Here is a 111928-nt window from a genome sequence, read left to right as displayed (position 1 = left end):
TGCAGGATCGGCGCCTCGATCATCTTGGCGACGTCCGACGGATAGGGCGACGAGCGCGAAAAGGCCGGATTCGTGGTGAAACCGATCTGGTTGTTGATGATGACGTGCATGGTACCGGCGACACGGTGGCCGCGCAGACCGGACAGGCCGAGAATTTCGGCAATGACGCCCTGGCCGGCGAAGGCAGCGTCGCCGTGGATCAGCAGCGGCAGCACCTTGGAGCGCTCAGACAGCGGAATGATGTCGCCTTCCCATACCGTCGCGCTCATGTCCTGCTTGGCACGAGCCTTGCCCATGACGACCGGATCGACGATTTCGAGATGCGACGGATTTGCCGTCAGCGAGACGTGCACCTTGTTGCCGTCGAATTCGCGGTCGGAGGACGCGCCCAGATGGTACTTCACGTCGCCGGAACCTTCGACTTCGTCGGGCGCATAGGAACCGCCCTTGAACTCGTGGAAGATGGCGCGATGCGGCTTGCCCATCACCTGGGAGAGCACGTTCAGACGGCCGCGATGGGCCATGCCGAACACCGCTTCCTTGAGGCCGAGATGGCCGCCGCGCTTCAGAATCTGTTCCAATGCGGGGATCAGCGATTCACCGCCGTCGAGACCGAAGCGCTTGGTGCCCTTGAACTTGACGTCGAGGAACTGCTCGTACCCTTCGGCTTCGATGAGCTTGGCAAGGATCGCCTTCTTGCCTTCGGCCGAGAAGGCGACGCCCTTGTCGGGCCCTTCGATGCGCTCCTGAATCCACGCCTTTTCCTCCGGATTGGAGATATGCATGAATTCGACGCCGAGCGTCGAGCAGTAGGTGCGCTCGAGGATCTCGATCATCTCGCGGATCGTCGCGTATTCCAGGCCTAGCACATTGTCGATGAAGATCTTGCGATCATAATCGGCTGATGTGAAACCGTAATTTTCCGGCGACAGCTCATGATAGTCGTCGACGGTAGCGGCGATGCCGAGTGGATCGAGCTTGGCGTGCAGATGGCCGCGCATGCGATAGGCGCGGATCATCATGATGGCACGCACCGAATCGCGGGTCGCCTGCAGCACGTCGGTGGTATCAGTGGGCTTGCCCGCGGCTTCGGCCTTCGCCTTCACCTTGGTTTCGATCGCCTTCTCGACGATGCCCCAATTGCCGTCGAGCGCCGACACCAGATCGCCGCCGGCCGGCAGCGGCCAGTTCTTCTTGCGCCAGGAGGCTCCCTTGGCCGCCTTCTTCACATCAGCAGGATCCTCTTCCAGCGCCTTGAAGAAGGCGCGCCACTGGTCGTCGACCGACGCCGGATCCTCTTCGTAGCGCGCATAGAGCTGCTCGATATAGGCCGCGTTGGCGCCATCCAGAAACGAGGTAATCTGAAACTGCTCGTTGGCTTCTTGCCGTGCCATGGTGATATGCGGACGCTTCCGTCCGCCTCCTGACTTTGATGAATTTGCCGGCTTCGTCACCGGCTGCCGCATTCCGATTGCCGCCTGTCCGCGGCGCATCTGCTGGTCTCGTGCTGTCACACCGGGCGGAAACGCAGATGCCGTTCTTCCGCCCGGTCTATATGGCTGGCTTAGCCCTTGAGGACTTCCACCAAGGTCTTGCCGAGACGGGCCGGAGACGGCGAGACGCGAATGCCTGCCGATTCCATCGCTGCGATCTTCGATTCCGCATCGCCCTTGCCGCCGGAAACCACGGCGCCGGCATGGCCCATGGTGCGGCCCTTCGGCGCCGTGCGGCCGGCGATGAAGCCGGCCATCGGCTTCTTGCGGCCCTTCTTGGCTTCGTCCTTGAGGAACTGCGCAGCGTCTTCTTCTGCCGAGCCGCCGATTTCGCCGATCATGATGATCGACTGGGTGGCTTCGTCGGCGAGAAACATCTCAAGCACGTCGATGAACTCGGTGCCCTTGACCGGGTCGCCGCCGATGCCGACGGCCGTCGTCTGGCCGAGGCCCTCGTTGGAGGTCTGGAACACGGCTTCATAGGTCAGCGTGCCCGAACGGGAGACGATGCCGACAGAACCCTTGCGGAAGATCGAGCCCGGCATGATGCCGATCTTGCATTCTTCCGGCGTCATGATGCCCGGGCAGTTGGGGCCGAGCAGGCGCGACTTGGAGCGGTCGAGGCGCGCCTTGACACGCACCATGTCCATGACCGGGATGCCCTCGGTGATGCAGGTGATGAACGGGATTTCGGCGTCGATCGCCTCGATGATGGCGTCGGCCGCACCGGCCGGCGGAACATAGATAACGGTCGCGTCAGCGCCGGTCTTTTCCTTGCCTTCGGCAACGGTCGCGAAAATCGGCAGGCTTTCGCCCTTTGCGCCGGTCCAGGTTTCGCCGCCCTTCTTCGGGTGGATGCCGCCGACCATCTGCGTGCCGTAATAGGCAAGCGCCTGTTCGGTGTGGAAGGTTCCGGTCTTGCCGGTCAGACCCTGAACCAGGATCTTGGTGTCTTTATTGACGAGAATAGACATTCTTTCCGATCCTTCAAATTAGCCGTTGATCGCCGCGACGATCTTCTTGGCCGCATCGTCCAAGTCGTCAGCCGCCGTGATCGCGAGACCCGACTCGTTCAGGATCTTCTTGCCGAGCTCGACATTGGTGCCTTCAAGGCGCACGACGAGCGGAACCTTGAGGCCGACTTCTTTGACCGCGGCAATGACGCCCTCGGCGATGACATCGCACTTCATGATGCCACCGAAGATGTTGACGAGAATGCCCTCGACCTTGGGATCGGCAGTGATGATCTTGAAGGCCGCAGCGACCTTCTCCTTGCCGGCACCGCCGCCGACGTCGCAGAAGTTGGCCGGCTCCTTGCCGTAGAGCTTGATGATGTCCATCGTCGCCATGGCAAGGCCTGCGCCGTTGACCATGCAGCCGATATTGCCGTCGAGCGCGACGTAAGCGAGGTCCCACTTGGAAGCCTCGATTTCCTTGGCGTCCTCTTCGGTCTCGTCGCGCAGTGTCCTGACGTCGTCGTGGCGGAAGAGCGCGTTGCCGTCAAACGACATCTTGGCGTCGAGAACGCGCAGATGGCCATCCTTCATGACGATCAGCGGATTGACCTCGAGCAGCGCCATGTCCTTCTCGTTGAAGGCCTTGTAGAGCGCCGGGAAAAGCGACTTGGCGTCTTCTGCAGCGGCACCCTCGAGCGCCAGCGCCTTGGAGATCGCGGCGACGTCGGCAGCCGTCACGCCGGCTTCCGGATCGATGGCGATCGTCTGGATCTTTTCGGGCGTGTCATGGGCGACAGCTTCGATGTCCATGCCGCCTTCGGTGGAAACGACGAAGGCCACGCGGCCGACCGAGCGGTCGACCAGCAGCGAGCAATAAAGCTCGCGAGCGATGTCGGCACCGTCCTCGATATAGAGGCGGTTGACCTGCTTGCCGGCTTCGCCGGTCTGCGCCGTCACCAGCGTATTGCCGAGCATTTCCTTGGCGTGGGCGACCACTTCGTCGATCGACTTGGCGAGACGCACGCCGCCTTTGGCTTCCGGCGACAGTTCCTTGAACTTGCCCTTGCCGCGGCCGCCGGCATGGATCTGGCTCTTGACCACATAGAGCGGGCCGGGAAGCGCCTTGGCGGCAGCCTCGACCTCTTCGACCTTGAGGACGGCCACACCCTCGGCAACCGGTGCGCCATAGCCCTTCAGCAGAGCCTTGGCCTGATATTCATGAATGTTCATGGGTTTATCCCTGTTTCGATGACTTCGGCGCCGATTACTTGAGGGCAGGCGCGATGTTGATGCAGGCTTCGCAAAGACCGGCGACGGCGCCGACCGACTTGTCGAAGGCTTCCTTCTCGGTCTTGTTGAGGTCGATCTCGATGACGCGCTCGACGCCGCCGGCGCCGATGACGGTGGGAACGCCGACATACATGTCCTTGACGCCGTACTGGCCGGTGAGATGGGCGGCGCAGGGCAGAACGCGCTTCTTGTCCTTGAGGTAGGATTCGGCCATCTCGATGGCCGAGGCGGCCGGCGCGTAATAGGCCGAGCCGGTCTTCAGCAGGCCGACGATTTCGGCGCCGCCGTCACGGGTGCGCTGGATGATCTCTTCCAGGCGCTCCTTGGTGACCCAGCCCATGGTGACGAGATCGGTGAGCGGGATGCCGCCGACCGTCGAATAGCGGGCGAGCGGCACCATCGTGTCGCCGTGGCCGCCGAGAACGAAGGCCGTCACGTCCTGAACGGAGACGTTGAATTCCTTGGCGAGGAAGAGGCGGAAACGCGAAGAGTCGAGAACGCCGGCCATGCCGACGACCTTGTTGGCGGGAAGGCCGGAAAACTTCTGCAGCGCCCAGACCATGGCGTCGAGCGGGTTGGTGATGCAGATGACGAAGGCGTTCGGCGCATACTTCTTGATGCCGGCGCCGACCTGCTCCATGACCTTGAGGTTGATGCCGAGAAGATCGTCACGGCTCATGCCCGGCTTGCGCGGAACGCCGGCGGTGACGATGCAGACGTCAGCGCCTTCGATGGCGGAATAGTCGCTGGCGCCGGTCAGATTGGCGTCGAAGCCTTCGACCGGGGAGGACTGTGCGATATCGAGGCCCTTGCCCTGGGGAATGCCGTCAGCGATGTCGAAGAGGACGATATCGCCCAGTTCCTTCAGGCCGGCGAGATGCGCCAGCGTGCCACCAATCATGCCAGAACCAATGAGTGCGATCTTGTTACGCGCCATTTCGCTGTTTCCTTTGCGATCAAATTCGTCGAACGACGCTGAGGCACCGCTCAATGACGCAATCGCATAGACCCAAAGCCTAAAAATGGCAATCCATTAATTTTGATGTAGCGTTTTCAATCGTTTAGATACTAAAATTCTTACGTAAACGTAAGAAAATTTGTCACTAGATCGTTACTCGGCAGCGCGTTTGTCATGGTGCAGCGCAAGATATTCGGCGCTGCGCATTTCGAACAGACGCGACGCCGTGCGGTCGAATTCGAAGCCTTCGGTGCCTCGGCGGCCGACGAGCAGGTCCTCCGGCATCGCCGCCGCCGAAATGTAGAGCCGTACGGCATGATCGTAGAACGTATCGACCAGAATGATGAAGCGCTTGATCTGGTTCCGTTTTTCTGGTCCGAGCAGGGGAACGTGATCGACGAAGACGATATCGAAGCGTTTGGCGATGGCCAGGAAGTCGGCAGCACCGAGCGGCTTCTCGCAAAGATCGGCGAAAGAGAACCGCGCCATGCGGTCGGCGGCGAGCGGCACATGGATGGCGCGCCCCTTCATCGGAATGTCGAGTGGCTGCGCCTTGCGCCCATGCAGCGCCTGCGTCCAGGACGCCTCCATCGCCATGTCGTTATGTTCGTTGATCGGCACCAGATAGACCGGCTGACTGTTCAGCTTTTCCATCCGGTAATCGGTCGGTGAATCCAGGGTGACGACATCGACATGCTGCCTGAGCAGCGCGACGAAGGGCAGGAACAGGCCGCGGTTGAGACCGTCCTTGTAGAGATTGTCCGGCTCGACATTCGACGTCGCGACCAGCACGCATCCCCGCGCGAAGAGTTCGGAAAACAGCCGCGACAGGATCATGGCGTCGGCAATGTCGGTGACGGTGAATTCATCGAAGCAGAGCAGTTCGGCTTCCGCGTAAAGGGCTGCGGCGACCGGCGGCATCGGATCGGCCTGCTTCGTCTCGCCGTTCTTGAGCTTCAGCCGGTGCGCCGCGATACGGTTGTGCACATCCGCCATGAATTCATGGAAATGCGCCCGCCGTTTCTTCCGGCACGGCGCCATCGAGAAGAACATGTCCATCAGCATGGTCTTGCCGCGTCCGACGCTGCCGTGGATATAGAGCCCCTTGATGCCGCCTACGGCTTTCTTCTTCGAGGCGAACAGCCAGCCGAGCGCGCTCGATTTCGCCGCCGGCCGCTGCTGCTTCAGCCCGGCGAGCACCCGATCCAGGCTCTTGGCCACATCCATCTGGGCGGAGTCGACCTGCAAAGCACCGGAAAGCGTCAGCGATTTAAGCTGTTCGCAGACGCTGAGCGCATAATCTGGCATTGGCTGCATAAGGGCATGTCCGCCTGTCGGTCATCGGCGGGGCGCCGCCGGATCGTTTACCGCGCCGGGTTAGATTACCGGCTGAGGCTGATCGGCTGACCGGTATTCGTCTGGCCCTGGAAGCGGTTGTCGGCCGTCTTGTAGACGCTGCCGATCTGGTTGCCCGAACGGTCCTTGAGCAGCACCTGCTTGCCTGCGACTTCCCAGGAGCCCATCGCCGTCAACTCGCCGACGCAGCCGCGCGTGCCGCCGCGCGACCCGCTGCCTAGATTGGTCAACGTCAGGAACATGTCGCAGCTGCCGTTGACACGCCAGTTTCCGACCATCGATTCCTTCGTGACATCGAGCGCATTCGCGGCGACCGCGCCCGGCTGGGCACCCGGCATCGACGATGTCGACGCCGGCGCGGCCGGGAACTGCGAGCTGCCGGTCGGCGGCGGAAGCTGTCCGCCCTGCACGGAGGGAACCGGCTGCGCCGTCAGCGGCGCCGGCGCGGCGCTGGGAGAATTCGAGCTGTAATCATATGCCGTACGCTGACAACCGGCTAGCGCGAGAGCCACCACCAGACCTGTCATCGCATATCGCAACTGCATCATCATACTCCTGAAATTCGGCTGTCGCCGCAGAGAAACGGGCTTGAGACAAGATCCGATTATCGTAATTCGCTTTGGTTAATCAAGTCGGGCGGCATAAATTGCCCGTGACAACAACTAACCGAAAAACGATACGGTTCAACTGTCCCGCTGCAAAACTTCCTGCACATAGAATTTGTCAGCAAGGTGTTGTGCGTGCCGATCTCTGTCCGGATCCAATTCGAACTCCCGCAATATCTGCGAATAACGCTCGAACGAACTCTCCAGAAAGGATCGCACCAGCACTGGCGGCAGACCTTCCCCCATTTCGCGCGTCTGTTTCTTGACATGCACGAGATCAAGTATCGCCGTTCGAACATCGGGAGCGATCGAGACCGCCTCCAGGCACTCCAGCATATTCATCGGCGGCAGCGCGCGAAACGAGCGCTGCCGCATCCATTCGAGCGCGACGGCCGGGCGCACGGTGTAAAGCAGCTTCTTCAGCTTGATCGCCCCCTCGCCCTGGCTCTGAAAATGCTGCCGCATGAGCCCGATATAATGGGCAGCGACCTTTTCCGGCACCATGATGAGATCAAGCAGCGCGCCGAGACGCGAGCAAAAACCCGCTTCCTCTTCATAAGCGATCGGCGATTTCAGCCATTCGACCACCACTGCGTTTCCCTTGAGGGCAAGCAGCAGCGCCTTTCGCAGATCCCAGCCACCGGTATCGATATCGCCAACGATCGGAAACTCGATGACATCGCGCACCGAAGCAAGCGCAAGATGATGTTCGACGGGACGAATATAGACGAAACGGCAGTCATAATCGCTGTCGGGAGACGGAAACCCCCAGGCGCGGCTGCCGCTTTCGATTGCAAAACCGATACGGATGCCCTGCTCGCGGACCGAGGCGAGCCGTGACCTGATCTCTCTGACGGCTTCTGGATCGAAGCCGTCTATTCCGCCATCGGCATTCACGGCGATCAGACCCGGCGCTCGACCATCATCTTCTTGATTTCGGCGATAGCTTTGGCCGGATTGAGGCCCTTGGGGCAGGTCTGCGCGCAATTCATGATCGTGTGGCAGCGATAAAGGCGGAACGGATCCTCGAGATTGTCGAGGCGTTCGCCGGTCGCCTCGTCTCTGGAATCGATCAGCCAGCGATAGGCCTGGAGTAGCACGGCCGGACCGAGATAGCGGTCGCCGTTCCACCAGTAGCTCGGACAGGAGGTCGAGCAGCAGGCGCAGAGGATGCATTCATAGAGGCCGTCGAGCTTCTGCCGGTCCTCATGGCTCTGCTTCCACTCCTTGGCCGGCGCCGGCGACACCGTCTTCAGCCAGGGTTCGATCGAACGATGCTGCGCATAGAAGTTGGTGAGGTCCGGAACCAGATCCTTGACGACCGGCAAGTGCGGCAGCGGGTAAATTTTCACCGCGCCCTTGATATCGTCGAGACCCTTGGTGCAGGCCAGCGTGTTCGTGCCATCGATATTCATCGCGCAGGAGCCGCAGATGCCCTCGCGACAGGACCGGCGCAGCGTCAGCGTCGGATCGATCTTATTCTTGATGTAGAGCAGGCCGTCGAGCACCATCGGGCCGCAATCGTCGACATCGATGTAAAAGGTGTCGATCGACGGGTTCTGGCCGTCATCCGGGCTCCAGCGGTAGACGCGGAACTCGCGGGTGTTCGTCGCACCCGCCGGCTTCGGCCAGACCTTGCCTTCGCGCATCTGAGAATTCTTGGGGAGAGCGAGTTCAACCATACCAGGTTCCTCTTGAAATCAGTAGACGCGGGCTTTCGGCTCGATCTTGTGCGGATCGATGCCTTCCGCGATCAGGTCGGTGTGGACCGGCCGGTAATCGAGTTTGACGTCGCCTGCCTCGTTGACCCAGGCCAGCGTATGCTTGCGCCAGTTGACGTCGTCGCGGCCGGCGAATGCACCCTCGGTATAATCCTCGCGGGCATGCGAGCCGCGGCTCTCCTTGCGGGCCTCGGCGCCGTAGATCGTCGTGATGGCGTTGGCCATCAGGTTCTGCAGCTCCAGCGTCTCCACCAGATCGGAGTTCCAGACCATCGAGCGGTCGGTGACCTTGATGTCGCGCATTTCCTGCCAGATCGCCGAGATGCGCCGGCAACCGGATTCCAGCGATTCCTGGGTGCGGAAGACGGCGGCGTCTTCCTGCATGGCGCGCTGCATCTTCTCGCGCAGGTCAGCCGTCGGCGTGCCACCGCCGGCGTAGCGCAGACCGTCGAAGCGGTCCATGATCTTGTCGCAGGCTGCGACGTTGAGATGCGGGATCGGCGCGGCGCGGTCGATCACCTCGCCGGCACGGATCGCAGCGGCGCGGCCGAAGACCACGAGGTCGATCAGCGAGTTGGAGCCGAGACGGTTGGCGCCGTGCACTGAAGCGCAGCCGGCTTCACCCACAGCCATCAGGCCGGGAATGATCCGTTCCGGATTGGCACCGTCGGCGTTCAGCACTTCGCCCCAATAATTCGTGGGAATGCCGCCCATATTGTAGTGAACGGTCGGCAGAACCGGGATCGGCTCGCGCGTGACGTCGACGCCGGCGAAGATCTTGGCGCTCTCGGAAATCCCCGGCAGGCGTTCATGAAGAACGGCCGGATCGAGATGATCGAGATGCAGGAAGATGTGGTCCTTCGCCTTGCCGACACCGCGGCCTTCGCGGATCTCGAGCGTCATGCAGCGCGAAACCACGTCGCGAGAGGCAAGGTCCTTGGCCGACGGCGCATAACGCTCCATGAAGCGTTCGCCCTCGGAGTTGACGAGGTAGCCGCCTTCGCCGCGTGCGCCCTCGGTGATCAGACAGCCCGAACCGTAAATGCCGGTCGGGTGGAACTGCACGAATTCCATGTCCTGCAGCGGCAGGCCGGCACGTGCCACCATACCGCCGCCGTCGCCGGTGCAGGTATGGGCAGAGGTCGCCGAGAATAGGCGCGGCCGTAGCCGCCGGTCGCCAGCACCACCATCTTGGCGGCGAAGCGATGGATCGTGCCGTCATCCAGGCACCAGGCGACGACGCCGGTGCAACGGCTGCCGTCTTCCGACATGATCAGGTCGAGCGCGAAATACTCGATGAAGAATTCGGCATTGTGGCGCAGCGACTGGCCGTAGAGCGTGTGCAGGATGGCGTGGCCGGTCCGGTCGGCGACGGCGCACGTGCGCTGCACCGGCGGGCCTTCGCCGTAATTCTGCATATGGCCGCCGAAGGGACGCTGATAGATCTTGCCTTCCTCGTTGCGCGAGAACGGCACGCCGTAATGTTCGAGCTCATAGACCGCCTTCGGCGCTTCCATGGTCAGATACTGCATGGCGTCGACATCGCCGAGCCAGTCGGAGCCCTTGACGGTGTCGTAGAGGTGCCACTGCCAGCTGTCGGGCGTCATGTTGCGCAGCGAGGCGGCGATGCCGCCCTGCGCCGCAACCGTGTGCGAGCGGGTCGGGAACACCTTGGTGATGCAGGCGGTGCGGAAACCCTGCTCGGCCATGCCGAGCGTGGCGCGCAAGCCGGCGCCGCCGGCGCCGACGACGATCACGTCATAGGAGTGGTCGACATAATTGTAGGCCTTGCCGTTCTGGGCGGGTGAAGTCGGTGCCATATCGAGCTTATCCTACGAATGCGATTTTCAGAATGGCGAAGAGACAGAGGCCGGCAATCACGATCGCAAAGAACGTGTTCAGCATCAGCAGAGCGATCTTGCCGAATTCGCCATGCACATAATCTTCGATGATGACCTGCATGCCGAGCTTCATATGGATGACGCCTGAGATCACCATCAAGCCCATGACGACGGCGACGAAGGGGTTCGACAGGGCGCGAACCACATCCGCATAGGGCGCGCCGGCATAGGCGATCATGAAGATGACGAAGAACAGGATCAGCGGAATATTGGAGACGGCGGTCAGCCGCTGACGCCAGAAATGGCTGGTGCCTTCCTTGGCGGAGCCGAGCCCGCGAACCTTGCCGAGGGGGGTGCGCATATCCATGAGAGGACCTTCAGAAGCGAATGAGGAAGCCGATCACCCAGACCAGCACGGTCAGACAGAGCGACCCGATGATGTTGGCGATGGCAAGTTTGGTCGAGACTTCCTTCTCGAAGCCGTAGCCGAGATCCCACATGAGGTGGCGCAAACCGCCGAGCATGTGGTGCAGCAATGCCCAGGTATAGCCGAGCAGCACGAGCTTGCCGAGAAGGCTGCCGAGCACCCAGTTGGCCCAGTCGTAGGAACTCTGGCCGCTTGCCGCCGCGATCAGCCACCAGGCGACGAGCAGCGTGCCGACATAGAGCGCCCCACCGGTAATGCGGTGGACGATGGACATGACCATGGTGGGAATAAGTTTGTAGACTTGCAAATGCGGCGACAAGGGCCGGTTATTTGTCACGTTCGCCATCAGAACCTCGCGGCGGCTTCTCTGCGCTCCCGGATTTCGGAGCATGCTCAGTCAACCACACGAATGACAAAATTCTCTGTGTGCGTTGCATCAATTGCGACGTTTACTCACCGGAAAGCCCGACGACAAGCACAATCGCTGTCTGCTTTTAATTTAATCGATTCGGGTTACCGGGAAGTTTGCGGGCTAGCGAAACTGTGCTTTCACGCTCAATATTTACGCCGCGCCTCCCCTTTGATTGGACAAGCCGCGGCTTTTGGCGCAATCTGGCGTTAACGATTTGTTAACGATTGGATTTCCGGAGTTCGGCGCCATGTTCCGCAGTCTGTCCCCAGTCATCCTGCTTGCGCTCGCCGCGCTTGCCGCATTCCCGGCCACGGCAGGCGAGCGCCGCCATGACTATCGCTTTGCCGGCCATCGCCACGGGTTCCATGGCGGAATGTTTCTCGGCGAACGTGCGAACTGGCGCGATGAACGTGCCAACTGGCGCGATCGCGGCATCCGTTTCGACCATGCTTACGGCCGCCGGCCCGGCAGGATCAGGATGCCGATACTGACGCGGTTCTCGTCAGCGGCGACACATCGCACGGTGCACGACAGCCTCGTCATCCTGGCGCCGCAGGCGCCGGGCTGGGATAGCGGCGGCACCTATTCCGGCTCCGCCTACGTCTATCAAGCCGATGGCGGAACCTATGTCGGCGGCGACGGCTACGGGTTCTATCCGAATGTGCGGCCGGAGCCGCTGACCCCGAAGGCGAAAGTCATCGACGTCGCCGTGCAGGACGATCCCTGCTCATACGAAGCCAATGTCTGCGTCATCCGGCCTTGAGAGCTGACACGAAGCGCCACACCGTCGTCTTCTTGATGTCGCTGTCCTCCAGCGCCCGCGTCACCGGCACTTGGTAGGCTGCGCAGAATTCCAGCCGGTCCCGAGGCAGATAGCTGCGCCCGGGATCGCCGACCATCACCGGTTTTCCCTCGCCAGCCAGCCTCGCGAACCAGGGAATAAGTGCGTCGGCGAAGCCGCGGTCGTAAAATACATCGCCGGCAAGCACGATATCCGCCTCGACGCTCGCACCGACGAGGTCGGCGCCGGTGAATCCGAGCGCGACATGATTGGCCTCGGCATTCAGCCGGATTGCCGTCTGCGCCCAGGGATCGATATCGGCAGCCGTCACCTCCCGGGCGCCGGCCATGACAGCCGCAATGCCGACGAGGCCGGAGCCGCTGGCAAAATCCAGCACGCGCTTGCCGCGCACCATATCAGGATGATCGAGGATGTAGCGCGCCAATCCCTGCCCGCCCGCCCAGGCAAAAGCCCAGAAGGGCGGCGGCAGGCCGATGGCTTCCAGCTCCTCCTCGGTCTTCAGCCAGAGCTCATGCGCCTCGCTTGCCAGATGGAGCGAAATCTCCGGCACATGCGGCGGCGCCATCAGACTGGTATTGGCGCGGATGAAGGCTTCCGGATCGGTTTTCAAAGGTCGTCAGCGCGGCGGATTGTCGAGCCCGCCCATGCGGCAGACCTCGGCCCATTCGTCGTCGGTCACCGGCTGCACGGAAAGACGCATGGAGGTGACGAGCGACATCTTGGCAAGCTTCTCGCTCGCCTTGACGTCCTTCAGCGTCACCGGCTTCGGCATGTCCATGACGGCGCGGATGTCGACGCAATCCCACTTCGGATCGCCCTTGGCGGTAGAATCGGGATGCGACAGGGCACAGACTTCGACGATGCCGACGATCTCCAGCCCGTCATTGGAATGGTAGAAGAAGCCCTTGTCGCCGATCTGCATCGCCCGCATATTGTTGCGCGCCAGATAATTGCGCACGCCCGTCCATTCCGTGCCCTTATCGCCGGCGGCCTTCTGCTGCTCCCAGGACCAGGAGGCAGGTTCGGACTTATAGAGCCAATGCGCCATGCTTTAAGCCTCCGGCTTGTTGAAGACCCAGTTGAAGGGCTTGATCTCAACGCTTTCGAACAGCCCGGCCTGGGCGTAGGGGTCGGCATCGGCGAGCGCCTTTGCCTCCTGCGCCGTCTCCGCCTTGACGAGCACCAGACTGCCGCAGGCCTTGCCCTCGTCGTCGAGGAAGGGACCGGCCATCGAGAGCTTGCCTTCGGCATTGAGCTTGTCGAGATAAGCAAGATGCGTCGGCCGCGTCTCCATGCGGACGTTCAGATGTCCCGGCTTGTCCTTGCAGAGCAGGGCGAAAAGCATGTCTGTTCTCCTATTCGGTGGTGATGGGACGCGTCATCAACTGCTCGATGGCGTCCGAAATATCGAGCCTGCCGTCGATGATGGCGGAAACGGCGTCGGTGATCGGCATGCTGATCGAAAGCTCCGCGGCAAGCCGCGAGGCGACCGAGGCGGCGAGCGCCCCTTCCACCAGCGCGCCCTGCAGCGGGTCGGCCTTTTCGCCGCGCCCGAGCGCGATGCCGAAGCGCAGATTGCGCGATTGATGGCTCGTCGCCGTCAGCACCAGATCGCCGAGGCCGGAGAGCCCGCGCACCGTATCCGCCTGGCCGCCTTTGGCGACGACGAAGCGCGACATTTCCGCGAGGCCACGGGCAATCAACGCCGCACGGGCGGATTCGCCGATGCCGCGGCCCTCGACGATGCCGCAGGCGATCGCCAGCACATTCTTCAGCGCACCGCCGAGCTGCACGCCGATGCGGTCGCTGGAGGCGTAGAGCCGGAAGGTCCGGCCCGATATCGCCTGGGCGAGCCGCTCGGCAGTCTCCATATCCGCCGCCGCGATCGCCATCGCCGTCGGCAGGCCTTTGGCGATATCGGCGGCAAAACCGGGACCGGAGAGCACCGCCACCGGATGGTCCGGCAGCTCCCGCTCCAGCATGTCGGTCAACAGATTGCCCGTCGCCCGCTCGATGCCCTTGGCGCAGGTGACGACGACGGCATCCTTCGACAGATAGGGGCCATATTGGCGCGCCGCATCGGCCTGCGCCTGCGACGGCATCGCAAAAAGCACGATGGAGGCGCCGCCGATCGCCTCCGCCTCGGCGGAAAATTCGAGCGATTCCGGCAGGGCAATGCCGGGCAGCACGGCATCATGCAGACGCTCGGCCTTCAGATCGGCCATCAGTGACGGATTGCGTCCGACGAGTATCACCGCGCTGCGGCCGGCAAGGGTGATGACGGCGGCAAGCGCCGTTCCGAAAGCGCCAGATCCGATGACGGCGATTTTTTCGCTCATGCCTTGGCTCCTCTCTTTCCGAAGCCGATCAGCCTTTCGGCATTGGCATCGAGCGGCCAGCGCGAACGCGGCTGCACGTCGAGCGGATCGGGCGCGATACCTATGGCCATCCGCTCCAGGCCTGCCCAGGCGATCATCACCGCATTGTCGGTGCAGAGGCTCAGCGGCGGCGCGATGAAGCGGAAGCGGTTCTTGTCGCAAAGCCCCTGCAGCGTCGCCCGCAGCTCGAGATTGGCGGCGACACCGCCGGCAACGACCAGCGCCGGCGTCTCTCCGGTCGCCGGGAACTCCGTCTTGAACCGCTGCAGACCGCGGCCGATGCGGTCCTTCAGGGTGCGCGAAATCGCCCGCTGGAACGACGCGCAGATATCCGCCACGTCCTGATCGCTGAGCGGCGCGATCTCCTGCGCCGCCTGCCGCACGGCCGTCTTCAGGCCGGAGAAGGAGAAGTCGAGCCTTGCCTCGCCGACCAGCGGCCGCGGAAAATCGAAGCGGCCGGCATTGCCGTCCCGCGCCATGCGTTCCACCGCCGGGCCGCCGGGATAGGGCAGGCCGAGCAGTTTCGCCGTCTTGTCGAAGGCTTCGCCGAGCGCATCGTCGATCGTCGTGCCCCAGCGCTCGTAATCTCCGACGCCGCGCACCAGGATGAGCTGGGTATGACCGCCGGAGACGAGCAGCATCAGATAGGGAAAGGAAAGCCCGTCGGTCAGCCGCGCCGTCAGCGCATGGCCTTCGAGATGGTTGACCGCATAGAGCGGCTTGCCGGCGGCCTTGGCGATCGCCTTGCCGGTCATCAATCCCACCAGCAGCCCGCCGATCAGCCCCGGCCCCGACGTGGCGGCGATGGCGTCGACATCGGCCAGCGACACATTGGCGCGCTTCAGCGCCGCCTCGATCAGCTCGTCCAGCGCCTCGACATGGGCGCGCGCGGCGATCTCCGGCACGACGCCGCCATAGGCGCTGTGCTCATCGAGCTGGGAAAGCACCACGTCGGAGAGTATTCTGGAATGCCCCTCCGCATCGCGCTCGACAACCGCCGCGGCGGTCTCGTCGCAGCTCGTCTCGATGCCAAGGATGCGCAGAAAGGGAACCATAAGGCCTGTTCGTTCATTGCGATGGGGCCGAAACCCGGTTACGAGAACTCCGGTAACAACGGAACAGAGCGGATGCAAATAAAACCTTTCCGGATCGGCACGCGGGGCAGCCCGCTGGCGCTCGCCCAGGCCCATGAGGCCCGCGACAGGCTGATGGCGGCGCATGGCCTGCCCGAAGAGATGTTCGAGATCGTCGTGCTGTCGACCAAGGGCGATCGCATCACCGACCGGTCGCTGGCCGAAATCGGCGGCAAAGGCCTCTTCACCGAGGAGCTCGAACAGAAGCTTGTCTCGGGCGAGCTGGATTTCGCCGTGCACTCCACCAAGGACATGCCGACGCGCCTGCCGGACGGTCTTCATCTCTCCGCCTATCTGCCGCGCGAGGATATCCGCGACGCCGTCGTCGGCCGCACCGCGCCCAAGCTGATCGACCTGCCGCATGGCGCCACCGTCGGCTCCTCGTCACTGCGCCGCCAGGCACTGATCCGCCGCATGCGGCCCGACATCAACGTCATAACCTTCCGCGGTTCGGTCGAAACCCGGCTGCGCAAGCTCGAAGAAGGTCAGGTGGATGCGACGCTGCTGGCGCTTGCCGGCCTCAAACGTCTCGGCAAGGTCGAGGTGCTGACCGATATCCTCGATCCCGACAGCTTCCCGCCGGCGCCGGCCCAGGGAGCGATCTGCATCGAAAGCCGCGTCGGCGATACGGGGATCGACGACCTGTTGGCGGCGGTCAACGACGCCGCGACCTTCGACACCGTCTCCTGCGAACGCGCTTTCCTCGCCGCCCTCGACGGTTCCTGCCGCACGCCGATCGGCGGCTATGCCGTCTGCGAGGGCGACCTCATCCGCTTCTCCGGCCTGATCATCACACCCGACGGCCGCAGCCAGCATGCCGTGACGACCGACGGACATCGCCGCGATGCCGCCGCCCTCGGCACCCGCGCCGGCCAGGACGTGCGCGCAAGGGCCGGCAGCGCCTTCTTCGACGACTGGCACTGAAGCGGCCATGCGCGTGCTCGTCACCCGCCCCGCGCATTCGGCCGAGACAACCGCACAACGTCTGCGCGACATGGGCCACGAGCCACTGCTGCTTCCGCTGCGTCGGCCACAACATGACAGTGCCGCAGCCGCCGGCGCGCTTGCCGCCACCGGCGGCGCGATCGCGGTGACCAGCGCCGAAGCCATGAGGGTCCTGTCGGCTCTCGGCGAGATACTTGGTCCGCACCTTGACCGCCCGATTTTTGCGGTCGGCGAGATGACGGCGCAAGCGGCGCGGCGCCTTGGCTTCCGGTCCGTCACCGCCTCTTCGGGCAACGGCCGCGATCTCGCCGATCTCGTCGCCGCGCAGAAAACGGAGGCATTGCTCTATCTCGCCGGCCTGCCGCGCGCCGAAACCTTCGAAGGCAGACTGCGTGAACTCGGCATCCGCTTTTCCGTCGCCGAATGTTATCGCATGCAGCCGGTCGCTCCCGGCCCGGCCGACATCGAGGCGATTTTTTCGGGCCATCGCCCGGATGCCGTTCTGTTCTATTCCCGGCAGACGGCCGAGGATTTCTTTCAGGTGGCAGAGCTGCGATCAGCTCTGTTGGAACAGGGTGGAATCCGCCTCCTCTGCCTCAGCGAGGCGGTGGCGCAGGCCATTCCGACCTCCCTGAAGGGAAGCGTGACGATTTCGCCGATGCCGGATGAGATAAGCCTTTTGTCGCTGCTTTGAATGCCCTAGCCGCCCAAATTTGATCTAACCTCTTCCCTTAATTGGCATCACTGTCTAGTTTCGTTGCAATGCAGGATAAAGAGGACCTCATGGTATCGGGAAACCCGCCACGCCATTCGAAGAGCGCCGACGAGCCGGTCACGATCGACCTTGAAGCACAGGATTTTGCCTCTGCAGCCGATACCGAAAAGCCGGTGGAAAATGATGTCGGCGATACCGACAACAGCCCCGCCGAGGCCGGCGTGACGCCCGAAACCGAAGCCGCGTCGCTGACCGAGCATGAACGCGCCGAACAGGAACAGCCGGAATTCGAAGGCCGGCCAGGGACGGATGCGCGAGAAGAGGAGCCGGCAGCGCCGGAACCTTCCTTCACGCCCGCTCCAGAACAGCAGGCGCCGCGGAGCGCCGGCACCTCCGCTCTCATCGCTGCCGGCATCTTCGGCGGCCTCGTGGCGCTGCTTGGCGCAGGCGCCATTCAATATGCCGGATACCTTCCGGGCTCCTCGGCGCCGCAGACGGCATCGCCTGACATCGCCGATCTTTCCGGTGAGATCGACGGCCTGAAACAGACCGTCGCCAACCTAGCCGCCAATCCCGCAGGCACGGGCGACGGCGCGCTTGAGACACGCCTCGCGGCGCTGGAAGCGGCTGCGAAAAACCCCGCAGCGGCGACGCCGGCCGATTCGGCAAATGTCGAGGCGCTCAACCAGAAGATTGCCGAGCTCAGCGGCCAGGTCGATCAGCTGCGCGCCACACTTGCCCAGTCCTCCGAGCAGCAGACGAGCAATGGCGCCGATATCGCCAAGCGCCTCGAGGAGGCCGAAAAGAAGCTGAACGAACCGCGCCAGGATGTCGCCGTCGCCCGGGCGATCGCGGCAGCCGCCCTCAAGGCGGCGATCGACCGCGGCGGCCCGTTCCTCGCTGAACTCGAGACCTTCGCCGGCGTCGCGCCCGACGATCCTGCCGTCGCCGACCTGCGTAGTTTTGCCGAGACCGGCATTCCCTCGCGCACCGAACTCGTGCGTCAGGTTCCCGACGTCGCGACCGCGATCGTCGAAGCCGTCAACCAGCCGGATCCGAACCAGAGCTGGTCGGATCGGCTGATGGCGAGCGCAAAATCGCTGGTGACCGTCCGCCCCGTCGGCAATATCGAGGGCGAAAGCGTCGAAGCGATCGCCGCCCGCATGGAGGATAAGGTGAAGAACGGCGACCTGCCCGGTGCTTCCGCCGAATGGAATGCTCTGCCGGCTCCCGGAAAGCAGGCGTCCGCTGCCTTCAAGCAGTCGCTGGAGGCGCGCATCCGCGTCGAGGAACTGGTCGGCGGGGCGCTGTCGAAAGCGGTCAGCGGCGCCGGCAAGGAGGGCTGAGACCATGATCCGACTCGTCGTCTTCGCCCTGCTCGTATTGCTTCTCGCCTATGGCTTCTCCTGGTTCGCCGATCGTCCCGGCGATCTCTCGCTGATCTGGGAAGGCCAGATCTACCAGACGAAGCTGATCGTCGCGGTGAGCGCGATCATCGCTCTGATCGCCGCCGTGATGATCGTCTGGTGGTTCGTTCGCCTGATCTGGACCTCGCCGCATTCGGTGACGCGTTATTTCCGTGCCCGCAAGCGCGACCGCGGCTACCAGGCGCTGTCGACCGGCCTGATCGCCGCCGGCGCCGGCAATGCACTCCTTGCCCGCAAGATGGCGGCCCGCTCGCGCGGTCTCATCCGCGCCGATCAGGAACCGCTGATCAACCTGCTCGAAGCCCAGGCCGCCCTGATCGAAGGCCGCCACGACGAGGCGCGCGCCAAGTTCGAGGCCATGGCCAACGACCCGGAAACGCGCGAGCTCGGCCTGCGTGGCCTCTATCTCGAAGCCCGCCGTCTCGGCGCCAACGAGGCCGCCCGCCAATATGCCGAAAAGGCCGCCGACAACGCGCCTTATCTGCCCTGGGCCGCCCAGGCGACACTCGAATATCGCAGCCAGGCCGGCCGTTGGGACGATGCGATCCGGCTGCTCGAACAGCAGAAGGCCGCCCGCGTCGTCGAAAAGACCGAAGCCAACCGCCTGCACGCGGTGCTGCTGACGGCGCGCGCCACCGAGAAGCTGGAAGGTAACCCGGCCGGCGCACGCGACGACGCGCTGCAGGCGCTGAAGCTCGCCGCCGACTTCGTCCCGGCCGCCCTCATCGCCGCCAAGGCCTTGTTCCGCGAAGGCGGCCTGCGCAAGGCCGCTTCGATCCTCGAACAGGCATGGAAATCGGCGCCACATCCCGAAATCGGCCAGACCTATGTCAGAGCCCGCAGTGGCGACTCCACGCTCGACCGGCTGAAGCGCGCCGAGCGGCTGGAGGCGTTGCGCCCGAACAATGTCGAATCTCTTTTCGTCGTCGCCCAGGCCGCGCTCGACGCGCAGGAATTCGCCAAGGCCCGCGCCAAGGCGGAAGCGGCCGCGCGCATCGAGCCGCGCGAAGCTGCCTTCCTGCTGCTCGCCGACATCGAGGAGGCCGAGACCGGCGATCAGGGCCGCGTGCGCCACTGGCTCGCCCAGGCGCTGAAGGCCCCGCGCGATCCGGCCTGGGTGGCGGACGGCTTCGTCTCCGACAAATGGCTGCCGGTGTCGCCCGTCACCGGCCGTCTCGATGCCTTCGAATGGAAGGCGCCATTCGGCCAGATCGAGGGTCCGCTCGAAGACGGTTCGGCGCCCGCCGCGATCGAAACTGCCCTGAAGACCCTGCCGCCGCTGCGGGACGTCAGGCCGGAAAGCCCGGCCAACGATCACCGCATCATCGAGCTCGAACGCGCCGCGACGATCGCCGAGGCCGTGCGCCCCGCGCCGGCGCCGGCAAAGCCGAAGCCCGTCGAACCGGTCGCCGGTGATAAACCGCCGCTGCCGAACGAAGCAAAGCCCTTCTTTGGCGGGCTGCCGGATGATCCCGGCGTTCGCGATTCCAGGGCGGAACCGGAACCCAAGACACGGCTTCGCCTTTTCTGAAATGGAACGAAAACCGCATGTTCGAACGCTTTCAGGCATTCTTTCAGAAGCTCACCGCCGACCACCCCAGGAAGGGGTTCGCCCCGGATGATCCGCGCATCGCGGTGGCGGCGCTGTGCATGCAGGTCATGGAGGCCGACGGGCAGATCAAGGCCAGCGAGAAGAAGCGACTGCGCAAGCTCCTGAAGGAACAGTATGCGCTCGACGGCAAACAGCTCGACGCCCTGATGGCCGCCGGTCTCGAGGCCGAAAGCTCCGCGGTCGACCATTATCGCTTCACATCCGACCTGAAGCGGCACTTGAACACCGAGCAACGGCTGGAGCTGATCGGCATCCTCTGGGACATCGTCTATGCCGATGGCGAACGCAGCGAGATGGAAGATCATGTGATCTGGCGTATCGCCGATCTGCTGGGCGTTTCCGCGCGCGAGCGCATCCAGAAACGGCAGGAGGCCGCCGCCAGGGTGACGGATGTCCGGGTTTTGCAAGATGATTCCGACTGAGCGAATTCAGCACCGCGACGAGCGTCCGATCCTCATCGTCCTGCATCAGGAACGATCGAGCCCTGGCCGTGTCGGTCAGCTGCTCGTTGAAAAGGGCTACCGCCTCGACATCCGCCGACCGGTGCTCGGTGAGCCGCTTCCGGCAACGCTCGAAGATCATGCCGGCGCCGTCGTCTTCGGTGGGCCGATGAGCGCCAATGATCCTGATGACTTCATCAAGAAGGAGATCGACTGGATCAAAATTCCGCTGCGGGAGAACCGTCCCTTTCTCGGCATCTGCCTCGGTGCGCAGATGCTGGTGCATCATCTCGGTGGCAAGGTGCAGGCGAATGCCGACGGCTCGACGGAAATCGGCTGGTATCCGCTCAGACCGACGGAGAGAGGCCGGCTGCTGATGCATTGGCCGAAGATGGTCTATCATTTCCACCGCGAGGGTTTCGAGCTGCCGCATGGCGCCGATCTCCTGGCCGAAGGCGATGCCTATCCGAACCAGGCCTTCCGCTACGACGGCAACGCCTGGGGCCTGCAATTCCATGCCGAACTCACCCGGGTGATGATGCATCGCTGGGTCGTGCACGGCGCCCATCGCTTCATCCTGCCGAACGCCCAGCAGGGCCGCGAACATCTGGAAGGCCGCATGCTGTTCGACGCGCCGCTGAGAGCCTGGCTGACCGAATTTCTCGATATCGTCTTCGAAGGCAAGACGGCGAAAGCCGCCTCCCCGATCACCCTTTCCGCATAGACCGCCGCGGCCCGGCAGCCGCGCTCTATGCCGATGCGCCGGGCGCGTCGAGGGAATCGATGCGGCGCAGTTTGGGGAAACTCGAAGCCCAGATCGCCGCAACCGCTAGCGTTCCGATACCGCCGATGACGACTGCCGGCACCGCGCCGAAGATCGATGCCATCGTGCCTGCCCTGAATTCGCCGAGCTCGTTCGACGCGCCGACGAAGACCATGTTGACCGCATTGACCCGGCCACGCAGGTGATCCGGCGTCCAGAGCGCGATCAGGCTCTCACGCACATAGACCGATATCATGTCGGCCGCCCCCATCAGGGCGAGTGCGGCAATCGAGACCTCGGTGCTGGTCGAGACGCCGAAGATGATGGTTCCGACACCGAACAGGGCAACGCCGATGAACATATAAAGGCCGGCGCGGTGCTTCAGCGGATAGGCGGCTAGGAAGATCGCCATCACGATGGCGCCGAGCCCGGGAGCGGCGCGCAGCAATCCGAGGCCCCAGGGCCCGAGCGTCAGGATATCGCGTGCGAAGATCGGCATCAGCGCCGTAGCGCCCCCGAGCAGCACGGCGAAAAGATCGAGCGAGATCGCCCCGAGCACGACTTTCTCGGCGCGGATGAAACTGAAACCGCCGAGGATCATCGCCCAGCTCTTCGCTTCGCCCGTCGTTTTCTGTTCCGGCTTCGGGATCATATAGAGAAGGGCCGCGCCGAGGATGGAAAAGACCACCGCAACCGTATAGGCCGTCGAGGCGCTGATGCCATAGAGCAGACCGCCGAGCACCGGTCCGGTGATCGCCGCAAGCTGCCAGGACGAGGAGTTCCAGGCGATCGCGTTGGAAAGCGCATGCTCCGGCACCAGATTGGGCGCGAGGGACTGCACCGCCGGCGACATGAAGGCCCGTTCGATGCCGAAGATCAGGAGCACCGCGAACACCGGCCACGGCGCGAACGTGTCTGTCGCCGTCATGACGAGCAGCGCCAGCGTGCAGAGCGCGCTCACCAGCGAGCACAGCGCGGCAATGGCCCGACGGTTGTGCCGGTCGGCCACCGAACCGGTGACGAGGATGAGCAGCAGCGACGGCAGGAACTGCACGAGGCCGATCAGGCCGAGATAGATCGCCTTGCCCGTCTGGTCGTACATCTGCCAGCCGACGGCGACACTGACGATCTGCTGCGAGAAGGAGAGCAGAAAGCGGGCGAAGAAGAAGCGGGTGTAAGACGAATGCCGGAACGCGGCAAAACGGTCTCCGGTGGGCGAAAACGACATGAGTCTTGTCCGAGGAAGCGGGCGCCGGAATGGTTGCGAGGCCGCCCGTTAAACATGATTTGCCCTGCGTTCCCACACGGCACTTGCTCGTTTAGTTGCCAATGTCTACATGTCTGTCAACAACCAATTGGAGACGACGATGTTTGCCTTGTTTCAAACCATTGATTTGGTTTTGAATATTTATACGTGGATCCTGATTGCCAGCGCCGTTTTCTCCTGGCTCTATGCGTTCAACGTCATCAATTCCAGCAACCAGTTCGTCAACTCGGTCGGCATGTTCCTCTATAATGTCACCGAGCCGGTGCTGAAGCCGATCCGTCGTCGGCTGCCGAACCTCGGCGGCATCGACATTTCGCCGATCATCCTGTTGGTGATCATCTTCTTCCTGCGCACCTTCCTTTGGACGACAGTCTATCCGCTGGTCGCTTGAGCCCTCCCTGGAGGCTCTTCGCTGATCATCGGCGCTTGACTGTTCGGCTGACGCCGAATGGCGGGCGCAACGCGTTCGACGGCATTGAGACGGACAGCGAAGGGGAGGGTTATCTGAAGGCGCGCGTCACCGCCGTTCCGGAAAAGGGAAAGGCCAATAAGGCCCTGATCGCGCTCGTTTCCAAATCGGTCGGTGTTGCCAAATCCAGCGTCAGCCTCGTTTCCGGCGAAACCGCGCGCAAAAAAATCCTCCGGATCGAGGGTGACCCGGAGGATTTGGCAAAAAAGCTCGAAACACTTTCAGGCTGAATGATCAGCCTTTCGTCTTCTTGGCACGCTCGATGGCCTCGAGGATAAGGGCACCGGCTTCGCCGGAATCGCCCCAGCCGAAGATCTTCACCCACTTACCGGGTTCCAGATCCTTGTAATGCTCGAAGAAGTGCTCGATCTGCTTCAGCGTGATCTCGGGAAGATCGGTATAATCCTTCACCTTCTCATAGCGCAGCGTCAGCTTCGGCGACGGCACGGCAATGATCTTCTCGTCCTTGCCCGAGTTGTCTTCCATCTTCAGGACGCCGATCGGGCGCACGTTGATGACGCAGCCGGGAACGAGCGGGCGGGTGCTGGCGATCAGCACGTCGATCGGGTCACCGTCCTCAGACAGCGTGTGCGGCACGAAACCGTAATTGCCCGGATAGGTCATCGGCGTATAGAGGAAACGATCGACGACCAGCGTGCCGGCGTCCTTGTCCATTTCATACTTGATCGGATGACCGCCGACCGGAACCTCGACAATAACGTTGACGTCTTCAGGGGGATTATTACCGATGGAAACGGCGTCGATGCGCATACGAAACTCCTGCGAGGTTGAATTGCTCGCAGCCAGATAATCAGTTTCATGCGGCAACGCAACATTGGAGATCACCAATGCGTGATAGCGTCGGCACCCAACCACATCAAAATTCTAGCAGGAGATGAGCGATCTGCAGGCTGGATGGCTCAGTTCCAGATGAAGCCGATTTTCTTCAACTGCTTGTGGTCGAAATTTTCCATGCCTTCGCAGAAATCGATCCCGCCGTGATGACGGTAGAAGCGGCTGGCGGTCTCGTTTTCCTCGAGGCACCAGACGACCAGCCCGCTGCAGCCGAGTGACTTCAACAGCCGGCGCGCCTCGCCGAACAGCATACGGCCGAGACCGATGCCCTGATATTCGGGACGAAGGTAGAGCTCGTAGATCTCGCCTTCCTGCGGCAAAGCGCGGGCGCGGTTGAGCCCGAGCGTCGCATAACCGGCAACCGTTCCGGCGACATCGAGAACCAGCAATGTCGCAGGTCCACGCGTTGCCTTGCGCCACCAGTTTTCGCCGCGTCGCTCGATCATCTGCGTCAGGGCGCGATGCGGAATGATGCCTGCGTAAGTGTGCTGCCAGGCGAGTCTATGGGTTTCCGATATGGCTCGGGCATCGTGCGGTTCTGCCCGCCGGACATCGATCGACAACGTCTTCATAACGTTTACTCTGGTCCTGCCGGGGGCAATTAACCATACGCGATGACGCATTCGGCTCGATTGCCCACAGACTTGATATGTGGACGACGAATAAATTTTAACGCTTTTTTAACGATTGTCACAAGTCGGAATCAGCGCAGCGCACAATAAAAAACCCCGGCTCGAAGGCCGGGGTTTTCAGAGAATGTCTCTCTTTGTTTATGCATTTCGTTATCCCGGAACCGCTGCACACTCCCGGGCGACATGCATTGCGCTCTCAGAGAGCCGCTTTCGACTTTTCGAAACGCTTGCGATCGTTTGCGTCGAGATACATCTTGCGCAGACGAATATTCTTCGGCGTCACTTCCATCAGCTCGTCGTCCTGGATCCAGGAGAGCGCGCGATCAAGCGTCATGCGGATCGGCGGCGTCAGCTTCACCGCTTCATCCTTGCCGGCGGCGCGGATGTTGGTGAGCTGCTTGCCCTTCAGGACGTTGACTTCAAGGTCGTTGTCGCGCGAATGGATGCCGATGATCATGCCGGCATAGACCTTTTCGCCCGGCTCGATGATCATCGGGCCGCGATCTTCCAGGTTGAACATCGCATAGGCGACGGCTTCGCCGGCTGCGTTGGCGAGCAGCACGCCATTGACGCGGCCGCCGATCGCACCCTTATAGGGCTGGTAGTCGTGGAACAGCCGGTTCATGATCGCCGTGCCGCGCGTATCCGTCAGCAGCTCCGACTGATAGCCGATCAGGCCACGGGTCGGTGCGTAGAAACGCAGGCGAAGACGGTTGCCGCCCGACGGACGCAGCTCGACCATTTCGGCCTTGCGCTCGGACATCTTCTGCACGACGACACCGGAATGTTCTTCGTCGACGTCGACGACGACTTCCTCGATCGGCTCCAGCAGCTGGCCGCTTTCATCCTTGTGCATGACGACACGCGGACGCGACACGGCAAGCTCGAAGCCTTCGCGACGCATGGTTTCGATGAGAACGGCGAGCTGAAGTTCGCCGCGGCCGGAGACGTAGAACGAATCCTTGCCTTCAGCTTCTTCGATCTTCAGGGCGACGTTGCCTTCCGCTTCCTTGAAGAGACGGTCGCGGATGACGCGTGAGGTCACCTTGTCGCCCTCGGTGCCGGCCAGCGGGCTGTCGTTGACGATGAAGGACATGGTCACGGTCGGCGGGTCGATCGGCTGCGCCTTCATGGCTTCCGAGACGGCCGGATCGCAGAAGGTGTCGGCGACGGTACCCTTGGAGAGGCCGGCGATCGCGACGATGTCGCCCGCATGAGCTTCATCGATTGCCGTGCGCTCGATGCCGCGGAAGGCGAGAATTTTGGAGATTCGGCCGGTTTCGATCAGCTTGCCGTCCTGGCCGAGAACCTTGACGGCCTGGTTCGGCTTGATCGAGCCCGATGCGATGCGGCCGGTGATGATACGGCCGAGGAAGGGGTTGGCTTCGAGGATCGTGCCGATCATCCGGAACGGGCCTTCCTCGACGGTCGGCTCCGGAACATGCTTGAGCACCAGGTCGAGAAGCGGCGCGAGACCCTGATCCTTCGGTCCTTCGGGATTGACGTTCATCCAGCCGTCACGGCCCGAACCGTAGAGGATCGGGAAGTCGAGCTGTTCGTCGGTCGCGTCGAGATTGGCGAAGAGGTCGAAGACTTCGTTGATGACTTCTTCATGGCGGCCGTCCGGACGGTCGATCTTGTTGATCGCGACGATCGGACGAAGGCCGACCTTCAGCGCCTTGCCGACGACGAACTTGGTCTGCGGCATCGGGCCTTCGGACGCATCGACGAGAACGATCGCACCGTCCACCATCGACAGAATGCGCTCGACTTCACCGCCGAAGTCGGCGTGGCCGGGGGTATCGACGATGTTGATGCGGACACCCTTCCACTCGACCGAGGTCGCCTTGGCGAGAATGGTGATGCCGCGTTCTTTTTCGAGATCGTTCGAGTCCATCACGCGTTCGGCTACGCGCTGATTTTCGCGGAACGAGCCGGACTGCTTGAGAAGCTCATCCACCAGGGTCGTCTTGCCATGGTCAACGTGCGCGATGATCGCGATATTGCGAAGTGCCATATGTGAAATCTCTGAGGCTGGGGCGCACGCTCATGAGGACGCGCCTATTAGTTTGGGGCGTCCATACAGTTTTTTTTGCGCTTGCGAAAGGGGGAAACGCGCAAAAGCTGCGGCAAGGCCGTCGCCCCGCCGCATCACAGATTGTCATCAAATTGTCTTAGGCGTCGCTGCCTGTCAATTCCTCGAAGGTCGAAAGTCCCTTTTTGAGCAGCATCGCATCCGGGCTCGGCAGCTTGCCGCGGAAGGCCTTGTAGGCATCTTCCGGATCGACCGAGCCGCCGACGGAATAGATGTTTTCCTTGAGCTTTTTCGCCATGTCGCCGTTGAAGGCGTCGCCCGTCTCCTCGAAGGCGGCGAAGGCATCGGCGTCGAGCACCTCGGACCACATGTAGGAGTAATAGCCGGCTGAATAACCGCCGGAAAAGATATGCTGGAAGTGCGGTGTGGCGTGGCGCATGACGATCGATTTCGGCATGCCGATCTCGGCCAGTACCTCCGCCTGCACCGCCATCGGGTCCTCGACCGCCTCGCGCGTATGGAAGGCCATGTCGACCAGCGCCGACGAGGTGAACTCGACGGTGTTGAAGCCGGCATTGAAGGTACGGGCGGCCAGCACCTTGTCGAGCAGCGCCTGCGGCATCGGTTCGCCGGTTTCGAAATGCACGGCATAACGCTTCAGGATGGCGGGCACCGTCAGCCAGTGCTCGTAGAGCTGCGACGGCAGTTCGACGAAATCGCGCGAGACGCCGGTGCCGGAAACCGAGGGATAGGTGACATTCGAAAGCATGCCATGCAGCGCATGGCCGAATTCGTGGAACAGCGTGCGCGCATCGTCGAGCGACAGCAGCGCCGGCTTGCCTTCGGCCGGCTTGGCGAAATTGCAGACATTGTAGATGATGGGCGATTCGCCGTGGCGGCCGTTCTTCAGTTCGAGCTTGTGCTGCGACTGCAGCGAACTCATCCAGGCGCCGGATCGTTTCGAACCGCGGGCGAAATAGTCGCCGAGGAACAGGGCGACCAGCCTGTCCCCGCGGTCCCTGATTTCGAACACTCTGACCTCAGGGTGATAGGCGGCGACGCCCTTCTTCTCGACCGCACGGATGCCGAACAGCCGGCCGGCGACGTCGAAGCAGGCCTCGATGATCTTCTCGAGCTGCAGATAGGGCTTGAGCTCGGCCTCGGAGAAATCGAACTTCCGGGCCCGGATCTTTTCGGAATAGTGGCGCCAGTCCCAGGGCATCACCTCGTGGTTCCGGCCCTCTTCGGCGATCAGCGTCGCGATGTCGATCTCCTCCTCGCCGGCGCGTTTCACCGCCCGCGCCCAGACCGCTTTCAGCAGGCCGTTCACCGCTTCCGCCGTCTTCGCCATGGTGTTGTCGAGCTTCAGCTCGGCGAAATTGCCGTAGCCGAGCAAGCTCGCCACCTGATGGCGCAGCGCCAGCGTTTCCCGGATGACGGCGCGATTGTCCGTCTCTCCGCCGTTTTCACCGCGCGCCACCCAGGCCTTGAAGGCCTGCTCGCGCAAATCCCGGCGCTCCGAGAAGGTGAGGAACGGCTCGATGATCGAACGTGAGAGTGTCACCGCAAATCTGCCCTCCTCGCCGCGCTCGCGCGCCGCCGCAGCCATCGCGTCGCGCAGGAATTCCGGCAACCCGTCGAGCTCGGACCCGTCGGAAAGCACCAAGGCCCAGGCCTTTTCGTCGGCCAGCACGTTCTGGCCGAATTGCGTCCCGAGGCCGGCAAGCCTTTCGTTGATTTCGGCAAGCCTCTCCTGCTCGGCCTTCTCGAGCTTGGCGCCCGACTTGACGAAGTCCTTCCAATGGCATTCCAGCACCCGCGTCTGTTCCAGCGTCAGGCCGAGGCTCTCGCGCTTCTCCCAGAGCGTGTCGATGCGGGCAAAAAGCGCGGCATTCATGCCGATCTTCGAATAGTGGCGCGACATCTTCGGCGAGATTTCCCGCTCCAGCGTTTGGATCACATCATTGGTATGCGCACCCGCCTTGTTCCAGAATAGCGCCGAAACGCGCGACAGCGCATCGCCGGCAATCTCCAGCGCCGTCACCGTGTTGTCGAAGGTCGGCGCATCGCTGTTCCCGGCGATCTCGTCGATTTCCTGTTCATGCGCGGCCAGCGCCGCATCGAAGGCGGCAGCAAAATCGCCGTCATCGATGGCGTCGAAACGCGGCAGGCCGTGCAGGCCGTCCCAGTTGGTGAGCGCCGGATTGAAATCATGGGGAGAAGGCATGGGAGAATTCCTTTTGGTATGCGAATGGATGGGTCAATATAGGAGGGCCGCCGTGGAATTGGTATGTTGCGGCGGCCAGGCTTTCGCCTCGCCTAGCGATCTGATGCACGTCAGCCAGATTTGGTGGACAAGATTTGTCACCTACAAATTAACTATTTGTTAACGATTGACGCGAATCACGCACAAGCGCTAGTTTCCGGGTGATCTTCCTGCCAGGGGACATGCGCCATGGAAATTTTTTCCCTGCGGTCTTCTCAGAGTTTGCTATTTAAGAACAACCCTAATAACGCAAAAAATTCGAAGACTGCCGATATTCACATCGAGATCAAGGCTCCGGCCCCCGTCTCGTTCCAGATCGAAGACAATCCCGACGAGGGGCCTGATTTTACTGCCGTCAGCCCCGGAGAGCTGCGCACTTACGCCCGCCAAAGCTTCGACAGCGGCGTGATCGATCAGAACACCTACGCCGCGATCTCCGAGCCTCTGCCGATGCACGCAATCGATCCGCTCGGCAACATCATCGACCTCTCCGGCGTCACCGACGGCACGAGCTTCAATTTCCTCGATTATTACAAGAATCAGCTCCAAGTCGCCATGTCGATCGGCGATCCCAACGACGTTCAGACGCTGAAATTGGTGGTCAATTTCCTGGACGGCTGAATCAGGCCTTGCGCCAGCCGATGAGGCCGGGCGTCGCGTGCCATAGCGCCTGGGCGGCAAAGCCCATGAAGAGGACGCCGGAGCAGCGTACGATCAGCCGTTCATGGGCGCGATAGAAGCGCCGCACCGCGCCTGCGCCGATAATGCCGATCAGGATGACGTCGGCAGTCACGAATCCCAGGAAGGACACGCCGAGAAGCACCGGCAGCGCCTCGAAATCGAGCGCGCCGGCAGAGCCGGCGACCAGCGCGGTGAAGGTGGCGAGCGCCACCGGATAACCCTTCGGATTGGTGACGCCGAAGATCAGGCCGCGGCGAAACGGCCGCTCGACCATGACCAGCGGCTGCCCTTCCGCTTTCGGCTTGGCATTGACCGCGCTCCAGCCGATCCAGGCAAGATAGAAACCGCAGGCGAGGCCGAGCAGATCGAAGACGAAGGTCCCGATCGTCTTCGCACCGACGATCGCGATCAGCGCCAGCGACGACCAGATCAGATCCCCGACTAGGTGCCCCATCATGAAGAAGGCACCCGCCTTGCGCCCCTGCCCGGCGCCGATGCCGAGCAGTTGCAGGAAAGCGGGTCCGGGGATGAGCACGTAGAAAAGCGCCGCCAGGAAGGCGCCGAACAGCAGGGACTGCGTCATGGGACTGCTCCGAGGGTGATTGGGGCAGACTATGCGATCGTGGCCACCCGTCAAGGGAAGCGTCTCGCCCGCGCTCGACATTTTCACCATGCTCGTTCCCACGATCCGATGGGTGGCGACTGATGCACTCAAATTCTTCGGTCGAACACGGCGACCGGCGTCTTCAGCCGATAGAGCGTCGTCGGTCGTCGGGCCCGCTCGGTCTGGCGTTTTTCGCCCTCGACCACCTCGAGCAGATCCAGATCGTTGATCTTGCGGCGAAAGGCACTTTGATCCAGCCGTTCGCCCATCACCGTTTCATAGATTGCTTGCAGTTCCGACATCGTAAAGACGGCAGGAAGCAGCCTCGCCGGAATGGTCGAATAGGCGCCTTTGCCGCGCAGCCGCTCCAACGCGGCATCCACGATTTCATTATGGTCGAAGGGCAGCTTGCCTGCGGCCTCGACTGGCCGCAACTCCAGCAGACTGGCGCCACCTGCTAAAGCTCCCCGTGGGACCAGCGCAAAATACGCGATCGACACCGACCAGTCGCGAGGATCTCGTCGTGCCGATGCGAAGGTCCGGAGCTGCTCGAAGAATATGCCCTCGACCCCTGCCTTGGAACGAAGGATGCGCCGGACCGCCGCCTCCGCGTCGGCGTCCTCATCCGTGTGCACATAGCCGCCGATCAGCGCCGGATCGCCGACAAACGGCTCGGCGGGACGCTCAAGCAACGCCACGCATAGCCGTCCTTCGTGTAGCGTCAGTAAGACGATGTCGACCGTCACGATCGGTCGTGCGAATTCAGCCTCTGCCATCAGAATGTTCCTGCCGCCCTTCGTAGCCTCATAGCGGCCAGTCCGGGAAAAGACAATTTGCAAATAGCAACTTGCAAAGTGCAATTTGCAAGTCTATATCTTGTCTATGACGACGGCAGGCGAGGTGCCCGAGCCGGATCGCCAAGACAGCCAGCAAAGGAGTTATGCCATGGGTATGGGACGTTTCAGCACCGCAGACTGGGCGGCCTACAATGCACGCCATGTGGACGGCCGCAGCCGGTCGGAAATATTCGGCGCCACCGGCATCGATCCGCGGTTCGATCCGGCGCGCTTTTCCACTCGCGAGAGCCGCGACAGCGCCTACAATCCGCAATCGACTCCGATCATTCTGGCTTCGGATGTGACCGGCTCGATGGGCATGATCGCCCACGAGCTTATGCGCGGCGGGCTCATCACCTTGACATCGGAGATCTACGACCGCCGGCCGGTATCCGATCCGCACATCATGGTGGCGGCGGTCGGCGATGCGTTCACCGATGCCGCACCCCTGCAGGCCACCCAGTTCGAGGCCGATATCTCGCTTGCCAGCCAGATCCGCGCCTTGTGGCTGGAAGGCAATGGCGGCGGCAATAACGGCGAGAGCTACAGCGCCGCCCACCTTCTGGCAGCCCTCAAAACCTCGACCGACGCCTTCGAAAGACGCGGCCGCAAGGGGTATCTCTTCACCATCGGTGACGAGCCGGTTCACAACGGACTGTCCGCCGACCAGATCGCCCGCATCTTCGGCATCGAACCACCGCGCGGTCTGAGCGCCCGGGAATGCCTAGCGATGGCGCAGAGATCCTACGAGGTCTTCCACATCGTCATCCGCGAGGGCTATGCAGCCACGCGACTTGACCGGGTGCTGCGGAGTTGGCAGCCGCTGCTGCCCGGCCGCACCTTCGTGCTCGATGACTACAGGCGCATTGCCGAATTGGTGGTTTCGATCATCGAAATCACCGAGGGCCGGGATGTAGGCGAGGTGGCTGCCAGCTGGCCGGATGCGGCGGCGGCAGTCGTGGCCAAGGCAATTGGCGAACGCCAGAACCGGCGCCTGCTGCCGCTCTTCTAAGTGAGATATTTGAAAGGCCCCGGCGCGATCGCTCCGGGCGCCGTCGAGGAGCAAAATGATGAGTATCCAAGCAAAGGCCGTGATCGGTGCGCTTTACGGCGACGAAGGCAAGGGACTAATGGTCGATCGCCTTGCCGCGGTGACGCCGGGAGCGGTGGTGGTTCGCAGCAATGGCGGCGCTCAAGCCGGCCATACCGTGGTCGATCCCGCCGGCATCCGCCACGTCTTCCACCATGTCGGCTCGGGTAGCTTTGCCGGAGCTGCCACCCACTTCAGTCGCTTCTTCGTCGCTCACCCGATGCTGTTTCTCGACGAGTTGGCCGCCCTCAATGAACGGGGTGCGAAGCCTCAGACCAGCAGCGACCCGCGCGCCCTGATCACCACACCTTTCGACGTCCTGATCAACCAGGCCGTGGAATTGGCGCGGGGCACTGCCCGCCACGGAAGCTGCGGCCTCGGCTTCGGCGAGACTATCGAGCGCAACCTGCAACCCGAATTCGCCCTTTCGACAAAGGACCTGTTTCGCCCTGATCTGCACGCCCGCCTTGTTTCGATCCGCGACGGCTGGGTGCCTCGACGGCTCGCCGCGCTCGGCATCACCGCCTTACCCGAAGAACTGGCTGCCGTACTGGCTGACGACATCACCATCGCCGGCTTCGAAGCTGATTGCGCCGCCTATCTCGACCACGTCACGCTGTGGCCCGACCGACGGCTGTGCGAACGCGGCACCGTCATCTTCGAGGCGGCGCAAGGCCTATGCCTCGATCAGAACCGTGGCGCATTTCCTCACGTCACCCGTTCGAATACCGGGCTAGCAAATATACGCGCGATCGCCGCCGAGGCCGGCGTCACAGAGTTGGACGCGATATATGCGACGCGCTGCTACACCACTCGCCACGGCGCCGGACCCCTCAAGGGAGAGGTTCCCACACTTCCTGGCGTCAATGTCGTCGACCCCACCAACGCACCGAACGAATGGCAAGGTAGCCTAAGGCTCGCCCCGCTCGATCTCTTCATGCTCCGCAAGGCCATCGCAGATGATCTGACCTCGGATCGCGGCGGTATTGCGGTCAAAGCCGGGCTGGCGGTAACCTGTCTCGATCAGACGGAAGACGGCTTTGCCGTCACCGATCAAGAGGAAGTAATCCGGCTTGATCCTGTCAAGGCCGCGCCTGATATAGCCGATTTCGTCGGCCTGCCGCTCTGGGCCGAGAGCTGGGGACCGCGGCGTCGTGACGTCAGGCTCTATGTCGAAGCAGCCGTCGCCTAATTCACGCAGCAATAACAGCCCGCTCGGCATTTGCCGGCGGGCTCAATATCGTCGCTTAGTCCTGGCGCGACTGCTTGATTTCGACAGGCGTCCTCATGATGATTTCCCGGTGCGGGAACGGGATCGACACCCCGGCTTCCTTGAACGCGTCCCAAAGCGCCATCAGCACCTGGCCCCTGACATTCGTCAGACCATTTGCGGGATCGGAGATCCAGAAGCGGAGCCGGAAATCAAGCGACGAAGCGCCAAAGCAGGTAAGCCAGCATACCGGCGCCCTGTAATCGTTGGCAACGCGATCCACCGTAGAGGCAGTCGCGATTGCGATTCTGGCGACTTCATGGGGATCGCTGTCATAAGCCGTGCCGAAGTCGACATCGATCCTGACGTAGTCACTGGAGAACGACCAGTTGACGACCTGTTGGGAAATGAAATCCTCGTTGGGGATCAGGTATTCTTTGCCGTCACGCGTGATGACCGAGACGAACCGCGAGCGCAAATCGCGGATCGAACCGAAGGTATCTCCGAGCGTGATCGTGTCGCCTGGCTTGATGGATTTATCGAGCAGGATGATGATGCCCGAGATGAAGTTCGATACGACTTTCTGAAGGCCGAAGCCTATTCCCACGCCGACTGCGCCGGAAAAAACGGTCAATGCCGTAAGGTCGATGCCGGTCGCTGACAAGGCAATTGCGCCGGCGATCATGATCAAGCCGATTTTTATGAACTTGCTGATCAGGACCTTAATCGATGGCGAAAGATCGCCCGACCTCTGCACCCAACGGGACAGGACATTGCCGACGAGAACCGCCACCCAGATGAGCGCGACAGCCAAGACGACCGCTTTCAGCACGAGAAGGAGTGAGAGCCGCACGGCCCCCAGATTGACAGCCAGGCCATCGAGCGCGGAAAGCACCGGACCGTCAAGCCGGAGCGCGTACAACGCGACGTAGCTCCAACTGACGATTGCGACCGTACGCGACAAGGTGGGATTATGGATAATCTTGGTCAGTACGGAGATGATGAACCACGCCGCCGTCAGCGTCAGGGCGGTCGAGACGAGCCACCGTTGCGACGGCCAGGTGTTTTGGGTGAGAGCGACGTTTGCAAGCCACAGCCATACCGCAAGAAAGAGCCACTTCAAGCGCCGCATGAAGGCGATTATGACACGCAAGAGGTCCGGATTACCTTTGATGCGCCTGGCTTTCGCTTCCAACGCAGGTTCAGTGCGTGATGCCAGGAACGACGCTGCGACGTAACCGACAGCGATAATCCCGAATTGGTAGAGCGTCCATTCGCTGAAGACAAACGTTCGGAACCACTGTTCGAACGCGTCGATTGTCTGCCTGACATCCATGGTTCCGGCCTTTGTAGCCCTTCAAGGCAGATAAGGGCGTCGACACCATTTTTGTTCAATTCCCCCACGATCACCGGTGATCCCATTCACTCTTCTTGACATCGTTGCCGCCAATTTCGTGGAGCGCGACCACGACAGGCGTCGACGCGCCGAACCGACCCTTTCCTTTTTGCGCGGCCTTCATATCTAAGTCGGCGGAAACGGCGCGCAGGAAAGAAATTCTTGAACATCATCGGGGCGACAAGTGGAGTGATCGATCGAAAGACTGTCGCTCCTCTGAGAGCCTGCGTCCGCCGACGTGCCGCGCTGTCCCCGGCTCAATGAGGATAAATATCATGTCGCGTCCGTCATTTGCCGGTGTCGCAGCGCTATCGCTTGTGATGGCTTCCTCCCTGCCCTCTTCCGTGTGGGCGCAATCTCACTCCGCCCCGGCCGGCATCGAAAACCCGTCACCGGTATCGTTGCCGAAGATCGCCGCCAGCCGTGCCGGTTTTGATGTGAAGATGCTCGAACCGGTCAACGGCATCGACTACCGCACCTACGGCCACATCACTTATGCGATGTTCCTCGATCCGGACGGCGATCACGAGGCGATCTTTAAGAAGCTCGGGACGGACAGGGCCGGTTATGAGGCGGCTGGCGCCACCTTTAGCGAGCGTATGAAACAGGATCAGACCTTCGCGATGGTCGAAATGTTCGGCGCTTATTTTGCCGAGGAGGCGCAAGGCACCTATGCGGCGCTCGGCCGCGATGTCGCCCAGTCGGTGCTGAACCAGGCGCCGCTTCGGGAGACCGAGCCGATGCCTGAGGAAAAATTCCGGGAGATACAGGTCTATTACGGGCGCAAGGTTTCGGTCGCCGGCACGGCACTCGCGCAGCAGGATGAGATCCTCAAGCCGTATCACATCACCTTCAACGACTTTAACATCGTCGGCGCCTGGTTCTCGCGCCGGCTGGCGTTGCAGACGGCCGATCTCTCGACGCCCCAGGAAAGCCCGCCGGCGCGCGCCGAAGGCACGCCGACGGAGCGACCGGAATGGGGAGGCCTCTGGCGCTTCACCTGGAAGACCCTTCAGCATACCGATACGGAAATGAAGGTGGTGGAACGCAAGCCGCGACATCTGTGTCAAGAACGACATGACCGCGGATACCCTGCCGCTGATGCCCAAACCCTCGGGCGTCAAATGCGTGCTGATCGACAAGATCCACTTCTACGACAGCGGTGTTCAGATGAGCGCACAATGCGACCACGGCGGCATCGGCACGTCATGGGGGCTCCATCTCCAACCGGAAAATGGCGGCGAAAGCTTTAGTGGCCAGATCTCCTATACCGAGGTCTACGAGGGCGATTCCGACATGCCACAGCCGGCCACGGATGTTCAGGTCAAGCGGATTGGCGAGTGCCAATGAGGAGAGCGAAAACCATGATGCGCTGTGTTCTTGCCGCCGCATTCGTGCTGAGCCCGGCCGCCGCTTTCGCTGGGGAGAGCGGCCTTCCCACGGGACTCTGGCAGGTGAGGGTCTTTACGCCGGTGCCCACGCCAGAGCTGAAGAACGATGAGCAGGTCTTCCAGATTTGTTACGACAAGACGGCCGTAATAAGCCACACGAACCCGGTTCTGCCGAAAGCGCAGGCCGCCAAATGCAAGCTGGATTTCACCGACATGGGTGACTTGGCCTATGACGCGAGTTGCAAGGACGGCGATCACCGGCTGCGCATTTCGGAAGCTGCGGACGGCTTGTGGCGCGGGACCTACCGTTTCGTCGGAAAGAAGGACGACGTCACTCTGGAGCCAGCAGTCGAACTGAAGAGGATCGCCGATACCTGCGACTAGATTTTGCGGCTACCCCGCACGCGGAATGTCTACATCCCGGGCATCCGGTCATTTTAAACGTTCTGAGACTAGGGACGCTTGCTACCGCTTCCACGAAAACGCCCGCGCGGCAAAGCCGGGCGGGCGCATATCCGGTTCGAAAGCGAAGCGTGATTACTTCGCGAGGTTGCGCTTGCCGAGCGTGCGCAGGCGCAGCGCGTTGAGCTTGATGAAGCCGGCTGCGTCCTTCTGGTCGTAGGCGCCCTGGTCGTCCTCGAAAGTGACGAGCTTGTCGGAATAGAGCGACTTTTCGCTTTCACGGCCGATGACCATGACATTGCCCTTGTAGAGCTTCAGCGTCACTTCGCCTTCGACATGCTCCTGGCTCTTGTCGATCAGCGCCTGCAGCATCTCACGCTCCGGCGAGAACCAGAAGCCGTAATAGATCAGCTCGGCGTAACGCGGCATGATCTCGTCCTTGAGATGAGCGGCCCCGCGGTCGAGGGTGATCGATTCGATGGCGCGGTGCGCCGTAAGCAGGATCGTGCCGCCGGGCGTTTCGTAGACACCGCGTGACTTCATGCCGACGAAGCGGTTCTCGACGAGGTCGAGCCGACCGATGCCGTTGTCGCGGCCATAGGTGTTGAGCGTTGCGAGCAACGTCGCCGGCGACATCTCGACGCCGTTGATCGACACGGCGTCGCCCTTGCGGAAGCCGACCTTGATCACCGTCGCCTTGTCGGGCGCGGCTTCCGGCGAAATCGTCCGCATATGCACATATTCCGGCGCCTCCTGGGCGGGGTCCTCGAGAACCTTGCCCTCGGAGGAGGAGTGCAGGAGGTTGGCGTCGACGGAGAACGGCGCTTCGCCCTTCTTGTCCTTGGCGACCGGGATCTGATGCTGTTCGGCGAAGGCCAGCAGGTCGGTGCGGCTCTTGAACGCCCAGTCGCGCCACGGCGCGATGATCTTGATGTCGGGATTCAAAGCATAGGCGGAGAGCTCGAAACGAACCTGGTCGTTGCCCTTGCCGGTCGCTCCGTGGGCGATCGCATCGGCGCCCGTCTTGCGGGCGATATCGATCAGATGCTTGGAAATCAGCGGCCGGGCGATCGAGGTACCAAGCAGATAGACACCTTCATAGACGGCATTGGCACGGAACATCGGGAAGACGAAGTCGCGGACGAATTCCTCGCGCACATCCTCGATGTAGATCTCCTTGATGCCGAGCATTTCGGCCTTCTTGCGCGCCGGCTCCAGCTCTTCGCCCTGGCCGAGATCGGCGGTGAAGGTGACGACTTCGGCGCCGAGTTCCGTCTGCAGCCATTTCAGGATGATCGAGGTGTCGAGGCCGCCGGAATAGGCGAGAACGACTTTCTTCACGTCTTTGTATGATGCCATGATGATGAGGTCCGTTGCATAAAAGGCCGGCGAAAACCCGGTATCGCGGCACTTTTAGCGAGATTGGCGCGTGACGCAAGGGCAAGTGCGGCGCCACCGGCGCGATAGCGTTTGACAGCGCGAAAGCGGAGCCCATATTCGCCATCGTCCGAACAATGCTCGAGGAGTGGCTGCCCGTGACGAATATTCAAGACATTTTCAAGAAATCCAATGTTGCGGTCGTCACCGGCGGCGCGTCCGGCATCGGCCTGGCGGCGGCGAAATATTTCGCCGGCCGCGGCATGAGCGTCGCCATCGCCGATCTCGGCGGCGACCGCCTGGCAACAGCCGCCGACGAACTCAAGGCCATTGCCGGCGAAGAAGATGTCATGGCGGTCGAGACCGACGTCGCCAGCCGAGACTCCTTGGAAGCGCTCGAACGCGCCGTGCTCCAGCGTTTCGGCCGCGTGCACGTGCTGATGAACAATGCCGGAATCGGCCCGGAGACCTCGATCTTCAGCGCGCAGCCGAACTGGGATCATATCTTCGCCGTCAATCTGATGGGCGTCGTCAACGGCACGCGCGTCTTCGGCCCGAAGATGCTGTCGCACGGCGAGCCCGGCCTGATTATCAACACCGGCTCCAAGCAGGGCATCACCACGCCGCCCGGCAACCCGGCCTACAACATCTCCAAGGCTGGCGTGAAAGTCTTTACCGAAGCGCTCGAGCACGAGCTTCGCAACACCGCGGCAGCGAAGATCTCCGCGCACCTGCTGATCCCCGGCTTCGTCTTTACCGGCCTCACCAAGGGCGACCGCGCGGAAAAACCCGCCGGCGCCTGGACGCCGGAGCAGACGGTCGATTTCATGGTCGAAAGCCTCGCACGCGGCGATTTCTATATCCTCTGCCCCGACAACGACGTGAGCCGCGCGGTCGACGAGCGACGCATGGCCTGGGCGATGGGCGACATTATCGAGAACCGGCCGCCGCTGTCGCGCTGGCACAAGGACCATGCCGACAAGTTCAAGGCCTTCTTGGAACAGAAGTAATGGAGGCCATCAGAAGGTTTGATTGGTAATTTTCCGAAAGCCGGTTAAGAGATCGTCAGGTCTTTCCGGCTTTCGGAGTGTGCCATGGATCTCCTGCCCAGCCTGCCGACGCTGCTCGGCTTTGCCGCCGCCACGTTGCTGCTCGCGGCAACCCCCGGTCCCGACATGACGCTGTCGATCAGCCGCGCGCTGGCCCAGGGCAAGAACTCCGCTCTCTTCGTCGTCGTCGGCACCAGCCTCGGCATCGTCGTTCACACCATGCTGGTCGCCTTCGGCATTTCGGCGCTGATCACCGCCTCGCCGACCGCCTTCCTGATCCTGAAGACCGGCGGCGCCGCTTATCTGCTCTGGCTGGCGGTGCAGGCGATCCGCTTCGGCTCGAAGCTCACCGTCGCCAGGGTCGAGGCGCAGAAGGGCACCACCCTTTCGAACATCTCGTCGGGCTTCTGGGTCAATCTTCTGAACCCGAAGGTCATCATCTTCTTCATGACCTTCCTGCCGCAATTCGTCAGCGCCGGCGATCCCGCCGTGACGCAGAAGCTACTGTTCCTTGGGTTTTGCTTTATCCTGATCGGCATGCCCGTCAATGCCGGCGTCATCCTTGCCGCCGACTGGCTGGCTTCCTGGCTGCAGAACAACAGGAAGGTGCTGCGCGGCATCGACTATACTTTCGCCGGCGTCTTCTCGATCTTCGCCGCAAAGATCCTGCTCACCCAGGCGAAATAGCGGCCGGTTCAGCCAATCAGCAAAGCATCGTCGTCGAGCGTCTGGCCGCGCATCTTGCGGAACATTGCGATCAGGTCCTCGACCTGCAGGTTCTTCCGGTTGTCGCCCGCAACGTCGAGAACGATCTCGCCGCCATGCAGCATGATCGTGCGGTGGCCGTAGTCCAGCGCCTGGCGCATGGAATGGGTCACCATCATCGTCGTCAGCTTGCGCTCGGCCACGATCTTCTGCGTGAGGTTCATCACGAACTCGGCCATCCCAGGATCGAGCGCTGCCGTATGTTCGTCCAGCAGCAGTACCTCCGACCCGGCAAGTGTCGCCATGACGAGCGAAACGGCCTGCCGCTGCCCGCCGGAAAGCAGATCCATGCGGTCCTTCAGCCGGTTTTCCAGCCCGAGATTGAGCTCGGCGATCCGCTCCTTGAAGTAATCGCGCCTCTTGCCCCCAAGCGCCGGGACAAGCCCGCGCTTCTCACCGCGGCGGGCGGCGAGAGCGAGATTCTCCTCGATCGACAATGAGCCGCAGCTTCCTGTCAGCGGATCCTGGAAGACGCGTGCCACCAGACCGGCGCGCGCCGCCGTCGACTTGCGCGTCACCTCATTCTTGCCGATCAGCACCTGCCCCTCGCTCGGCAGGACGTCACCGGCGAGCACGCCGAGCAGTGTCGATTTGCCGGCGCCGTTGGAGCCGATGACGGTGACGAAGGAGCCCTGCTCGATGGTCAGGTTGACGCCGTTCAGCGCCTGCTTCTGCAGCGGCGTGCCGCGCCCGAAAACGACCTTGATATCCTTAACGCTGATCACGATGCGGCACCTCTGCGAAGGCGGGGAAGGATGAGTGCCACGGTCACCAACACGGCCGTCACGAAATTGAGGTCGGAGGCCTGCAGACCGATGACGTCGCTCGACAGCGCCAGCTGGATGGCGATGCGATAGAGGATCGAGCCGAGCACGCAGCCGACGAGCGCGATCAACAGCCCGCGCCGTCCGAGCAGGGTCTCGCCAATGATGACGGCGGCAAGACCGACGACGATGGTGCCGACGCCCGAGGTGACGTCGGCAAAACCGTTCGTCTGGGCAAACAAGGCACCGCCGAACGCCACCAGCGCATTGGAGATCGCCATGCCGAGATAGATCTGCCGGCTGGTGTCGACGCCCTGGGCCCGCGCCATCCTGGCATTGGCGCCGGTCGCGCGCATGGCCAGCCCGGCGTCGCTTTCGAGGAAGCGCCAGACCAGGACGAGCGCGACGATGACGAGAACGCCGACGAAGAGCGGCCGCACATAGAAATCGCGCAGGCCATGGCCGAAGAACGGGCTGATCATCGTATCGGCATTGATGAGGGCGACGTTGGGTTTGCCCATCACTCTCAAATTGACGGAAAACAGCGCGATCATCGTCAGGATCGAGGCGAGCAGGTTGAGGATCTTGAAACGCACGTTGAGCAGCGCCGTCACCATGCCGGCGACGGCACCGGCCGCCATGGCAATCAGAGCGGCAAGCCAGGCGTTAGCGCCGGCGATGATCAGCACGGCGGTTACCGCTGCTCCGAGCGGAAAGGAACCGTCGACCGTCAGGTCGGGAAAATCGAGGACGCGGAAGGCGAGATAGACGCCGAGAGCGACGAAGGAATAGACCAGGCCGAGCTCGACGGCCCCCCAGAATGCGATTTGGCTCAAGGCATTCAGCCCCTTTTGTTTCTGTTCCGCCCGTCGCGAAACCGCAGCCTTGTAATACTTCAGCCGCCCCCGTGCAAACGGGAGCGGCTGAATGTGAACAGTCGATGGACCTACGGCCGATTAGTCGATGACTTTGTTGGCCCGCGAAAGCACGCTCTCGGGCAGGGTGACACCCATCTTGGCCGCAGCCGCCTTGTTGACGACGAGATCGCTGCCGGCGGCGGTCTTGACCGCGATGTCACCGGGGTTTTCGCCTTTCAGCACGCGCACGACGATTTCGCCCGTCTGCTTGCCGACGTCGTAATAGTTGAAGCCGAGAGCGGCGATCGATCCGCGCGACACCGAATCCGTATCGGCAGTGAAGAGCGGCAGCTTGCTTTCTTCGGCAACCGCGACGGCGCCTTCGAGCGCCGAGATGATCGTGTTGTCGGTCGGGATGTAGATCGCATCGGCGCGGCCGACGAGGGCGCGGGCGGCACCCTGAACCTCGGCCGATTTGGTGGCGGCCGATTCGACCACCTTCAGCCCGGCCTTTTCGGCTTCTGCCTTCAGCACGGCGAGCAGCGAAACCGAATTCGCCTCACCTGAGTTGTAGAGATAGCCGATGGTTTTCGCATCAGGCAGGATTTCCTTGATCAACGCCAGGTGCTCGCCGACCGGGGACATGTCGGAAAGGCCGGTGACATTGCCGCCCGGCTTGTCCATGTTCTTGACGAGCTGGGCGCCGAGCGGATCCGACACGGCCGTGAAGACGACGGGAATGTCGCGCGTCGCCGAGACGACGGCCTGGGCGGACGGCGTGGAGATCGGCACGATGACATTGGGCTCGTCGCCGGCGAACTGGCGGGCGATCTGGGCTGCCGTCGCCGGATTGCCCTGCGCCAATTCGAACACGAATTTCAGGTTCTCGCCTTCCTTGTAGCCGGCCGCCGTCAGCACGTCGAGAACACCCTTGCGGGCCGCATCCAGCGCCGGATGCTCGACGATCGCCGTCACCGCGACGGTCACGTCATCGGCTTTGGCGGGAATGGAAAGGACCAAACTGGCAGCAAGAGCGAGCAAGATCGGGCGCATGGGTATCCTCCTATATGATTTTGGCGGCACTTTTAGGAAAAGCGCCCCCTGAAATCAATCGCGGAGAATTGTTGCGAGGATCAAACTTGCTGATCAGTCGTCGGCGCCGTGATTGGCGATCATCATCGCCTCGAAGGCAAGACGCTCGGTCTTGCGCATACGTTCGGATTCCGATTTCAGCTGGCCGCAGGCGGCAAGAATATCGCGGCCGCGCGGCGTGCGGATCGGCGAGGCATAACCCGCTGAATTGATGAAATCGGCGAATTTCTCGATCTGCTCCCAGTCCGAACACTGATAGTTGGTGCCGGGCCAGGGGTTGAACGGAATGAGGTTGATCTTTGCCGGCACGCCTTTCAGAAGCTTGATCAGCCCCTTGGCATCCTCCAGACTGTCATTGACGTCCTTCAGCATCACATATTCGAAGGTGATGCGCCGCGCATTGGAAAGGCCGGGATAGGCCTTGCAGGCGTCGATCAGTTCCTTCAGCGGATACTTCTTGTTGATCGGCACCAGAATATCGCGAAGGTCGTCGCGCACCGCATGCAGCGAGATCGCCAGCATGACGCCGATCTCCTCGCCGGTGCGGAAGATTTCCGGCACGACGCCGGAGGTGGAAAGCGTCACACGACGTTTGGACAGCGACAGGCCGTCGCCATCCGTAGCGATCAGCAGGGCCTGCTTGACCGCATCGAAATTATAAAGCGGCTCGCCCATGCCCATCATCACGATATTGCTGACCTTGCGGCCTTCGGCAGGCATGATCGTGCCTTGCGGCGCTTCGCGATCGGGGAAGTCGCCGAGCCGGTCGCGGGCGAGCAGCAGCTGCGACAGGATTTCCTCCGCCGTCAGGTTGCGCACCAGCCGCTGCGTGCCGGTGTGACAGAAGGAACAGGTCAGCGTGCAGCCGACCTGGCTGGAAATGCACAGCGTGCCGCGGCCCTCTTCCGGAATGTAGACGGCTTCGATCTCAACAGGGCGGCCTGCGCCCCGCGCTGGAAAGCGTAGCAGCCATTTGCGGGTGCCATCATTGGAGACCTGCTCCTCGACGATCTCGGGACGCGCGATGGTGAAATGCTGCTTCAGCATTTCACGCATGTCCTTGGCGACATTCGTCATATGGTCGAAATCGGAGACACCGCGCACATAGATCCAGTTCCAGAGCTGCGCGACGCGCATCTTGATCTGCTTCTCGGCCACGCCTTTTTCCCTGAGCGCCGCCGCCATTTCCCCGCGCGACAGCCCGATCAGGGAAGGCTTTTCGGCGCCGGAAGAAGCGTTCTGCGCCCGTGGCTTGGTGACATCAATCGCATCCATGACGGACATAGTCTTTAGATCCCGAATTCGAACACGTAACCGCCCCCGCAAGCCCCGCAGACTTCAGGAGCAAGCCGGAAGAGGTGAGGCGCATGACGGCACATTGGCAGAAATTGAATGGCGGAACGGCGACTGATATCGCGATCTGTCCGCTGTTGGCCCGGCCTTTAGCATCATTTTGCCGGCGCGTCACTACAGATGGAAAACAGCAAGGGCCGGCGCAAGGCCGGCCCTTGAAATTCCGTTGGCCAAAAAGGCGCCTACTTGCAGCTTTCGATCTGTTTCAGCGCCGCCGAGATGCCCGAGAGCGAATAGCTGTAGGACGTGCCCGTGCCCTTGCGCGAGACCGCATTGACCGTCATCGAATGACCGGTCTTCATCGCCGCGACGAGGGCCGGCTCCTGAGCCGCGTTCTCGACCCAGCCGGCCTTGTCCTTGGTGAACATCACGAAGGTCTTGTTGTCGATGACGACGTTGATCTTCGAATTTTCCTTCACCGTGTAGCCCATCATCGCCTGCGGCTCGTAGGAGATGTTCTGGCCGGGGCGCTGCGAGACGATGAAGAAATTGTCGCCGTGGTCGACGCTTGCCGGCTGCTTTGCCGTCGGCACGGACAGCACGTAGCAGACGGTGCTGGCGCCCGACTTGTAGGAATAGGCGCCCCATGCCTGGAACTGCTGAATGCGGGTCGGCGCGGCTTGCTGCGCTGTCGCAACTCCGGCCATACCAAGGGTGAGTGCGAGGGCGGATACGATACTTTTTACAAACATGGATTCCTGCCGGTTCTTGCGATTCAAGGCCCGAAGCGATCATAGCGGGCGCGCATAATCACGATCTGCTTTATTTTGACTTAATTCAGGTTACCAAATGGTCAACAATAGCTGTGATTTGTATGTGCCTGTGTCATTTCAGCTCGACCACGACTTTTGCCCCTTGCTGAAATCGGCTGCGATGCCGGTGCGCCGATGTCACCGGCCGGCCGTTCGGGTGAATCTAAGACACAAAGATTCAGGCAAGAGTTTGACCTTTCAAAAATCCGTTGTACCTCATTAAGACTTTGGAAATCCGGGACGAAATTTTCGCCGCAGGGGGCTCGTGAGACGACATGGATGCCGAGGAAAGACGGCGTTTCGCTGCCCTCGCAAAGGCTGTCGCAGACGATCGCGACCAGCAGGCCTTCTCCATCCTGTTCGACTATTTCGCCCCGCGTCTGAAGACCTGGCTGATGCGCCGGAAAATGACCTCAGGCGAGGCCGAGGAGCTGGTTCAGGAGATCATGATCGTGCTCTGGCACAAGGCCTATCTCTACGATGCCACGCGGTCTTCACTCTCGACCTGGCTCTTTCGCATTGCCCGCAACCGCCGCATCGACCTGCAGCGCCGCGCCGACGCCCGCATCTTCGACGAGACGGACCCGGCCCTGCAGCCGCCGGCCGACATCGGCGCCGAGGAAATCATCGTCAATGACGATCGCGACGCCAAAATCCGTGCCGCGCTCGGCCAACTGCCGCAGGAACAGCGCGACATGCTGCGTGCCGCCTTTTTTCTCGGCCAGTCGCACGCCGAGATCGCTGAAGCGACCGGGCTGCCGCTCGGCACGGTGAAATCACGGATCCGGCTTGCCTTCGGCAAACTCCGCAAGGTGCTGGAGCAGGAGTTCGGCTGAACCGGCGCCGGCCTTCAAATCGTTTTCATCGTATCCGCTGGCGGGTCGGCAAGGACGCGGTCCGCCGCGTCGTAATGGCCTGGCCGGACATGGCTGCGTACCATGGCGAAGGCGGCCGAAAGCACGGCGACATCGTCAGAAAAGCCGACGACGGCGAAAATATCCGGGATCATGTCGACCGGCATCACGAAATAGGCGAGTGCTGCGAGCAGCACACCGCGCACCTTGGTCGGTGTTTGCGGATCGAGCGCGCAGTAAAAGCCGGCGACGACGTCGCGTGAGAACGGGATCTGCCGCACGGCGCGGCGGAAAGTCGGCCAGAACTTCTGCCGCACCGTCTTCTCCCGCCGGCTCTGGGTCTCCTCGTCGCCCGGCAGCAGGATTTCCCCGAATTTGACCTCGTCCATCCCTGACATCCTTTCGTCCCTGCGCACATATGGTGATGGCGCCCAGGCTTTCAATCGCCCCCTTTCAATCGACCCCGTTCGATCGGCAAGGCCTTCAGCCGAGACGTCGTGCCGCCGCCTTCTCCATCGCCTTGGCGAGCTTGAAATCCAGCTCCGTCAGTCCGCCGGCATCATGCGTGTTCAGCGTCACATCCACGCGGGAATAGACGTTGAACCATTCGGGATGATGGTTGAGCTTTTCGGCGGTGATCGCTGCCTCCGTCATGAAGCCGAAAGCCTCGATGAAATTCGAAAACTTGAATGTCTTCGAGATCGAGGAAGCCGCGTCATTGAGCGCCCAGCCGGCAAGCCCCGCCAGTTGCGCCTCGACTGCCGCCCGTTCCAGTTTTTCCCATTTCATGCCATGTTCCTCTTGTTCTTCCGACAGGTCTACCGATGACGCCTATCAGTATCCTCTTCGTTTGCATGGGCAATATATGCCGTTCTCCGCTTGCCGAGGGAATTTTTCGTCATCTCGTCAGCGAGGCTGCTCTCACCGGCCGTTTCACCGTCGATTCAGCCGGCACCGGCGGCTGGCATGAGGGCGAGCCACCCGACCGGCGTTCGATCGCCACCGCGCAACGCCATGGCATCGACATAGCGGCGCAGCGCGCCCGCCGCATCCGGCCAACTGATTTCAGCAATTTCGAGCTGATCCTTGCCATGGACCGCGACAATCTGGCGACGCTTGGCAAGATCGCGCCGCCCAAGGTGAATATCCGCCTGTTTGGCGATGCGGCTCTAGGAACGGGAGAGGACATTCCCGATCCCTATTATGGCGGCCCCGATGGCTTTGAGCTGGTCTATACCAGGCTCTTGACCGGCTGCAGCACGCTGCTCGAAACGCTGGGCGTCGAGCGGGCCTCGTGCAGCGGAAACACTTCCTCGGTGAGGTAAGGCCCGCCGCCCACCGATTCGCGCGATGAAAGCAGCACGAAGCGCGGCGCCGTGAACGTTGCGGTGTGGAAGTTGCCGCGCCCGGCCAGATATTGCACGACATCGTCGAGCCGCGACGATTTGAGCCGTGCCAGCGTCACATGCGGCATGAATTTGCGGGGATCCGGCGGCAGGCCGATGCGCTGGCAGATGCGCTCGATCTCACCCTGCAGGGCGTACATCTCAGGCGATTGCGAGACGCCGGCCCAGACCGAATGCGGTTTCTTCGAGCCGAAGGAACCGATGCCTTCGAGGCGGAACTGGAATTCCGGCCGGTCGATCCGGTCGAGGCGTTCGACGATTTCATCGGCGGTGCGGCCGTCGACATCACCGATGAAGCGCAGGGTGATGTGATAATTCTCCACATCGATCCATCGTGCTCCGGGGAGGCCGCCGCGCAGTAATGAAAGGCTCATCGCCGCATTGCGCGGAATTTCGAGGGCGGTAAACAGTCTCGGCATAACGAGCACTCCCCAAATCTTTTGCAGGTGCTTACACGGAATCACGCAATCAATGAGCGCGCAAGCCCCTATTTCTTCACAGTAGAAATCGTCCCGACGAAATTTGTGACATCGGCTTCCATCTTCTGAACCATGACATCCACGCCCTTCGCATTCGGATGCATGCCGTCGCTGAGTTTGAGCCCTGCATCGAGCACCACGCCGTCAAGGAAGAAGGCATAAAGCCGAACTCCGTGTTTCTCCGAAAGTTTCCGATAAATCGGATTGAAGCGTTCGGCATAATCCGCGCCCATATTGGGTGGCGCCATCATGCCGACGAGGAGCACGGCAATGCCGCGTTCCTTCAGCCGCGTTATCATCTGGTCGAGATTCTTTTCGCTCTCTTCGGGCGGAATGCCGCGCAGCGCATCGTTGGCGCCGAGCTCCAGGATGACGCCATCGGTGCCGTCAGGCACTGACCAGTCGATGCGGGCCAGCCCCCCTGTCGTCGTATCGCCCGAAACGCCGGCATTGGCGATGGCGACGTCGAGTCCCTTCGCCTTCAAGGCCGCCTGCAGCTTTTCGGGAAAGCCGTCGCCGGGCGGCAGCTGATAGCCTGCCATCAGGCTGTCCCCGAATCCGACGAGATTGATTGTCCGCGCATTTGCGCCGGCGGCAAAGATCAGTGAGAGGGCAATGACGGTGAATTGAAGGACGGCAACTTTAAATCTCATCCTGCTTTCCCTAGATTGGCGGGGTGCCGTTATGCGGCAATTTGATTACGGGCTTATATAGGGCGATTTCCGTTGGCAAAAACCATCATCGAGTTGAAGAGCGCCGATCTGACCCTTGGCAGCGCCGCGGCCTCCGTCCATGTGCTGAAGGGTATCGATCTCGATATATCAGCGGGCGAATCCGTCGGCATCGTCGGCCCTTCCGGTTCCGGCAAGTCCACCCTGCTGATGGTGCTTGCCGGATTGGAGAAGCTCGACAGCGGCGAAATCAACATCAACGACACGCCGCTCCACGCGCTGAGCGAGGATGAGGTCGCCGATTTCCGCGGCCGTAACATCGGCATCGTCTTCCAATCCTTCCACCTGATCGCCAACATGACGGCGCTGGAAAACGTCGCCGTGCCGCTGGAGCTCGCCAATGTCCGCAACGCCTTCGAGATCGCCCACCGCGAGCTGAATTCGGTCGGTCTCGGCGAACGGTTGAACCACTATCCCGGCCAGCTTTCCGGCGGCGAACAGCAGCGCGTGGCGATCGCCAGAGCGCTCGCCCCCTCGCCCGCTTTGCTGATCGCCGACGAGCCCACGGGCAATCTCGATACCGAGACTGGCCGCCAGATCGCCGACCTATTGTTTTCCAAACAGGCCGAACGCGGCATGACCCTGCTTCTCGTCACCCACGACGTCTCGCTTGCGAACCGCTGCTCGCGCCAGATCCGCGTCCGCTCCGGCCGGATCGAAGACGACAGCGCTGCCCGCCGCAGCGAGGCGGCATTCGCATGAGAATGATCACGCCGCGCACCGCGCTTGCTTTTCGCCTGGCACTGCGTGAGCTGCGCGGCGGCATTCGCGGCTTCTACATCTTTCTCGCCTGCATCGCGCTCGGCACAGGCGCGATTGCCGCCGTCAACTCGGTTTCGCAGTCGATCACCGACACGATCGCCTCGCAGGGACAGGAGCTCCTGGCCGGCGACGTCCGCTTCGAGCTCAACAACCGCGAGGCCACACCGCAGGAGCTGGCTTTCCTCGAAAGTCTCGGCACCGTCTCGGTGTCGACCGGTCTGCGCTCGATGGCCCGCAAGCCTGATGGTTCCGACCAGGCGCTGGTCGAGGTCAAGGCGGTCGACGACGCCTACCCGCTCTACGGCAGCTTCGCGGCCGAGCCGGATTATCCGCTTGCAGCCCTGCTTTCGGCCCAAAGCGGCACCTATGGCGCGGTCGCAGCGCCGCTGCTGCTCGACCGGCTTGGCCTTGCGGTCGGCGACGAATTGCTGCTCGGCAATGTCAAACTCAGCATTACCGGCACCGTCAAGACCGAGCCGGACGCCCTCTCCGAAGGTTTCGGCTTTGCGCCGCGCCTGCTCGTCAGCCGCCGGGCGCTCGAAGCCTCGGGCCTGATCCAGACCGGAAGCCTGGTCGAGCATGCCTACAAGATCCGGCTGGAGGACAAGCGCGCGATATCGGGCATCCAGGCGCGCGCCTCCAGGGAATTCCCTTCCGCCGGCTGGGCGATCCGCACCAGCGATCGGGCCGCACCCTCGCTTACCGAAAACATCACCCGCTTCTCGCAGTTCCTGACGCTGGTCGGCCTCACCGCGCTGATCGTCGGCGGCGTCGGCGTCGCCAATGCGGTGCGCGCCTTCCTCGATTCCAAGCGCACCACCATCGCCAGCTTCAAATGCCTGGGTGCGCCGGCCGCCATCGTCGTGCTGATCTATCTCTTCCAGATCACCATCATTGCGCTTGGCGGAATCATGATCGGCCTCGTCATCGGCGCCCTGTCGCCGATCTTCGCCGCGCAGTTCCTGGCGCAGTTCCTGCCAGTGTCCACGACGCCGACCCTCTATCCCGGCGCCCTGCTGCTTGCGGCGTTCTTCGGCATCCTGACGACACTCGCCTTCGCCATTCTGCCGCTTGGCCATGCCCGCGAAGTGCCGGCGACGGCGCTCTTCCGCGAGCAGGGCTTCGAGGCCCGCCACCTGCCCTCCTGGCCCTATATCCTGCTTGCGACGCTGTTCATGGCAGCCTTGGCCGGCCTTGCCATCCTCACCGCCTATGACCGCTACATCGCCGTCGTCTTCGTCGCCGCCATCATCTTCGCCTTCGCCGTCCTGCGGCTCGTCGCCGCGCTGATCGCCTGGCTCGCCCGCCGCAGCCCGCGCGTTCACTCGCCGGCGCTCAGGCTCGCCATCGGGAATATCCACCGACCCGGCGCCCTGACACCCTCGGTGGTGCTGTCGCTCGGCCTCGGCCTGGCGTTGCTGGTGACGCTGACCTTGATCGACGGAAACCTGCGCCAGCAGCTGACCGGCCGCATGAACGAGGGCGCGCCGAACTTCTTCTTCGTCGATATCCAGAGCGCCGAGGTCGACGCATTCCGCAACCTCGTCCAGGCGCAGGCGCCGAAGGGCAAGCTCATGGAGGTGCCGATGCTGCGTGGCCGCATCGTCGCCTTCAACGGCGAGGACGTCACCAAGCTGAACGTGCCGGCCGCCGGCCGCTGGGTGCTGAACGGCGATCGCGGCATCACCTACTCCGACGCCGTGCCGGAAAACGCTGCGCTGACCGAAGGCAGCTGGTGGGACAAGGATTACAGCGGCGAGCCGCTGGTCTCCTTCTCCTCGGAAGAGGCCCATGAACTCGGCCTGAAGATCGGCGACACCGTTACCGTCAACGTGCTCGGCCGCAATATCACCGCCAAGATCGCCAATTTGCGCCGCGTCCAGTGGGAATCGCTGTCGATCAATTTCGTCATGGTCTTCTCGCCGAACACCTTCCGCGGCGCTCCGCACGCCTGGCTCGCGACACTGACCGATCCCGCCTCGACGCCGGCCGAAGATGCGGCGATCCTGAAATCCGTCACCAACACCTATCCGACGGTCACCAGCGTTCGGGTCAAGGACGCGATCGATATCGTCAACCAGCTCGTTGCCCAGCTGGCGACCGCGATCCGCGCCGCAGCCTCGGTGGCCCTCATCGCCTCGATCCTCGTCCTCGCCGGAGCGCTTGCCGCCGGCAACCGGGCGCGCACCCACGATGCAGTGGTGCTGAAGACGCTCGGCGCCACCCGGGCCATGCTGATCCGCGCCTTCAGTTACGAATACCTGATCCTGGGGCTTGCGACCGCGATCTTCGCGCTAATCGCCGGCGCCGCCGCCGCCTGGTTCATCGTCGCCCGCATCATGCGGCTGCCCTCGGCCTTTCTGCCCGACGTGGCGGGGCTGACGCTGGTGACGGCGCTCGTCCTGACCGTCGGCATCGGCCTCATCGGCACCTGGCGCATCCTCGGACAGAAGGCGGCGCCCGTCCTGCGCGAGCTTTGACCGGCGAACGACGCCCAAACCCTTCACCTTACGGCGATTTAACCGGCCAGGCCCTTGCAAGCCTCTTGTTTGCGAGGGGCGAAGGCCTCATATTGTCTGCAGGCATGCTGGAGCTCCGCAGCGGCGCCCGGGTCGAAAACCCCGACACCGTAACTCCATCGGAGCTTGTAAGAGGAAACTATGGCTGATCTTCGTAACTATCAAAGCCGCGCTCAAACCGGCGAGATGATTGATCAGGGCCTGCGCACTTATATGCTCAAGGTCTACAACCTGATGGCGCTGGGTCTGGCGATCACCGGTGTGGCCGCATATCTGTCGTTCCAATTCGCTTTCGCCAATGGCGAGATTACCGCTTTCGGTCAGGCGATCTATCTGAGCCCGCTGAAGTGGGTGGTCATTCTGGCGCCGCTGGCTCTGGTGTTCTTCCTGAGCTTCCGGATCCATAGCATGACGGTGAGCGCCGCCCAGACGACCTTCGCGATCTATGCCGCGCTGGTCGGCCTGTCACTCTCGTCGATCTTCCTGATCTATACCGGCCAGAGTGTCGTTCAGACGTTCTTCGTTACCGCCGCCTCCTTCGGCGCGCTGTCGCTTTATGGCTACACGACGAAGCGTGACCTGTCGGCAATCGGCTCGTTCCTGATCATGGGTCTCTTCGGCCTGATCATCGCCTCGCTCGTCAACGTCTTCCTGGCCTCCTCCGCGATGCAGTTCGCCATCTCGGTGATCGGCGTGCTGATCTTCGCAGGCCTGACCGCCTACGACACGCAGCGGATCAAGGAGCTCTACTACGAAGCTGATGACGTTGCTGTTGCCGGCCGCAAGGCGATCATGGGCGCGCTGACGCTCTATCTCGACTTCATCAACCTCTTCATGTTCCTGCTGCAGTTCATGGGCAACCGTAAATAAGCAGGTCCATCAAGATCGAAAAGGCGGCTTCGGCCGCCTTTTTTGTTGCGCCGTTTTCGGAGGAATGGTTTTAGAGAAGCTCTGCCCCGCCGCTGGACCACTGCCCGATGTCCTTCCTTCTGCGCGACGCCTCTGAGGCCGATATTCCCGCCATCACCGATATCTACCGTGAATCCGTTCTGAACGGCACGTCGAGCTATGAGATCACACCGCCCTCCGGGGCCGAGATGGCGCAGCGTTTTGCGGCGATCGTCGGCCAGCAATATCCCTATATCGCCGCAGCCGATGATGACGGAAACTTCCTCGGCTACGCCTATGCCTCGGCCTTCCGCACTCGCCCGGCCTATCGCTGGATGGTGGAGGATTCGATCTATCTGGCGCCCGAAGCGCGCGGCCGCGGCATCGGCAAGGCACTGATGACCGAATTGATCGACCGCTGCACCGTCCTCGGTTTTCGTCAGATGGTGGCCGTCATCGGCGGCGCAAGCCCCGCCTCGATCGCGCTTCATCTCAAGGCGGGCTTCGTGGAGGTCGGCCTGATGCAGGGCACGGGCTACAAGCACGGCCGCTGGCTCGACACGATGCTCATGCAGCGCAGCCTCGGCGAGGGCATGACGACTGATCCGGATCCATCCGCCTATCCCGGCACGCTGTTCGCCGGCTGATCAGGCTTACTTATCAACCAGCTTCAAAGCCTTGTCGAACACCTTGAGGACGTGGTTCAGCTCGTGTCCGCGCTTCAGGATCATGCCGTTGACGTTGATGACGGAGTAAGCGCCTTGCTTGGCGGCGAGCTTCGGGTTCTTTTCGATTCGGAAGAACGGCATTTCGCCGGAGCGCTTGAAGACGGAAAACACCGCCCTGTCTTTCAGGTGATCGATGGCGTAATCGCGCCATTCACCCTCGCCGACCATGCGGCCGTAGATCCACAGGATCGCGTCGAGTTCGCGCCTGTGGAAAGTCACCGGAAGCGGGTCTTTGCTTTGTTTGTATTCCCTGAGATCGACGACGACTGAAGAACTATTGTCGACGGAGCGGCTTTCGCCGTGTCGCAAATCCGGCTGATCTGTCATCAGTCTCCCGAGGCCTCCGCTTGTGACAGGAGAATGACAGTTTGCCCGAGCCGCTACAAATTGCAAGAGTGCGGCCCGTCACATTCGGCCGCAGTGGAAGAGTCGACGCTTTCTCGGCAGCGCCGCATTTCAGTCAAAACAGCGCCTCATTTGCAGGAGAATTATGCATCCCGGTTTGGCGCCAGCGCGCCAAAGGGCCCGGCGGAGCGTATCGACCTTAACCCCAGCCCCGAATACGCTCGGCCGGGCCGCCCGGACCTTCATCCGTATCAGGATGAAATCTCAGATATTTTTGCCCGCCATCACCACCGTCGCGCCAAGGATCGCGGCCGGATCGCCGTCCGCGGTCGCCGACTGCAGCAGGATAGCGCAACCCTCGAGTTGCGGCCGCTGCAGGACGCTTGCCGGCAGCGTCAGATTGGTCGCCTTGCCATCCCACATGCCGACGGTTTCGACATTGGTGACGCTGTGCAGATAGGAGAGCTTCTTGCCGCTGTTTTCACCCTTTTCGACTTCGATCGTCTTTTCCTTGTCGAAATAGACCATGACGACATTGGCTTTACCCTGCCCTGCGCCGATCTTGATCTCCAGCTCGTCGCCGCGCATCGATGCGCTGATGGGAACGGTCAATCCGTTGCCTTCGCTGCTGTAGCTGTCGATCCGGCTGTTGATGCCCGTGAGATCGGAACCGGCGAGATGGCCGCGCCCGTTGACGATGACTTGCGGCGTGTAGACGTTGCTGCGGCCCATCGTCCTGGCATAGCCGTATTGCCGCTCGGTGTTTTCCTTCGAGCTCAGCGTATCGGCCCAGCCGAGATAATTCCAGTAATCGACGTGATAGGCGAGCGCGATGACATCGCCCTGGTTCACCAGCTTGCGGAAAGCCGCATCAGCGGGGGGACAGGAGGAGCAGCCCTGCGCCGTGAAGAGCTCGACGACGCCTTTCGGCGTGCCGTCTTCGGCATGCAGCGGGCCTGCGAGAACAACACCGGCCAATAGCGGGATCAAGAAACGGGGGGACATTCATGCACCTCTTTTTCAGCGCCGACGGCGTATTGGAACCGGAGGCGCTGAGATATGAACGTACGAATAATCCTTCCGGGTCCAAACGAAAAGTCACGAACGGGTGAGACGCGGCATGACCGGAAGCCGCGGAAAACAAATCATCGTGAGTTCGCTCGATGACTGTCGCTGCATAAGAAAGCCGCCGGAAATTGCTTTCCGGCGGCCGTGATCATGTCAGGCTCTTAGCGATCAGGCAGCGAGATCGCGCAGGACCGTCTGCAGGATGCCGCCATTGTTGAGGTAGATCACCTCGTCGAGCGTATCGACACGCGACAGCAGCGGAACGTCCTTCACGGTGCCGTCGCTATAGGTGATCTTGGCGATCTTCCGCTCGCGCGGCTTGATCTTGTCCAGGCCCTCGATGGTGACGAGTTCGTCGCCCTTGAGGCCAAGGCTCTGCCAGGTCGTGCCCTCTTCGAAGACGAAGGGGATGATGCCCATGCCGACCAGGTTCGAGCGATGGATGCGCTCGAAGGACTGAGCGATCACCGCCTTGACGCCGAGCAGGTTGGTGCCCTTGGCCGCCCAGTCGCGCGAGGAGCCGTTGCCATATTCGACACCGGCGAAGATGACGAGCGGCACGCCCTCGGCCTTGTACTGCATGGCCGCGTCGTAGATCGAGGTCTCTTCCTTCGACGGATAGTGAATGGTGTAGCCACCTTCCTTGCCGTTCGGGCCGAGCATGTGGTTGCGGATGCGGATATTGGCAAACGTGCCGCGCATCATCACTTCATGGTTGCCGCGGCGCGTGCCGTATTGGTTGAAGTCGGCAACGGCAACGTCATGACCGATCAGGTAGGCACCGGCCGGCGATGCCGCCTTGATCGAACCGGCGGGCGAGATGTGGTCGGTGGTGATCTTGTCACCGAACAGGCCGAGGACGCGCGCGCCCTTGATGTCTGCCACGCCGGTGCCCTTCTTGCCCATGCCGACGAAGTAAGGCGGGTTCTGGACATAGGTCGAATTGTCGTCCCAGGCATAGGTCTGGCCCGGCGGAACCTGGACGGCCTGCCAGTTGACGTCGCCCTTGAAGACGTCGGCATACTTGCTTTCGTAGAGCTCGCGGGTCACGTATTTCAGGATGAATTCCTGGACTTCCTTCGAGGTCGGCCAGATGTCCTTGAGATAGACCGGGTTGCCGCTCTGGTCCTCGCCGATCGGCTCCTTGGTCAGGTCCTTCTGCACCGTGCCGGCAAGCGCGTAGGCGACGACGAGCGGCGGCGAAGCGAGGTAATTCGCCTGGACGTCAGGCGAAATGCGGCCTTCGAAGTTACGGTTTCCGGAAAGGACGCCGGATACGATCAGGCCCTTGTCGTTGATCGTCTTCGAGATCGGCGCCGGCAACGGGCCGGAATTGCCGATGCAGGTCGTGCAGCCGAAGCCGACGAGGTTGAAGCCGAGCTTGTCGAGATCAGCCTGCAGGCCCGACTTGGCGAGATATTCGCCGACGACCTGCGATCCCGGGGCGAGCGAGGTCTTGACCCAGGGCTTGGTCTTCAGGCCCTTGGCAACGGCGTTGCGGGCAAGAAGGCCGGCGGCGATCAGCACCGACGGGTTGGAGGTGTTGGTGCAGGAGGTGATGGCAGCAATCGCCACGTCGCCATGGCCGAGATCGAAATCCGTGCCTTCGACCGCATAGCGATTGTTCAGCTGGCCGGGCTTCTTGTAGTCAGCATCCATCGAGCCGGCGAAACCGGAAGCGATGTTTTCGAGTGCGATGCGGCCTTCCGGACGCTTCGGGCCGGCCATCGACGGAACGACGTCGCCGAGGTCGAGTTCCAGCGTGTCGGTGAAGACGAGATCGGAACCATCGCCTTCGCGCCACATGCCCTGGGCCTTCGAATAGGCTTCGACGAGCGCGATCCGGTCATGCGTGCGGCCGGACATGGTGAGATAATTGATGGTTTCGCCGTCGACCGGGAAGAAGCCGCAGGTGGCGCCATATTCCGGGCCCATGTTGCCGATCGTCGCACGGTCGGCGAGCGGCATGTTGTCCATGCCGGGGCCGAAGAATTCGACGAACTTGGAAACAACGCCCTTCTTGCGCAGCATCTGCACGACGGTGAGAACGAGGTCGGTCGCCGTGACGCCTTCCTTGAGCTTGCCGGTCAGCTTGAAGCCGATGACTTCGGGCAGCAGCATCGACACCGGCTGGCCGAGCATGGCTGCTTCCGCTTCAATACCGCCCACGCCCCAGCCGAGAACGCCGAGACCGTTGATCATCGTCGTGTGGCTGTCGGTGCCGACGCAAGTATCCGGATAGGCGATCGTCTCGCCGTCCTCTTCCTTGGTCCAGACGGTCTGGCCGAGATATTCGAGGTTGACCTGGTGACAGATGCCGGTGCCGGGAGGCACGACGCGGAAGTTCTTGAAGGCCTGCTGGCCCCACTTCAGGAAGCGGTAGCGCTCGCCGTTGCGCTGATATTCCAGCTCGACGTTCTTGGCGAAAGCCTGCGGCGTGCCAAATTCATCGACGATGACGGAGTGGTCGATGACGAGGTCGACGGGAACGAGCGGGTTGATCTTCTCGGGATCGCCACCGAGCGACACCATCGCGTCGCGCATGGCGGCAAGGTCGACGACGGCGGGAACGCCGGTGAAGTCCTGCATCAGCACGCGCGCCGGGCGATAGGCGATTTCGTTTTCGACCGCACCCTTGTTGTTCAGCCACTCGGCAACGGCCAGGATGTGCTCCTTGGTAACCGACTGGCCGTCTTCGAAGCGCAGCAGGTTTTCGAGCAGCACCTTCATCGAATAGGGAAGCTTCGAGACGCCGGGCAGACCGTTTGCCTCAGCCTTGGGCAGGCTGTAATAGACATAGTCCTTCCCGTTCACCGAAAGCGTGGAACGACAATTGAAACTGTCAAGAGATTTAGACACGAGAGACCCCGTTTCTGATAGCCAACACAGTCGTGCGAACGCCTATGCACTTAATGCACATCAGGATGCGGGTACGGCCATTTCCGCTGTCCGCACGTGGAACAGATGCTCCAAGTTCGGCGCAAGGATGAAATTCACGCCGACCGCTGGCGTGGTTGCAGGTCTTATAGATAATTTCCTAAAAACTTGCCATACCCGGAAACGGTCAAAATCGGACATTTTTTGACCCCTCCGTAAGCCGAAACGAAGAAAGAGCCGATGCATGCATCTCACCGCCGAAAATCTGGCCGCAAGGCGCGGTGACGATCTCATTTTCGTTAACATTTCCTTTCACTTGGCAGCCGGCGAGGCGCTTATCCTGACCGGCAGAAATGGATCGGGAAAGTCCACTTTGCTGCGCGTTGTCGCCGGCCTCCTCAGGCCTGAAAAGGGCACTGTCATCTTTCATGGCGACGGCAGCCGGGAAGGCCGGCATCCCGGTGAGGTCTGCCACTACCTCGGCCATCGAAATGCGATGAAGAATGAACTTACGGTTGCAGAGAACCTCGATTTCTGGCGCGCCTTCCTCGGCGAAACGGAAACGCCCGCCGACCTATCACTCGAAGCGGCAGCCGAAGCCGTCGGCCTTTCGGGAATAACCCACCTTCCCTTCGGCTATCTCTCCGCCGGCCAGCAGCGCCGATTCGCCTTCGCCAAGCTGCTCGTCGCCCACCGGCCCGTCTGGATCCTTGACGAACCCACAGCGGCACTCGATGCCAGCGCCGATCGGCTGTTTGCCGGATTGATCGAAGCGCATCTGGCAAAAGGCGGCATCGTGCTGGCGGCGACACATCAGCCGCTGGGGTTGAAGAATGTGCAGGAATTGAAGATGACGGGCTTTGCCGGCGTGGATCAGGGGGTGTGGGGATGACCGCACTCTTCCTCCGCGATCTCAAGCTCTCGATCCGCGCCGGCGGCGGCACGCTGATCGGGGTGCTGTTCTTCCTGACCGTCGTCGCCGTCATCCCCTTCGGCGTCGGCCCGGATCTCAAGCTTCTTTCCCGCATCGGCCCCGCCATCGTCTGGATCGGCGCCCTGCTTGCAGCCCTTCTTGGCCTCGACCGCCTGTTCCAGGCCGAGCGCGACGATGGATCGCTCGACCTGATGCTGACGCAGGAAACACCGCTCGTCCTCACCGTACTGGTCAAATGCTGTGCCCACTGGACGGCCACCAGCCTGCCTTTGGTCATCGCCTCGCCGCTGCTCGGCCTCTTCATGAATATGGACGAGACGGCGATCGGCGCAACCGCGCTGACGCTGCTCGTCGGTTCGCCGGCCATCACCTTCATCGGCGCCGTCGGCGCCGCCGTTGCCGTCGCCCTGCCCCGCGGTGGCCTGCTGGTCTCGATCCTGGTCCTGCCGCTGACCATCCCGGTTCTGATCTTCGGCGTCAGCGCCACCTATGCCGCCGTCGAGGATCCGGTCCCGTTCCTGCCACCCTTCCTCATCCTGACCGCACTGACGCTGTTCTTCGCGGTGATCGGCCCGGCCGCCGCTGCGCTTGCGCTGCGAAACGCGTCGGATTGAATGTCATTCGATTGCGGGAAAAGCCGGATCAAGGTAAGGAAGCAGCCATGAACGACACAAGCCTTGCCATCCGCAAATTCAGCGATCTCGCCAACCCGACGCTGTTTCTGGCGCTGGCGGCCCGTGTCATCCCCTGGTTGGCCGGCATCACCGCGCTCTGTTTCGCGGCCGGCCTCTATCTCAGCTTCTCCACCGAAGGCGATTACCAGCAGGGCGAGACCGTCCGTATCATGTATATCCACGTCCCGGCCGCGTGGCTCTCGATGATGTGCTACACGATCATGAGTGTCTCGGCGATCGGCACACTGGTCTGGCGCCATCCGCTGGCCGACGTCTCCGCCAAGGCCGCCGCCCCGCTCGGCGCCGCCTTCACTCTGCTGGCGCTCGTCACCGGCTCGCTCTGGGGCAAACCGATGTGGGGCACCTGGTGGGTCTGGGACGCCCGCCTGACCTCCGTTTTCGTCCTCTTTCTGATGTATCTCGGCCTGATTGCGCTGAGCCGCGCCATCGACGATCCGTCGAGGGCCGCGCGGGTCTGCGCCGTGCTCATCCTCGTCGGCTTCGTCAACATTCCGATCATCAAGTTCTCCGTCGAATGGTGGAACACGCTGCACCAGTCGGCGAGCGTCCTGCGGATCGGCGGTCCGGCGATCGACCCGGAATTCCTGCGCCCGCTCCTCGTCATGGCGATCGCCTTCACCCTCCTCTTCTTCACCTTGCACATCATGGCGATGAGGAACGAAATCTGGCGCCGCCGCATCGCCGCACAGCGCCGTCTCGCCGCCCGGATGGCGAGCCGGGAGGAATAGACCCATGACGCATGCTTTCTACGTCTACGCCTCTTACGGCTTTGCAGCCCTCGTGACGATCGCGGTCACCCTCTGGACCTGGGCCGACGGGCGGGCGCGCCGGCGTGAACTCGAAGCGCTCGAAGCCGCAGGCATTCGCCGCCGCTCGGCGCGCGCGGGGGACAGCGAATGAACGAGGCGCCCGAAACCAAAACCGTCAGGCCTCGCGGCCTTGGTCGCTACGCTCTGGCGCTTCTGCCGCTGATCGTCTTCGGCGCCATTGCCGCGACGGCCGCAAAGATGCTCTACGACCAGGATTTCCATGGCAAGAACATCGCCGAAATCCCATCGGCCCTGATCGGCACCAAGGCGCCGGCGCTGAATCTTCCGCCGCTCGACGGGGCAAACCTGCCGGCGCTCACCGATGCGGCGATCAAGGGCAAGCTGACCCTCGTCAACGTTTTCGCCTCCTGGTGCCTCCCCTGCAGGGACGAACATCCGATCTTGAAGGAACTGGCGAAAGACGGTCGGCTCAACATCATCGCCATCAATTACAAGGACAAGAACGACAACGCCCTGCGTTTCCTCGGCGAACTCGGAAATCCCTATCGGGCGATCGGCATCGATCCGAACGGCAAGGCGGCGATCGACTGGGGTGTCTACGGTATCCCGGAAAGCTATCTGGTCGGCGCCGACGGCACCATCCTCTACAAGCGCGTCGGCCCCTTCGACGATATCAGCCTGAAGGAAGGGCTGTTCCCGGCGATGGAAAGGGCGCTGGCGAAGCCGGCTTCGTAAGTCAAGAAAGACCCCTCCACACAAGGGGGTTACCGAGGCAGGTTAAGCTCCACCCTGCCAGACCTTGATCGCCTCCACCGGCCAGACCAGCATCAGCACGTTCAGCGTCAGATTATCGCGGATGACAAAACCGGTGAAAATCTCGAAGAAGATGCCGATTACGACCGTGACCGCCACCGGCGCCCGTGAGGCGAAAAAGAAGCCGACGCACATGAAGGCGGTGTCCATTGCCGAATTCAGGATGCTGTCGCCGTAATAATCGAGCGCGATCGTCGCCGTGCGGTAGCGGTCGATGATCAGCGGCGAGTTTTCGAGCAGTTCCCAGCCGGATTCGATCACCAGCGCCAGGAGCAGCCGCGCCGCCAGCGGCTTGCGGCGCAGGATCAGGTGGCCGAGCCCATAGAACAGGAAGCCGTGGATGATATGCGACGGCGTGTACCAGTCGGACAGATGCTGCGAATTGCCGCTGGTATTGACCCCGCCTTCCCACAGCTTGACATAACCGCAGGCGCAGATCGGCACCCGGCCCATCAGATATTCGGCGACGACCTGGGCGACCAGCACCGCGAGGCAGGCGACGAACCAGAAGCTCTGCTGTCTGACGCGGTATTCGGCGTCCGCTGTGCTCACGTCTCACCGTCCGTTTCCAGGTTGACGCTATGTTTCAGCACCAGCGGCATTTGCGCTAGCGTGAAGATGATGGTGATCGGCATCGTGCCCCAGACTTTAAAGGCGACCCAGGTATCGTCCGAAAAATTGCGCCAGACGACTTCGTTCAGCACGGCTAGGAATAGGAAGAAGACGCCCCAGCGGATGGTAAGCTTGCGCCAGCCCTCTGCATCGAGCTGGAAGGCAGCGTTGAAGACATAACCGAGCAGCGAGCGGCCGAAGGCGAGCCCGCCCAGCAGCGCGACTCCGAAGAGCGCATTGACGATGGTAGGCTTCATTTTGATGAAGGTCTCGTTCTGCAGCCAGATCGACAGAGAGCCGAAGATAACGACGACGATGCCGGAGACAAAGGGCATGATCGGCAAATGGCCGAGCACGATCTTCGACACGATCAGCGAAGTGACCGTCGCTGCCATAAAAAGCGCGGTCGCGACGAACAGAGGACCGCCCAGTTCCGAAAGGGCAGGAAATCTCTCCACCAGCCACTGGCCGCGCAGATTGGCGAAGAAGAAGATCATCAGCGGCCCGAGTTCCAGCGCCAGTTTCAGCGTCGGATGATGGCGGTCGGCGGCGCTCGGCGTGATATCGCTTTCGGTGGTCATGCGTTCTTCGAACCTGCTATTTCCAAAAATTCGTTTCCCGACCGTCCCTTGCAGGCCTTCGGCGGCTTATCTGTGGCATCATTGGGGAAGCCCGGCAATGGCGTGGGCGAAATCCTCGGCCTCGAACGGCTCGAGATCGTCGACCCCCTCGCCGACACCGATGAAATAGACCGGCAGCTTGTGCTTGGCGGAGATCGCGACGAGAATACCGCCGCGCGCCGTGCCGTCGAGCTTGGTCATGATCAGCCCGTTGACGCCGGCGACATTGCGGAAGATCTCGACCTGGCTCAGCGCATTCTGTCCCGTCGTGGCGTCGAGCGTCTGCAGCACCGTATGGGGCGCATCGGGATCGAGCTTGCCGAGCACCCGCACGATCTTCTCGAGCTCGGCCATCAGCTCGGCCTTGTTCTGCAGGCGGCCGGCGGTATCGACGATCAGCACGTCGCATTTCTTCGCTTTCGCCTGCTCGAAAGCATCATAGGCAAGGCCGGCGGCATCGGCGCCGAGCTTGGTGCCGACGAACTCGGAATTGGTCCGCTCAGCCCAGATCTTCAGCTGCTCGATCGCCGCCGCACGGAACGTATCGCCGGCAGCCAGCATCACCTTCAACCCGGCACCGGAAAGCTTCGCCGCGAGCTTGCCGATCGTCGTGGTCTTGCCGGTGCCGTTGACGCCGACGACGAGGATGACATGCGGCTTGTGCGAGAGATCGAGCTGCAGCGGTTTGGCGACCGGCTTCAACACCTTAGCGATCTCGGACGCCATGATCCGGCTGACATCCTCGCCGGTAACGTCCTTGCCGTAGCGCTCCGAAGCGAGCGTATCGGTGACGCGTAGCGCCGTCTCGACGCCGAGATCGGCCTGGATCAGCAGGTCTTCGAGATCCTGCAGCGTCTCGTCGTCAAGCTTGCGCTTGGTGAAGAGCGCGGTGATCTGGTTGGTGAGCTGCGAGGAGGTGCGCGCAAGCCCGTTGCGCAGTCGCTGGAACCAGCTGAGTTTCGCCTGCGGAGCGATGGGCTGCGGTTCGACGATCGCAGGGCCGGTGGCGAAGCCTTTGGGGAGGATGGGCTCAATGGCTGGAGCTGGCTCTATCGGCTCCGATGGCGGCAGGGGCGTTTCGACGGAAAGCTCGCGATCTGTGGCTTCCCCCCTACCCTGCCGGGCATCCCCCCACAGGTGGGGGGAAACTCGCGGCGATGTCTTCCGCCACATTGGCTGATTCATCCGAAGCAGCGGGCTCACTCTCCACATCTGCAGGCGCACTCTCCACATCCATTGACTGGCGAGCGGCATCCAATTGCTCAGTCCCCCCACCTGTGGGGGGACGCCCGGCAGGGTAGGGGGGTATCTTCCTCCGCTTCCGCCTCGGCCTCCAACAGCGACAACGGCACGACGCCCATGTCGCCCGGATGATCGGCCGGCGGCAGCACTTCCGTTTCAGCCGCGACAGATTCCGGCTCTACTGACGCTTCATCAATATCCGCCGCTGGTCCACCCGCCGTATCCATCTCCTCGGGAAGAACCGGATCGTCAGCGATCGGCAGATCTTCGTCGCGCGGGCGCGGCTCGAGTTCCCTTTCCACGGCTTCGGGCACGGGCTCTTCAGCTGGCTTGCCGAAGGTGAAGACCTTTTTGATGAAACTGAGAGCCATGAGAATTCCGTGAAAGTCAGGCCGCGGCGGCCGTCAATTGCATGTCGAGATGCTTGCCATTGTGGCCGGTGATGGTGGCCGGCACAAGTTCGCCAGGGCGAAGGCCGGCGGCTGCGACCAGGGTGAAGTTCTCCGTATGCGCCAGGCCGTTGTTTTCGACAAGCAGCCACTGCCGGGTTCCGACCATGCCATCGAGGTGGGATTGATGGAGCTTATGTCCAGTGGCGCGCAGCCGTGCGGCGCGTTCCTTGACCAGCGTCCGGTCGAGTTGCGGCATGCGGGCGGCCGGCGTGCCGGGACGCGGGCTGTAGGGGAAAACATGCAGATGCGCGATGCCGGCCTCTTCGGAGAGCCGCACGGCATTGCCGAACATTTCCTCGGTTTCCGTCGGGAAGCCGGCGATCATATCGGCGCCGAAGCTCATCCCGGGGCGCAGTCGGCGCGCATCCTCGATGAAGCGCAGCGCATCGGCGCGCGAGTGCCGGCGCTTCATCCGCTTCAGGATCATGTCGTCGCCATGCTGCAGCGAAAGATGCAGATGCGGCATGAAACGCGGTTCTTCGGCGATGAGATCCATCAGATGGGCATCGGCCTCGATGCTGTCGATCGAGGAAAGCCTGAGGCGGCGGATATCGGGGAGCTGCTTCAAGAGCGTCTTGGCCAGAAGACCGAGGGTCGGCGCACCCGGCAGGTCGCCGCCATAGCTGGTGGCATCGACGCCGGTCAGGACGATCTCGCGATAACCGCTGTCGGCGAGCTTGCGGGCCTGATCGACGACGGCTCCCATCGGCACCGAGCGGGAATTGCCGCGGCCATAGGGGATGATGCAGAAGGTGCAGCGATGGTCGCAGCCGTTCTGCACCTGGATGAAGGCGCGCACATGGCCATCGATGTGCCTGACCATCTGCGGCGCCGTCGCCTTGACGCTCATGATATCGTTGACGCGCAGCTTCTCTTCGGCCGAAACGCCGAAATCCGGCAGGCTGCGATAGGAAGCGCTCGAAAGCTTTTCCTCGTTGCCGAGCACAGCATCGACCTCCGGCATGGCGGCGAAGGTCTGTTTTTCCGTCTGCGCGGCGCAGCCGGTGACGATGATGCGGGCATGCGGATTGTCGCGGCGCGCCCGGCGGATCGCCTGGCGGGCCTGGCGCACGGCCTCGCCGGTCACCGCGCAGGTATTGACCAGGACGGCATTGTTGAGCCCGGCCTTCTCGGCCTGCGCCTTCATCACTTCGGATTCATATGTGTTGAGGCGGCAGCCGAAGGTAATGACCTCGATGCCGCTCACTGCGCCTCCGCCCCTCGGTTATCATCGCGCGACCAGAGGCCGGTCGAAGGATCGAGCTTGCCCGACCACTCCCATTCGGCCGGTCCGGTCATGATCACATGGTCGTCGCGCTCGCGCCATTCGATCGAAAGTGTCGCCGGCGGCTTGGCGCTTGCGACATTGATCGTCACCGTGCGGCCGGTGCGGCCGGTGCGCGCGGCGCTGACAGCTGCAGAACAGGCGGCCGAACCGCAGGCGAGCGTCAGTCCCGCGCCGCGCTCCCAGGTGCGCGTCGTCACGGATGTCGGCGAGGTCACCTGCGCCAAAGTGATGTTGGCGCGCTCGGGAAACATCGGGTGGTTTTCCAGCAGCGGCCCGAAGCGGGCGAGATCATAGGACATCACGTCCCTGTCCACCCAGAAAATCGCATGCGGGTTGCCCATCGACATGGCAGACGGAGAATGCAGCACCGGATTATCGATCGGGCCGATTTGCAGTTCGATGCGGCTTGTGTCGTGGAATTCTTCCGCCAGCGGGATCCTGTCCCAATCGAAGACCGGCTTACCCATATCGACGGAGATCATCCCGTCCTCGTGCTCGACGGCGTTGAGAATGCCGGCGACCGTCTGGAAGGTGAAGGCCTTCCGGCCGGTCTCGGCGGCAAGCGCCTGCACGACGCAGCGTGTGCCGTTACCGCAGGCCTGCGCCTTCGAACCGTCAGAATTCAGGATATCGATGAAGGCATCGGTGCCGTCGGCCTTCGGATCATGGATCGCCATGATCTGATCGAACTCGGTCTCAGGATCGGCATTGAGCGCGACAGCCGCAGCTGCCGTTACCTTATCCGGCCGGCCACGCATGTCGACGACCAGGATCTTGTTGCCAAGCCCGTTCATCCTCGCGAATTCGACCGTTGCGCTCATAGTATCATTCCGTCCGTGTTTCCGCTGTATATGGCGGAAATACGAAGGAATTACCAGTGGGTGAGTGCCGGGCAGCCATGGCCGCCGGCCGTTCCTGCGAGGCAGTCCGGTTTTAACGATCAGCACCGTTGGAATTGAAAGACGCCGCATGCGCTTCGACGATGGCGGCGGTGATGACCTTTCTCAGCTCGTAGACCAGGGAGCGGGAGCGCTTGCGATCCAGATCCTGTGCCGCTTTTGCAAGACTAAGGCCTTCGTTCAGAACAATATGATGAGCCCGCGCCAGTGCCCAGCTCTCAATATCAGGGTTGATCATTCGATATCTCCGCCGGATCATCCGGCATCAAGGATATTCACGAATCATTTTACAGGATGCACTTAAGGAGAAAGTAGAATCATAAGTGGAATATTTTGCAACTAGGCTCTATCGCGAATTAGGGCCGCCAGCCGGAATTTTTACTGTGAAATATACCCGAAAGCGCGTCCGAAACCTCCGCCGGGCGGTCATCCACGCATTCGCCTTGACTTTCGCGCCGCTTTCCTGTTTATCGCGCCCAATCCGCGACGAGCCGCATGACTCCGAGCCGCCGACCGGGACCTGAGATCCCGGAGGTCAACACCCGACAGCGCGATGCGCCCTCGGGTGCTTTTTGGCTGTGCGTCTTGTTTTCGTCACGGAAAAGCACGACGTTTCCGGGCAGATCGAACCCGCCCGAAACGTATCAAGGAAGAGCCGATGTTTGAAAACCTCCAGGACCGTCTTGGATCCATTCTGAATGGACTGACAGGCCGTGGCGCGCTTTCGGAAGCCGATGTTTCCGCAGCGCTGCGCGAGGTTCGCCGTGCGCTGCTGGAGGCCGACGTCGCGCTCGACGTCGTGCGTTCCTTCACCGACCGCGTGCGTGAAAAGGCCGTCGGCGCGGAGATCCTGAAGTCGATCAAGCCCGGTCAGATGGTGGTCAAGATCGTCCATGACGAACTGATCGAGATGCTGGGCGGTGAAGGCGTCGGCATCGACCTGCATGCGCCCGCCCCCGTCGTCGTCATGATGGTCGGCCTGCAGGGCTCGGGCAAGACGACGACGTCAGCCAAGATTGCCAATCGCCTGTCGACGCGCGAGAAGAAGAAAGTGCTGATGGCGTCGCTCGACACGCGCCGTCCGGCAGCCCAGGAGCAGCTTCGCCAGCTCGGCGCCCAGGCCAGCATCGACACGCTGCCAGTTATCGCCGGCCAGTCGCCGACCGATATCGCTGCCCGCGCGGTGCAGGCGGCCAAGCTCGGCGGCCACGACGTCGTCATTCTCGATACCGCCGGCCGCACCCATATCGACGAACCCTTGATGGTCGAGATGGCCGACATCAAGAAGCGTTCGAACCCGCATGAAATCCTGCTGGTCGCCGACAGCTTGACCGGTCAGGACGCCGTCAACCTCGCCCGCAATTTCGACGAACGCGTCGGCATCACCGGCCTCGTGCTGACCCGCATGGACGGCGACGGCCGCGGCGGCGCCGCGCTTTCGATGCGCGCCGTCACCGGCAAGCCGATCAAGCTGATCGGCGTCGGCGAGAAGATGAGCGAGCTCGAGGAGTTCCATCCTCGCCGCATCGCCGACCGCATTCTCGGCATGGGCGACATCGTCTCGCTCGTCGAGCGCGCGGCGGAAAATATCGACGCCGAGAAGGCGGCTGCCATGGCCGCCAAGATGGCCAAGGGCAAGTTCGATCTTGACGATCTCGCCGACCAGCTGCGCCAGATGCAGAAGATGGGCGGCATGGGCGGCATCATGGGCATGATGCCCGGCATGGCGGGTATGAAGGACAAGATGGCCGCCGCCGGCCTCGACGACAAGCTTTTCGGCCGACAGATCGCCATCATCCAGTCGATGACCAAGGCCGAGCGCGCCAATCCCGACCTGCTCAAACATTCGCGCAAGAAGCGCATCGCCGCCGGCTCCGGCACCGATGCCGCAGCCATCAACAAGCTTCTGAAGATGCACCGCCAGATGGCCGACATGATGAAGATGATGGGCGGCAAGGGCAAAGGCGGCATGATGAAGCAGATGCTGAGCGGCCTTGCCGGCAAGATGGGGCTTGGCGGCGGCATGGGTGGCGGCATGCCCGATCTCTCGAATATCGATCCCCGGCAGCTCGAAGCCCTGCAGAAGCAGGCCGAAGCAGCGGGGCTAGGAAAGCCGGGTGGGGGTATGCCCGGTCTCGGCGGCCTGCCGGGTGGTTTGCCAGGCCTCGGCGGCGCCAAGCTGCCAGGCCTCGGCGGTGGTTTCCCGGGATTGCCCGGTTTGCCGAAAAAGAAGTGAAAGGATCGTTTGCCCCATGATTGATCCAGACGTCAAAGCCCAGCTCACGAGCTATCGTCAGTCGATCGACAACATCGATGCCGCTCTCGTGCACATGCTGGCCGAACGCTTCCGCTGCACCAAAGAGGTCGGCGTGCTGAAGGCCAAATACAATCTGCCGCCGGCCGATCCGGCGCGCGAGGAATACCAGATCGAACGCCTTCGCCAGCTGGCGAAAGCCGCCAATCTGGACCCGGATTTCGCCGAGAAGTTCCTGAACTTCGTTATCAAGGAAGTCATCCGGCATCATGAGCAGATCGCTGCGGATCACGCTGAACAGAGCGCCGCAGCCCGATAACCATACCGCCTCACGAAGCGGTCAAGAAAAGCCTAAGGAGTAAAGAACATGGCACTGAAAATTCGTCTCGCCCGCGGTGGGTCCAAGAAGCGTCCGTACTACCACGTCGTTCTCGCCGATGCGCGCAGCCCGCGTGACGGCCGCTTCCTCGAAAACCTCGGTTCCTGGAACCCGATGCTCGCCAAGGACGACGAGAAACGCGTTCAGCTGAACGCCGAGCGCATCAAGCACTGGCTCGACAACGGCGCCCAGCCGACCGACCGCGTTCTGCGCTTCCTCGATGAAGCCGGCGTTGCCAAGCGCGAAGCCAAGAACAACCCGGTCAAGGCAAAGCCCGGCAAGCGCGCCCAGGAACGCGCCGCTGAAAAGGCTCAGAAGGCCGCTGACGCCGCTGCTGCTGCCGACGCCGCGGAATAATCGGGACCTTCCCCAATCGAACGGGCGGCATGGCGACATGCCGCCCGTTTTCGTTTCCAATTACCCGCACTTCGTTTATGAGAAGCCTGTCTTTCCGGCTTCACATGAAGGAACCCATGACAAAGCTTGAAAACCCCGTTCTGATGGCGACGATCGGCGGCGCACAAGGCCTGCGCGGTGAAGTGCGCGCCAAGGCCTACACGGCCGATCCGACGGCGCTCGGCGATTACGGCCATCTGCACAGCATGGACGGACGCAGCTTCGAAATCCTCGAAATCCGCGAGACGAAGAATGTCGTCGTGGTCCGCTTCCGCGGCATCAACGACCGCAACGCCGCCGAGGCGCTGAACGGCCTGGAACTCTACATCGAGCGCGACAATCTGCCCGACGAGGAACTGGAGGACGACGAGTTCTACTATGCCGATCTCGAAGGACTCGAGGCGCGGGACGATCAGGGCGTCAGCTACGGCATGGTCACCGGCGTCTTCGATTTCGGCGCCGGCGATCTTCTGGAACTTAAAGGTCCGGGCAAGCGCCCGGTGCTGATCCCCTTCTCGGAAGCCTCGGTGTTGGAGATCGACCTCGAAGCCGGCACATTGCTGATCGATCCGCTGGCGGCCGGTTTGATCGACGATCCCGAAGAACTTTCGAAATTCACCCCGGACAAGCCGAAAAAGAAGAAGTGATGGCTTTCCGGGCGAGCGTGCTGACACTCTATCCGGAGATGTTTCCGGGACATCTGGGCTTTTCGCTCGCCGGCAAGGCGATGCAGCGCGGGCAATGGTCGCTGGACGCCGTGCAGATCCGCGATTTCGCTACCGACAAACATCGCACCGTCGACGACACCCCGGCCGGCGGCGGCGCCGGCATGGTGCTGAAACCCGACGTGCTCGCCCGCGCCATCGACAGTACCTGTCAAAACGATACCCGCCCGCGCCTGCTGATGAGCCCGCGTGGGCGGCCGCTGACGCAGCAGCGCGTGCGCGACCTGGCGGCGGGCGACGGCGTCGTCATCGTCTGCGGCCGTTTCGAGGGCGTCGACCAGCGGGTGATCGAAGCGCGGGGGCTGGAAGAGGTCTCGGTCGGCGACTACGTGCTGTCGGGCGGCGAACCGGCGGCGCTGATCGTGCTCGATGCGATCATCCGCATCCTGCCCGGCGTCATGGGCAACGATCTTTCCGGCCTGCACGAAAGCTTCGAGGGCGGACTGCTGGAACATCCGCATTATACGAGGCCGCAGGAGTGGGAAGGCCGGGAAATCCCCTCCATCCTGACGTCCGGCAACCACGGCGCCATCGAAAAATGGCGTCAGGAGGAGGCGGTGCGGCTGACGCGGGAGCGGCGGCCGGATCTCTTCGAAAAGGCTGAGCCTAAGAAAAACGGCTGATTCCACCCTCCCCTTCACAAAAATGTCGTGCGAGGGATGACAAGCCCCGGCCTTTCGTGTATTGGCGCACGCGGAAATGGGGTTAGCCCCGTCTGCCAGCAAACAAAGAATGGTGAATCCGCTCCCGCCCCGAAGGGGCAAAATCCTGAGGCTCGCCCAAGGGATCAGTGCCGAGCGCTCTGGCTGTTTCAGAAGAACCAAAGGTTAAGACGATGAACATCATTCAGCAGCTTGAGGCCGAACAGGCCGCCAAGATCGAAGCCAAGCGCACCCTCCCCGAATTCTCCCCGGGCGATACCGTCCGCGTCAACGTGAAGGTCACGGAAGGCAACCGTACCCGCGTTCAGGCCTATGAAGGCGTCTGCATCGCCCGCTCCGGCGGCGGCCTGCAGGAAAACTTCACGGTTCGCAAGATCTCCTACGGCGAAGGCGTCGAGCGCGTATTCCCGGTCTACTCGCCGATGATCGAAAGCGTCGACGTGGTTCGCCGCGGTAAGGTCCGTCGCGCCAAGCTCTATTACCTCCGCGACCGTCGCGGCAAGTCCGCTCGTATCGTTGAAGACACCGGCGTCCGCGCCCGCAAGCTCAACGATGCCGAGCGCGCCGCCGTTGCCGAGGAAAAGGCACGCATCGAAGCTGAAAAAGTTGCAGCCGCTCAGGCGCTCGCCGCCGAGAAGGCAGCAGCAGAAGCGGCCGAAGCCAAGGCCGCTGCTGAAGCAGCAGCCGCCGCCGCTGCGGAACCGGCAGCAGAATAAGATCTGCGCCACGCAATTCTTCGCTTGGAGCAAAATTCTTTCGCTTGGAAAGGCGGCCTTCGGGTCGCCTTTTCTCTTTTTTGCGTCGGTGCGCCGCCGGCGGCCTTGCCTTCGGCAGGTCTTCCGTGACAATTTTCGCGTTCAATCCGGGAGTCATTCCATGCTGTTTCGTCGTACCGTTGTTGCCGGCTTTGCCGCCCTTGCGCTCGCTCCTTTGACCGTGTCGGCTGCCGAACTGCCCGATCTCGGCGGCAAGAGCGTCGTCGTCGTCACCGAAAATGCCTATCCGCCGCTGCAGTTCGTCGATCCGAAATCCGGCAAGGCGATCGGCTGGGAATATGATGCGATGAACGAGATCGCCAAGCGGCTGAACTTCAAGGTCGAATATCAGAACACCAGCTGGGACGCGATGATCCAGGCGGTCTCCGACGGCCAGTACAACATCGGCATGACCGGCATCACCATCAAGGACGACCGCAAGCAGAAGGTCGATTTCTCCGATCCCTATATGCGCTCGCAACAGTTCATGCTCGTGCGCGGCGACGAGAAGCGCTTCACCGACGCCAAGAGCTTTGCCGCCTTCAACGACGGCCTGATTGGCGCCCAACCCGGCACCTCGCCTTTTTATACTGCCGTCTATGAAATCCTCGATGGCAACGAACAGAACCCGCGCATCAAGCTTTTCGAAACCTTCGGCGCCACCGTGCAGGCGCTGAAGACCGGCGACGTCGACCTCGTGCTGACCGACAGCGTCGCGGCCAAGGGCTATGTCGATTCCTCGAACGGCGGGTTGAAGGTGGTCGGAGAAGCGCTCGGCACCGAGGATTTCGGCTTCATCTTCCCGAAGGGGTCCGAGCTCGTCGCTCCCGTCAATGCCGCTATCGCAGCGCTGAAGGCGGACGGCACCTTTGACGCGCTGAACAAGAAGTGGTTCCTCGACTACAAGATGGGCGAATAACCCCGAGCGATCGCAGATGGCGCCACAACCATCCCTGCGACATGAGAAGGACGACCGTCCGTGGTGGCTGGCCGTGCTTGTTCTGATCGGTCTCGTTCTCGCCGTCGTTATCATCACCAACGACATTTACACCCAGGTCTTCCGGACCGTGGTGAATGGCGCCGGCATCACCGTGTTCGTGACGCTCGTCGCCTTCATGCTGGCGACAGTGCTTGGTCTCGGCATCGCGCTGCTCGGCCTGGCCAACAGCATCGTGCTGCGCCAGATCGCCCGCTTCTATATCGAGATCATCCGCGGAATCCCGATCCTGGTGCTGCTCTTCTACATCGCTTTCGTCGGCGCCCCGGGTCTTGTCGCGGTCTATAACGTCATCATCACGCCACTGGTGAAAAGCGGCGTCGCCGAACCGATCCTCGTGCGCGACCTGTCGCTGATGTGGCGCGCCATCATCGCGCTGATGATCGGCTATTCCTCCTTCATTGCCGAGATCTTCCGCGCCGGCTTCCAGTCGGTCGATATCGGCCAGATCGAGGCGGCCAAATCCCTCGGCCTGTCGCGCTACCGCCGCTTCCGGCTCGTCGTCTTCCCGCAGGCGATCAGGGTCATCTTCCCTCCGCTCTCCAACGACTTCGTCTCGATGGTGAAGGATTCGTCTCTTGTCTCGGTTCTCGGCGTGGCCGACATTACCCAGATGGGCAAGGTCTATGCCTCCGGCTCCTTCCGCTTCTTCGAGACCTATTCGATCGTCACCTATATCTACCTGATCCTGACGATCGGCCTGTCGCTGGCGCTGCGGCGCATTGAAAAGAAGATGAAGCAGAAGCCGCGCTGAGCCACAGCACGATTCGAATTGCCGTTTCGTTCAAAAATCGCTATATGCGGGCGATGGAATCCAAGTTCAGATGCACTGGCGCGCATATTTTCGTGCTGCAGGACCATTATCGCCTGCCGGCGCGGTTCTTTGCATGCGTATCCGGTGCGCTCAACAGCCGACTTCGTTGATCGAATGACGGCCGGCGGAGCCTGATCCGCTTTTTCCCGATTTTCCAAAAGCATCAAAAACGGACTTACCGCCATGAGCGCACCGCGTACCCTCTACGACAAGATCTGGGACGACCATCTGGTCGACGAACAGGCCGACGGAACCTGTCTTCTCTACATCGACCGCCACCTGGTCCACGAGGTCACCTCGCCGCAGGCCTTCGAAGGCCTGCGCTTGAGCGGCCGCAAGGTCCGCGCGCCGGAAAAGACGCTCGCCGTCGTCGACCACAATGTACCGACATCGGCCGACCGCCATCTCGGCATCAAGAACGAAGAAAGCCGCATTCAGGTCGAGCAGCTCGCCAAGAATGCCGCCGAGTTCAACGTCGAATATTATTCCGAGAACGACAAGCGCCAGGGCATCGTGCACATCATCGGGCCGGAACAGGGCTTCACCCTGCCCGGCATGACGATCGTCTGCGGCGACAGCCACACCTCGACCCACGGCGCCTTCGGCTCGCTCGCTCATGGCATCGGCACGTCTGAGGTCGAGCACGTCCTCGCCACCCAGACGCTGATTCAGAAGAAAGCCAAGAACATGCTGGTGCAGGTCGACGGCCAGCTGCCGGCAGGCGTCACCGCCAAGGACATCGTTCTTGCCATCATCGGCGAGATCGGCACGGCGGGCGGCACCGGCTATGTCATCGAATATGCCGGCGAAGCGATCCGTGCGCTGTCGATGGAAGGCCGCATGACGATCTGCAACATGTCGATCGAAGGCGGCGCCCGCGCCGGCCTGATCGCCCCCGACGAAATCACCTTCGAATATATCAAGGGCAAGCCGCGCGCGCCGAAGGGCGAAGCGCTGGAACAGGCGATCGCCTACTGGAAGACGCTGCAGTCAGATGAAGGCGCCCATTTCGACCGCGTCGTCAAGCTGAACGCCGCCGAACTGCCGCCGATGGTCTCCTGGGGTTCTTCGCCTGAGGATGTCGTCTCGGTCCAGGGCATCGTACCGAATCCTGATGAAATCCAGGACGAGACGAAGCGTGCCTCCAAGTGGCGCGCACTCGAGTACATGGGCCTCAAGCCGGGAACGCCGATGACCGACATCAGCATTGACCGGGTCTTCATCGGCTCCTGCACCAACGGCCGCATCGAAGACCTGCGCGCCGTCGCCAAGGTCGTCGAGGGCAAGACCGTTGCTTCGACCGTCAACGCCATGATCGTTCCGGGCTCCGGTCTTGTGAAGGAACAGGCGGAAGCCGAAGGCCTCGACAAGATCTTCAAGGCTGCCGGCTTCGACTGGCGCGAGCCGGGCTGCTCCATGTGCCTCGCCATGAACGACGACCGCCTGAAGCCGGGCGAACGCTGCGCCTCGACCTCGAACCGCAACTTCGAAGGCCGCCAGGGCTTCAAGGGCCGTACGCACCTCGTCTCGCCGGCAATGGCCGCCGCTGCCGCAATCGCCGGTCACTTCGTCGATATCCGCGAGTGGAATTGATCCGTCCGGCCGAATGAAAGATAAAGCCGCCCGCTGCGTCTTAGCGCATCGGGCGGCTTCTTATATTGCGGCGTTGAGATCGGCGGTATTGATCGCAACCGGCAATCAAAAAGCCGCCGTCATCGGGTCCGGTCCCATGCGGGCGCCGACGCTGTCGAGCTTGGCGATCGCCGCCATGTCGTCGGCATCGAGCTTGAAGTCGAACACCTGGAAATTCTCCTCGATGCGCGACGGCGTCACCGACTTCGGGATGACGACGAGGCCGGTGTCGATGTGCCAGCGGATAATGACCTGTGCCGGCGTCTTCCGGTGTTTCCTGGCGATCTCGCCGATGACAGGGTTCGAGATGAACTGCCCCTGGCCGAGCGGGCTCCAGGATTCGGTGGCGATGTTGAGTTTCTTGTGAACCTCTTGCGCCGCCTTCTGCTGGAAGTCGGGATGCAGCTCGATCTGGTTGATGACAGGAACGACGCCGGTTTCGCCGATGATCCGCTCCAGATGCTCGGGATAAAAATTCGACACACCGATCGAGCGGGCGCGCCCCTCTTCCCTGATGCGCACGAACGCCTTCCAGGTTTCGGTGTAGAGGCCGCGATGCGGCGACGGCCAGTGAACGAGATAGAGGTCGACATAGTCGGAGCCGAGCTTTTTCAGGCTGCCGTCGAAGGCACGCAGCGTATTGTCGTAGCCCTGATCTGTGTTCCTGAGCTTGGTGGTGACGAAGATGTCCTTACGTTCGAGGCCGGAAGAACGGATGCCTTCGCCGACACCCTCTTCATTGTCGTAACCGGACGCCGTATCGATATGGCGATAACCCGCGGCAATGGCAGTGCGCACCGTCGGAGCGGCAATCTCCTGCGGCGTCTGCCAGACGCCGAGCCCGACCTGCGGAATGGAATGTCCGTCATGGAAAGTGATGATGGGTTGAGCGGTCACAATATATCTCCGGGAGTTTGAAGAATTGGACGAGGCATGATTTGCGCCCGCACGTGGGGCGTCCCGGAACGCATCTCAGCCTGAGCGTTCGGTCACCGGAAAGATATAGGCAGCCGCATCCGGAAGACAATCAGACCACCCGGACAATCGTCCCGTTGCGAAGATGCGGCAGGAGGCGGCGCATGTCGCCAAGGCTCACCGCCACGCAGCCGGCCGTCGGCTCGTAGCCCGGCCGGATGAGATGGAAGAAAATCGCCGAACCGCGGTTGCGCGCCCGGCAGGAGATGTTCCAGTCCATCACCAGACAGATATCGTAGAGCCCGTCGCTGCGCCGCATTTCCTCGTGGCCGGCGCCGAACGGCGCCCTGACGAGGCGGTTGTAGTTGGCATTGCCGGACTGATCGCACCAGAGCATATCGGCGCGGATCCGGCGGATGGGAAGCGAAGTGACAAGCCGGCCGTTCCGCTCGCCGCGCCGGAAGCCTGATATCAGCTTCATCGATGTGATCGGCGTGGCGCCGTCGCCCTCGCGTTTCGTCACGGTGCGGCCGGAGCGGCCGATTGCAGCCGGAACAATGATTGTGCCAATGCGCACGATCGCTCGGCTCTTCCTTCCCGGCGCCGGGCGCACCACGACCGTGGACGGCTTCATCCCCCGGCTCCGCCTTGCTTTTTCCATTTTTCTCGCATGTCTTGCATTGCTTGAGGCTTTAATTGAAATCATATGAAAACCTGCCCGGCAACAGCACCGCCGGCCGATCCTTGCCAAACCCGCAATTTGGCGTAGGACTAGGGGACCTAACATGAGGACGCAACGGCATGACCGCACGCACGATTCTTCTGGTGGATGACGACGAGGACCTTCGGCAGACGCTGACGGAGCAATTGTCGCTTTACGAGGAATTCACGGTTCTGCAGGAAGCCAACGCCGGCAAGGGTGTGGCGACCGCCCGTTCGACGCCGGTCGACCTCTTGATCATGGATGTCGGCCTGCCCGATATGGACGGCCGCGAAGCGGTGAAGCTCCTGCGCAAGGGCGGTTTCAAGGCGCCGATCATCATGTTGACCGGCCACGATACCGATTCCGACACGATCCTCGGCCTCGAAGCCGGCGCCAACGACTATGTCACCAAGCCCTTCCGCTTCGCCGTGCTGCTTGCGCGCATCCGCGTGCAGCTGCGCCAGCACGAGCAGAGCGAGGACGCGACCTTCACCGTCGGCCCCTATCTCTTCAAGCCGAGCCAGAAGCTGCTCACCACTGACAACGGCCAGAAGATTCGCCTGACGGAAAAGGAAGCGGCGATCATCCGCTATCTCTACCGCGCCGAACAGAAGGTCGTCACCCGCGACGTGCTTCTCGAAGAGGTCTGGGGCTATAATTCCGGCGTGACCACGCATACGCTGGAAACCCATGTCTACCGGTTGCGCCAGAAGATCGAGCGCGATCCCTCCAATGCCGAAATCCTGGTGACGGAAAACGGCGGCTACAAGATCATACCCTAGAGCATCTCGGTTTCTCCGAATCACGGAAATGCTCTATCTCTTTGTTTTCACGCAGTTCCGCACGCAAACGGCTACGCAGTTTGTTGGAATTGCTCTAAGGCGAAAAGCCCGCATGGCGCTGACGGACGACATTCATCTGCTCTCGCAGCTTCCGCTGTTCAAGGACATGAGCGAGGACCAGCTGCGACTGATCGCCTTCGGCGCCGACCGGCGCATGATCGCCGCCGGCCAGATGCTGTTTCGCCAGGGCGCGCCGGCCGAGAGCGCCTATGTCGTGTTGAGCGGCAGCCTGGAACTCCGCACGACGAGCAGCGACGGCATGCAGCGGGCTGATGCCGTTGCCGGCCCCGGCACGCTGATTTCTGAGCTGGCGCTGGTGACGCTGGTCGAGCGCAAGTTCACCGCGATCGCGCGCGAAGACACCAGCATCATCCGCATCACCCGCGCCCTCTTCCATCGACTGATCGAGGAATATCCTGATGCGGCCCGTCTGATCGAAAATCGCATCCGCGACAATCTCGCCGAACTTGCGGCCAAGGCCGCAAGCCAGTTCCATCGATTCAGCTGATCGCCGTCACAAGTCGAAATGCGCCGTCACCGGCACATGGTCGGAGGGCCGGTCCCAGCCGCGCGCTTCCTTCAGGATTTCGATCCGCTTCAGGTGCGGCCCGAGATCCGATGAGGACCAGATGTGGTCGAGCCGGCGGCCGCGGTCGGCCGCTTCCCAGTCCTTGGCGCGGTAGCTCCACCAGGTATAGAGCTTCTCGCTGGCCGGTACGTGCTGGCGCATGAGATCGAGCCAGGCGCCGCGCTTCATCACCTCGAGTAACCCGTCGGTTTCGACGGGCGTGTGGCTGACGATCTTCAGCAGCTGCTTGTGCGACCAGACGTCGTGTTCGAGCGGCGCGATGTTGAGGTCACCCACCAGGATGGCCGAGGTATTGGCCTCGCCATTGGCCTTCAGCAGCTTCATCTCCTCGATGAAATCGAGTTTATGGCCGAATTTCGGATTGATCGTCCGGTCCGGCTCGTCGCCACCGGCCGGGACGTAGAAATTATGCAGCCGGATGCGGCGGTTGCCGCGTTCGAAGATCGCCGATATGTGGCGGGCGTCGCCCACACCGCAATAATCCTGCCGGTGATCTTCGGTCAGCGGAATGCGCGAGGCGATCGCCACGCCGTGATAACCCTTCTGGCCGTGGATGATGATGTGATCATAGCCCATGGCCCGCAAGGGCGCGGCAGGAAAGAGCTCGTTCGGCACCTTGGTTTCCTGCAGGCAGAGAATATCCGGCCTGTGCTTGAGAACGAGCTGCTCGACGATCGGCATGCGCAGCCGTACCGAATTGATATTCCAGGTGGTAATCGAAAAGCCCATGCGGCAAGCCCTTTCACGCTTTCATGAAAGGGCTTTAGAACAAAGGCGGACCGGAGGGAACCGGGCCGCGTGCAAAAGCGTCAGGAGATCAACCGAAAAGGCTCAGTCGCGCGATTGCGGCGTGCCGGGAATGCTCTCATAGGGAACCCGGAAGACACGATCATCGAACTGCACGCCTGTTTTGACGTTGAAGATCATCACCGAGGTGTCCTTGCCCTGATTGTCGGTGATCGTCCACTGACGCAGGTCATAGGTTTTCGGGTCGAACATCATGGTGATGGTCGAGTTTCCGAACACCGTATTGTTGCCGAGCGCGATCGTCGTCAGGTCCGATTCTTCCTTGACGCCCTTCACCATGCCGGCCGACAGGTCGATACGCTGCGCCAGCAGCAGGCTGAGCGGGGTCTTGGAGAGCGGATAGAGATCCCAGGTCTTGAGCTTGGTATTGCCGATGGCGACATTCTTGCCGTCGGCGATCACCCGCATCGGCGATGGGTCGTCATAGTTGAAACGCAGCTTGCCGGGGCGCTGGATGAAAAATTTGCCGCCGGTCTGCTCGCCGCGCGGGCCGAACTGCACGAATTCTCCCTGCATCGTCGTGACGCCGGAGAAATGGTCGGCAATCGCCTGCGCCGTGCCGGAGGCGGGCGCCGCCGCCTGCGCGCGAGCACCGAAGGGAATGGCGCTTGCCATCGCAGCCACGACGAAAGCGCCGAGAAGATCGCGCCGCGTCATCGTCAGGCCGGAGAGGAAGGAATCGGAGTTACGCATCTAAATCTCCTTTATGCGATCTGCATGCTGCCGAAAGGCGGCGTCTTCAAGGCATTGCGATCGGCCCGCGAGAGGTAACGGCTTTGCTGCGATCGGGTTTCCGCAAAAGCGGCCATATCTGAAATATATGGCTGTTATCTCAGCGGTCGAGGATGTCGTCTTCTGTGGGAACGAGGATTTCGCGTTTGCCGGCATGGTTGGCCGGCCCGATGATGCCCTCCTTCTCCATGCGCTCGATCAGCGAGGCGGCGCGGTTGTAGCCGATGCCGAGCCGGCGCTGCACGTAGGAGGTCGAGGCCTTGCCGTCACGCAGCACGACGGCGACGGCCTGATCATAGGGATCTTCCGAATCCGAAAGGTTCGACGTGCCGGCAGGGCCGCCGCCACCGCCGCCATAATCGCCATCCTCGTCGTCATCGGCGGTGATCGCATCGAGATATTGCGGCGAGCCCTGCGTCTTCAGGTAGGAGACGATCTCTTCGACCTCGACATCCGAGACGAACGGGCCGTGCACGCGCTGGATACGTCCGCCGCCCGCCATGTAGAGCATGTCGCCCATGCCGAGCAGCTGCTCGGCGCCCTGTTCGCCGAGAATGGTGCGGCTGTCGATCTTCGAGGTGACCTGGAAGGAGATGCGGGTCGGGAAGTTCGCCTTGATCGTGCCGGTGATGACATCGACGGAGGGGCGCTGCGTCGCCATGATCACATGAATACCGGCCGCACGCGCCATCTGCGCCAGGCGCTGGACGGCGCCTTCGATATCCTTGCCGGCGACCATCATCAGGTCGGCCATCTCGTCGATAATGACGACGATATAGGGCATCGGCCTGAGGTCGAACTCCTCGGTCTCGTACATTGCTTCGCCGGTATGGCGGTCGAAGCCGGTCTGCACCGTGCGCGAGATCGCCTCGCCCTTGGACAAGGCCTGCTCGACGCGGGTGTTGAAGCCGTCGATATTGCGCACGCCGATCTTCGACATCTTCTTGTAGCGCTCTTCCATCTCGCGCACGGTCCATTTCAGCGCGACGACGGCCTTCTTCGGATCGGTGACGACAGGCGAAAGCAGATGCGGAATGCCGTCATAGATGGAGAGTTCCAGCATCTTCGGGTCGATCATGATCAGCCGGCACTGTTCCGGCGTCATGCGATAGAGCAGCGACAGGATCATCGTGTTGATGGCGACCGATTTGCCCGAGCCGGTAGTGCCGGCGACGAGCAGGTGCGGCATCTTGGCGAGGTCGGCGATGACGGCTTCGCCGCCGATCGTCTTGCCGAGCGCCATGGCAAGCTTGGCCTTGCTGCCGTCGAAATCGCGGGAGGCGATCAATTCGCGCAGAAAGACGGTCTCGCGCGTCTGGTTCGGCAGCTCGATGCCGATCGCGTTGCGGCCGGGCACGACGGCGACGCGGGCGGCAATGGCGCTCATCGAGCGGGCGATATCGTCGGCAAGGCCGATGACGCGCGACGACTTGATGCCGGGCGCCGGCTCCAGTTCGTAAAGCGTGACGACGGGGCCGGGACGGACGTGAATGATCTCACCCTTGACGCCGAAATCTTCGAGCACGCCCTCCAACATGCGGGCATTCTGCTCCAGCGCGTCGGCCGACAGCGTCGAATCGCGCACCACGTTCCTCGGCTCGGCGAGCAGGTGCATCGAGGGCAGCTGAAAACCCTCGGGCCGAATGAACGAACCCTGCGCCTCACGCTCGACACGGGCGCCGGGTTTCGGCCGTGCGGCCGCGGGCACAACGCGAGGCTCCGGCTTGCCGGCGGCTTTCGCCGGTGCGCGGATCATCCAGTCGTCGTCATCGTCGTCGGGCAGGATATCGGCCGGGCGCGGCGGCATGTCGGTATCGAAAGGCGGATCGTCGTCCTCATCCTCCTCGTCGATGGAAAGCGACGGTGCGGCGACGACGCGCCGCGGCGAAGCCGCCCTTGCGCCCATTGATGGCTCCATCGACGGTTCCATGCGCTCGCCGCGCCCGGCGGGCGCCTTGGCGCGGACCGGTTCGTTCAGCGTGCCGAACTCATCATCGTTGAAATCATAGGGCGATTCGAAATCGCCCTGGCGCCGCTTGCGCGGTCCCATGCCGAAGAGCCGGCGCAGCCGCCCCTGACTCATGTACCAGGCATGTGTCATCGCGCCGCTGAAAGCGACCCAGCGCGACTCGTCCTCCTCGTCCTCGTCGCCGACGACCCGCGCCTTGCTTGTCGTCTCGACGTAATCGTCCTCGATTTCGTCATCCGCTTCGCTGCGGCCGACGAGGCCCGATGCAAACAGCATCATCCAGGCGGTCGGCACGGCAAAGATGCAGCCGACGACCATGGCGAAGGTGCCGGTGGGATAGGCGCCGACGAAGAGCGCCGGAAACCGCAGGATCATATCGCCGACGACGCCGCCGATGCCGTTCGGGATCGGCCAGGTGAGCGGCGGCGGAAAACAGCCGATGACGGCGGAGGAAAGCACCGAACCGGCAAACCAGGCGCCGATGCGGGCTGGAATGCGGCTGAAGCTGCGGCCCGAGATCATCGTCAGCGCCCAGGCGACGATCGGCAGCATCGAAACGACGCTGGCAAGCCCGAGGAACTGCATGACGATATCGGCAAAGGCCGCGCCGCTATAGCCGAGGATATTCGTCGGCAGGTTGGCGGTGGCGTAGGAATAGCTGGGATCCGCGACGTTCCATGTCGCCAGCGCCGCGACGCAGAACGCCAGCAGCAGAAAGATCGCAAAGCCGATGAGCGCCTGGATCTGCCGCAGCATGAATGCCGAGAAGGAGAACCGATCCGGACGGCCATCCATCGCCGGCGACGTGCTTCTTGCCATGTGTCTAACCCGTCCAATGCCTGAGGGCATGCGAATCACCGAAGCTTCGCCATGCCAAAATGCGTCCGCTCTACCTAACCAGAGCCGGGTTAAAGCGATGTTAACCATGCGTGCAGGGAGAGGTATTCCCCGGTTTAAAATAAAAAAGGCCCGAACCGTGAAAGGTTCGGGCCAAGGGCGGCTCATGGTCAGAGCCGCGACGGGCCGTGAAGCGGCGCCCTTCTGCCAGGCGCCGCAAACCCCTTGATCAAGACGAATGATATGCGGCTTCGCCGTGGGTCGAAAGGTCGAGACCTTCCCGCTCGGCCTCGACGCTCACGCGCAGGCCGACGACGACGTCGACGATCTTGTAGAGGATCGCCGAACCGATGCCCGACCACAGCAGCGTCGTCAGGACGCCCTTTGCCTGGTTCAGGACCTGGGTTGCGGTGCCGGCATAGGTGGCGGCGAAATCGGCCGTCGAATAGTCGACGATGCCTGCACCGCCCAGCGCCGGGTTGACGAGGATACCGGTGCCGAGAGCGCCGAGGATGCCGCCGATGCAATGCACGCCGAAGACGTCGAGGCTGTCGTCGTAGTTGAACTTGTTCTTCACGACGTCGACGAAGAAGTAGCAGACCGGCGAGACGATCAGGCCGAGAACGATCGAGCCCATCGGGCCGGCAAAGCCTGCCGCAGGCGTGATGGCGACGAGACCGGCGACGGCACCGGAAGCACCGCCGAGCATCGAAGCCTTGCCGCGGGCGAGGCTTTCGACGATGCACCAGGAGACGGCGGCGGCAGCCGTCGCAACGAAGGTGTTGATCATGGCAAGCGATGCGTAGCCGTTGGCCTCGAGGTTGGAGCCGGCGTTGAAGCCGAACCAGCCGACCCACAGCAGCGATGCGCCGACCATGGTGAGCGTCATCGAATGCGGAGCCATGATCTCCTTCTTATAGCCAGTGCGTTTGCCGAGCATGATGGCGCCGACGAGGCCTGCAATACCGGCATTGATGTGAACGACCGTACCGCCGGCGAAGTCGATTGCACCGTAGGAGAAGATCAGGCCGGCCGGCGAGGTGTAGGAGCTCGGGCCACCCCAGAACCAGACCATATGCGCCATCGGGAAGTAGATGAAGGTGACCCACAGCACGACGAACAGCATGACGGCCGAGAACTTGATGCGCTCGGCGAAGGCGCCGACGATGAGGCCGGGCGTGATGCAGGCGAAGGTCATCTGAAAGACGATGAAGGTGTATTCGGGAATGGCGACGCCCTTCGAGAAGGTTTCGACGAGCGACGAGGTGTTGACGCCGGCAAGGAACGCCTTGGAGAAGCCGCCGATGAAGCTGTTCAGCGAGCCGCCGTCGGTGAAGGCGAGCGAATAGCCGTAGGTCACCCAGATCAGCGCCACGACGGCGGTAATCATGAAGACCTGCATCAGCACGGAGAGCATGTTCTTGGCGCGGACGAGACCGCCGTAGAAGAGCGCAAGGCCCGGGATGGTCATCAGCAGCACGAGCGCCGAGGAGACGAGCATCCAGGTGTTGTCACCCTTGTCCATCGTCAGAGCAGGAGCGGCGGCAGCAGCGGCAGGCGCAGCCTCCTGGGCAAAAGCGACCGCCGGCGCGAGAAGCGCAGCCGTTGCTGCGCAAACCCGCGCAAAGGTGGAGGAAAACTTCGAGATTGACATTGAAAAAAGCTCCTTGGTCTGCCGTTCTTTACAGCGCTTCTGAATCGGTTTCGCCCGTACGGATGCGCACGGCATGGTCGATCGAATAGACAAAAATCTTGCCGTCACCGATCTGGCCGGTCTTGGCCGACGCCGCGATGGCTTCGACGGCCCGGTCGACGAGTTCGGATGCAACGGCGATTTCGATCTTGAGCTTCGGCAGGAAGCTGACCGCGTATTCGGTGCCGCGGTAGATTTCGGTATGCCCCTTCTGGCGCCCGTAGCCCTTCACTTCGGTCACGGTCAGGCCCTGAATGCCGATCGCCGTAAGCGCTTCGCGGACCTCATCGAGCTTGAACGGCTTGATAATAGCCATCACAATTTTCATCTGGTTTCCCATCCTTCGTTATCCTCGGCGCGGAGCCGACTCTCCTTGCCGCTGACGTTCCTGAACAGCGACCGGCGATATACATTCAAAGGACGTGCCAGATTCGTGGCTCGAGATAAGTTATTGAAAAATAAAGATTAAATTAGATGATGCCAATAAACAGGCAGATGATTGACCAATAAGCGCACAAATAATGCCCAAATTTCGAAATATGCCTATTATTTATTCATTTGCCTTTTTACGAATCAAACCCTCCTGGGCGACCGAGGCGACGAGCAGTCCCGACCGGGTAAACAGGCTCCCGCGTGTCAGCCCCCTGGCGCCGGAAGCCGACGGGCTATCCTGCGTATAGAGCAGCCAGTCGTCGAGCCTGCAGGGCCGATGGAACCACATGGAGTGATCGAGGCTCGCCACCTGCAGGCTCTGATCGAAGATCGACGTACCATGCGCATAAAGCGACGTGTCGAGCAGCGTCATGTCGGAGAGATAGGCAAGGATTGCCGCCTGGTAGCGCCGATCGTCGGGAACCGGCCCGGTCGCCCGCACCCAGACGTCCTGTTTGGGGTCGAGCTTCTTGTCGGAAAAATAATGCGTCAGCGAGACCGGACGGATTTCGATCGGCCGCTCACGCTGCCAGTAATTTCGGATCGCCTCCGGCGCATGCGCGAGATATTGTTCCTTGATCTGCTGCTCGCCGAGCAGCGCCTCCGGCATCTGCACCTCGGGCATGACGATCTGGTGGTCGAAGCCGGGCTCTTCCAGCTGGAAAGAGGCCGACAACGCGAAGATCGCCCTGCCGTGCTGGATCGCGACGACACGCCTGGTATTGAAGCTCGATCCGTCGCGGATGCGCTCCACCTGATAGATAATCGGCACTGCGGGATCGCCGGGCCGCATGAAATAGGCATGCAGCGAATGGACGAAACGCTCAGCCTCGATGGTGCGCTGCGCCGCCATCAGCGCCTGGCCGATCACCTGCCCGCCGAAGACCCGCTGCCAGCCGGCCTGAGGACTGCGGCCGCGGAAGATATCGACCTCGATCGGTTCCAGGTCGAGTGTCGCAAGCAGCCTCTCCATTGCCGAAGGCTCGGTCGTCTCGCGCGTCATTTTGTATGTCTCCCGACGGTAGGAAGTGAAGTGGCGATGATCTATATAGATCACATCTGAGGCACAAGGTACGGGAGCGGCGTGATGCTTGATATGCTGGTTGTGGGCGGGGGCTATGTCGGCCTTTCCGCTGCCGTTGCGGTCAAGCAGGCAGCACCGCATCTGAAAGTCTCGGTGGTCGAGGCCGCACCCGAGCATGCGTGGAAGAACGACGCGCGCGCTTCCGCCGTCATCGCCGCCGCGGTGAAGATGCTCGAAATCTTCGGCATCTGGAACGAGATCGAGCCGGAAGCTCAGCCGATCACCAAGATGATCGTCACCGATTCGAGAACCTCCGACCCGGTGCGCCCGATTTTCCTCACCTTCGACGGCGAAGTGGCCGAAGGCCGGCCCTTCGCACACATGATCCCCAACGTCGCCATGGTCGCGGCCCTGCGCGGCACCTGCGAACGGCTCGGCATCGACATCCGCCACGGACTCGGCGCGACGGAGCTCAAAACCGAGGACAGCCATGCCACCGTTACGCTTTCGGACGGCGGGACGCTGGAAGCCCGGCTGGTGGTTGCCTGCGACGGCGTACGCTCGAAGCTGCGCGATCTCGCCGGCATCAGGACCGTCACCTGGGACTACGGCCAGTCCGGCATCGTCGCGACCGTCGAACATGAGCGGCCGCATGAGGGCTGCGCCGAGGAGCATTTCCTGCCGGCCGGCCCCTTCGCCATCCTGCCGCTCAGGAACAACCGCTCGTCGCTGGTCTGGACCGAGCGCACACATGATGCCGACCGGCTGGTCGCCGCCGACGAGTTGGTCTTCGAAGAAGAGCTGGAACGCCGTTTCGGCCACAAGCTCGGGGCGCTGAAGGTGATCGGCGACAAGCGCGCCTTTCCGCTCGGCCTGACGCTGGCCCGCGCCTTCGTCGCTCCGCGTTTCGCGCTTGCCGGCGACGCCGCCCACGGCATCCATCCGATTTCAGGACAAGGTTTGAACCTCGGCTTCAAGGATGTGGCGGCGCTGGCCGAAACCGTCGTGGAAGCCGATCGCCTCGGCCTCGATATCGGTTCGATCAACATTCTCGAGCGATACCAGACCTGGCGGCGCTTCGACACCTTCCGCATGGGTGTGACGACCGACGTGCTGAACCGGCTCTTCTCCAACGACGCAATGCCGATCCGCGTCGCCCGCGATGTCGGCCTCGGCATTGTCGACCGGCTGCCGCGTCTCAAATCCTTCTTCATCGGCCAGGCGGCCGGAACGACGGCGAAGGACAACCCCCGCCTGCTGACCGGCCAGACGATCTAAAGACAAGGATGAAAAGCGCTACTCGTCGAGGCGCCGCGCCTCGGACACCAGCATGATCGGGATGCCGTCGCGGATCGGATAGGCAAGATGCGCCTTTTCCGAAACGAGCTCATTGTGTTCGCGGTCATAGGAAAGCGGGCCCTTGGAGAGCGGGCAGACCAGGAGCTCCAGCAGTTTCGGATCGACGCGGCTCAGTTTTTCGTCCATGGCCGCAGTTTACTGCAGAACCGTGTCGGAGTCACCGAAGACCCGCGCCAGCACGATTTCGGTAATGGCGATCAGCGTCTCGGCTCGCGTCTTGAGATCGGGCGCCTCCAGCAGAGCCTGTTTTTCGGCCGGTCCGAACGGCGACATCATAGCGAGCGAATTGACCAGCGTCAGATTGCTAGCCCGCTCGACGCTCTCCCAGTCGGCTTCCAGCTTGTTGGCATCGAGATAGGCTTTGAAGGCGGTTAGCAGGGCGGTGCGATCGACCGCCTCCTCCTCGTTCTCCGCCGAGAGGTCGGCGATGAAGGGCGCGATCCGGAAGGTGCGGAACGGATTGCCGGTTACCTTCTCTTCGAGCAGCCGGAAACGGCAGACGCCGGTCAGCGACACGATATAGCGCCCGTCGCCGGTCTCGGCAAAGGAGGTGATTCGCCCGAGGCAGCCGACGGTAGCAAGACTGGGCTCGTGCCCCTTGTCCTCATGGTCGCCGAGCGCCGGCTGCACCATGCCGATCAGCCGGTTTCCGGCAAGGGCTGCATCCAGCATCGCCAGATAGCGCGGCTCGAAGATGTTGAGAGGAAGCTGTCCGGCCGGCAGGAGGAGGGCCCCGGGCAACGGGAAGACGGCGATGGCATCGGGCAGATCGCCCGGCTTCAGGTATCTGGCATTACCGACTTGCATGAAACCGTCCCGCATTCTTGTAAACGGGCATGCCCGTTCTGACGAGAATGTGGTGCCCCCGCTTAAAAACGCAAGGGCCGTTATTCTAATCTTAGGAGAACAGCATCGCCGAAAGCTTGCGGCGGGCGGCAACCGTCGCCGGATCCTTGAAACCCCAGACCTCGAAGAACTGCAACAGCTGGCGGCGCGCGCCATCATCGTCGAAGCCGCGGTCCTTGCGCATGATCTGAAGCAGATGTTCAGCCGCCTCGTCGCGCCGGCCTTCGACATTGAGGATCTTGGCGAGCTTCAGCCGCGCTTCGTGATTGTCGGGATTGGCAGCCAGGTCACGCTCGAGCGCAACGGGATCGCCGAGCTTGCGCGCCTCCTCGATCTGGTCGAGCTTCTTCAAGACCGCCTGGATGCCGGCATCCTTCGCGAGCTCCTCCGGCAGATCGGTCAGTGTTTCGCGCGCCCGCTCATGCTGGTTTGCGGCGATCATGCACTCGGCCATTCCGGCAAGCGCCTTGGCGTTCTCGGGATCGGCCTGCATGACGGCGCCGTAAAGCTGCGCGGCCTCGTTGAGGTTGCCGGCGGCAAGCAACTCCGCCGCTTTCGTCAGGACGGCCTCGATTTCGGCCGCCTCATCGGCGCCGGCCGGTCCGGCGATCCGGTCGATGAACTGAGTGATCTGGCTTTCCGGCACCGCACCCATGAAACCGTCGGCCGGGCGGCCGTTGACGAAGGCGATGACGGCGGGGATAGACTGGATGCCGAGCTGGCCGGCAATCGAGGGATGGTCGTCGATGTTCATCTTGACCAGCCTGACGCGGCCCTTGGCCTCGTTGACAACCTTCTCCAGGACCGGTGTCAGCTGCTTGCATGGACCGCACCAAGGCGCCCAGAAATCGACCAGCACAGGTTGTTTGCGCGATTCCTCGATGACGTCCTTGCCGAAATTCGCCGTCGTCGTGTCGGTGATATAGCTGCCAGCCGCCGCCGGTGCGGACTGAGCGCCGAAGCTTGCCGTTGCCGACATCTGATTTCCGAAGGAACCGTTATAGGGGTTGTTGCTGCCGCTCATAGGTATCTCCCGCCGCGCCGATCCTGCCGGCATCATTGTAGCGCTAAAATCGTATGTCAGGACGTCACTTTCAAGACAAGCGGCTTATGTCCGGTCGCTTCCATGAAACGGACGAGGTCGCCGCTTGCAATCGATGTGGTCGCGTCGTTGGACAGCGGATGGCAGTTGACGGTTTCCTCAGCCATCAGATCGGCATCGAGCACGAAGGTGACATTTCCTGCCGTATCGTTGATTGCGCCGAAGGCGGTGACTGCACCGGGAACGACACCGAGATATTCCATCAGCTTCTCCGCCCTACCGAAGGAAACCCGGCCGGAGCCGCCGATAAGGGTGTGAACCTGCTTAAGATCGACCTCGGCATTCTCCTCCACGGTCAGCAGAAAATACCTGTCCTTCTTGTCCTTGATAAAGAGATTCTTGGTGTGGCCGCCGGGGATCTCGTCGCGCAGCCGAACCGATTCGGCCACGGTGAAAACAGGCGCGTGATCGACCGTCTTATGGGCAATGCCGAGCCCGTCAAGGAAGGTGAACAGATCGTCTTTCGTCTTGGGCGTGTTTTCGGGCATCGGGCAATCCGTTGGTGGCGAGGAAAAGCGAGGCGTCCTGATTAAGTCCGTCCACATCATTTGGCAATCTTCGCCACCGACGCTCTACCCCCACATTTGCGGCCTTCCCGTCAGCCTCATGCGACCGCACGAATTTTTCTTCGTCTCTTCGTCATTTCCCTGTTGCATTTGAAAATCCGTTAGGCCATATAGCGCCCGTCGCCACGAGGCGGCGCCCACGGTCCAACGACTACCCCGGACCGATGCGGATTGAGCGGGTGTAGCTCAGGGGTAGAGCACAACCTTGCCAAGGTTGGGGTCGAGGGTTCGAATCCCTTCGCCCGCTCCAGTTTTCCCAACTTCATACCGAAGACATAGTAACAACTGTCCTTGTGACATGGATGACAACCTCGTTGCGAACGGGTCTTATGCCGAACGCTTGGCGCTGCCTGCTCTCGGCATAGGTGGCGTCAATCACCTGATGGCGATGTCCTTTCCGTTCGTGAAATCGGCTATCCGGCCTAACGCATCAAGCTCCAGAAGCCATGCTTGTTTCCATGTTGGCGCTTCAGCTCGGCGACATAGGCGTCATGAGGCCGGGCGCTGCCGAAATCGTCGATATGAGGCGCGAGCGACGCGCATTCCGCCAGATGGCGTGCGGCATGCCTGTAACGGCTGGACCCGCCGTAATCGAGGGCGAAGCCGATCATCGAGCGCAGCACGATGGTTGCTGCGAGCGGGTGTTTCTCCTGCAGCATTTCGGCGGCCGGCGTCATCAGTTCATAGAGGTTGCCGTCCAGTTCTGCCTGGCGCCTGGAGATAAGTTTCGCGGCCTCAGCAGCTGCGGGCCAGGCGAGGAAAAAGGCAAGGCCTCGATGAACATCGGGAAAGCCGTGCGCGAAGGCGAATGCTTTCTCCTCGGCCTCGATGTCGTCGAAGTCGGCGAGCTTTCGCAGGAAAGCGCGAAGGTGCTCACCGTTCAGCGACTGCTCGAAGCATTGCCATCGATAGGCCTGCGCTTCCTCCCCCGTCCGAGCGCGTCGAGCGCTTCGGCGCGGGCGTCCTGCCATTCAAAAGGCATTTCGAACCGTCCGCGGTGATCGGCGCCGTCCAAAATCCTTAATGCTTCCTCGGCGCGTCCAGCCAAGAGCAAGCGGTCGGAAATCGCGATCGCGACCATCGGCGCCCTTAAGGTCTCTTCCGGCTGCTGGGCGATGAAGGCATCGGCATCATCCTGGGCATCGGCAATGTCCTGCAGAGCGATGCGCGCCGCCTGTTGCCGATGCTTGGCATAGATCTCGTTCAGTCCGCTGCCGCCCCAGTCGAGAATTTTCCTGTCGGCGTCGGCAGGCTCTTCCTCCGCTTCGTTCAACCATTGCACCAGCAGGCCCTTCAAATGTTCGAGGCCGTCCTTGCCCAGCGCCGGAACCATCTCGGCGATCAGCGGGTCATATTGGCCGTAGTCGTTATCCTGCAACGCCGTAAAGACCTTGTCGGCAAGGACATCGGCACCGATACCCGCGGAGCTGGCGATGACGCCGGCATCGGCACATGCCTGATGGAACGTCTCGAGGAAGGCGATGTCGTTGCTGTTGGATCGGTGGAAAATCGAATCGGCAACGGCAAGGAATTGCCAGATGAGATCGAACGCTTCCTTCGGATCGTCGGCGGCCACGACGGTGACGATCGCGGATCGCTGCGTTTCGAGGTCCGCATTGACGGTTTTTACCTTATGCCATTCGATGACGCTCTGCGCCCGTGCGATGCTGCCGAGGCGCTTGCGGATCTCACGCGCGACCTCGGTGCTGCCCTGATTGCCGGCCAGTTCCATGCGAAGCCGCCGTTTATGGGCAGCACTGCCGGTGCTGATTTCGATCAGCAGTTCGGCGAGACGTTGTGCACCGAGAGCTTCCAGGTTCTTCGCGTTGAGAGTCGTCTTTGCCGCCATGGGTCACCGCTGTCGTTTCGCGCCGACCCTAACCCGGTATTCAAATCAGTCCAAGGTCAGAGGAGGCGCAAGCGTGGTATCGCGAATTCGTATGACTTTATCGGCGGTTAGTCTCGCCGAATCATGGCCGTTAGCCAAAAAATAACGCTGCCTCGTAACGACTCCTAAAGCCCGCTTTGGCACCTTGTCGCCCATCGATATTTTCTTCCAAAAATTGTTCGGCTGGGGTTGGTTATGAGTCACACTAAGGACGCTTGGGTCAGCCAGCGCGCTTATTCGCTGTGGGAACTGGAAGGCCGGCCGGATGGGCGCGGGGAAAGCCATTGGGCGCAGGCGCTCAAGGAGTTCGAGCAGCTGGAGCTGACGAAGGCTTCGCCCGACGGAAACGATCTCATCGAGAAGCTGAAGGCAGCCGGGCGGCTGATGCGGGTTGCGCCCCCTACCAAGGACGACCTGCAGCTGAAAGCGGCGCGTTAGGCGATTGCCAATACCCCGTGTGTCAAAATGGTCAGCGGCAATCCAGGCGCCTGATCGGCCTTGCCGGCAGTCGTCTTGCGACTTCGACGAAACCCTTCCCAAATCTACCGGCGGGCGGCCCAGCTGAGGCCGCGCCGCAGGATCAGCGGCATGTAGGGATGGTCGAATTCGGCCGCGACATGGCCGAGAGCGGAATAGAAGATGCGGCCGGCGCCGAAATGGCGCTTGAAGACGACCGGCATCACGACATTGCGGGAGGCCGGATCATATGCGCCGGTGAAGGTGGTGGTTGCCAGGATTTCGACCGTGGGATCGTAATGCAGGTAATACTGCTCCGAACGGTAGTCGAAGTCGGGAATGCTCTCCATAACAGGATCGTCCTGGCGGGTGACGGCGACGCGGAAGTCGATGATGTTGCCGGGATGGGCGACCCAGGTGACGCCGGAGACATAGCGGAAAGGCGCGCTTTCCTTGAAGGAGGTGGCAAGCGCGCCGTGATGGCCGGCAAGCCCCAGCCCGCCGCGCACTGCTTCGACCAGGGCGGCGGCATGCGGCTTCTCTAGCGTTTCGCCGGTGATGATCGGCACCAGCAGATCTGCTTTCGCCAGTGTCGGAGATCCGAATATGCCGAGATCGCCGGTCACCTCGACCGCAAAGCCGTCCTCGCGTAAGAGATCGGCGACGATATGGGCGCATTGCTCCGGCTCATGCCCCTGCCAGCCGCCCCAGACGACCAATGCCTTCCTCATTCACGCGCTCCTTGGCTGGTTGCTGCGGACCGTTGCACATGAGCCCTTAAAACGGGCGGTTATGCAAATCACGCGAATAATTCACGAATCGCGGATCCGGCACAAATCGTACGGGGCGCCGGGCGGTTCGGCATTTGACCGATTGCTATTCACGCCTGTCGCAGTTCCTTCTTTTTATTGCCGTGTATCTCGTCTAGGTTTCTCCCGTCTTTCAGGAACAACAAGGGTGGTGCATGGCAGGTGAAACGGTTCTTGTGGTCGGCGGCGCCGGTTATATCGGCTCGCATACATGCCTCGACCTGGCGAACAAGGGCTACAAGCCTGTCGTCTTCGATAATTTTTCCAACGGCCATCGCGAGTTCGTCAAATGGGGGCCGGCCGAGGAAGGCGATATTCGCGATCGCACCCGACTGGACGAGGTGCTGGCCAGGCACAAGCCGGCGGCGATCCTGCATTTCGCGGCGCTGATCGAAGTCGGCGAATCGGTCAAGGATCCGGTTTCCTTCTATGAGAACAATGTGATCGGCACCTTGACGCTGCTTTCAGCGGCGCAGGCCGCCGGCATCAACGCCTTCGTCTTCTCCTCCACCTGCGCCACCTACGGCCTGCCGCAGAGCGTGCCGCTCGACGAGACGCACCGGCAGGTGCCGATCAACCCTTACGGGCGGACGAAATATATCGTCGAACAGGCGCTTGCCGATTACGACCAGTATAAGAGCCTGCGCTCGGTGGTGTTGCGTTATTTCAATGCCGCCGGCGCCGATTTCGAAGGCCGGATCGGCGAATGGCACCAGCCGGAGACGCATGCGATCCCGCTGGCGATCGATGCCGCGCTCGGCCGCCGCCAGGGCTTCAAGGTGTTCGGCAGCGATTACGAGACGCGCGACGGCACCTGCGTGCGCGATTATATCCATGTGCTCGATCTTGCCGATGCGCATGTGCGCGCCGTCGAATATCTCTTGAAGGGCGGAGAGTCCGTTGCGCTCAACCTCGGCACCGGTACCGGCACGACCGTCAAGGAATTGCTCGGCGCGATCGAGGACGTGTCGAACCGGCCGTTCCCGGTCGAATATATCGGCCGTCGCGAGGGCGATTCGCATACGCTGGTCGCCAATAACGACAAGGCGCGCGACGTGCTCGGCTGGGTGCCGCAATATGATCTGTCCGAGATCATCCGCTCCGCCTGGAACTGGCATGCAAGATCCAACCAGCATTGAGCCAACCGGAATTGAGCCCGCCGGAATTGAGAGCAGCCGCCGGCCGAACATTCTGCTGATCACGGCGGACCAGTGGCGCGGCGACTGCCTGTCTTCAGTCGGTCATGCTTGCGTGAAAACGCCAAATATCGAATTCCTTGGCCCGGGAGGGCATGCTTTTCCGACGGCACTATGCCGGGGCGGCACCCTGCTCGCCGGCGCGGGCGACACTCTATACCGGCCTTTACCAGATGAACCACCGGGTCTGCCGCAACGGTTCGCCGCTCGATAGCCGCTTCGACAATCTGGCGCTGGCGGCGCGGCGGGCGGGATATGATCCGACGCTGTTCGGCTATACCGACACGGCGCCCGATCCGCGCGGCATGGATGCCGGCGATCCGCATATGGCGACCTATGAAGGCGTATTGCCGGGCTTTACGGTCCGCCAGCTTCTGCCCGAGCATGAAAGACAATGGCTCTCCTGGCTGAGGTCGCGTGGCCACGCGCATGCCGTCAGCCGCGACATCCATATTCCCGTCGGTGCGCAGGCCGGCGAAATTTCCGATGCGACGCCGGCCTATTCCCGCGACGAGACCCAGACCGCTTTCCTGGCCGGCGAATTCATCCGCTGGATGAGCGAGCAGGACGGGCCGTGGTTTGCGCATGTCTCTTTTTTGCGTCCGCATCCGCCTTTTTCCGTGCCGGAGCCGTTCAACCGGATGTTCGGGCCGAGTGACGGACCGGCTTTTGCGCGCGCGACAAATGCCCAAGCGGAAGAGGCCGGTCATCCCTATCTCGCCTATGCCATGCCACGCACCGGCAGGGGCAATTTCATTCACGGCGCCACCGGGCCGCTCAGCGGCTGGAATGGCGGGGATTTCGCTGCGATCCGGGCGATCTATTACGGCATGATAGCTGAGGTCGACGCGCAACTCGGCCGCATCTGGCAGGCGCTGAAGGATGCGGGGGCCTGGGAGAATACGCTTATCGTCTTCACTTCCGATCACGCCGAGATGGCGGGCGATCACTGGACGCTCGGCAAGGGCGGCTTCTTCGACGGCAGCTATCATGTTCCGCTTGTCATCCGCGATCCCGCAAGCGGTGCCGCAGGCGGGATCGTCGACGATTTCACCAGCGCCGCGGATATTTTTCCGACATTGTGCGAAAAGCTCGGTATCGAGGCGAAAAACGGACTCGACGGCCGGTCGCTCATGCCTTTCGTCAACGGCCGGAGCGAGCCGGGATGGCGGGATGCGGCATTCTGGGAATTCGATTTCCGTGATATCGCCGCCGGCGAGGCGGAACGGCATTTCGGACTGAGGTCCAACCAATGCAATCTCGCAGTGATCCGCGATGCGCGGTTCAAATATGTGCATTTTACCGCACTGGCGCCGCTGCTCTTCGATCTTCGCGACGATCCGATGGAGCTCGACAATGTCGCGGCTGATCCGGCCTATGCGGCCACCCGGCTTGAATATGCCGAAAAGCTGCTGTCGCTGAGGGCGCGGCATCTGGATCAGACGCTTGCCTATACCGAGTTGACAGAAAAAGGGCCGGTGACGCGCCGGCCCTGATCTCTTTTACCCGAGATAATCACGCTTGCCGATCGGCGCACCCTGATTGCGCAGGATGGCGTGGGCGGTCGCTACGTGGAAATAGAAGTTCGGCAGCGCGAAGGTGGTGACATATTCGTCACCCGGAAGCACGATGCCGCTGCTGCCCGGCAGGGTGATCTGGCGGCCTTCGACGCCTTCCAGCGCTTGCGCCGAAAATGTGGCGAGATAGGCTTCGGTCTTTGCCAGGCGCTCGCGCAACTCGTCGAACGTCTTCTCATTGTCTTCGAACTTCGGGGCGTCGGTGCCGGTCAGCCGAGCCAGGGTGAATTTGGCGCTGTCGCTGGCACGCTGATACTGGCCGGAAAGCGGCAGCATGTCCGGCGCAAGGCGTGCAGCGATCAATATGGCGGGATCGACATTCTTTTCCCTCGCAAAGGCTTCGGCCTTGTCGAGATAGGTTTTCAGGCTGGCGAGGCCCCGCTGAAACATCGGAACGGTCAGGCGATAGATCGAAATGGACATCTGTCCTGTCTCCAAAAACTTCAAATAATCAGGCCGCAGCGAGAGATCGAAGGCGCCTGCGGCGGTCCACCTGTCTTCGACCCCGTCATAGATGGAGGCTCCCTTCGTCTTCCGCAATGCAGCGAATGCAGGTGCCGGAGCATAAGGCCCGTGGCATTGCGCGCCCGGTCCATATCTCGTCGCCGCTAAAGAGGCTTGACGCCGTTCCCAGAAAATGGAATGAATATTCCGAAGAACAAATTTTACGGTTTGTTTGTTCCGTTTTGCGGAACGCTGCGGGAGAGGCGGCGCGAGCGAATAGCGGCTCCAGGGCAAAATGCCTGGAGCTCCGGCGTGAGGAGGGTGCAGCCGGGCACCGTTTGTGGAGGAAGTAAAATGAAAAAGTTTATCCTGGGCACTGCGATGGCGCTCGTCATGTCGGCGGCCGCTCACGCGGAAACCGTCGGCGTCTCGATGGCGAAATTCGACGACAACTTTCTGACCGTTCTGCGCAACGGCATGACCGATTACGCCAAGACGCTGAGCGGCGTCACCCTGCAGGTCGAAGACGCGCAAAACGACGTTTCCAAGCAGCAGAGCCAGATCCAGAATTTCATCGCCTCCAAGGTCGATGCAATCATCGTCAACCCTGTTGATACCGACGCGACGACGGCGATGTCGAAGCTCGCGGCCGATGCCGGCATTCCGCTGGTTTACGTCAACCGCCAGCCGGTCAATGTCGACACGCTTCCCGAGAAGCAGGCTTTCGTGGCCTCCAACGAGCAGGAATCCGGCACGCTGGAAACCCAGGAAATCTGCCGCATTCTCGGTGGCAAGGGCAAAGCCGTCGTTATCATGGGCGAGCTTTCCAACCAGGCCGCGCGGATGCGCACCCAGGATATCCATGACGTCATCAAGACCGATGAGTGCAAAGGCATCGAGATCGTCGAAGAGCAGACGGCCAACTGGGATCGCACTCAGGGCGCCGACCTTATGACCAACTGGCTCTCCAGCGGCGTCGAGTTCGACGCTGTCATCTCCAACAACGACGAAATGGCGATCGGCGCTATCCAGGCGCTGAAGGCAGCCGGCAAGGATATGAGCAAGGTCGTCATCGGCGGTGTTGACGCCACGCAGGACGCACTTGCCGCCATGCAGGCGGGCGACCTCGACGTTACCGTATTCCAGGATGCCGCCGGCCAGGGCAAGGGCGCGCTCGATACGGCGCTCAAACTTGCCAAGGGCGAAAAGGTCGAGAAGAAGGTCTACATTCCCTTCCAGCTCGTCACCCCTGAAAACGTCAAGGACTTCGTCGCCAAGAACTGAGACGAGTGCCAAGCAGGATGCGGGCTATGCCCGCATCCTTTCAGCCTGTCCGTATCCGGAGGAGATGATATGGCCGTCAGCCCGACAACCATGGCAGCCGTGCGCGCAAGCGGCGCAGTTCCGAATGCGGAATATCTGTTGAGCGCCGAAGGGGTTCGCAAGGAATTTCCCGGTGTCGTCGCACTCGACGACGTACAGTTCCGGCTGAAGCGCGCCTCCGTGCATGCGCTGATGGGCGAAAACGGCGCCGGCAAATCGACATTGATGAAGATCCTGGCCGGCATCTACACGCCCGATAAAGGCGATATCCGCCTGAAGGGGATCGAAATCCAGCTGAAATCTCCGCTCGACGCGCTGGAGAACGGCATTGCCATGATCCATCAGGAACTGAACCTGATGCCGTTCATGACGGTCGCGGAAAATATCTGGATCCGCCGCGAACCGAAGAATCGCTTCGGCTTCGTCGATCACGGCGTGATGCATCGCATGACCGAAGAGCTGTTTGACCGGCTCAATATATCAATCGATCCCGATATCGAGGTCCGGTATCTGTCCGTCGCCAACCGCCAGATGGTCGAGATCGCCAAGGCGGTTTCCTATAATTCCGACGTGCTGATTATGGACGAGCCGACTTCGGCGTTGACGGAGCGCGAGGTCGAGCACCTTTTCCGCATTATCCGCGACCTCAGGGCGCAGGGCATCGGTATCGTCTACATCACCCACAAGATGAACGAGCTTTTCGAGATCGCCGACGAGTTTTCGGTGTTCCGCGACGGCCGCTATATCGGCACCCATGCATCGACCGACGTCACCCGCGACGACATCATCCGCATGATGGTCGGGCGCGAGATCACCCAGATGTTCCCCAAAGAAGAGGTGCCGATCGGCGAGGTCGTACTCTCTGTCAAGGATCTCTGCCTCAACGGCGTCTTCAAGAACGTCTCCTTCGAGGTAAGGGCCGGTGAGATCCTCGGGGTGGCCGGTCTGGTCGGTTCCGGGCGGTCGAATGTCGCCGAAACGCTCTTCGGCGTGACGCCGGCAAGCTCCGGCTCGATCGAGCTCTACGGCAAGCCGGTGACGATTTCTTCGCCGACCGAGGCCATCCGCAACCGGATGGCGTTCCTGACCGAGGACCGCAAGGATACCGGCTGTCTGCTGATCCTCGATATTCTCGAGAACATGCAGATCGCCGTTCTGCAGGACAGATATGTCAAGGGCGGCTTCGTGCAGCAGGGCGCGATCGAGGCGACCTGCGAAGACATGGCAAAGAAGCTGCGGGTGAAGACGCCCAATCTCTACGAGCGGGTGGAAAATCTTTCGGGCGGCAATCAGCAGAAGGTGCTGATCGGGCGCTGGCTGCTCACCAATCCGCGAATCCTGATTCTCGACGAGCCGACGCGCGGCATCGATGTCGGCGCCAAGGCGGAAATTCACCGGCTGGTCACCGAAATGGCGCGAAACGGCGTGGCAGTCATCATGATCTCATCCGAGATGCCCGAGGTTCTCGGGATGAGCGACCGCATCATGGTCATGCACGAGGGACGCGTGACCGGTTTTCTCAATCGCGATGAAGCAACGCAGATCAAGGTGATGGAGCTGGCTGCGCAGTGATGCGTGGTCTGCAATCGCCCAAGGGAGGTTTGACATGAGTACCAAGGCAGCAGAGGGCGCGGCTCCGCTCGCAACCCGGCAACGGCGGCGGCGCTTACCGACCGAGCTCAGCATTTTCCTCGTGCTCGTCGGCATCGCACTCATCTATGAAGCGCTCGGCTGGATGTTCATCGGCCAGAGCTTTCTGATGAATTCGCAGCGTCTGACGATCATGATCCTCCAGGTTTCGGTCATCGGCATCATCGCCGTCGGCGTCACGCAGGTCATCATCACAGGCGGCATCGATCTTTCATCCGGCTCGGTCGTCGGCATGACCGCGATGATCGCGACAAGCTTCGCCCAGTCCTCCACCTGGGGACGGGCAGTCTTCCCCTCGCTGACCGACCTGCCGGCTGTCGTGCCGATCATGGTCGGCCTGCTGATCGGGGCGGCTGCGGGTCTGGCGAATGGCGCACTCATCGCCTACACGAGAATCCCGCCCTTCATCGCAACGCTCGGCATGTTCGTGTCGGCCAGAGGCGTCGCGAAGTGGTACACCAAGGGACAGCCGGTTTCCGGGATCACCGAGCAGTTTCACTTCATCGGCACCAAGGCCTGGCCGGTCGTCGTCTTCCTGGTCGTCGCGCTGATCTTCCATATTGCGCTGCGCTACACACGCTACGGAAAGTTCACCTATGCGATAGGCGCCAACCCGCAGGCGGCGCGCGTCTCCGGCATCAACATCGAGGCGCATCTCGTCAAGGTCTATGTGATCGCCGGATTGCTCGCCGGCCTCGCCGGCATCGTCACGGCGGCACGCGCGGAAACCGCGCAGGCCAGCATGGGCGTCGGATATGAGCTCGATGCGATTGCCGCGACCGTCATCGGCGGCACCTCGCTCACCGGCGGCGTAGGCCGCATCACCGGCACCGTCATCGGCACTATCATCCTCGGCGTCATGACATCGGGCTTCACCTTCCTGAGGATCGATGCCTATTACCAGGAGATCGTCAAGGGCCTCATCATCGTCGCGGCTGTCGTGATCGACGTCTACAGACAGAAGAAGCGTCGCAAACACTGATCTCTGCCTGCATCATTCGCGATTTTACGGGGGCTTCGGCCCCCGTTTGCGTTTTCGCGGCGACGGCCGATTTTCAAAAAAGAGATGGCGAATTCCGTCAGCTTTTCTATTCTGGCCACTTCATTCGCCCGCCTCGGGGCAGCGCAGGAAGACAGATGCAATTCGTATTTGACGGTCACAACGACGTTCTCCTTCGACTCTGGACACATTCAAAAGACGGCAGCGACCCTATCGCGGAATTTTTGGACGGCACGACGATCGGCCATATCGATGCGCGCCGGGCGAAAGCGGGCGGTTTGTCCGGGGGTCTCTGCGCCATCTACATTCCCTCGGGCGATCTCGTCTTCGCCGATCCGGATGCCGACGGCCGTTACGTCACGCCGATGGCTGCCCCGCTTGATCCGCTTCCGTCCCTTGCGATCGCCACCGAAATGGCGGCGATCGCGCTGCGGCTCGACCAGGCCGGTGCCTGGCGTCTCTGCCGCACGGTCAAGGACATCCGCGGCGCCATGGCGGAGGAGGTTTTCGCCGCCGTCATGCATATGGAAGGCTGTGAGGCGATCGGCGCCGACCTGTCGGCGCTCGAGTTATTCTATGCGGCAGGCCTGCGCTCACTCGGGCCGGTCTGGAGCCGGCACAACGTCTTCGGCCACGGTGTTCCCTTCGCCTTCCCGATGTCACCGGACACCGGGCCGGGTCTCACCGATGCCGGTTTTGCGCTGGTACGGGAATGCAATCGCCTCGGCATCCTGATCGACCTTGCCCATATCACCGAGAATGGTTTCTGGGACGTGGCGAAGACCACCGACCAGCCGCTGGTCGCCAGCCACTCCAATGCCCATGCGCTGACGCCGGTCGCGCGCAACCTGACGGACAGGCAGCTCGATGCGATCCGCGAAAGCCGCGGTCTCGTCGGCATCAATTATGCCACTGCCATGCTGCGCGCCGACGGCCGCTCGGACAGCGATACGCCGATTGCCGACATGATCCGCCACATCGACCATCTCGTGAACCGCATCGGCATCGGTTGCGTGGCGCTCGGATCGGACTTCGACGGCGCCACGATCCCTGAGGAAATCGGCGATGCATCAGGCAATCAGAAGCTGATTGCCGCTCTCAGGGAGGTTGGCTATGGTGAGGCGGATCTCACGAAACTTGCCCGTGAAAATTGGCTTCGCATTCTCGCACAAGCCTGGCGGGAGGACTACGCCTAAAGCGCGGCGCGCCTCTGGACGCGCTGCGAACGGACAATAGTTTTAATGGGGTACGACCGACAAAACGCTTCGTAATCAATCAAGAACAGGGGAACAGACCATGATGATCACCAAGCTCAGCCGCAATTTCCGCCTGCTTTCCGCCGGAGCCGCTCTTTCGCTCCTGATGATGACGGCATCCGCCTTTGCCGAAACGCCCAAAGACACGCTGGTCGAGGGTTTTGCCTTCGACGACATCATTACGATGGATCCTGGCGAGGCTTTCGAGCTTTCGACCGCCGAAATCACCAGCAACAGCTACAACCTGCTCGTCCGTCTCGATCTCGCCGACACATCCAAGGTGAAGGGCGATCTCGCCGAGAGCTGGAGCGTTTCGGATGACGGTCTTACCTATACGTTCAAGCTCAAATCCGGCCTCAAATTCGCATCCGGAAATCCTGTTACCGCCGAAGACGTTGCTTGGTCGTTCGAGCGTGCCGTCAAGCTCGACAAGAGCCCGGCCTTCATCCTGACCCAATTCGGTCTGACCGGCGACAACGTCACCGAAAAAGCCAAGGCGGCCGATGCCAATACGTTCGTCTTCACGGTCGACAAGGCCTACGCGCCGAGCTTCGTGCTCAACTGCCTGACGGCGACGGTCGCTTCCGTCGTCGACAAGAAGCTCGTGCTGGAGCATGTGAAGGCGATAACGCCGGATGCCGAGCACAAATACGACAATGATTTCGGCAATGAGTGGCTGAAGACCGGCTATGCCGGCTCCGGCGCCTTCAAGCTGCGCGAATGGCGGGCCAACGAAGTCGTCGTGCTGGAGCGCAACGACAATTATTACGGCGACAAGCCGAAGCTCAACCGCGTCATCTATCGCTATATGAAGGAAAGCTCGGCCCAGCGGCTGGCGCTCGAAGCCGGCGATATCGACATCGCCCGCAACCTCGAGCCCGGCGACATCGACGCCGTATCCAAGAACGCCGATCTGGCGACGACAAACGCGCCGAAGGGCACGATCTATTACGTCAGCCTGAACAACAAGAACGAGAACCTGAAGAAGCCGGAAGTCCAGGAAGCCTTCAAATATCTGGTCGACTACGATGCGATCGGCGCGACCCTGATCAAGGGCATCGGCGAAATCCACCAGACTTTCCTGCCGAAGGGCCAGCTCGGGGCGCTTGATGAAAACCCCTACAAGCTCGACGTTGCCAAGGCGAAGGAACTGCTGGCCAAGGCCGGCGTCCCGGACGGATTCTCGGTGACGATGGACGTGCGCAACACGCAGCCGGTGACCGGCATTGCTGAATCGATGCAGCAGACGCTGGCGCAGGCCGGTGTCAAACTAGAGATCATTCCCGGCGACGGCAAACAGACGCTGACCAAATATCGTGCCCGCACCCACGATATCTATATCGGTCAGTGGGGTTCGGACTATTTCGACCCGAACTCGAATGCCGATACGTTCACCAGCAATCCCGACAATTCCGATGCCGGCACGGTGAAGACGCTTGCATGGCGCAACACCTGGGAGGCGCCGGAGCTCGACAAGCAAGCCAAGGCGGCGCTGCTGGAACGTGACGGTGAAAAACGTGCGGCCATGTACGAGGACATTCAGAAGAAGTTCCTCGCCAACAGCCCCTTCGTCATCATCTTCCAGCAGACCGAAGTGGCCGGCTATCGCAAGAATTTGAAGGACTTCAAGCTGGGTCCGAGCTTCGATACCAATTTCGTCGGTCCGATCGCCAAGGAATGATCCGGCAGGATTGGTCGCTTGAGCACCATTGAAACAACACAGGTGGCGGCACGGCCCCGAAAGGGCGGTGCCAGCACCCTCGCCAAGGCGGTCGGGCGGTTCCTGTTCGCCGCCGTCACCACCTATCTCGGCCTTCTGGCCGTCACCTTCTTCATCGGCCGCGTCGTGCCGATCGATCCCGTGCTCGCCATCCTCGGCGACCGCGCGCCCACCCATGTCGTCGAGCGTGTGCGCCGGGAACTGGGCTTCAATCTGCCGCTCTATGAGCAGTTCTACATCTATGTCAAAGGCGTGCTGTCCGGCGATTTCGGCAATTCGGTGCTGACGACCAACCCTGTGATGGTCGACATCCGCCGCGTCATGCCGGCGACGATCGAACTTGCCACACTTGGAACGCTGATCGGCGCCTGCGTCGGTGTGCCGCTCGGCGTTCTCGCCGCCGTGCGCCGGGGCAGCATCGCCGACCAGGTGGTGCGCGTCATCGGACTGATCGGCTATTCCGTGCCGATCTTCTGGCTGGCGCTGATCTCGCTCGTCATCTTCTATGCGCAGCTGCGATGGGTGGCCTTTCCCGGCCGCATCGATATCGTCTTCGAATATACGTTCACTCCGATCACCGGCTTCTATCTGCTCGACAGCGCCTGGCAGGGGCAGTGGGATGTCTTCTATGATGTGTTCCGCCACATCGTCCTGCCCGCCTCGCTGCTCGGTTATTTCTCGCTCGCCTATATTAGCCGCATGACCCGCAGCTTCATGCTGAACGAGCTGTCGCAGGAATATATCGTTGCCGCCCGCGCCAAGGGGCTTTCGGAAACGCGGGTGATATGGGGGCATGCGCTGCGCAACGCCGCCGTGCCGCTCGTCACCGTCATCGCGCTTTCCTATGCCGGCCTGCTCGAAGGATCGGTGCTGACCGAGACCGTCTTCTCCTGGCCGGGCATCGGGCTCTACATCACCAACTCGCTGCAGAATGCCGATATGAACGCCGTGCTCGGCGGCACGATCGTCATCGGCACGGTTTTCATCGGCATCAATCTTCTGTCCGATCTTCTCTACCGGACGCTCGACCCGAGGACGCGCAACCGATGACGGCTCCCGTCAGCCCATCGCCAATCATGAGCCGCCGCGACTGGCTGCTGTCCGACCGGCCGCAATCGCGCATGCAGGCGCGTCTCGGCCGCGCCTATGTCACCTGGCGGCAGTTCACCGCAAACCGGCTTGCCGTCGTCGGCCTGCTGATCATCGTGGCGCTGCTTTTCATCGCCGCCTTCGCCGATATCATCGCCACACACAATCCCGTCGTCGGCGATCTGCGCAATGCCCGGCTGCTGCCGCCGGGAACGGGTGAATTCCTCCTCGGCACCGACGACCAGGGCCGCGATATCTTTTCGCGGCTGATCTACGGATCGCGTTTGACGCTGCTGGTCGTCGCGCTCGTTGCCGTCATCTCGGCGCCGATCGGCCTGATCGTCGGCACCGTCTCCGGTTATGCTGGCGGCTGGGTGGATGCGACGCTAATGCGCATCACCGATATTTTCCTCGCCTTTCCGAAGCTGGTGCTGGCCCTCGCTTTCGTCGCCGCGCTCGGCCCCGGCATCCAGAACGCGATCATCGCCATCGCCATCACCTCCTGGCCGCCCTATGCCCGCATCGCGCGTGCCGAAACGCTGACAGTCCGACGGTCCGACTATATCTCGGCGGTGAGACTGATGGGCGCCTCGCCGCTGCGCATCATCGTGCGCCATGTCATGCCGCTCTGCATTTCCTCGCTGATCGTGCGCGTGACGCTCGATATGGCCGGCATCATCCTGACGGCCGCCGGCCTCGGCTTCCTCGGCTTGGGCGCGCAGCCGCCGCTGCCGGAATGGGGCGCGATGATCGCTTCGGGCCGGCGATTCATCCTCGATCAATGGTGGGTGGCGGCGATGCCCGGCATCGCCATCCTCATCGTCAGCCTCGGCTTCAATCTGCTCGGCGACGGCTTGCGCGATGCACTCGATCCGAAGGAGAGCGGCCAGTGACGACACTTCTGACGGTCGACAAGCTCAAGGTCAGCTACCCCACGCGCACCGGCATGATCGAGGCCGTGCGCGGCGTCTCCTTCACACTCGGCAAGGAAAGGCTCGGCATCGTCGGCGAATCCGGCTCCGGCAAGTCGCAGACCGGCCGGGCCATCATGGGCCTGACGCCGAAACACGGCATCCTCACGGCCGACAGGCTGGATTTCAGCGGTATCGACCTCCTCAATGCCTCGGCGGGACAACGGCGCAGGCTGCGCGGCAAGCGCATCGCCATGATCCTGCAGGATCCGAAATATTCGCTCGATCCTGTTATGACGATCGGCCGGCAGATCTGCGAAACGCTGCGCACCCATGAAAAGGTGGGCAAGGCGGAGGCGCGCGAGCGGGCGCTCGTCATGCTGGAGGCCGTGCAGATCCGCGATCCGAAACGCGTCTTCGACCTGCATCCGCACGAAGTTTCGGGCGGCATGGGGCAGCGTGCGATGATCGCCATGATGCTGATCGCCGGACCGGAGCTGCTGATTGCCGACGAGCCGACCTCGGCGCTCGACGTAACGGTGCAGCTCGATGTGCTCAGAATCATGGACAGGCTGGTGTCGGAGCGCGGCATGGGATTGATCTTCATCTCCCATGATTTGAGACTGGTCTCCTCTTTCTGCGATCGCGTCATCGTCATGTATGCCGGAAAGATCGTCGAGGAGCTTGCGGCCGCCGATCTCAAACACGCGCAGCATCCCTATACGCAAGGACTGCTGAACTGCATGCCCGAGATCGGCGCGAACCGCCATCCGCTGCCGGTGCTCGACCGCAGGCCGGAGTGGGCGGCATGAGCGCAGCACTCCACGTCGACAATCTCAGCGTCGTCTACGATGAATTTCACGCGCTGAAGGATGTCAGCATCGATGTCGAACGCGGTGAATCCTTCGGTCTCGTCGGGGAGTCCGGCTCGGGCAAATCCACCTTGCTGCGCGCCGTGGCCGGACTTGCGCCGATCAGCGGCGGCGCGATCCACGTCGACGGCGAAGCCTTGAAAGGCGCAAAGCGCAGCAAGGCGTTCTATCGGCGCGTGCAGATGGTCTTCCAGGACCCTTATGGCTCGCTGCATCCGCGCCAGACGATCGACCGGCTGCTGCTCGAACCGCTTGCGATCCACGGTATCGGGGACAACGACAGGCGCATCGCGCGGGCGCTCGACGAGGTCGGCCTCGGCAATGGCTTCCGTTTCCGCTACCCGCATCAGCTTTCCGGCGGCCAGCGGCAGCGTGTGGCAATCGCCAGGGCGCTGATCGTCGAACCGTCGATCCTGCTGCTCGACGAGCCGACGTCGGCGCTCGACGCCTCGGTGCAGGCGGAAGTGCTGAACCTGCTCGAGCAGATCCGCCGCGACCGCAAACTCACCTTCACTATGGTGAGCCACGATCTCGGTGTGATTACCCATATGTGCGACAGGCTCGCCGTGATGCGCAATGGCGCCGTTGTCGAACGGTTGAGCTCGCAAGCGCTGGCGGAGGGCGCGGTCCAACAGGACTATACGAAAAATTTGATGATCGCGAGCAAAGGGTTCGTAAAAACCTGAAAGGCAATCATTTCAAGCCATTGAAAAGAAACAAGCGGCGCGGGCGTTAAGGATAATGTTTCGCTAAAAGACGACCATTCAGCTAGACTATTGACAGCTGCCCCGCTTCTGTCATGATCCTGTTAACGATTGTTAGCTTTCGTGATCGATGGAGGTCAAGGCATGTTCTTTCTCGGTGGGATGACCATGGGCTACCTCGATCCTCCCGTCAAAGCCGAACGCAAGGAACAGATGACGGTCGCCATGCCTGGGGAAAAGGACCGGCGCCTGATCGAGACCTCCAACCCGCCGCAGAACGAGAACGCCGTCGAGCGCTCGTTGATCTGGGCATGGCGCAAGCTCTGCTAAGAGCAGGTTGAATTTTCTCTTCCGCTCCCTCTGGACGGAAATTTATCTCTACCTACCTGATAGAGAATAAGAAATATAACAGCGAGCCGCACAACCGGCCGCACGAAAACAACGGAGGCGACATATGGCAGAACTGGGTATTTCGCATACTCACGTGAACCACTATGGTTCCGTACCGACCAAGAAGCCGCACGCCACGCGTCACAGGCTTCAGGCGGTGCTCCATGGGACAATCTTCACCGCGGCATTCCTGTTTGTGGTAGCCCTGGTCTTCGGCCTCGTCGGATAGTCGGCAGATAACAAGCCTCGGCAGGCGCCGAGGCTGCGGCGAGTTTGCCGCCTATATTGAATGCCGGACACTGTCTCGGTGTTTCAAGCCCCTTGATCATCCCTCTCCCCTTATCACGCGCTCGAAAAGGGCGCCGCGGCGCATTTTTGCTCCCGTTATGCATGTCGCCCGGAAATGTGCAGCGGTTCCGGGACACGACATGCATAAAAACAAAGAGCTAAAGCGCGTTGCGTGAATCAAATTTGATGCGACGCGCTTAAGGTCTGGCGGAGTTCAAGTCGGCGCACGCCCCGGCCGGACACCGTGAGCAGGCGAACAAGCCGCTCAAAGGACAGCCGAAGATCCGGAAAATCCTCCCTCGGCGCCTGCCTCGCCGCAACCAGGCGCCGGCATGCTCGCCATCCCCCGCCGCGCAAGCGCATCGGTCAGGCGGCGCAAGCCTCTTGACTTGAATTATTCCGATGGTGTCCAACTTTTCGACATGGTTTTGCGGAGAGTGCATTGATCGCCCTCGGGTCGTCCTGGGCCAGGGCCGCGCCCGGTTGCATCGCTTGCCAGACGTCATTCACCCCGGCTTCATCGATCTTCGACGAATTGGGGCCCGTTCATGTAGCAGTCATGATAAGCAGTGCAAAAGGCTGAGCAAAACCAGCCATAACTTTGTTTGGATCCAGAACCGAACCCATGTCTATTGCCATTCTTTCTCCGAGCCTTCCCCGCGAACCCGAGATGAAGCAGATCGATCACAATGATTCGATCCGCTCGACCTATCTTTCCATCGAGGACATCAAGGCGATGGGCGATGCAGTCGCCCGTAACGGCGTCGACAAGCTGCCGGCTTTCGCCCCTTTCGATTTCTTCGCACGCCACAAGGAAAATCAGAAGGAAATCCTGCGCGTCTATCGCACGACGGCGACGGATGTCGAGGCCGGCGAGACGATCACGCCGGCGGCGGAATGGCTGCTGGACAACCATTATATCGTCGAAGAGGCAATTCAGGAGGTGCGGCGTGACTTCCCCCGCCGCTTCTACCGCGAATTGCCGACCATGTCTGTCGGCGGAGTCGAGATTCCGCGCACTTTGGTGCTTGCCTGGCTCTACGTCGCCCATACCCACAGCACGATCTCGCAGGAAAGTCTGACGGCTCTGGTCGACGGCTTCCAGGCCAACGAGACACTGAGGATCGGTGAACTCTGGGCGCTGCCCTCGCTGGTGCGCTACGTGCTCGTCGAAAACCTTCGCCGTATTTCGAGCCGTGTCGAAGCCAGCCGCCGGCTGCGCCGCCGCGCCAACGAGGCCGCTGACGAGCTGGTGCGCCTGACCGATCCGGCCAGGGCGGCCGCCTATCTGAAGACGCTGGAACCGCTTGCCGAGGACAATACCTTCTCGACGCAGTTCCTCTATCGCCTGCGTGACGGCTCGCAGACCTCGAGCCTGGCGATCACCTGGCTCGACGAGCGGCTGGAAGAGCTTGGCCGCAACACCGAAGAGGCGACGACGGCCGAACACAGCCGTCTCTCCTCCGGCAACGTGACGATGGGCAACATCATCCGCAGCCTGCGCGAGATCGACGACACCGAATGGTCGGTCTGGGTCGAGCAGGTCAGCCATGTCGACAAGCTGCTCTGGGAACATTCGGATTACGGCATCCTCGATTCCGGCTCGCGCAACAAATACCGCAAGCAGATTGAGAAGCTCGCCAAGCGTTCGCCGCTGACCGAGATGGAAATCGCCCAGCTGGCGCTCGATATGACGGATGCCGCCAAGGCCTCCGGGGAGCCGCAGCCACATGAACCGAACGTCGGCGGCTTCCTGTCCGGCGCGCAGCGGCCGAAGCTCGAGTCCCGGGCGAATTACCGCCCGACGATCACCCAGCATTTCGTGCGCGCCGTGCGCCAGTTCAACTGGCTGGCAATTGCTGTTCCCGTCATGCTGCTGACTGTCATCGCCATGGCTGTTGTCGGCAACTTCATGGCGAATGCCGGCATGGGTCCGATCGAAATCGCCGTGCTGCTGATCATGTTCTCGCTGCCGGCATCGGAGGGAGCGACAGGTCTCTTCAACACGCTGCTTTCCTTCTTCGTGACGCCGGCGCGTCTCGTCGGCTACGAGTTCAAGGAAGGCATTCCGGAGGATGCGCGCACGCTGCTCGTCGTGCCCTGCCTGATCTCGAACCGCGACAGCGTTGACGATCACGTGCGCAATCTCGAGGTCCACTATCTCGCCAATCCGCGCGGCGAAATCTATTTCGCGCTGCTCAGCGACTGGCCGGACAGCGATGTCGAGGAGACACCCGCCGATCTCGAGGTTCTCGACTATGCAAGGCGCGAGATCGCCAATCTCTCCGCCCGTTATGCCTATGACGGCAAGACGCGGTTCTACCTGTTGCATCGCCGCCGTCTCTACAACGCCTCGGAAGGCGTCTGGATGGGCTGGGAGCGCAAACGCGGCAAGCTGCACGAGCTGAACATGCTGCTGCGCGGCGACCGCGATACGACCTATCTGCCGGGCGCCAATGCCGTGCCGGCCAATGTGCAATATGTCATGACGCTCGACGCCGACACGCGCCTGATGCGTGACGCCGTCACCAAGCTCGTCGGCAAGCTCTATCATCCGATCAACCGCCCGGTCATCAATCCGAAAACCGGCCGTGTCGAAAGCGGCTACGGCGTGCTGCAGCCGCGTGTCACGCCGTCGTTGACGACGGGCAAGGACGCCTCGGTCTTCCAGCGCGTCTTTTCGATCAACCGCGGCCTCGATCCTTATGTCTTCACCGTTTCCGACGTCTATCAGGATCTCGCCGGCGAGGGCACCTTCACCGGCAAGGGCCTCTACCATGTCGATGCCTTCGAAGCCTCGCTGAAGGGCCGGATCGACGAGAATTCCGTACTCAGCCACGATCTTCTCGAAGGTTCGATGGCGCGCTGCGCCCTCGTCACCGATCTCGAGCTGGTCGAGGATTTCCCGATCCGCTACGAGGTGGAGACCTCGCGCCAGCATCGCTGGGCGCGCGGCGACTGGCAGCTCCTGCCTTACATGTTCAATCCGAAATACGGCGTCACGGCCCTCGGCCGCTGGAAGATGTTCGACAATCTGCGCCGTTCGCTGACGCCGATCGCCTGGTTCTTCGCCTCGGTGCTCGGCTGGTATTTCATGGGTCCGCTCGGCGCGCTGGTCTGGCAGATTCTGCTGATCTTCTGCCTCTTCGTGGCGCCGACCCTGTCGCTCATCAACGGCATCATCCCGCGCACCAGCGATATCGTCGCCCGCGCCCATCTCTATACCGTCTGGTCGGATATCACGGCCGCCAATGCGCAGGTCGCATTGCGGATCGTCTTCATTGCCGATTCGGCAGCCATGATGGCGGATGCGATCGGCCGTTCGCTCTACCGCCTGTTCGTCAGCCGCAAGCTGATGCTGCAGTGGCGGACCGCTGCCAGCGTTCAGGCCGGCGGGCAAGGCACCCTCGCCTCTTATTACAAGCAGATGTGGCATGCGCCTGTGCTGGCGCTGCTGGCGCTTGGTTTCGCAGCCCTTCCCGGCGACAACGCCTTCCTGGTCGGCATTCCCTTCGCGCTGCTGTGGATCCTCTCGCCTGTCGTCGCCTGGTATGTCAGCCAGTCGGCGGAGACCGAGGACCGGCTCGAAGTCGCCGACTCCGTGTCGAGCGAGTTGCGCAAGATCGCCCGGCGCACCTGGCGCTATTTCGAGACCTTCACCACGGCCGAGCAGAATTATCTGCCGCCGGACAATATCCAGGAAACGCCGCATGTCATCGTCGCGGCCCGCACCTCGCCGACCAATATCGGCGTCTATCTGCTTTCCGTCGTGTCCGGCCGGCATTTCGGCTGGTTCTCCTTCGAGGAAACGCTCGAGCGGTTGGAGCAGACGATTGCCACGATCGACAAAATGGAAAAGTTCCGCGGCCATCTGTACAACTGGTATCACAGCGATACGCTGCAGACGCTCGGACCGCGTTATGTCTCGGCGGTCGACAGCGGCAATCTCGCCGGCCACCTGATCGCCATTTCTTCGGCCTGCCGCAACTGGGCCGAGGCGCCGTCGGCCCATATGCAGGGCAATCTTGACGGTGTCGGCGATACGGCCGGCATTTTGGGCGAAGTGCTGGCGGATCTGCCGGATGACCGCAAGACCGTGCGCCCGCTGCGCCGGCGCCTGGAAGAGCGCATTGTCGGCTTCCAGAACGCGCTTGCCGCCGTTAAACGCGAGCACGAATTCGCCTCGATCCGCATCATCAACCTCGCCGTTCTCGCCCGCGACATCGAAAAGCTCGCCGCCAATCTCGACCACGAGGTCAAGTCGAAGCAGAGCGAAGAGGTCACCCAATGGGCGGCATCCCTCGTCAAGGTCTGCGAGGCGCATATCTCCGACAGCACCTTCGATCTTTCCAAGGTCGATGCGCTCCGGCCGCGGCTGGTGGCGCTGCGCGACAAGGCCCGCGATCTTGCCTTCTCGATGGATTTCGGTTTCCTGTTCCGGCCGGAACGGCGCCTGCTGTCGATCGGCTACCGTGTCGAAAGCGGCGAGCTCGACCAGGCCTGCTACGATCTGCTGGCTTCCGAATGCCGTCTGACCAGCCTGTTCGGCATCGCCAAGGGCGACCTGCCGACCGAGCACTGGTATCGCCTCGGCCGCCAGGTCGTGCCGGTCGGATCGCGCGGCGCGCTGGTCTCCTGGTCCGGCTCGATGTTCGAATATCTGATGCCACCGCTCGTCATGCAGGAGCGCGGCGGCGGCATTCTCAACCAGACCAACAATCTTGTCGTGGTGGAGCAGATAAACTACGCCCGCAAGCTCGGTATTCCGTGGGGCATCTCGGAAGCGGCCTTCAATGCCCGCGACCATAACCTCAACTATCAGTACACGAATTTCGGCGTGCCGACGCTCGGTCTCAAGCGTGGCCTCGGCCACAATGCCGTCATCGCGCCCTATGCATCGCTGCTCGCCAGCCAGTACGACCCGCCGGGCGCGCTCGAAAACCTGCAGCGGCTGCGCAAGGTCGGCGCGCTCGGCAAGTTCGGCTTCCACGACGCGGTCGACTTCACGCCGACGCGGGTGCCGGAAGGCAAGAAATGCGCGGTGGTCTACAATTATTATGCCCACCATCACGGCATGTCGATCGCCGCCGTCGCCAACGTCGCCTTCAACGGCCATCTGCGCGAGCTCTTCCATTCCGACCCGGTCATCGAGGCGGCGGAGCTTCTGTTGCAGGAAAAGGCGCCGCGCGACATTCCCGTCATGAGCGGCAAACATGAATCCGATACGCCGGCCAGCATCCAGGACGATCTGCTGCGGCCGGAGATCAGGAAGATCAGCGATCCGGCTTCGCGCGACCGCGAACTCGTGTTCCTGTCGAACGGCCACTACTCGCTGATGCTGACGGCGACGGGCGCCGGTTATTCCCGCTGGAACGGTCTCTCCGTTTCCCGCTGGAAGGCCGATCCGACCGAAGACCGCTGGGGCACCTTCATCTTCCTGCGCGATACCGCCACCAACGAATGGTGGTCGGCGACAGCAGAGCCGAAGGGGGTCGAGGGCGAAAAGATCAAAGTCGAGTTCGCCGACGAAAAGGCGCAGTTCACCAAGACGATTGGTGATCTGACGAGCGAGGTGGAGTGCATCATCGCGACGGAGCATGATGCCGAGGCCCGCCGTGTCACCCTGCTCAACATGGGCACGGAAGACCGTTTCATCGAAGTCACCTCCTATCTCGAACCTGTCATCACCTCGGATGATACCGACAATGCGCATCCGGCATTCGCCCGCATGTTCGTCAAGACCGAAATCGGCAAGCGCGGCGACGTCATTCGCGCGGAACGCAACAAACGCGATCCGAACGAGCCGAACATCAGCATCGCGCATCTGATCGTCGACAATGCCGGCGACACCCGTCACACCGAATTCGAGACCGACCGGCGCAAGTTCATCGGCCGTGGCCGCAGCCTCGCCGATGCGGCGGCCTTC

At 62.0% G+C, this 111928-nt stretch carries 108 protein-coding genes, 1 tRNA gene and 4 pseudogenes (2 of these 113 only partly in view); 55 read left to right on the top strand and 58 right to left on the bottom strand.

All coding sequences use genetic code 11. The annotated features are described in order from the left end of the window. From MHI61_RS25105 to sdhC, 11 genes and pseudogenes are all read right to left on the bottom strand, one after another. Window positions 1-1394 carry the 5' end (the start) of a 2-oxoglutarate dehydrogenase E1 component gene (locus MHI61_RS25105; RefSeq protein WP_239791003.1) on the bottom strand. It extends 1591 nt beyond the left edge of the window, so the window shows 1394 of its 2985 coding nt (coding positions 1-1394); it begins with the start codon at window positions 1392-1394; its stop codon lies beyond the left edge, outside the window. 170 nt (window positions 1395-1564) lie between these two features. Next, on the bottom strand, window positions 1565-2467 hold the full coding sequence (gene sucD, locus MHI61_RS25100) for a succinate--CoA ligase subunit alpha (RefSeq protein WP_010028330.1): 903 nt from the start codon (window positions 2465-2467) through the stop codon (window positions 1565-1567). An 18-nt stretch (window positions 2468-2485) separates the two neighbouring features. Continuing rightward, window positions 2486-3679 carry an ADP-forming succinate--CoA ligase subunit beta gene (gene sucC / locus MHI61_RS25095; protein WP_239791002.1) on the bottom strand — a complete coding sequence of 398 codons (1194 nt, stop codon included), beginning with the start codon at window positions 3677-3679 and terminating at the stop codon, window positions 2486-2488. A gap of 34 nt (window positions 3680-3713) precedes the next feature. Continuing rightward, a complete protein-coding gene (mdh, locus tag MHI61_RS25090) occupies window positions 3714-4676 on the bottom strand; it encodes a malate dehydrogenase (protein ID WP_010034465.1) in 963 nt (320 codons plus the stop codon). 174 nt (window positions 4677-4850) lie between these two features. Then, window positions 4851-6014, bottom strand: coding sequence for a cell division protein ZapE (gene zapE, locus MHI61_RS25085; RefSeq protein WP_239791001.1), 1164 nt, complete (start codon window positions 6012-6014; stop codon window positions 4851-4853). A gap of 65 nt (window positions 6015-6079) precedes the next feature. After that, entirely contained in the window at window positions 6080-6598 is a 519-nt protein-coding gene (locus tag MHI61_RS25080) for a protease inhibitor Inh/omp19 family protein (RefSeq protein ID WP_239791000.1), read from the bottom strand. A gap of 138 nt (window positions 6599-6736) precedes the next feature. Then, the gene (locus MHI61_RS25075; protein ID WP_239790999.1) at window positions 6737-7555 is read right to left on the bottom strand and encodes a nucleotidyltransferase domain-containing protein; all 819 of its coding nucleotides are present in this window, start codon (window positions 7553-7555) and stop codon (window positions 6737-6739) included. 5 nt (window positions 7556-7560) lie between these two features. Beyond that, complete coding sequence (locus MHI61_RS25070; RefSeq protein WP_088677571.1) at window positions 7561-8340, bottom strand: succinate dehydrogenase iron-sulfur subunit; 780 nt, start codon at window positions 8338-8340, stop codon at window positions 7561-7563. An 18-nt stretch (window positions 8341-8358) separates the two neighbouring features. Further along, a pseudogene (sdhA, locus tag MHI61_RS32830) lies at window positions 8359-10199 on the bottom strand (succinate dehydrogenase flavoprotein subunit). A 7-nt stretch (window positions 10200-10206) separates the two neighbouring features. Then, complete coding sequence (gene sdhD / locus MHI61_RS25055) at window positions 10207-10587, bottom strand: succinate dehydrogenase, hydrophobic membrane anchor protein (RefSeq protein WP_010020712.1); 381 nt, start codon at window positions 10585-10587, stop codon at window positions 10207-10209. A 10-nt stretch (window positions 10588-10597) separates the two neighbouring features. After that, window positions 10598-10993, bottom strand: coding sequence for a succinate dehydrogenase, cytochrome b556 subunit (gene sdhC / locus MHI61_RS25050; RefSeq protein WP_097580596.1), 396 nt, complete (start codon window positions 10991-10993; stop codon window positions 10598-10600). A gap of 313 nt (window positions 10994-11306) precedes the next feature. On the opposite strand from sdhC, the gene MHI61_RS25045 reads away from it, so the two are divergent. Beyond that, window positions 11307-11822 carry a hypothetical protein gene (locus tag MHI61_RS25045; protein WP_239790998.1) on the top strand — a complete coding sequence of 172 codons (516 nt, stop codon included), beginning with the start codon at window positions 11307-11309 and terminating at the stop codon, window positions 11820-11822. Here the strand turns inward: MHI61_RS25045 and MHI61_RS25040 are convergent. From MHI61_RS25040 to tsaD, 5 genes are read right to left on the bottom strand one after another with little or no spacing between them, the layout of a single operon-like run. Further along, window positions 11809-12471, bottom strand: coding sequence for a methyltransferase (locus tag MHI61_RS25040; protein WP_097663485.1), 663 nt, complete (start codon window positions 12469-12471; stop codon window positions 11809-11811). The genes MHI61_RS25045 and MHI61_RS25040 overlap by 14 nt on opposite strands. 6 nt (window positions 12472-12477) lie before the next feature. Next, entirely contained in the window at window positions 12478-12909 is a 432-nt protein-coding gene (locus MHI61_RS25035) for an EVE domain-containing protein (protein ID WP_097605946.1), read from the bottom strand. 3 nt (window positions 12910-12912) lie between these two features. Continuing rightward, window positions 12913-13206 carry a YciI-like protein gene (locus tag MHI61_RS25030; RefSeq protein ID WP_064683805.1) on the bottom strand — a complete coding sequence of 98 codons (294 nt, stop codon included), beginning with the start codon at window positions 13204-13206 and terminating at the stop codon, window positions 12913-12915. A gap of 10 nt (window positions 13207-13216) precedes the next feature. Beyond that, a complete protein-coding gene (locus MHI61_RS25025; protein ID WP_239790997.1) occupies window positions 13217-14200 on the bottom strand; it encodes an NAD(P)H-dependent glycerol-3-phosphate dehydrogenase in 984 nt (327 codons plus the stop codon). Beyond that, the gene (gene tsaD / locus MHI61_RS25020; protein ID WP_239790996.1) at window positions 14197-15294 is read right to left on the bottom strand and encodes a tRNA (adenosine(37)-N6)-threonylcarbamoyltransferase complex transferase subunit TsaD; all 1098 of its coding nucleotides are present in this window, start codon (window positions 15292-15294) and stop codon (window positions 14197-14199) included. The genes MHI61_RS25025 and tsaD overlap by 4 nt, the downstream gene beginning before the upstream one ends. Before the next feature lie 72 nt (window positions 15295-15366). Between tsaD and hemC the strand changes: the two genes are divergently transcribed. The 6 genes from hemC to MHI61_RS24990 all read left to right on the top strand — a co-directional run bounded on the left by hemC (window position 15367) and on the right by MHI61_RS24990 (window position 21235). After that, entirely contained in the window at window positions 15367-16296 is a 930-nt protein-coding gene (gene hemC, locus MHI61_RS25015) for a hydroxymethylbilane synthase (RefSeq protein WP_239790995.1), read from the top strand. Window positions 16297-16303: 7 nt separating this feature from the next. After that, a complete protein-coding gene (locus MHI61_RS25010; protein ID WP_239790994.1) occupies window positions 16304-17011 on the top strand; it encodes a uroporphyrinogen-III synthase in 708 nt (235 codons plus the stop codon). 68 nt (window positions 17012-17079) lie between these two features. Continuing rightward, the gene (locus MHI61_RS25005) at window positions 17080-18378 is read left to right on the top strand and encodes a hypothetical protein (RefSeq protein WP_239790993.1); all 1299 of its coding nucleotides are present in this window, start codon (window positions 17080-17082) and stop codon (window positions 18376-18378) included. A gap of 4 nt (window positions 18379-18382) precedes the next feature. Further along, on the top strand, window positions 18383-19990 hold the full coding sequence (locus MHI61_RS25000; protein ID WP_239790992.1) for a heme biosynthesis protein HemY: 1608 nt from the start codon (window positions 18383-18385) through the stop codon (window positions 19988-19990). Between the two features lie 17 nt (window positions 19991-20007). Next, on the top strand, window positions 20008-20493 hold the full coding sequence (locus MHI61_RS24995) for a TerB family tellurite resistance protein (protein ID WP_239790991.1): 486 nt from the start codon (window positions 20008-20010) through the stop codon (window positions 20491-20493). Further along, window positions 20480-21235, top strand: coding sequence for a glutamine amidotransferase (locus MHI61_RS24990; protein WP_239790990.1), 756 nt, complete (start codon window positions 20480-20482; stop codon window positions 21233-21235). The genes MHI61_RS24995 and MHI61_RS24990 overlap by 14 nt, the downstream gene beginning before the upstream one ends. A 25-nt stretch (window positions 21236-21260) precedes the next feature. Here MHI61_RS24990 and MHI61_RS24985 read toward each other — a convergent pair whose 3' ends face one another. Next, on the bottom strand, window positions 21261-22502 hold the full coding sequence (locus MHI61_RS24985; protein ID WP_239790989.1) for an MFS transporter: 1242 nt from the start codon (window positions 22500-22502) through the stop codon (window positions 21261-21263). A 139-nt stretch (window positions 22503-22641) separates the two neighbouring features. Here MHI61_RS24985 and MHI61_RS24980 point away from each other — a divergent pair, with 139 nt between their 5' ends. Further along, window positions 22642-22932: a YggT family protein gene (locus tag MHI61_RS24980; protein ID WP_097580584.1), complete on the top strand. Its 291-nt coding sequence runs from the start codon at window positions 22642-22644 to the stop codon at window positions 22930-22932. Further along, window positions 22929-23240, top strand: coding sequence for a DUF167 domain-containing protein (locus MHI61_RS24975; RefSeq protein WP_239790988.1), 312 nt, complete (start codon window positions 22929-22931; stop codon window positions 23238-23240). The genes MHI61_RS24980 and MHI61_RS24975 overlap by 4 nt, the downstream gene beginning before the upstream one ends. Window positions 23241-23244: 4 nt before the next feature. Here MHI61_RS24975 and ppa read toward each other — a convergent pair whose 3' ends face one another. From ppa to MHI61_RS24955, 4 genes are all read right to left on the bottom strand, one after another. Beyond that, window positions 23245-23781 (bottom strand): inorganic diphosphatase, encoded by a 537-nt coding sequence (gene ppa, locus MHI61_RS24970; RefSeq protein ID WP_064683816.1) that lies wholly within the window; start codon window positions 23779-23781, stop codon window positions 23245-23247. Between the two features lie 149 nt (window positions 23782-23930). Continuing rightward, window positions 23931-24437: a GNAT family N-acetyltransferase gene (locus tag MHI61_RS24965; RefSeq protein ID WP_239790987.1), complete on the bottom strand. Its 507-nt coding sequence runs from the start codon at window positions 24435-24437 to the stop codon at window positions 23931-23933. Between the two features lie 256 nt (window positions 24438-24693). After that, entirely contained in the window at window positions 24694-26514 is a 1821-nt protein-coding gene (typA, locus tag MHI61_RS24960) for a translational GTPase TypA (RefSeq protein WP_012485506.1), read from the bottom strand. A gap of 157 nt (window positions 26515-26671) precedes the next feature. Then, window positions 26672-28759: a M3 family metallopeptidase gene (locus MHI61_RS24955; protein ID WP_239790986.1), complete on the bottom strand. Its 2088-nt coding sequence runs from the start codon at window positions 28757-28759 to the stop codon at window positions 26672-26674. Between the two features lie 228 nt (window positions 28760-28987). Between MHI61_RS24955 and MHI61_RS24950 the strand changes: the two genes are divergently transcribed. Then, window positions 28988-29419, top strand: coding sequence for a hypothetical protein (locus tag MHI61_RS24950; protein WP_239790985.1), 432 nt, complete (start codon window positions 28988-28990; stop codon window positions 29417-29419). Between the two features lies 1 nt (window position 29420). Here MHI61_RS24950 and MHI61_RS24945 read toward each other — a convergent pair whose 3' ends face one another. Both MHI61_RS24945 and MHI61_RS24940 read right to left on the bottom strand, forming a co-directional pair. Next, window positions 29421-30062, bottom strand: coding sequence for a LysE family translocator (locus MHI61_RS24945; RefSeq protein ID WP_064683821.1), 642 nt, complete (start codon window positions 30060-30062; stop codon window positions 29421-29423). A 128-nt stretch (window positions 30063-30190) separates the two neighbouring features. Then, entirely contained in the window at window positions 30191-30859 is a 669-nt protein-coding gene (locus MHI61_RS24940) for an NUDIX hydrolase (RefSeq protein WP_097580579.1), read from the bottom strand. A 169-nt stretch (window positions 30860-31028) separates the two neighbouring features. On the opposite strand from MHI61_RS24940, the gene MHI61_RS24935 reads away from it, so the two are divergent. Together MHI61_RS24935 and MHI61_RS24930 are read left to right on the top strand one after the other, a co-directional pair. Beyond that, window positions 31029-31931, top strand: a complete 903-nt coding sequence (locus tag MHI61_RS24935; RefSeq protein WP_239790984.1) for a hypothetical protein — start codon at window positions 31029-31031, stop codon at window positions 31929-31931. Between the two features lie 58 nt (window positions 31932-31989). Next, window positions 31990-33201: an adenylosuccinate synthetase gene (locus MHI61_RS24930; RefSeq protein ID WP_239790983.1), complete on the top strand. Its 1212-nt coding sequence runs from the start codon at window positions 31990-31992 to the stop codon at window positions 33199-33201. A 55-nt stretch (window positions 33202-33256) separates the two neighbouring features. Here the strand turns inward: MHI61_RS24930 and MHI61_RS24925 are convergent, their stop codons facing one another. Next, window positions 33257-34555, bottom strand: coding sequence for a mechanosensitive ion channel domain-containing protein (locus MHI61_RS24925; protein WP_239790982.1), 1299 nt, complete (start codon window positions 34553-34555; stop codon window positions 33257-33259). A 461-nt stretch (window positions 34556-35016) separates the two neighbouring features. Here MHI61_RS24925 and MHI61_RS24920 point away from each other — a divergent pair, with 461 nt between their 5' ends. Together MHI61_RS24920 and MHI61_RS24915 are read left to right on the top strand one after the other, a co-directional pair. Further along, window positions 35017-35868 (top strand): hypothetical protein, encoded by an 852-nt coding sequence (locus MHI61_RS24920; protein WP_239790981.1) that lies wholly within the window; start codon window positions 35017-35019, stop codon window positions 35866-35868. A gap of 111 nt (window positions 35869-35979) precedes the next feature. Continuing rightward, window positions 35980-36390, top strand: a complete 411-nt coding sequence (locus tag MHI61_RS24915) for a hypothetical protein (RefSeq protein WP_239790980.1) — start codon at window positions 35980-35982, stop codon at window positions 36388-36390. Window positions 36391-36543: 153 nt separating this feature from the next. Here MHI61_RS24915 and MHI61_RS24910 read toward each other — a convergent pair whose 3' ends face one another. Next, window positions 36544-37767, bottom strand: coding sequence for an argininosuccinate synthase (locus tag MHI61_RS24910; RefSeq protein ID WP_097580576.1), 1224 nt, complete (start codon window positions 37765-37767; stop codon window positions 36544-36546). A 176-nt stretch (window positions 37768-37943) separates the two neighbouring features. Here MHI61_RS24910 and MHI61_RS24905 point away from each other — a divergent pair, with 176 nt between their 5' ends. Together MHI61_RS24905 and MHI61_RS24900 are read left to right on the top strand one after the other, a co-directional pair. Then, window positions 37944-38795: an SDR family NAD(P)-dependent oxidoreductase gene (locus tag MHI61_RS24905; protein WP_239790979.1), complete on the top strand. Its 852-nt coding sequence runs from the start codon at window positions 37944-37946 to the stop codon at window positions 38793-38795. A gap of 84 nt (window positions 38796-38879) precedes the next feature. Continuing rightward, complete coding sequence (locus tag MHI61_RS24900; protein ID WP_239790978.1) at window positions 38880-39521, top strand: LysE family translocator; 642 nt, start codon at window positions 38880-38882, stop codon at window positions 39519-39521. Between the two features lie 8 nt (window positions 39522-39529). Here the strand turns inward: MHI61_RS24900 and MHI61_RS24895 are convergent, their stop codons facing one another. The 5 genes from MHI61_RS24895 to MHI61_RS24875 all read right to left on the bottom strand — a co-directional run bounded on the left by MHI61_RS24895 (window position 39530) and on the right by MHI61_RS24875 (window position 44357). After that, a complete protein-coding gene (locus MHI61_RS24895; RefSeq protein WP_239790977.1) occupies window positions 39530-40324 on the bottom strand; it encodes an ABC transporter ATP-binding protein in 795 nt (264 codons plus the stop codon). Further along, entirely contained in the window at window positions 40321-41199 is an 879-nt protein-coding gene (locus tag MHI61_RS24890) for an ABC transporter permease (RefSeq protein ID WP_239790976.1), read from the bottom strand. Before MHI61_RS24890 ends, MHI61_RS24895 begins: the two co-directional genes overlap by 4 nt. A gap of 120 nt (window positions 41200-41319) precedes the next feature. Further along, window positions 41320-42273 carry an ABC transporter substrate-binding protein gene (locus MHI61_RS24885; RefSeq protein ID WP_239790975.1) on the bottom strand — a complete coding sequence of 318 codons (954 nt, stop codon included), beginning with the start codon at window positions 42271-42273 and terminating at the stop codon, window positions 41320-41322. A gap of 93 nt (window positions 42274-42366) precedes the next feature. Beyond that, window positions 42367-43596, bottom strand: a complete 1230-nt coding sequence (gene rlmN, locus MHI61_RS24880) for a 23S rRNA (adenine(2503)-C(2))-methyltransferase RlmN (RefSeq protein WP_239790974.1) — start codon at window positions 43594-43596, stop codon at window positions 42367-42369. A 251-nt stretch (window positions 43597-43847) separates the two neighbouring features. Beyond that, the gene (locus MHI61_RS24875) at window positions 43848-44357 is read right to left on the bottom strand and encodes an invasion associated locus B family protein (protein ID WP_010028921.1); all 510 of its coding nucleotides are present in this window, start codon (window positions 44355-44357) and stop codon (window positions 43848-43850) included. 335 nt (window positions 44358-44692) lie between these two features. Here MHI61_RS24875 and MHI61_RS24870 point away from each other — a divergent pair, with 335 nt between their 5' ends. Then, on the top strand, window positions 44693-45253 hold the full coding sequence (locus MHI61_RS24870) for a sigma-70 family RNA polymerase sigma factor (RefSeq protein ID WP_239790973.1): 561 nt from the start codon (window positions 44693-44695) through the stop codon (window positions 45251-45253). A gap of 14 nt (window positions 45254-45267) precedes the next feature. On the opposite strand, the gene MHI61_RS24865 is transcribed toward MHI61_RS24870, so the two are convergent. Continuing rightward, window positions 45268-45660, bottom strand: coding sequence for a YkvA family protein (locus tag MHI61_RS24865; RefSeq protein WP_239790972.1), 393 nt, complete (start codon window positions 45658-45660; stop codon window positions 45268-45270). A 94-nt stretch (window positions 45661-45754) separates the two neighbouring features. Then, entirely contained in the window at window positions 45755-46060 is a 306-nt protein-coding gene (locus tag MHI61_RS24860) for a 4a-hydroxytetrahydrobiopterin dehydratase (protein WP_222141621.1), read from the bottom strand. Between the two features lie 35 nt (window positions 46061-46095). On the opposite strand from MHI61_RS24860, the gene MHI61_RS24855 reads away from it, so the two are divergent. Further along, entirely contained in the window at window positions 46096-46596 is a 501-nt protein-coding gene (locus MHI61_RS24855) for a low molecular weight protein-tyrosine-phosphatase (RefSeq protein WP_239790971.1), read from the top strand. Here the strand turns inward: MHI61_RS24855 and thpR are convergent. Next, window positions 46503-47096, bottom strand: coding sequence for an RNA 2',3'-cyclic phosphodiesterase (gene thpR, locus MHI61_RS24850; protein ID WP_222145105.1), 594 nt, complete (start codon window positions 47094-47096; stop codon window positions 46503-46505). The genes MHI61_RS24855 and thpR overlap by 94 nt on opposite strands. A gap of 68 nt (window positions 47097-47164) precedes the next feature. Continuing rightward, window positions 47165-47809 (bottom strand): arylesterase, encoded by a 645-nt coding sequence (locus tag MHI61_RS24845; protein WP_097605921.1) that lies wholly within the window; start codon window positions 47807-47809, stop codon window positions 47165-47167. Window positions 47810-47881: 72 nt separating this feature from the next. On the opposite strand from MHI61_RS24845, the gene MHI61_RS24840 reads away from it, so the two are divergent. The 4 genes from MHI61_RS24840 (at window position 47882) to MHI61_RS24825 (ending at window position 52703) form a co-directional block, all read left to right on the top strand. Next, window positions 47882-48589 carry an ABC transporter ATP-binding protein gene (locus tag MHI61_RS24840; protein WP_097605920.1) on the top strand — a complete coding sequence of 236 codons (708 nt, stop codon included), beginning with the start codon at window positions 47882-47884 and terminating at the stop codon, window positions 48587-48589. Next, the gene (locus MHI61_RS24835) at window positions 48586-51129 is read left to right on the top strand and encodes an ABC transporter permease (RefSeq protein WP_239790970.1); all 2544 of its coding nucleotides are present in this window, start codon (window positions 48586-48588) and stop codon (window positions 51127-51129) included. Before MHI61_RS24840 ends, MHI61_RS24835 begins: the two co-directional genes overlap by 4 nt. A gap of 180 nt (window positions 51130-51309) precedes the next feature. Further along, the gene (locus MHI61_RS24830; protein ID WP_097580562.1) at window positions 51310-52038 is read left to right on the top strand and encodes a Bax inhibitor-1/YccA family protein; all 729 of its coding nucleotides are present in this window, start codon (window positions 51310-51312) and stop codon (window positions 52036-52038) included. 107 nt (window positions 52039-52145) lie between these two features. Continuing rightward, entirely contained in the window at window positions 52146-52703 is a 558-nt protein-coding gene (locus MHI61_RS24825) for a GNAT family N-acetyltransferase (RefSeq protein ID WP_239790969.1), read from the top strand. Window positions 52704-52709: 6 nt separating this feature from the next. Here the strand turns inward: MHI61_RS24825 and MHI61_RS24820 are convergent, their stop codons facing one another. The 3 genes from MHI61_RS24820 to acnA all read right to left on the bottom strand — a co-directional run bounded on the left by MHI61_RS24820 (window position 52710) and on the right by acnA (window position 57056). After that, window positions 52710-53111, bottom strand: a complete 402-nt coding sequence (locus tag MHI61_RS24820; protein ID WP_010026852.1) for a DUF2794 domain-containing protein — start codon at window positions 53109-53111, stop codon at window positions 52710-52712. 282 nt (window positions 53112-53393) lie between these two features. Beyond that, window positions 53394-54134 carry a thioredoxin family protein gene (locus MHI61_RS24815; RefSeq protein WP_097605917.1) on the bottom strand — a complete coding sequence of 247 codons (741 nt, stop codon included), beginning with the start codon at window positions 54132-54134 and terminating at the stop codon, window positions 53394-53396. A 231-nt stretch (window positions 54135-54365) separates the two neighbouring features. Beyond that, a complete protein-coding gene (acnA, locus tag MHI61_RS24810) occupies window positions 54366-57056 on the bottom strand; it encodes an aconitate hydratase AcnA (RefSeq protein WP_239790968.1) in 2691 nt (896 codons plus the stop codon). Window positions 57057-57318: 262 nt separating this feature from the next. Between acnA and ccmA the strand changes: the two genes are divergently transcribed. Genes ccmA through MHI61_RS24785 form a run of 5 tightly spaced genes read left to right on the top strand, consistent with a single transcriptional unit; the run spans window position 57319 to window position 60208 of the window. Then, entirely contained in the window at window positions 57319-57966 is a 648-nt protein-coding gene (ccmA, locus tag MHI61_RS24805) for a heme ABC exporter ATP-binding protein CcmA (protein WP_239790967.1), read from the top strand. Further along, complete coding sequence (gene ccmB / locus MHI61_RS24800) at window positions 57963-58622, top strand: heme exporter protein CcmB (protein ID WP_239790966.1); 660 nt, start codon at window positions 57963-57965, stop codon at window positions 58620-58622. Before ccmA ends, ccmB begins: the two co-directional genes overlap by 4 nt. A gap of 47 nt (window positions 58623-58669) precedes the next feature. Beyond that, a complete protein-coding gene (locus MHI61_RS24795; RefSeq protein WP_096762051.1) occupies window positions 58670-59431 on the top strand; it encodes a heme ABC transporter permease in 762 nt (253 codons plus the stop codon). A gap of 4 nt (window positions 59432-59435) precedes the next feature. Then, on the top strand, window positions 59436-59603 hold the full coding sequence (gene ccmD / locus MHI61_RS24790; protein WP_239790965.1) for a heme exporter protein CcmD: 168 nt from the start codon (window positions 59436-59438) through the stop codon (window positions 59601-59603). Continuing rightward, a complete protein-coding gene (locus MHI61_RS24785) occupies window positions 59600-60208 on the top strand; it encodes a DsbE family thiol:disulfide interchange protein (RefSeq protein ID WP_239790964.1) in 609 nt (202 codons plus the stop codon). The genes ccmD and MHI61_RS24785 overlap by 4 nt, the downstream gene beginning before the upstream one ends. A 42-nt stretch (window positions 60209-60250) precedes the next feature. Here the strand turns inward: MHI61_RS24785 and MHI61_RS24780 are convergent, their stop codons facing one another. From MHI61_RS24780 to MHI61_RS24755, 6 genes and pseudogenes are all read right to left on the bottom strand, one after another. Then, window positions 60251-60838, bottom strand: coding sequence for a DUF2585 domain-containing protein (locus tag MHI61_RS24780; RefSeq protein ID WP_239790963.1), 588 nt, complete (start codon window positions 60836-60838; stop codon window positions 60251-60253). Further along, window positions 60835-61479 (bottom strand): septation protein A, encoded by a 645-nt coding sequence (locus MHI61_RS24775; protein ID WP_239790962.1) that lies wholly within the window; start codon window positions 61477-61479, stop codon window positions 60835-60837. Before MHI61_RS24775 ends, MHI61_RS24780 begins: the two co-directional genes overlap by 4 nt. A gap of 78 nt (window positions 61480-61557) precedes the next feature. After that, window positions 61558-63131: pseudogene (ftsY, locus tag MHI61_RS24770) on the bottom strand (signal recognition particle-docking protein FtsY). A 16-nt stretch (window positions 63132-63147) separates the two neighbouring features. Next, window positions 63148-64419 carry a tRNA (N(6)-L-threonylcarbamoyladenosine(37)-C(2))-methylthiotransferase MtaB gene (gene mtaB, locus MHI61_RS24765; protein ID WP_239790961.1) on the bottom strand — a complete coding sequence of 424 codons (1272 nt, stop codon included), beginning with the start codon at window positions 64417-64419 and terminating at the stop codon, window positions 63148-63150. Continuing rightward, the gene (gene dapF, locus MHI61_RS24760; RefSeq protein ID WP_239790960.1) at window positions 64416-65321 is read right to left on the bottom strand and encodes a diaminopimelate epimerase; all 906 of its coding nucleotides are present in this window, start codon (window positions 65319-65321) and stop codon (window positions 64416-64418) included. The genes mtaB and dapF overlap by 4 nt, the downstream gene beginning before the upstream one ends. Before the next feature lie 112 nt (window positions 65322-65433). Further along, window positions 65434-65658, bottom strand: a complete 225-nt coding sequence (locus MHI61_RS24755) for a hypothetical protein (RefSeq protein WP_239790959.1) — start codon at window positions 65656-65658, stop codon at window positions 65434-65436. A gap of 399 nt (window positions 65659-66057) precedes the next feature. Here MHI61_RS24755 and ffh point away from each other — a divergent pair, with 399 nt between their 5' ends. The 9 genes from ffh to leuC all read left to right on the top strand — a co-directional run bounded on the left by ffh (window position 66058) and on the right by leuC (window position 73974). Beyond that, entirely contained in the window at window positions 66058-67635 is a 1578-nt protein-coding gene (gene ffh / locus MHI61_RS24750) for a signal recognition particle protein (protein WP_239790958.1), read from the top strand. Between the two features lie 16 nt (window positions 67636-67651). Beyond that, complete coding sequence (locus MHI61_RS24745; RefSeq protein WP_239790957.1) at window positions 67652-67972, top strand: chorismate mutase; 321 nt, start codon at window positions 67652-67654, stop codon at window positions 67970-67972. A 48-nt stretch (window positions 67973-68020) separates the two neighbouring features. After that, entirely contained in the window at window positions 68021-68389 is a 369-nt protein-coding gene (gene rpsP / locus MHI61_RS24740) for a 30S ribosomal protein S16 (protein ID WP_239790956.1), read from the top strand. Window positions 68390-68505: 116 nt separating this feature from the next. Continuing rightward, on the top strand, window positions 68506-69075 hold the full coding sequence (gene rimM, locus MHI61_RS24735) for a ribosome maturation factor RimM (RefSeq protein WP_239790955.1): 570 nt from the start codon (window positions 68506-68508) through the stop codon (window positions 69073-69075). Next, window positions 69075-69776 carry a tRNA (guanosine(37)-N1)-methyltransferase TrmD gene (gene trmD, locus MHI61_RS24730; protein WP_239790954.1) on the top strand — a complete coding sequence of 234 codons (702 nt, stop codon included), beginning with the start codon at window positions 69075-69077 and terminating at the stop codon, window positions 69774-69776. The genes rimM and trmD overlap by 1 nt, the downstream gene beginning before the upstream one ends. A 212-nt stretch (window positions 69777-69988) precedes the next feature. Beyond that, window positions 69989-70531, top strand: a complete 543-nt coding sequence (rplS, locus tag MHI61_RS24725) for a 50S ribosomal protein L19 (RefSeq protein ID WP_239790953.1) — start codon at window positions 69989-69991, stop codon at window positions 70529-70531. A gap of 160 nt (window positions 70532-70691) precedes the next feature. Further along, the gene (locus tag MHI61_RS24720) at window positions 70692-71489 is read left to right on the top strand and encodes a basic amino acid ABC transporter substrate-binding protein (protein ID WP_239790952.1); all 798 of its coding nucleotides are present in this window, start codon (window positions 70692-70694) and stop codon (window positions 71487-71489) included. A 16-nt stretch (window positions 71490-71505) separates the two neighbouring features. Continuing rightward, entirely contained in the window at window positions 71506-72321 is an 816-nt protein-coding gene (locus MHI61_RS24715) for an amino acid ABC transporter permease (RefSeq protein ID WP_239790951.1), read from the top strand. Between the two features lie 243 nt (window positions 72322-72564). After that, window positions 72565-73974 (top strand): 3-isopropylmalate dehydratase large subunit, encoded by a 1410-nt coding sequence (gene leuC, locus MHI61_RS24710; RefSeq protein WP_239790950.1) that lies wholly within the window; start codon window positions 72565-72567, stop codon window positions 73972-73974. A 105-nt stretch (window positions 73975-74079) separates the two neighbouring features. Here the strand turns inward: leuC and MHI61_RS24705 are convergent, their stop codons facing one another. Both MHI61_RS24705 and MHI61_RS24700 read right to left on the bottom strand, forming a co-directional pair. Beyond that, entirely contained in the window at window positions 74080-74910 is an 831-nt protein-coding gene (locus MHI61_RS24705; protein WP_239790949.1) for an aldo/keto reductase, read from the bottom strand. Between the two features lie 130 nt (window positions 74911-75040). Next, window positions 75041-75562, bottom strand: coding sequence for a L,D-transpeptidase family protein (locus MHI61_RS24700; protein ID WP_239790948.1), 522 nt, complete (start codon window positions 75560-75562; stop codon window positions 75041-75043). 167 nt (window positions 75563-75729) lie between these two features. Between MHI61_RS24700 and MHI61_RS24695 the strand changes: the two genes are divergently transcribed. Both MHI61_RS24695 and MHI61_RS24690 read left to right on the top strand, forming a co-directional pair. Next, complete coding sequence (locus MHI61_RS24695; protein WP_011427159.1) at window positions 75730-76413, top strand: response regulator transcription factor; 684 nt, start codon at window positions 75730-75732, stop codon at window positions 76411-76413. Window positions 76414-76525: 112 nt separating this feature from the next. Beyond that, window positions 76526-76981, top strand: a complete 456-nt coding sequence (locus tag MHI61_RS24690) for a cyclic nucleotide-binding domain-containing protein (RefSeq protein WP_064683858.1) — start codon at window positions 76526-76528, stop codon at window positions 76979-76981. Between the two features lie 6 nt (window positions 76982-76987). On the opposite strand, the gene MHI61_RS24685 is transcribed toward MHI61_RS24690, so the two are convergent. The 6 genes from MHI61_RS24685 to tesB all read right to left on the bottom strand — a co-directional run bounded on the left by MHI61_RS24685 (window position 76988) and on the right by tesB (window position 84535). Further along, the gene (locus MHI61_RS24685; protein ID WP_077992233.1) at window positions 76988-77791 is read right to left on the bottom strand and encodes an exodeoxyribonuclease III; all 804 of its coding nucleotides are present in this window, start codon (window positions 77789-77791) and stop codon (window positions 76988-76990) included. 102 nt (window positions 77792-77893) lie between these two features. After that, window positions 77894-78562 carry an outer membrane lipoprotein carrier protein LolA gene (locus MHI61_RS24680; RefSeq protein ID WP_239790947.1) on the bottom strand — a complete coding sequence of 223 codons (669 nt, stop codon included), beginning with the start codon at window positions 78560-78562 and terminating at the stop codon, window positions 77894-77896. Window positions 78563-78701: 139 nt separating this feature from the next. Next, window positions 78702-81389, bottom strand: coding sequence for a DNA translocase FtsK (locus MHI61_RS24675; protein WP_239790946.1), 2688 nt, complete (start codon window positions 81387-81389; stop codon window positions 78702-78704). 247 nt (window positions 81390-81636) lie between these two features. Continuing rightward, window positions 81637-83061, bottom strand: a complete 1425-nt coding sequence (locus MHI61_RS24670; protein WP_239790945.1) for an ammonium transporter — start codon at window positions 83059-83061, stop codon at window positions 81637-81639. Between the two features lie 28 nt (window positions 83062-83089). Next, the gene (locus tag MHI61_RS24665; RefSeq protein ID WP_003543684.1) at window positions 83090-83440 is read right to left on the bottom strand and encodes a P-II family nitrogen regulator; all 351 of its coding nucleotides are present in this window, start codon (window positions 83438-83440) and stop codon (window positions 83090-83092) included. A 210-nt stretch (window positions 83441-83650) separates the two neighbouring features. Continuing rightward, window positions 83651-84535 carry an acyl-CoA thioesterase II gene (tesB, locus tag MHI61_RS24660; RefSeq protein WP_239790944.1) on the bottom strand — a complete coding sequence of 295 codons (885 nt, stop codon included), beginning with the start codon at window positions 84533-84535 and terminating at the stop codon, window positions 83651-83653. 84 nt (window positions 84536-84619) lie between these two features. Here tesB and MHI61_RS24655 point away from each other — a divergent pair, with 84 nt between their 5' ends. Further along, a complete protein-coding gene (locus MHI61_RS24655) occupies window positions 84620-85834 on the top strand; it encodes a ubiquinone biosynthesis hydroxylase (protein ID WP_239790943.1) in 1215 nt (404 codons plus the stop codon). Window positions 85835-85852: 18 nt separating this feature from the next. On the opposite strand, the gene MHI61_RS24650 is transcribed toward MHI61_RS24655, so the two are convergent. From MHI61_RS24650 to MHI61_RS24635, 4 genes are all read right to left on the bottom strand, one after another. Continuing rightward, window positions 85853-86041: a Trm112 family protein gene (locus MHI61_RS24650; RefSeq protein ID WP_239790942.1), complete on the bottom strand. Its 189-nt coding sequence runs from the start codon at window positions 86039-86041 to the stop codon at window positions 85853-85855. 9 nt (window positions 86042-86050) lie between these two features. Further along, a complete protein-coding gene (locus tag MHI61_RS24645) occupies window positions 86051-86737 on the bottom strand; it encodes an LON peptidase substrate-binding domain-containing protein (protein ID WP_186007828.1) in 687 nt (228 codons plus the stop codon). A gap of 76 nt (window positions 86738-86813) precedes the next feature. Further along, on the bottom strand, window positions 86814-87785 hold the full coding sequence (gene trxA, locus MHI61_RS24640) for a thioredoxin (protein WP_239790941.1): 972 nt from the start codon (window positions 87783-87785) through the stop codon (window positions 86814-86816). A gap of 56 nt (window positions 87786-87841) precedes the next feature. Beyond that, window positions 87842-88351, bottom strand: a complete 510-nt coding sequence (locus MHI61_RS24635; RefSeq protein WP_239790940.1) for a prolyl-tRNA synthetase associated domain-containing protein — start codon at window positions 88349-88351, stop codon at window positions 87842-87844. Between the two features lie 253 nt (window positions 88352-88604). Here MHI61_RS24635 and MHI61_RS24630 point away from each other — a divergent pair. After that, a tRNA-Gly gene (locus MHI61_RS24630) sits at window positions 88605-88679 on the top strand. 172 nt (window positions 88680-88851) lie between these two features. Here the strand turns inward: MHI61_RS24630 and MHI61_RS24625 are convergent. After that, window positions 88852-90278: pseudogene (locus tag MHI61_RS24625) on the bottom strand (DUF6880 family protein). A 234-nt stretch (window positions 90279-90512) separates the two neighbouring features. Between MHI61_RS24625 and MHI61_RS24620 the strand changes: the two are divergent. Next, window positions 90513-90755: a DUF2934 domain-containing protein gene (locus tag MHI61_RS24620; protein WP_239790939.1), complete on the top strand. Its 243-nt coding sequence runs from the start codon at window positions 90513-90515 to the stop codon at window positions 90753-90755. Window positions 90756-90859: 104 nt separating this feature from the next. Here the strand turns inward: MHI61_RS24620 and MHI61_RS24615 are convergent, their stop codons facing one another. Beyond that, a complete protein-coding gene (locus MHI61_RS24615) occupies window positions 90860-91504 on the bottom strand; it encodes a ThuA domain-containing protein (protein ID WP_239790938.1) in 645 nt (214 codons plus the stop codon). 233 nt (window positions 91505-91737) lie between these two features. Here MHI61_RS24615 and galE point away from each other — a divergent pair, with 233 nt between their 5' ends. Then, window positions 91738-92721, top strand: a complete 984-nt coding sequence (galE, locus tag MHI61_RS24610) for a UDP-glucose 4-epimerase GalE (protein WP_239790937.1) — start codon at window positions 91738-91740, stop codon at window positions 92719-92721. Then, a pseudogene (locus MHI61_RS24605) lies at window positions 92699-94274 on the top strand (alkaline phosphatase family protein). Before galE ends, MHI61_RS24605 begins: the two are co-directional and overlap by 23 nt. 6 nt (window positions 94275-94280) lie before the next feature. Here the strand turns inward: MHI61_RS24605 and MHI61_RS24600 are convergent. After that, window positions 94281-94778: a DUF1993 domain-containing protein gene (locus MHI61_RS24600; RefSeq protein WP_239790936.1), complete on the bottom strand. Its 498-nt coding sequence runs from the start codon at window positions 94776-94778 to the stop codon at window positions 94281-94283. Between the two features lie 375 nt (window positions 94779-95153). On the opposite strand from MHI61_RS24600, the gene MHI61_RS24595 reads away from it, so the two are divergent. The 12 genes from MHI61_RS24595 to MHI61_RS24540 all read left to right on the top strand — a co-directional run. Next, the gene (locus tag MHI61_RS24595) at window positions 95154-96083 is read left to right on the top strand and encodes a sugar ABC transporter substrate-binding protein (protein ID WP_239790935.1); all 930 of its coding nucleotides are present in this window, start codon (window positions 95154-95156) and stop codon (window positions 96081-96083) included. A 69-nt stretch (window positions 96084-96152) separates the two neighbouring features. Then, window positions 96153-97694 (top strand): sugar ABC transporter ATP-binding protein, encoded by a 1542-nt coding sequence (locus MHI61_RS24590; protein ID WP_222141651.1) that lies wholly within the window; start codon window positions 96153-96155, stop codon window positions 97692-97694. Window positions 97695-97728: 34 nt separating this feature from the next. Further along, a complete protein-coding gene (locus MHI61_RS24585; RefSeq protein ID WP_239790934.1) occupies window positions 97729-98754 on the top strand; it encodes an ABC transporter permease in 1026 nt (341 codons plus the stop codon). A 155-nt stretch (window positions 98755-98909) separates the two neighbouring features. Next, on the top strand, window positions 98910-99968 hold the full coding sequence (locus MHI61_RS24580; RefSeq protein WP_239790933.1) for a dipeptidase: 1059 nt from the start codon (window positions 98910-98912) through the stop codon (window positions 99966-99968). Between the two features lie 100 nt (window positions 99969-100068). Beyond that, window positions 100069-101709, top strand: a complete 1641-nt coding sequence (locus tag MHI61_RS24575) for an ABC transporter substrate-binding protein (protein WP_239790932.1) — start codon at window positions 100069-100071, stop codon at window positions 101707-101709. An 18-nt stretch (window positions 101710-101727) separates the two neighbouring features. Then, window positions 101728-102798 carry an ABC transporter permease gene (locus tag MHI61_RS24570; RefSeq protein ID WP_239790931.1) on the top strand — a complete coding sequence of 357 codons (1071 nt, stop codon included), beginning with the start codon at window positions 101728-101730 and terminating at the stop codon, window positions 102796-102798. Further along, a complete protein-coding gene (locus tag MHI61_RS24565; RefSeq protein WP_239790930.1) occupies window positions 102795-103730 on the top strand; it encodes an ABC transporter permease in 936 nt (311 codons plus the stop codon). The genes MHI61_RS24570 and MHI61_RS24565 overlap by 4 nt, the downstream gene beginning before the upstream one ends. Continuing rightward, on the top strand, window positions 103727-104560 hold the full coding sequence (locus MHI61_RS24560) for an ABC transporter ATP-binding protein (RefSeq protein ID WP_239790929.1): 834 nt from the start codon (window positions 103727-103729) through the stop codon (window positions 104558-104560). Before MHI61_RS24565 ends, MHI61_RS24560 begins: the two co-directional genes overlap by 4 nt. Beyond that, the gene (locus tag MHI61_RS24555; protein ID WP_239790928.1) at window positions 104557-105306 is read left to right on the top strand and encodes an ABC transporter ATP-binding protein; all 750 of its coding nucleotides are present in this window, start codon (window positions 104557-104559) and stop codon (window positions 105304-105306) included. Before MHI61_RS24560 ends, MHI61_RS24555 begins: the two co-directional genes overlap by 4 nt. A gap of 162 nt (window positions 105307-105468) precedes the next feature. Further along, on the top strand, window positions 105469-105654 hold the full coding sequence (locus MHI61_RS24550; RefSeq protein ID WP_239790927.1) for a hypothetical protein: 186 nt from the start codon (window positions 105469-105471) through the stop codon (window positions 105652-105654). Between the two features lie 124 nt (window positions 105655-105778). Next, window positions 105779-105943 (top strand): hypothetical protein, encoded by a 165-nt coding sequence (locus tag MHI61_RS24545; RefSeq protein ID WP_239790926.1) that lies wholly within the window; start codon window positions 105779-105781, stop codon window positions 105941-105943. A gap of 684 nt (window positions 105944-106627) precedes the next feature. Beyond that, on the top strand, window positions 106628-111928 hold the 5' portion of the coding sequence (locus MHI61_RS24540) for a glucoamylase family protein (protein ID WP_239790925.1). Its footprint extends 3219 nt past the window's final position; 5301 of the gene's 8520 nt are visible here — the first part of the coding sequence; its start codon is at window positions 106628-106630; its stop codon lies off the right edge, out of view.

Origin of the sequence: Rhizobium sp. K102 (assembly GCF_022385315.1) — a bacterium.
GTDB lineage: Bacteria > Pseudomonadota > Alphaproteobacteria > Rhizobiales > Rhizobiaceae > Rhizobium > Rhizobium croatiense.
This window is presented reverse-complemented; position numbering and strand designations above follow the sequence as displayed.

What these genes read in the sequence shown, in the direction of transcription:
- sucD (WP_010028330.1), bottom strand. Translation starts at nt 2,467, where the DNA reads ATGTCTATTCTCGTCAATAAAGACACCAAGATCCTGGTTCAGGGTCTG.
- sucC (WP_239791002.1), bottom strand. Translation starts at nt 3,679, where the DNA reads ATGAACATTCATGAATATCAGGCCAAGGCTCTGCTGAAGGGCTATGGC.
- mdh (WP_010034465.1), bottom strand. Translation starts at nt 4,676, where the DNA reads ATGGCGCGTAACAAGATCGCACTCATTGGTTCTGGCATGATTGGTGGC.
- zapE (WP_239791001.1), bottom strand. Translation starts at nt 6,014, where the DNA reads ATGCAGCCAATGCCAGATTATGCGCTCAGCGTCTGCGAACAGCTTAAA.
- MHI61_RS25080 (WP_239791000.1), bottom strand. Translation starts at nt 6,598, where the DNA reads ATGCAGTTGCGATATGCGATGACAGGTCTGGTGGTGGCTCTCGCGCTA.
- MHI61_RS25070 (WP_088677571.1), bottom strand. Translation starts at nt 8,340, where the DNA reads ATGGTTGAACTCGCTCTCCCCAAGAATTCTCAGATGCGCGAAGGCAAG.
- sdhD (WP_010020712.1), bottom strand. Translation starts at nt 10,587, where the DNA reads ATGGATATGCGCACCCCCCTCGGCAAGGTTCGCGGGCTCGGCTCCGCC.
- sdhC (WP_097580596.1), bottom strand. Translation starts at nt 10,993, where the DNA reads ATGGCGAACGTGACAAATAACCGGCCCTTGTCGCCGCATTTGCAAGTC.
- MHI61_RS25045 (WP_239790998.1), top strand. Translation starts at nt 11,307, where the DNA reads ATGTTCCGCAGTCTGTCCCCAGTCATCCTGCTTGCGCTCGCCGCGCTT.
- MHI61_RS25035 (WP_097605946.1), bottom strand. Translation starts at nt 12,909, where the DNA reads ATGGCGCATTGGCTCTATAAGTCCGAACCTGCCTCCTGGTCCTGGGAG.
- MHI61_RS25030 (WP_064683805.1), bottom strand. Translation starts at nt 13,206, where the DNA reads ATGCTTTTCGCCCTGCTCTGCAAGGACAAGCCGGGACATCTGAACGTC.
- MHI61_RS25025 (WP_239790997.1), bottom strand. Translation starts at nt 14,200, where the DNA reads ATGAGCGAAAAAATCGCCGTCATCGGATCTGGCGCTTTCGGAACGGCG.
- tsaD (WP_239790996.1), bottom strand. Translation starts at nt 15,294, where the DNA reads ATGGTTCCCTTTCTGCGCATCCTTGGCATCGAGACGAGCTGCGACGAG.
- hemC (WP_239790995.1), top strand. Translation starts at nt 15,367, where the DNA reads ATGCAAATAAAACCTTTCCGGATCGGCACGCGGGGCAGCCCGCTGGCG.
- MHI61_RS25010 (WP_239790994.1), top strand. Translation starts at nt 16,304, where the DNA reads ATGCGCGTGCTCGTCACCCGCCCCGCGCATTCGGCCGAGACAACCGCA.
- MHI61_RS25005 (WP_239790993.1), top strand. Translation starts at nt 17,080, where the DNA reads ATGCAGGATAAAGAGGACCTCATGGTATCGGGAAACCCGCCACGCCAT.
- MHI61_RS25000 (WP_239790992.1), top strand. Translation starts at nt 18,383, where the DNA reads ATGATCCGACTCGTCGTCTTCGCCCTGCTCGTATTGCTTCTCGCCTAT.
- MHI61_RS24995 (WP_239790991.1), top strand. Translation starts at nt 20,008, where the DNA reads ATGTTCGAACGCTTTCAGGCATTCTTTCAGAAGCTCACCGCCGACCAC.
- MHI61_RS24990 (WP_239790990.1), top strand. Translation starts at nt 20,480, where the DNA reads ATGATTCCGACTGAGCGAATTCAGCACCGCGACGAGCGTCCGATCCTC.
- MHI61_RS24985 (WP_239790989.1), bottom strand. Translation starts at nt 22,502, where the DNA reads ATGTCGTTTTCGCCCACCGGAGACCGTTTTGCCGCGTTCCGGCATTCG.
- MHI61_RS24980 (WP_097580584.1), top strand. Translation starts at nt 22,642, where the DNA reads ATGTTTGCCTTGTTTCAAACCATTGATTTGGTTTTGAATATTTATACG.
- ppa (WP_064683816.1), bottom strand. Translation starts at nt 23,781, where the DNA reads ATGCGCATCGACGCCGTTTCCATCGGTAATAATCCCCCTGAAGACGTC.
- MHI61_RS24965 (WP_239790987.1), bottom strand. Translation starts at nt 24,437, where the DNA reads ATGAAGACGTTGTCGATCGATGTCCGGCGGGCAGAACCGCACGATGCC.
- typA (WP_012485506.1), bottom strand. Translation starts at nt 26,514, where the DNA reads ATGGCACTTCGCAATATCGCGATCATCGCGCACGTTGACCATGGCAAG.
- MHI61_RS24955 (WP_239790986.1), bottom strand. Translation starts at nt 28,759, where the DNA reads ATGCCTTCTCCCCATGATTTCAATCCGGCGCTCACCAACTGGGACGGC.
- MHI61_RS24950 (WP_239790985.1), top strand. Translation starts at nt 28,988, where the DNA reads ATGGAAATTTTTTCCCTGCGGTCTTCTCAGAGTTTGCTATTTAAGAAC.
- MHI61_RS24945 (WP_064683821.1), bottom strand. Translation starts at nt 30,062, where the DNA reads ATGACGCAGTCCCTGCTGTTCGGCGCCTTCCTGGCGGCGCTTTTCTAC.
- MHI61_RS24940 (WP_097580579.1), bottom strand. Translation starts at nt 30,859, where the DNA reads ATGGCAGAGGCTGAATTCGCACGACCGATCGTGACGGTCGACATCGTC.
- MHI61_RS24935 (WP_239790984.1), top strand. Translation starts at nt 31,029, where the DNA reads ATGGGTATGGGACGTTTCAGCACCGCAGACTGGGCGGCCTACAATGCA.
- MHI61_RS24930 (WP_239790983.1), top strand. Translation starts at nt 31,990, where the DNA reads ATGAGTATCCAAGCAAAGGCCGTGATCGGTGCGCTTTACGGCGACGAA.
- MHI61_RS24925 (WP_239790982.1), bottom strand. Translation starts at nt 34,555, where the DNA reads ATGGATGTCAGGCAGACAATCGACGCGTTCGAACAGTGGTTCCGAACG.
- MHI61_RS24915 (WP_239790980.1), top strand. Translation starts at nt 35,980, where the DNA reads ATGATGCGCTGTGTTCTTGCCGCCGCATTCGTGCTGAGCCCGGCCGCC.
- MHI61_RS24910 (WP_097580576.1), bottom strand. Translation starts at nt 37,767, where the DNA reads ATGGCATCATACAAAGACGTGAAGAAAGTCGTTCTCGCCTATTCCGGC.
- MHI61_RS24900 (WP_239790978.1), top strand. Translation starts at nt 38,880, where the DNA reads ATGGATCTCCTGCCCAGCCTGCCGACGCTGCTCGGCTTTGCCGCCGCC.
- MHI61_RS24885 (WP_239790975.1), bottom strand. Translation starts at nt 42,273, where the DNA reads ATGCGCCCGATCTTGCTCGCTCTTGCTGCCAGTTTGGTCCTTTCCATT.
- rlmN (WP_239790974.1), bottom strand. Translation starts at nt 43,596, where the DNA reads ATGTCCGTCATGGATGCGATTGATGTCACCAAGCCACGGGCGCAGAAC.
- MHI61_RS24875 (WP_010028921.1), bottom strand. Translation starts at nt 44,357, where the DNA reads ATGTTTGTAAAAAGTATCGTATCCGCCCTCGCACTCACCCTTGGTATG.
- MHI61_RS24870 (WP_239790973.1), top strand. Translation starts at nt 44,693, where the DNA reads ATGGATGCCGAGGAAAGACGGCGTTTCGCTGCCCTCGCAAAGGCTGTC.
- MHI61_RS24865 (WP_239790972.1), bottom strand. Translation starts at nt 45,660, where the DNA reads ATGGACGAGGTCAAATTCGGGGAAATCCTGCTGCCGGGCGACGAGGAG.
- MHI61_RS24860 (WP_222141621.1), bottom strand. Translation starts at nt 46,060, where the DNA reads ATGAAATGGGAAAAACTGGAACGGGCGGCAGTCGAGGCGCAACTGGCG.
- MHI61_RS24855 (WP_239790971.1), top strand. Translation starts at nt 46,096, where the DNA reads ATGACGCCTATCAGTATCCTCTTCGTTTGCATGGGCAATATATGCCGT.
- thpR (WP_222145105.1), bottom strand. Translation starts at nt 47,096, where the DNA reads ATGCCGAGACTGTTTACCGCCCTCGAAATTCCGCGCAATGCGGCGATG.
- MHI61_RS24845 (WP_097605921.1), bottom strand. Translation starts at nt 47,809, where the DNA reads ATGAGATTTAAAGTTGCCGTCCTTCAATTCACCGTCATTGCCCTCTCA.
- MHI61_RS24835 (WP_239790970.1), top strand. Translation starts at nt 48,586, where the DNA reads ATGAGAATGATCACGCCGCGCACCGCGCTTGCTTTTCGCCTGGCACTG.
- MHI61_RS24830 (WP_097580562.1), top strand. Translation starts at nt 51,310, where the DNA reads ATGGCTGATCTTCGTAACTATCAAAGCCGCGCTCAAACCGGCGAGATG.
- MHI61_RS24825 (WP_239790969.1), top strand. Translation starts at nt 52,146, where the DNA reads ATGTCCTTCCTTCTGCGCGACGCCTCTGAGGCCGATATTCCCGCCATC.
- MHI61_RS24820 (WP_010026852.1), bottom strand. Translation starts at nt 53,111, where the DNA reads ATGACAGATCAGCCGGATTTGCGACACGGCGAAAGCCGCTCCGTCGAC.
- MHI61_RS24815 (WP_097605917.1), bottom strand. Translation starts at nt 54,134, where the DNA reads ATGTCCCCCCGTTTCTTGATCCCGCTATTGGCCGGTGTTGTTCTCGCA.
- ccmA (WP_239790967.1), top strand. Translation starts at nt 57,319, where the DNA reads ATGCATCTCACCGCCGAAAATCTGGCCGCAAGGCGCGGTGACGATCTC.
- ccmB (WP_239790966.1), top strand. Translation starts at nt 57,963, where the DNA reads ATGACCGCACTCTTCCTCCGCGATCTCAAGCTCTCGATCCGCGCCGGC.
- MHI61_RS24795 (WP_096762051.1), top strand. Translation starts at nt 58,670, where the DNA reads ATGAACGACACAAGCCTTGCCATCCGCAAATTCAGCGATCTCGCCAAC.
- ccmD (WP_239790965.1), top strand. Translation starts at nt 59,436, where the DNA reads ATGACGCATGCTTTCTACGTCTACGCCTCTTACGGCTTTGCAGCCCTC.
- MHI61_RS24785 (WP_239790964.1), top strand. Translation starts at nt 59,600, where the DNA reads ATGAACGAGGCGCCCGAAACCAAAACCGTCAGGCCTCGCGGCCTTGGT.
- MHI61_RS24775 (WP_239790962.1), bottom strand. Translation starts at nt 61,479, where the DNA reads ATGACCACCGAAAGCGATATCACGCCGAGCGCCGCCGACCGCCATCAT.
- dapF (WP_239790960.1), bottom strand. Translation starts at nt 65,321, where the DNA reads ATGAGCGCAACGGTCGAATTCGCGAGGATGAACGGGCTTGGCAACAAG.
- MHI61_RS24755 (WP_239790959.1), bottom strand. Translation starts at nt 65,658, where the DNA reads ATGATCCGGCGGAGATATCGAATGATCAACCCTGATATTGAGAGCTGG.
- ffh (WP_239790958.1), top strand. Translation starts at nt 66,058, where the DNA reads ATGTTTGAAAACCTCCAGGACCGTCTTGGATCCATTCTGAATGGACTG.
- MHI61_RS24745 (WP_239790957.1), top strand. Translation starts at nt 67,652, where the DNA reads ATGATTGATCCAGACGTCAAAGCCCAGCTCACGAGCTATCGTCAGTCG.
- rpsP (WP_239790956.1), top strand. Translation starts at nt 68,021, where the DNA reads ATGGCACTGAAAATTCGTCTCGCCCGCGGTGGGTCCAAGAAGCGTCCG.
- rimM (WP_239790955.1), top strand. Translation starts at nt 68,506, where the DNA reads ATGACAAAGCTTGAAAACCCCGTTCTGATGGCGACGATCGGCGGCGCA.
- trmD (WP_239790954.1), top strand. Translation starts at nt 69,075, where the DNA reads ATGGCTTTCCGGGCGAGCGTGCTGACACTCTATCCGGAGATGTTTCCG.
- rplS (WP_239790953.1), top strand. Translation starts at nt 69,989, where the DNA reads ATGAACATCATTCAGCAGCTTGAGGCCGAACAGGCCGCCAAGATCGAA.
- MHI61_RS24720 (WP_239790952.1), top strand. Translation starts at nt 70,692, where the DNA reads ATGCTGTTTCGTCGTACCGTTGTTGCCGGCTTTGCCGCCCTTGCGCTC.
- MHI61_RS24715 (WP_239790951.1), top strand. Translation starts at nt 71,506, where the DNA reads ATGGCGCCACAACCATCCCTGCGACATGAGAAGGACGACCGTCCGTGG.
- leuC (WP_239790950.1), top strand. Translation starts at nt 72,565, where the DNA reads ATGAGCGCACCGCGTACCCTCTACGACAAGATCTGGGACGACCATCTG.
- MHI61_RS24700 (WP_239790948.1), bottom strand. Translation starts at nt 75,562, where the DNA reads ATGAAGCCGTCCACGGTCGTGGTGCGCCCGGCGCCGGGAAGGAAGAGC.
- MHI61_RS24695 (WP_011427159.1), top strand. Translation starts at nt 75,730, where the DNA reads ATGACCGCACGCACGATTCTTCTGGTGGATGACGACGAGGACCTTCGG.
- MHI61_RS24690 (WP_064683858.1), top strand. Translation starts at nt 76,526, where the DNA reads ATGGCGCTGACGGACGACATTCATCTGCTCTCGCAGCTTCCGCTGTTC.
- MHI61_RS24685 (WP_077992233.1), bottom strand. Translation starts at nt 77,791, where the DNA reads ATGGGCTTTTCGATTACCACCTGGAATATCAATTCGGTACGGCTGCGC.
- MHI61_RS24680 (WP_239790947.1), bottom strand. Translation starts at nt 78,562, where the DNA reads ATGCGTAACTCCGATTCCTTCCTCTCCGGCCTGACGATGACGCGGCGC.
- MHI61_RS24675 (WP_239790946.1), bottom strand. Translation starts at nt 81,389, where the DNA reads ATGGCAAGAAGCACGTCGCCGGCGATGGATGGCCGTCCGGATCGGTTC.
- MHI61_RS24670 (WP_239790945.1), bottom strand. Translation starts at nt 83,061, where the DNA reads ATGTCAATCTCGAAGTTTTCCTCCACCTTTGCGCGGGTTTGCGCAGCA.
- MHI61_RS24665 (WP_003543684.1), bottom strand. Translation starts at nt 83,440, where the DNA reads ATGGGAAACCAGATGAAAATTGTGATGGCTATTATCAAGCCGTTCAAG.
- tesB (WP_239790944.1), bottom strand. Translation starts at nt 84,535, where the DNA reads ATGACGCGCGAGACGACCGAGCCTTCGGCAATGGAGAGGCTGCTTGCG.
- MHI61_RS24655 (WP_239790943.1), top strand. Translation starts at nt 84,620, where the DNA reads ATGCTTGATATGCTGGTTGTGGGCGGGGGCTATGTCGGCCTTTCCGCT.
- MHI61_RS24650 (WP_239790942.1), bottom strand. Translation starts at nt 86,041, where the DNA reads ATGGACGAAAAACTGAGCCGCGTCGATCCGAAACTGCTGGAGCTCCTG.
- MHI61_RS24645 (WP_186007828.1), bottom strand. Translation starts at nt 86,737, where the DNA reads ATGCGGGACGGTTTCATGCAAGTCGGTAATGCCAGATACCTGAAGCCG.
- trxA (WP_239790941.1), bottom strand. Translation starts at nt 87,785, where the DNA reads ATGAGCGGCAGCAACAACCCCTATAACGGTTCCTTCGGAAATCAGATG.
- MHI61_RS24635 (WP_239790940.1), bottom strand. Translation starts at nt 88,351, where the DNA reads ATGCCCGAAAACACGCCCAAGACGAAAGACGATCTGTTCACCTTCCTT.
- MHI61_RS24620 (WP_239790939.1), top strand. Translation starts at nt 90,513, where the DNA reads ATGAGTCACACTAAGGACGCTTGGGTCAGCCAGCGCGCTTATTCGCTG.
- MHI61_RS24615 (WP_239790938.1), bottom strand. Translation starts at nt 91,504, where the DNA reads ATGAGGAAGGCATTGGTCGTCTGGGGCGGCTGGCAGGGGCATGAGCCG.
- galE (WP_239790937.1), top strand. Translation starts at nt 91,738, where the DNA reads ATGGCAGGTGAAACGGTTCTTGTGGTCGGCGGCGCCGGTTATATCGGC.
- MHI61_RS24600 (WP_239790936.1), bottom strand. Translation starts at nt 94,778, where the DNA reads ATGTCCATTTCGATCTATCGCCTGACCGTTCCGATGTTTCAGCGGGGC.
- MHI61_RS24595 (WP_239790935.1), top strand. Translation starts at nt 95,154, where the DNA reads ATGAAAAAGTTTATCCTGGGCACTGCGATGGCGCTCGTCATGTCGGCG.
- MHI61_RS24590 (WP_222141651.1), top strand. Translation starts at nt 96,153, where the DNA reads ATGGCCGTCAGCCCGACAACCATGGCAGCCGTGCGCGCAAGCGGCGCA.
- MHI61_RS24585 (WP_239790934.1), top strand. Translation starts at nt 97,729, where the DNA reads ATGAGTACCAAGGCAGCAGAGGGCGCGGCTCCGCTCGCAACCCGGCAA.
- MHI61_RS24580 (WP_239790933.1), top strand. Translation starts at nt 98,910, where the DNA reads ATGCAATTCGTATTTGACGGTCACAACGACGTTCTCCTTCGACTCTGG.
- MHI61_RS24575 (WP_239790932.1), top strand. Translation starts at nt 100,069, where the DNA reads ATGATGATCACCAAGCTCAGCCGCAATTTCCGCCTGCTTTCCGCCGGA.
- MHI61_RS24565 (WP_239790930.1), top strand. Translation starts at nt 102,795, where the DNA reads ATGACGGCTCCCGTCAGCCCATCGCCAATCATGAGCCGCCGCGACTGG.
- MHI61_RS24555 (WP_239790928.1), top strand. Translation starts at nt 104,557, where the DNA reads ATGAGCGCAGCACTCCACGTCGACAATCTCAGCGTCGTCTACGATGAA.
- MHI61_RS24550 (WP_239790927.1), top strand. Translation starts at nt 105,469, where the DNA reads ATGTTCTTTCTCGGTGGGATGACCATGGGCTACCTCGATCCTCCCGTC.
- MHI61_RS24545 (WP_239790926.1), top strand. Translation starts at nt 105,779, where the DNA reads ATGGCAGAACTGGGTATTTCGCATACTCACGTGAACCACTATGGTTCC.